Raw genomic sequence first — 115,343 nt, 5'->3', positions numbered from 1 at the left:
GCTGGAAGGTGTGGCTCTGTTTATCATCCTGAATCTCTTTATTCGTAAATCTCGGCCGATGGGCAGTGTGTCTGGGCTTTTCCTTATCTGCTACGGTCTGTTCAGGATTATTACCGAATTCTTCCGCCAGCCTGATGCGCAACTGGGTTTATTCGGCGACCTTTTCAGCATGGGACAAATCCTGTCGTTGCCAATGGTGATCGCCGGTATTCTGATGATGGTTTGGGCGTATCGCCGTCAGCCTGCACAGCAATAATCCGCTGTCCTTCTTTAATATTTGTGGTGAGGTAGTATGAAACAGTATCTGGATCTGATGAAAAAAGTGCTTGAAGAGGGCACGCCGAAGGCCGACCGTACCGGTACAGGCACGCGTTCCATTTTCGGCCATCAGATGCGTTTCAACTTGCAGGACGGTTTTCCTCTGGTTACCACCAAAAAATGCCACCTGCGTTCAATTATTCATGAACTGCTCTGGTTCCTGAACGGCGATACCAATATTGCTTATCTGCATGAAAACAAAGTCAGTATTTGGGATGAATGGGCAGATGAGAACGGCGATTTGGGGCCGGTTTACGGTAAACAGTGGCGTTCATGGGGAGCGGCAGATGGTCGTCAGATCGACCAGTTGAAGAATGTTCTGACTCAGCTGAGGCAGGATCCAGATTCTCGCCGTATTATCGTGTCTGCCTGGAACGTGGGCGAGCTGGACAAAATGGCGTTGGCACCGTGCCACGCGTTTTTCCAGTTCTACGTGGCGGATGGCAAACTCTCTTGCCAGCTTTATCAGCGCTCGTGCGATATCTTCCTCGGCCTGCCGTTCAACATCGCCAGCTATGCGCTTTTGGTGCATATGGTGGCGCAGCAGTGCGATCTGGACGTCGGTGATTTCGTCTGGACCGGTGGTGACACGCATCTGTACAACAACCATATGGAACAGACGCATTTACAACTGAGTCGTGAACCGCGTGCGCTGCCTAAATTGGTGATTAAGCGCCGCCCGGATACGCTATTCGACTATCGCTTCGACGATTTTGAAATCGAGGGATACGATCCGCATCCCGCCATCAAAGCGCCAGTGGCAATCTAAAGCCTTTCACTGTTTCTCAGGGCCGCGTAATGCGGCCTTTTTTGTTATTTCTCTTCTTGCGACGGGCCTACCGCTTCCTGAATCGATGGTGTTGGAGAATTTTTAATCCCATCTGCCGCGATAAACATGAGAGCAAATAGTTCTTCCTCATTGGTAATTTGCATTTTGCGGCCAGCATGAGGTTTCATCTGTCGAGATAACGCAGTTGCACGGTAATTTGTCAGCTCTTTATTCATAACTACCTCGCAAAGTGACGATTTATTAGCCGTATTGTCGCGCATTATTTACTCTTTCTCAATGTGTTATCCCCGATTTGAATACGATATGAACCAGTTGAGCAAGTCATCTGCCGAGCGAAAGAGAATGGATTTATTTCCGCTTACATCTAAAAATTGATAATTTTTGATATAATAATCAGCAACTTTTTCATTGATTGGGCTTTGAATATAAACGCCTTCACCTTCAAGTTTGATAAGAAAAAATAGGATGATGATTAAGCAATAGGCCAGCATTTTCCCATCCAGAATAGAACCTTTTTTTGAGAAATTTTGTAGTAACTCAATGCTTAATATATGATTTATTGCGTTGAATGAACAAAAACAAGCCCCGTCGGGTTTGGTTGTTGGTATGTCAGCATCGATCTTAAAGATAAACCCGAATTCACTATCAGCGTAAAGGCTCATTTTTGCCAAACGCCAGTCAATATCGAAATTGCTTTCTCTGGCAAGAGCGATGCACCAATCAACATCATCCTGGTTCATTGGGGAAACTGACACACCAAGGTTGACTGTACTAAAGTAGCGATTTGCCATTTCCAGTGCCGAGGCTCCATTTTCTCTCACTGCTGACTTCATTTCGATATCCTTATCCTGAGTTCGATTCCTCCTTGTCCACCTACTTACTCGGGGTGTGACATTACCTTCTTGACTGCGTGGTTTCCCCTGTTATTCCCTCGTTTTCCCCACTGCTTCGCATATTTTCCCTGTTGTTACATTGTTGCAGTAAAACATTGCGAGCCGCCGCGTATAGCGTTGTTAACACGCTGTTTTTACGGATAAGGCTCTCTATCCTGACGCCATGAAAACAGGTAATCGACAACCGCGGGGGTTTACCTTGCTTGAATTATTGGTGGTGCTGACGATTGTGGCGCTGATGGCGGGCGGCGGCCTGCATGGCTGGATTCAGTATCAGAAAGCTATCCGTCTGGAGCAGAGCGCGCAGCAACTGCTCGACTTTTTGAGTCGAGTTCAGGCGAATGCCTATTGGCATAATGAAACCCGCACCGCGAAGCTGATACCACAGGGGGCGCTGTGGTGCATGGTGGCAGGGCAGAATGAAAAGCAGGCAGAGGAAGCATGTAGTGAGAACCACCCAGGACAATTCGTTCGCCGCACACAGGATGTCGTGCTGGCAAAGTTCACCAGCAATATTTTCACGTTCTTTGGCTTGCGTAACGCTGCACAGGCTGGGCACATCTCGTTGTCGAACTCTGCGGGGCAGTTGCGTCTGGTTATCTCGGTAAGGGGACGTATCCGTCTATGCAGCGAGTCGCAAGCTGTCTTGGCGATTCCATTATGTTGAAACAGAGAGTGTTGAAACAGAGAGTGTTGAGACAGAACGTGTTGAGACAAGCAGGGTTAGGGGGTGAACAACGCGGTTTCACACTGCCGGAAATCCTGTTGGCGCTGAGTTTAGGTAGCCTGATTATGCTGTCGGCAGCGCAGTTGTACCCTCTGTTACGCAGCCAAAGCCAGGACAGCGCACAGCTTTTCCGACTGGAACAGCTATTCAGTCAGGTAGCGATGGGGATTGAAAAAGATATCCGTCGGGCGGGGTTTTGTGTGGGAACGTGTCAGGGAAAGGCGATCAGCATGGGGAAGTATCCGGGAGAAGCGGAAAACAGCTGTCTGAATGTCTCTTACGATCTGAACCGGAATGGCGTGTGGGATGGTGGAGAACAGCAGGATGCCGAGTCTTTTGGTTATCGTCTGCGTGCGCGGTCGTTAGAAATTCAGAGTGGGGCGCATAACTGTCAGGGTGACAGATGGGAAAAATTGTTTGATCCGCAGGAGGTGGTGCTCACGGTGTTCCGGTTACAGCGTCTGTCTGCGCAAAATGAGGTGGCGTTGTATGAACTGCAACTGGCTGGTTATTGGGCCAAACGTCCTGCCGTCCGGCAGCATATTACTCGCATTATTCTTGGTCGTAATCAATGAGCGCAGGAAAGCAAGAAGGGAGTGGAACGCTGGGTATGGTGCTGCTTATCGCTATTATCGGCCTGTTGTTAATGTCTGGTTTGCAACGCCAGCTTGATGCCGCTATTCAGATGGGAAACGATGAACGGCACTATCTGCGAGCCTTCAATCAGGCGTTGTCCTCGCTAAACTGGGGAAGGGGGCAGCGCTGGGGTGCGCTAACGGAAAACTGGCAGTGTCAGCAGATGTCGGCAGAACAGCTCGCGGTATGTCTGCGTGCGGCCTCGGATGGCGTGCAAGGAATACTGCGCGGTGAAGGGGGGCTCCCTGTTTCGGCACAACCATTGAGGCTGTACCAGCGTGTGTCATTTTCGGCACTGTCATCGGGTCAGATTGCTATTCAACCATTAGGTAATGGCTGGCTAGACTTTTGCCCAGATAAAGATGTCGCACGCTGTGATGCAACGGAGTAGCGCAGTGAACAACAGATCCGTAAGTCGTCAATCGGGTTTCAGCCTGCCGGAGACGCTGGTGGCGGCGTTGCTGTTTGCCGTATCGCTGATGGGGCTACTGCAATATCACCAAATCTTACAACAATCCTTTCAGCACCAGTGGCAGCAGCGTCAAGCCTGGCGGTTTGCTATCCAACAGCTTGAGGCCTATGAAGCGGGTGTGCCGTATCATCCGTTCAATCTTAATGATGCAACGTCTTCTTCGGGTAAAAACTGGCAGTTTAGCCTGTTAGAACAGCAACAGAGCGGAGAATGCCGTCAGGTAACGGCAAGAGTCATGACGCCACGTCGCTATCAGGCTACACTGAACCGTTGGTTTTGCCGGTCATCGCCAGTGTAGTCGGCGTGCTTGGGTAAACGATGAATAATCAATCGTAAGCAGCGGTAGCAGGAGCCAGAATGTTTAGAATCTATCACTCCAATCAGTTGGATATCTTGAAAGAACTGATGGTTGAACTGATAAAACGTCAGCCGCTTGTGGATCCTTTCCAGCAGGAAGTGATTCTGGTGCAAAGCCCGGGGATGGCGCAATGGTTACAAATTGAACTGGCTGCGGACTTTGGTATTGCTGCCAATATTCAATTCCCCTTGCCCGGCGTTTTTTTGTGGAATATGTGTCGCCATGTGCTGCCGGATATTCCAAAAGAAAGCGCTTTCAGCAAGGATGCAATGACGTGGAAGCTCATGCATTTGCTGCCTGATTTGTTGGAACAGCCTGATTTTTCTGCGCTTAATCACTATTTGCAGGATGATGATAACCAACGCAAGCTGCATCAACTTGCTGGACGCGTGGCAGATCTTTTCGATCAATATCTGATTTATCGCCCTGATTGGATTAAAGCGTGGCAAGAGGGAAAACAGGTTGACGATCTCGGTGGTAACCAACTGTGGCAGTCGGCACTGTGGCGTGCGCTGGTGGATTACACGCGTGAACTGGCACAGCCCGAGTGGCACCATGCGATTCTGTACCAACGTTTTATTAAGGCGTTAGAACAGGCAAAAACATGTCCCAACGGCCTGCCGCCACGCGTTTTTATCTGCGGTATCTCCGCGTTACCTCCCATCTATTTACAGGCGTTGAATGCACTGGCACAACACATTGATGTGCATCTGCTATTTACCAACCCCTGCCGCCATTACTGGAGTGACATTCAGGACTATAAATTTCTGGCGAAGCTAAAAGCCCGCCATCGGCGCTTACATCGCTTTGACAGCGAACAGACTGATGAAACTCGCCCGCTATTTCGCGATCCTTCGCAAGCAGAAACGCTATTCAATGACGACGGTAAACAGTCTATTAATAACCCGCTGCTTGCATCGTGGGGCAAGCTGGGGCGCGATAACCTGTATCTGTTGGCCGAATTAGATAACGTGCAGGAAATCGATGCCTTTGTTGAGTCGGATGGCGAAAACTTATTGCAAACTTTGCAGCGCGATATCCTTGAATTGGAAGATCATGCGATAGTAGCGGTAAGCCATGAGACACAAAATACCAGCACGCAAAAGCGTTTGCTGGCACCCGACGACCGCTCGATTGATTTCCATGCCTGCCATAGTCCGCAGCGTGAAGTTGAAGTGCTTCACGATCGGCTGTTGGCGATGATGGCAGACGATCCTGAGCTGATGCCGCGCGATGTGATCGTGATGATGGCGGACATCGACAGCTATACCCCGTTTATTCAAGCCGTGTTTGGCAACGCGCCAGACAACCGCTACCTGCCTTTTGCTATTTCCGATCAGCGTGCGCGACATGCGCATCCTGCGTTGCAGGCGGTGATCAGTCTGTTAGATCTGCCCACGAGCCGTTTTACGGCGGAGCAGGTTTTGGCGCTGCTTGAAGTGCCTGCACTGGCTGCCCGTTTCGGTATTCAGGAAGAAGGGCTACGGCGTCTGCGCCTGTGGGTGGTGGAATCGGGCGTGCGCTGGGGATTGGATGATGACAACGTGCGCGATCTGATGCTACCGCCAACGGGGCAGCATACGTGGCGCTTCGGCCTGACGAGGATGCTGCTGGGCTATGCGATGGATAGCCAGGTTGGCGACTGGCAGGGCGTGCTGCCTTATGATGAATCCAGCGGGCTGATTGCGGAACTGGCTGGTCAACTGGCCGAGCTGCTGATGCAGATTCATCAATGGCGTGAGCGCCTGTCCCAGCCACGTTTGCTTGTCGATTGGTTACCGCTATGTCGAGAGCTGATCGAAACCTTCTTTGATGCGGATAGCGAGACTGAAGCGGCGCTGGCGCTAGTTGAAAAACAGTGGCAGCACGTGATTGGCATGGGCACGATGGCGCATTATCCGCAACAGGTGCCGATCTCTCGGTTACGTGATGAACTGTCACGGCGTCTCGATCAGGAACGACTTAGCCAGCGTTTTCTAGCCGGTGCTATCAATTTTTGTACCTTGATGCCTATGCGTTCCATCCCCTTCAAAGTCGTGTGTTTACTGGGTATGAACGATGGCGTTTACCCTCGGACGCTGCCGCCGCTTGGGTTCGATCTGATGGGGCGGAAAATCAAACGCGGCGACCGTAGCCGACGTGACGATGACCGTTATCTGTTTCTTGAAGCGCTCCTGTCAGCACAGCACAAACTCTACATCAGCTATATAGGGCGCTCGATCCAGGATAATACACGCCGCTATCCTTCCGTATTGGTCAGCGAACTGACGGAATATATCGCGCAGAGCTATGTCCTGCCGGGCGATGACGCGCTGGATATCGATAGCAGCGCCGAGCGCGTGGTGAAGCACCTTTGCCGTGAGCATAGCCGTATGCCTTTTGATGCGCATAACTTCTTGCCTACACCTCAGCCGTTAAGTTTTGCGGCAGAGTGGCTGGCGGCGGCGAATCGAAAAGGGGAGGCCCAGCCTGATTTCGATCGTGGAGCACTGTCCGACAGATCAAGTGATAGCGATGTCAGTCTGGACGATCTGAAGCGTTTTTATCGTCACCCTGTGCGAGCCTTTTTTCAACTGCGGCTTGGCGTGAGTTTTATGCTGCACAGTGACGAACTATTGGATGAAGAGCCCTTTGTGGTTGATAGCCTGAACCGCTATCAATTGAATAACGAGCTGCTTAATACCTTGATTAATGAAGGCGACACGGAAAAACTGTACCGCCGTGCCAGAGCCGCGGGCGAATTGCCCTATGGCGCGTTTGGCGAAATTTACTGGCAGGAACAGCAGCAGGATATGGCGCAGCTCGCCGCGCGTGTACGTGATGAATTAACGCCGTCGCTGTCGGTGAGCCAGGAAGTGGATATTCTCCTTGATGGCGTGCGTGTCAGCGGTTGGCTGAATCAGGTTCAGCCGGATGGTTTGCTGCGCTGGCGTCCCGGTACGCTTTCCATGAAGGATGGCATTACGCTGTGGTTGGAGCATCTGGCCTACTGTGCAACGGGTGGACAGGGAGAAAGTCGGCTGTATGGGCGGGAAGACACTGCATGGCGCTTTGCGACGTTCTCGGAAGCGCAGGCCAGAGAACATCTGAGCGTTATGCTGGAGGGATATCGTCGGGGAATGAGCAAGCCGCTGTTACTGCTTAATAAAGCAGGGAGTGCGTGGCTGGCTGAATGTTATGATCGTGAAAGTGATAGCTTGCGGTCAGATGACGAGACGCAGAATAAAGCGCGTGCCCGCTTGCTACAAGCCTGGCAAGGCAACATGGGAATGCGGGGTGAAGGTGAGGATTATTACCTGCAACGCATTATTCGTGAGTTGGATGAAAAGCGAATGAATGAGGTGATTGAAGCGGCGCAAATCTGGCTACTGCCGCCGTTCCGCTCTAATCTGGCCTGATGAGTGTGTTTTGAATGATGTCTGTATCGATTTCGAGGTGCGAAAAGATAACGCACTGCAACGTGAAAAGTGATGGATATGAGGTTGGAGAATTGCATGCGTAAACAGTGGGTCTGGATTACCGGGTGGTTTCTTTTATTCACATTCTGGCTTCCGGCGAGTTGGGCTGAAACGGGTTGGCAACCGCTGGCTCAGACGATTCGAAAAAGCGAAAAAGATCCGCGGCAATATCAGGCGATCAAACTGGATAACGGCATGACCGTTCTGCTGGTCTCCGATCCGCAGGCACCCAAATCTTTGGCATCACTGGCGTTGCCTATTGGCTCGCTGGACGATCCCAATAACCAGTTGGGTTTAGCGCACTACCTCGAACACATGGTGCTGATGGGCTCGAAACGTTACCCAGAGCCGGAGGCGTTATCCGAATTTTTGAAAAAGCATGGCGGTAGCCACAATGCCAGTACGGCGTCTTACCGCACGGCATTTTATCTGGAAGTGGAAAACGATGCGCTGCGGCCTGCCGTGGATCGGATGGCCGATGCTATCGCGGAGCCGCTGCTCGATCCGGTAAACGCCGATCGTGAGCGTAATGCGGTCAATGCGGAATTGACGATGGCGCGTTCGCGTGACGGTCACCGCATGGCACAGGTAGGAGCGGAAACGTTGAATCCGGCGCACCCAAGCGCGCGTTTTTCAGGGGGGAATCTTGAAACCCTGAGTGATAAACCCGGCAGCAAACTGCATGATGAGCTGGTGAAATTCTACCAGCAATACTACTCAGCCAACCTGATGAAAGGGGTGATTTATAGCAATCAACCTCTGCCTGAACTGGCGAAACTGGCGGTCGACACATTCGGGCGTATTGCCAATCACAACGCTAGCATCCCTACGGTTACAGTTCCCGTAACAACGGAGAAGCAGCGCGGCGTAATGATTCACTATGTTCCTGCCCAGCCGAGAAAACAGCTGCGTATTGAGTTTCGCGTCAGCGATATTAGCCAGGAATTCCGTAGCAAGACGGATACCTATATCAGCTATCTGCTCGGCAATCGCAGCCAGAATACGCTCTCCGACTGGCTGCAAAAGGAAGGGTTGGTTGAGTCTATTGGTGCAGGTTCTTCACCGATAATCGATCGCAACGGCGGCATGTTTGCTATTTCAGCCTCACTGACCGACAAAGGCCTGGCGCAACGCGACGAAGTGATTGCAGCCATATTCCGTTACCTGCAACAAATCCGTACCGAAGGGATTCAACAGCGTTATTTTGATGAGATCGCGCATGTTCTGGATCTGGATTTCCGCTATCCGTCCATCAGCCGGGATATGGATTACATTGAATGGCTGGTTGATACCATGTTGCGCGTACCGGTCGAGCATACGCTGGATGCACAGTATGTGGCGGATCGCTACGATCCGAAGGCTATCGCTGCCCGACTGGATGAGATGACGCCGCAGAATGCGCGTGTTTGGGTCATCAGCCCGAATGAGCCGCATAATAAGGTCGCCTATTTTGTCGATGCGCCGTACGAGATGGATAAAATCCCGTCTGCGACCTTTGCAAAATGGAAAACGCTGGGTCAGAAAATGTCTCTGTCGTTGCCGACGATCAACCCTTACATCCCAGATGATTTCTCTCTGATCAAGGCGGATAAGGCGATGACTAAACCGACGCTCCTGCTGAATCAGCCGGGGTTGCGCGTGCTGTACATGCCAAGCCACTATTTCGCCGATGAGCCGAAAGCCGAGATCACGCTGTTTCTCCGTAATCAGGAAGCGCGCAGTACCGCCCGTAATCAGGTGCTGTTTGCGTTAAACGATTATCTGGCCGGTCTGGCGTTGGATGAACTAAGTTATCAGGCATCGATTGGTGGCATCAGTTTCTCCACCCGCAGCAATGATGGCCTGGTGATTAGTGCCGATGGCTATACCCAACATTTGCCACGGTTGCTACTGACGTTGGCGGATGGCTATGCCTCCTTTACTTCGACGGAAGCGCAGTTGGAGCAGGCTAAATCCTGGTACTTGCAGCAGTTGGATGCAGTTGAGAAATCAAAAGCCTTTGAACAGGCGCTACAGCCGATTCAGGCGGTGTCGCAACTGCCTTACTTCGAACGTGGCGAACGCCGTAAGTTGTTGAAGGATATCCGTTTACAGGATGTAGTTAACTACCGCAACGATCTGCTGCAAAAAGCCACGCCGGAAATGCTGGTCGTCGGCAATCTGGCACCAGAGCGGGTAACCGAACTAGCGAACACGCTGAAATCGCATCTAAAGGCTAACGGCGAAAATCTGTCGCGCAGTGATGATGTTAAAGTCAGTAAGCCGCAGCTTGCTAACCTACAGCGCCCAGGCAGCAGCACGGATTCTGCGTTAGCGGCGGTGTATGTACCGACTGGCTACTCGGAAACGCAAAGCATGGCCTATGGCTCGGTGCTGGGGCAGATCGTTCAACCTTGGTTCTATAGCCAACTGAGAACGGAAGAGCAGTTGGGCTATGCGGTGTTTGCCTTCCCGACGACCGTTGGCCGACAGATGGGCATCGGCTTCCTGCTGCAAAGCAATAGTAAACAACCCGCTTATTTGTATCAGCGCTATGAAGACTTTTTCCTGAAAGCGCAAAAGCGGCTGCGTGAAATGAGTGAAGAAGAGTTTGCGCAGTATAAGCAAGGCGTGATGAATGAACTGAGCCAGCGCCCGCAAACATTGGGCGAAGAGGCCAGCCGACTGCGCAACGATTTGGATCGAGAAAATTTTGCTTTTGATTCGCGTGAGAAATTGCTCGAACAAATCAAACCGCTAACCGTGAAGCAACTGGCAGATTTCTTCCAGCAGGCGCTGAAGCCAGAAGGTCTGGCTGTGCTGTCGCAGGTTTCCGGCAGCCATCATGGTAAAGCTGACTATGCTGCACCGAAAGGGTGGCATACCTACGCGGATGCATCTTCATTACAGAAAACGCTACCGCGTGAGAAAGCACCTACTATGATCCCAGCTCCAGCAGCACAGCCAGCGGCATCGGAAGCTGTCGGTAAGGTTTCAGCACAATGAAAAATGCCGCGCCACAATCATTAGACGTCATGACGTTGCCGCTCTTAGGAGAGAGGCTGATTGAGGCGTCGGCTGGAACAGGGAAAACCTATACGCTGGCTGCGCTCTACCTACGTCTGCTGTTGGGGCTGGGTAAGCAAGCCGCGTATCCACGCCCGTTACTGGTCGAAGAAATTCTGGTTGTGACCTTTACAGAGGCTGCGACCGAAGAGCTACGTGAGCGCATTCGTGCCAGAATCCACGCGTTGCGCATCACCTGCCTGCGTAAAAGCGCACAGGGTGACGCGGCGCAGGAACCTAAGGATGCTTCGCTAGCACAGCTGCTGGCGGAGATTGCGGATCATCGCGAGGCCGCCGATGTATTGTTGGCAGCCGAACGGCAAATGGACGAAGCGGCGATCTACACAATCCACGGTTTCTGTCAACGTATGCTCAGTACCAATGCGTTTGAATCCGGCGTGCTTTTTGAACAGGTGCTGATAGAAGATGAACAGCCATTACGCCGTCAGGCCTGCGCCGATTTCTGGCGTCGCTATTGTTATCCGCTGCCGGTAGACGTTGCGCGTATTGTCGGTCTGGAGTGGAAAGGGCCGGAGAATTTGCTGGCCGATCTGGCGCCTTATCTACACGGAGAGGCTCCTGAGTTTCGCTTGCCGCCAGAAGAGGACGAAACGTTGCTGAGTCGACATGAGAAAATCGTGGCGACCATCGACGCTTATAAACAACGCTGGCTGGCGTCAGCATCGGATTTGGAAGCGCTGATTAGTGCTTCTGGCGTTGATAAACGCAGCTATAGCAGCAAGCACCTTCCCAACTGGCTACAGAAAGTCACGTTGTGGGCCGAGCAGCCGACGTTGGATTACCAACTGCCGAAAGATCTGGTGAGGTTTGCCCAGCAAACGTTAATCGAGAAGACGAAGAAAGGCGAACCGCCCGTTCATGCCATCTTTGAGGCAACAGAGCGGCTGTTGGAAGCGCCGCTATCGCTGCGTGATTTGGTTATTGTACGTGCACTGTCGGCAATCCGCGATTCTGTGCGTGAAGAAAAACGGCAGCGCGCGGAACTGGGATTTGACGATCTGCTGAGCCGTTTGGATGACGCATTGCAACAGCCGAATGGGGAGCAACTTGCCAGCGCCATTCGTGAACGTTATCCGGTGGCGATGATCGATGAGTTTCAGGATACCGATCCCCAACAATATCGTATTTTTCGCACGCTTTATGTCGGGCAACCGCAGTGTGGGCTATTGCTGATAGGTGACCCTAAGCAAGCTATTTATGCGTTTCGCGGTGCGGATATTTTTACCTACATGCACGCGCGTGGCGAAGTGACCGCACATTATACGCTGGGTACGAATTGGCGTTCGTCGCACCAGATGGTACGTGGCGTTAATCGTCTTTTTGAACGTATTGAACACCCTTTTATTTTTCACAATATCCCTTTTTTGCCGGTCAGGCCCGCTGAATCTAAGCGCGATTTGGTGTTTGACATCGCCGGACAGCCTCAGCCCGCGCTGCAATTCTGGCTAACGGGTGAAGAACCGATTGGCGTCGGGGATTATCAGCAGCAGATGGCACGCCAGTGTGCGGCACAGATTCGTGACTGGCTGGCGGCTAGCCAGCGTAATGAGGCCTGGTTGGTGACCGATGATTCCCGTCGTTTGGTCAAAGCCTCTGACATGAGCGTACTGGTGCGTAGCCGACGTGAAGCCTCGCTGATTCGTGATGCGCTGAGCCGTTTGTCCATTCCCTCGGTGTACCTGTCCAATCGCGATAGCGTGTTCACGACGCCGGAAGCCAGCGATATGTTGTGGCTATTGCAGGCGGTGCTGGCACCTGAGCAGGAACGCACGTTACGTAGCGCCATGGCGACGGCTTTAATGGGGCTGGATGCCGAACAGGTTGATGCATTAGGGCAAAGCGAAACCGCGTGGGATGCGCTGGTGGACGAGTTTGCTGGCTACCGTGCGCTGTGGCGTCAACGAGGTGTATTGCCAATGCTGCGTGCGTTGATGAGCCATCATCAACTGGCGGAGAACCTGCTGGCGAGTGCAGAGGGGGAACGGCGTATTACCGATATTCTGCATATCGGTGAATTGTTGCAGGATGCTTCGGCAACGCTCGACAGCGAACATGCGCTGGTGCGCTGGCTATCGCAACAGATTGTCCAGCCTAATCCGCAGGCAGAGAACCAACAACTGCGTCTGGAAAGCGACCGCCATCTGGTACAGATCGTGACGATCCATAAATCGAAAGGGCTGGAGTATCCTCTGGTATGGCTGCCTTTCATCAGCAATTTCCGCGTGCAGGATCAGGGGATTTATCACGATCGCGAGAGCTATCAGGCCGTGTTGGATCTGCAAAATAACGAAGAAAGCCAGGCGCTGGCTGAAGAAGAGCGGTTAGCGGAAGATTTACGTTTGCTGTATGTCGCGCTAACTCGTTCTATCTACCACTGTAGCGTTGGCGTCGCGCCTGTTCAGCGGTCACGTAAGAAAGATGGCAGCAGTGATATGCACCACAGTGCGCTGGGCTATTTGCTCCAGCGGGGTCAAGAGGCGGATGTTGTCACCTTAGTCAGCGAGCTTAAGGGAATGGTGGGCGACGGTGTTGCATTGACACCGCTACAGACCACGGAAGTGGAACGCTGGCAACCGGATAGACCAGAATTGGCCGCGTTGCATGCTCGCCATATTGAGCGCCAACTGCGTGACGGCTGGCGAGTGACCAGCTATTCGGGGCTTCAGCAACATGGTTCCGCAAACGCGCAGGATCTGGTACCGCGTTTGGATATTGAAGCGATAGGTGAACGTCAGGACGTGGGGGAAACCCAATTGACGCCGCATACGTTCCCGCGCGGTGCGAGTCCGGGGACGTTTTTGCATAGCCTGTTTGAAACGCTGGATTTTACCCAACCCGTTGATGATGACTGGCTGGCTGAACAGTTGCAGCTTCAGGGATTTGAAGCGCACTGGCATCCGGTGTTGAAGGCGTGGATGGATACGCTTTTGAATACGCCGCTTAACGAGCAAGGGATTACGCTATCGTTGCTGGATAATACGGATAAGCAGGCTGAACTACAGTTCTATATACCGATTAAGGCACCGATACAGGCGGCGCAGCTCGATCGATTGGCAAAGCACTACGACCCGCTCTCCACACAGTGTCCGCCGCTCTCTTTTCAGCAGGTTAAAGGTATGCTGAAAGGGTTTATCGATCTGGTCTTTCGCTGGGAAGGACGTTACTACCTGCTGGACTACAAATCCAATTGGCTTGGTCCTGATGCCAGTGCCTACACCCAGACTGCCATGGCGCAGTCGATGGCCGAGCACCGCTATGACTTGCAATACCAACTTTACACGCTGGCTCTGCATCGCTATCTGCGTCATCGCATTGCGGATTATGACTATGAGCACCATTTTGGCGGGGTGTTTTATCTGTTTTTACGCGGTGTTGAGGATTCTGACCCCGGTAATGGCATCTTTGCTTTTCGCCCTCCCGCTGAATTTGTTTTCGGGCTTGATGCGTTGTTCGACGGCGATTCTTTCAACGGTAATGTGTTTAAGGGAAAGGCACCTGATGATACTGGCACAGGAGTCTCGTCATGATTGCCTTGCTTGAAATAGCGCAGGCGCGGCGGTTGCTGCGCCCGTTGGATATCCAGTTTGCCAGAATGTTGGCAGATGACACGCAGCCTGAACTGTTGCTGGCTGCCGCCTGCCTGAGTGCACATTCGGGCGCGGGGCATGTGTGTCTACCGTTGGACAACGTGCAGGCGCAGACGCTATTTGACGGTCGCGATCCTGAACTGGCTCAACAGATGATCGCCGAATCTGGAATCAACACGGTTGCCGCGTGGCAGCAGCAGTTACTGGCTTCCGATGCCGTTAGCGACGGTAGCAAGCCGACGCCGCTGGTGCTGCAAGGAGACAAACTTTATTTACAGCGTAGCTGGCAAAGTGAAGGGCGCGTAGCGCAGTTTATCGCTAGCGAGCGTGATACGGTGTCGGTCGATGAACCTGCGATTCGGGCGGTGCTGGATCGGCTGTTCCCTGATACCGGCGAAGAGATTGACTGGCAGAAAGTGGCCGCCGCTGTTGCGTTGACGCGCCGTATTGCGGTTATTTCCGGCGGTCCAGGGACGGGGAAAACGACGACGGTTGCTAAGCTGCTGGCGGCGCTGATTGAGCTGAATAGCGGGGAGGCATTACGTATTCAATTAGCCGCGCCTACCGGAAAGGCGGCCGCGCGGCTAACGGAGTCGCTGGGGATGGCATTGCACCGTCTGGCGGTGGATCAACAGCAGAGAGACGCGTTTCCGAAGGAAGCGACAACGCTGCATCGCCTTTTAGGCGCGGTAACGGATAGCCAGCGCCTGCGTCACCATCAGGGAAACCCGCTGCATCTGGATGTGCTGATTGTGGATGAGGCGTCGATGGTCGATTTGCCGATGATGGCGAATGTGATCGCCGCGCTTCCTGCACAGGCCAGAATTATTTTTCTGGGCGATCGCGATCAGCTGGCATCCGTCGAAGCGGGGGCGGTGTTGGGTGACATCTGTCGTTTTGCCGAGGCGGGTTATAGCCGTGCGCGGGCGCAGCAACTGCAACGCTTGACGGGCTGCACACTGGATGAAAGCGGCCCCGCAGGGCAGGCGACGGTCAGTGACAGTATTTGTCTGTTACGCCGGAGCTACCGCTTCGATCTGCATTCTGGTATTGGGCAACTGGCGCTGGCGGTGAACGGCGGCGATGATGCTCGCGTGCGGGCGGTGCTGAACGGTGAGTTTGCAGACATCACCTGTAGCCCGTTAGCTGAAGCTGAAGAGTATCTGGCGATGCTGGCACAGTGCGTCGAAGGGTATCGTGATTATCTAGAGCTTATCGCAATGGGGGCGACACCGGATGCCGTGCTTCATGCCTTCCAGCGTTATCGCCAACTGTGTGCGTTGCGTGAAGGGCCATTTGGCGTTGCAGGACTTAATCAGCGCATCGAGCAGGCTTTGCATCAGTCTGGGCTGATTCAGCGCAGTCGAAATCCGCTTAACCGCTGGTATCCCGGCCGACCGGTGATGATTGGACGTAATGATGCCGCATTGGGTCTGTTCAATGGCGATATCGGTATCGCTATGACGGGAGAAGGTGGAGAGCTGCGCGTATTTTTCCCTTTGCCGAATGGCGAAACCAAAGATGTTACGCCAAGCCGTCTGCCGCCGCATGAAACGGCTTATGCGATGACGGTGCATAAATCGCAGGGATCGGAGTTCGATCATACTGCGTTGGTGCTGCCAAATCACTATTTACCCGTGCTGACGCGGGAGTTGGTATACACCGCTATCACGCGTGCGCGCCAGCGCCTGTCACTCTATACCGATATCCGAATTCTCTGTCGGGCGGTGAAAACGCCAACGCAGCGCTATAGCGGTTTGGAAGAGAGAATTAGCGCGTTCATTAAAGGAGCATTTTAGTGGTTTAACTCGCTTTTGAACGAGCTGCCAGGGCGGTGCGTTTGGCAAACGGCCATAAGCTGAGGAAGGATGTGTGGCCAACGGTAAAATCGGCCACACAGGGGGGTATCGAGTAGAATAATTCAGAGATCCAGTACCAGAATCTTCGAGCGACGCTGGTAGTTGTAGAGCGCCTGTTTTTTCTTCGGCAGCATTTCCACTTCGGCGGGTAAAAAACCGCGCTCCTGGAACCAGTGGATACTGTGCGTCGTCAGAACGAACAGTTTTTGCAGACCCTGCTGGCGCGCCTGAGCGGCTACGCGCATTAACAACATATCGCCACGTGATGAACTGCGGTAATCCGGGTGAACCGCGACGCAGGCCATTTCGCCGATGCTTTCTTCCGGGAACGGGTAAAGCGCGGCGCAGGCGATGGTCAGGTTATCGCGTACTACGACGGTGAATTTGTCGATCTCCATTTCCAGCTGTTCACGCGAGCGTCTAACCAGAATGCCTTGTTCTTCCAGAGGACGGATCAATTCCAGAATACCGCCGATGTCATTGATGGTCGCACGGCGAACCTGCTCGGCGCTTTCCATCACGATCTGCGTACCGATTCCGTCGCGTGAGAACAGTTCCTGCAACAGCGCTCCGTCGTCCTGATAGCTGATCAGGTGGCTGCGGCGCACGCCGCTACGACAGGCTTTGACTGAACCGCGCAGGAATCTGACCGTACCAGAGTGGTAATCGCCAGCCTGTTCCAGTACATCAATACGCTGCTGCGCATCGTCCGGGAACAGCTCGGAAATGATGCGTCCTTCTTCGTTAGTCACACCCTGTGAAGAGCAGAAGCCAATCATCTTCTCTGCTTTCAGCTTAATTGCGAGCTGGGTCGCAACCTCTTCTGAGGTTAAATTGAAACTTTCACCGGTGACTGAAACGGCAACCGGTCCAAGCAGCACAATTGCACCGCTATTTAACTGGCGGTGAACCGCTTCTTCATCAATACGACGAATACGGCCACTGTGGCAGTAGTCCACGCCGTCATCAACGCCAAGCGGCTGCGCGATAATAAAATTACCGCTGACGACATTAATATGAGCACCTTGCAGCGGTGTGTTATTCAGGCTCATCGACAGTCGGGCGGTGATATCCAGTTGCAGCATACCCGCCGCCTGCTTGACCAGCTCCAGCGTGGCGCTGTCGGTGATACGGGTATTTTTATGATAGTGGGGCTCGTAGTGGTGTGTTGTCAGGTTGGCATCGATCTGGGGACGGGCACCATAAACGACGACCAGTTTGATCCCCAGACTGTGTAGCAGCCCAATATCATTTACGATGTTAGAGAAGTTGGCATGTTCAATGGCCTCGCCACCTAACATGATGACAAACGTTTTGCCACGGTGGGCATTGATATAGGGAACTGAATGGCGGAAGCCCTGAACCAGCTCTGTACTACGTTCCTTCACTGTGAGCCCTCTTTGCATTTTTATTCGTAATTTGTGTATTTTTATTCTTTATGGCGCAAAACGCAAGAGGAAGTATTAACCAGAAAAGTGAGAGTTTTGTTTCATATCGTCACCATGCCGTAAATAATTCGAGTTGCAGGACAAAACGTTGGTCCGCTAGGGCGAGGCCCACGACGGGCCGAGTATTTAAGGGAAGCCAACGCACATGCAGCTTGAAGTATGACGGGCATGCACAGGATTTTTGCATGACAGCACGGAGCAGATTCGTTAAAGTTTTTGACAATTTTTACCTTTATTCATTTTTTGGTGGCATATCCGTGCAGTGGCAACACGACAATGCAGGATAGCGCACAGCAATTAGATCGGAGCGGCATGTCTCATTCGAATCATCATCTGACTCGACGGCGTCTATTACAAAGCGCAGCAGCAACCTGGCTATTAAGCGTAAGTGGTGTGGGTTTAGCTGCGACGGCACAGGTTATCGCCGTGCGTGTCTGGCCATCTTCTGCCTATACCCGCGTCACGTTGGAATCCAATCATTCGCTGAAATATAAACAGTTTAGTCTCAGTAATCCTGAACGCATTGTGGTGGATATCGAAAATGTTCATCTGAACAGGGTACTAAAGGAAATAGCCAGCCAGTTTCAGCAGGATAACGATCCGCTGATTAAAGAAGCGCGCATCGGACAGTTTGATAAAAGCACGGTGCGTTTGGTGTTGGAGCTTAAGCAGCAGGCGACGACTAAAGTCTTTACGCTGGATCCGGTGGCCGAATTCAAGCATCGACTGGTGCTGGATTTGTATCCTGCCTCAGGGCGCTACGATAACGAAGACGATCCGTTACTGGCGCTGCTGGAGGATTACAACAAAGGCGATTTGGAGCGCACGCTGCCAGCGGAAGCACCGAAAGCGGGGAAAGCAGGGCGGGATCGCCCGCTGATTATTATGCTGGATCCCGGCCACGGGGGGGAAGATCCCGGTGCGATTGGCAAAAATAAAACGCGCGAGAAAGACATCGTGCTGCAAATCGCCCGACGCCTGCGTAAGCTGATTGATAATGAATCCAACATGAAAGCGTATATGACACGCAATGAAGATGTATTCATTCCGCTACGCGTACGGGTGGCGAAAGCGCGCAAGCAGCGTGCCGATCTGTTTATTTCTATTCATGCGGATGCCTTTACCAATCGATCGGCCAGGGGATCGTCGGTTTTTGCACTCTCGAAGAAAGGGGCAACCAGCACCGCCGCCAAATTTTTGGCTGAGACCCAGAACGAATCGGATTTGATCGGTGGGGTAAGCATGAGCGGCGATCGCTATCTGGATCACACCATGTTTGATCTGGTGCAGACCGTGACGATTGGCGACAGTTTGACGTTTGGTAAAGAGATCCTGACCCGGCTGGGCAAGGTGAATCGTCTGCACAAAAACAGTGTCGATCAGGCCGGATTCGCGGTACTGAAAGCACCGGATATTCCTTCTGTTCTGGTTGAAACGGCATTTATCAGTAATCTGGAAGAAGAGCGCAAGCTGCGCACCAGTCATTTCCAGCAGCAGATTGCCGAATCCATTTTCGCAGGGATTAAAGCCTATTTTGCCAGTCAGGCGGAGCGGTAGTTTGTGTCGCTGGTATTGCTGGTGTCGTCAATATTACGTATGGTCGCGTCTTGTCGGCGCGGTTTAAAGGAAATATGTTGTAGACGAGCGTAGAAGTAGAGCATTGACAAAAAAACACGTGGCGCAGCAAACAAAAAAGCACCCGTTAAGGTGCTTTGTTGCTGACTTCTTGATTAAAGATAGTCTTAGTTGGTTGCGGGGGCCGGATTTGAACCGACGACCTTCGGGTTATGAGCCCGACGAGCTACCAGGCTGCTCCACCCCGCGTCCGTAATAACTAATCTTCACTGCTTTGATGGACGATTCACATCAATTGGTTGCGGGAGCCGGATTTGAACCGACGACCTTCGGGTTATGAGCCCGACGAGCTACCAGGCTGCTCCATCCCGCGTCCGTACTGACTTATCTTTACTGCTTTTGATGGACGACTCACATCAATTGGTTGCGGGGGCCGGATTTGAACCGACGACCTTCGGGTTATGAGCCCGACGAGCTACCAGGCTGCTCCACCCCGCGTCCGTGGATGCGCACTATACTCTCCGCGCACATTGATGCAACCTATTTCTGTAAAAAACGCTGAATTTGGCTGTTAGGTGATTGATTTACGGCCGGATGGATTATTTTGTGAACGTAATGGGGCGATTTACAGAAAATGGCTTCTTGCGATGCCATGCGCCGAACCGTTGTTCCTTACCTCATTGATTTATGCGCTGTCCCATTCCTTTCTCGATAGGCGTTTGTTATCGTTCGACGGTAAATTTTTGATGTAAAAAGCGAGCGCAAAAGATGAAGGGACGGTGGGGAAAATATGTGCTGACCGCAGTGGTCATTGCTATTCTGGCGGGTTGTCAATCGAGGCCAACCGATCGCGGGCAGCAATATAAAGATGGTCACCTCAATCAGCCTTTGGAATTGGTGAATGAGCCTAATGCCAAAGGAAAGCCGGTCAACGCGCGGGATTTCATCACTCAGGTTTCGGAAATTCGGTCGGCGTCACCGAATCTGTATGCGCGTAACAATACGACCTTTCAGGCTATTGAAAACTGGATGATGTCAGGTGCAGACACCCGTGAACTGAGCAAGTTTGGTCTGAGCGCCTGGCAGATGGAAGGCGTCGACAACTTTGGTAACGTGCAGTTTACGGGTTACTACACGCCGGTATTGCAGGCACGGTACACCCGTCAGGGAGAATTCCGTCATCCTTTATATGCGATGCCGTCAAAAGGTAAAAATAACCGCCGTCTACCGGATCGTGCCGGAATTTATTCAGGTGCGCTGAATGAGCGACTGGTTCTCGCCTGGACCAACTCGCTGGTTGATAACTTCATGATGGAAGTGCAGGGCAGCGCCTATATTGATTTTGGCGATGGACGCCCGCTGACATTCTTCGGCTATGCGGGTAAAAATGGCCATGCCTACCGCAGTATTGGTAAGGTGTTGATCGATCGTGGTGAAGTGCCGCGTGAAGAGATGTCTATGCAGGCAATCCGCAAATGGGCGGAGGAGCACACCGAATATGAAGTGCGTGAACTGTTTGAACAGAACCCTTCTTTTGTCTTCTTTAAGCCGATGATGTCTGCGCCCGTCAAAGGCGCAAGTGCGGTGCCGCTGGTGGCGAAAGCTTCCGTCGCCTCCGACCGCTCGCTGATTCCAGCAGGTACTGCACTGTTAATGGAAGTACCGCTATTGGATAACGTTGGCAAATTCACTGGCAAGTATGAGATGCGCCTGATGATTGCGCTGGATGTCGGTGGCGCGATTAAAGGCCAACACTTCGATATGTACCAGGGTATTGGGCCGGACGCGGGGCACTCGGCGGGTTTTTATAACCACTATGGCCGGGTCTGGGTATTGAAGAACGGGCAAAGCAGTTCGGCGAACGGCTCAGGCTCGTTGTTAGTCAGTAATCCGCAGTAGTGATCCCTTTCGTTTGATATCTCAGAAGTGGCTTTCTATTTATGCCACTTCTGAGAGTAAATCCTCGTGTTCTACACGCTAATGCCCAGAAGATAATCAGCTTTTAAAGCCGTATTTGCTGCTCAGCCCTAATTCGTTCACGATGCGAACGCCGGAATCCAACGCTTCGCCCTGTAATCCTCTCAGTGGACGGCGCAGGCTGCCTGCTGGTAAACCTACTGCCTTCATTAATGATTTCACCGCCACTGGGTTGATTGCCGAATAGGTGTAATGCAGCAGCGGCAGCAAATGCTGATAGGCGTTACGGAAACGTTCTGCATCCTTGCCGTTTTTCCACGGGCGAGAAATTTCTGCCAGTTCTGCTGGCGCAATGTTGCCCGTCATGTTGGCGGTTCCATGGCCGCCCAGCGACATCGTTGGTACCACTAACCCCAGATTGGGCGAGTCGCAGCACATCACCGAAACATCCGGATTGCCTGCCAGAACTTGTGCAACCTGACCCACGCGAGTTGTGGATTCTTTATGAATAACGTAGTTCGGGTGTTTGAAAATACGCAGCAGAGACGTCCAGTGCAGGTCTGTTTTCACGCGTGGCGGATTGTTATAAATCCCTAACGGCAAATCGGTCGCGTCTGCAATTTCCAGAAAGTAGCTTTCGATATCGCTTTCGCTGGCGCAGATATAAGCCGGTGCGGCGATAATGGCACCGTCTGCGCCGTTGTCATGCGCATAGCGAACATAGTCAATGGTGGTATCGGTATTGTTACCGGTGCAGCCGTAGAACAGCTTCATTTTATTGGTGCTGTATTGTGCGGTACGGCGGATGATCGCTTTTCTCTCGTCTGGGGACAACATGGAAACTTCCCCCGTTGATCCCATAATCAAAACGGCGGCCGTGCCGTTGTCTTCCTGAAATTTTAATAGCGCCTCAAATGCGCCAAAATCCACGCTACCATCGTCATTAAACGGTGTGATGAGGGCAACAAATGACCCTTCAATTTTTTCTCTGCTCATGTTTTTTTCCTGTTGGCGTATCCGTATTACGGATAAATAAAGTTCGGAACTACTGCTCGCGATAAGTGTGGATTTAGGAGGCCTCAGTCAGCGGTGCGGCGATAAAACCCGCCTCGACAAAACGTAATAGATGCGACAGCACGCGATCGTCATCGCGATTGTCACAGAGTCCTTTGGAGAGCAGTGCCAGACGGCCAGAACGTGGATCGGCGTCAGTTAATACGTGCATGGCAGCACCACGAGCAAATTCATAGCGCCAGATCACCTCTGCACGAGACAACTGCGGCAACGCATGAGTAAAGGCATCGATAAAACGGTGGGCGACCTGATCTAACTGAGCCGAAAGCAGGGCGGTGACTTCCAGACCTGGCGTCGCGCGTAGGTGCTGTAATAGCCGAACGACAATACGTCCGCCGTCGGGCGTGCGGGTCGTTTTAACCAGCGGGCGTAATAGTGCATCCAGCAGCGCGGCAACGGGCAGATCACCACCCTGATGGGCTTTTTCCACCTCATCCAGCAGACGCGTTCTTTCGTCATTTAACGGGCCAAGAACATGGTCCAGCACGGCACGCAGCAATCCTTCTTTCGAGCCAAAGTAATAATTCACTGACGCCACGTTTACGTTGGTGGCTTCGGTGATTTCACGAATCGTCGTGAGTTCACTTCCTTTGGTGGCAAAGATCGTGATGGCTTCACGTAGGATGCGCTGTTTAATGTCTGCCTCTTTTTCTTTGCTTTGCGCTTTGGTTTTCAATAACTCCACCATGATTCATCCTTTTTGCTTTTGCTCGACGGCTGGCATATTGCCGTCATGAAAATGGTCGATTCCATAACCGTCTGGTCAATAACGGCCGATGTCGATGTGTTCATTGTTCTCTCCCTGTGTTCACTGTGCTTATCCATGCGCCTGCCTGCTCATCTGCGGTGAATGTACAAGCTCTTCACGCTGCCCACCGGGGACGGCATCGATCAGTTTGCGGGTATACGGATGCTGCGGCTGATGCCAGATGCTGTGGTGATCGCCACTTTCCACGCAGCGCCCGTTTTGCATGACCATGACCCGGTCGGCGATATAACGCACCACCGCGAGATCGTGGGAAATAAACAACAGTGACAGACCCATTTCGTTCTTTAGCTCCACCAGCAGATTAAGAATTTGCGCCTGAATCGAGACATCGAGCGCGGATACAGGCTCGTCGCAAATCACCAGTGAAGGACGCACGACCAGCGCACGAGCAATGCCGATACGCTGGCGCTGTCCGCCGGAAAACTCATGGGGATAGCGATTCAGGCTGCTTTGCGGCAGACCAACGCGATCGATGATATTTTTGATCGCCAACTGTCGCTGCGAACGATCGCCAGGGCCGTGCACAATCAGCGGCGTTTCAAGAATGTGCTGAATGCTGTGGCGTGGATTCAGTGAGGCATAGGGATCCTGAAAGATCATCTGCACCCGCTGGCGTAACGCTTTCAGCCGTGATTCTTTTAGCGTGGTTATATCTTGCCCATCAAAAACGATCTGCCCGTGTGAAGGCGGTAACAGACGCAGAATAGTTTTGGACAAGGTCGATTTACCACAGCCGGATTCGCCCACCAGACCCAGCGTTTCTCCGGGTAAAACCGTCAGTGACACATCGTCAACCGCCAGCACCTTGCCCTGCGGTGTTGCATAGCGGGTCTGAATATTTTGCAGGGAGAGCAGCGGCTGCTGGTCGGTATCGATGGCTCGGTGAATCAAGCTGGGCGGCGTCAGCAGCGTAAAACCGGAGTCGTTGTTCGTCGCCGCATGATGGATTTCCGCCAGCCGATGGGTACGGTAATGTCTGTCCTGATCCATATGCAGCGATGTCGCCAATAGCCCACGTGTGTAGTTGTGTTTGGGGAAAGCGTTATGCTTGGGTGAAAGGCTGTGCGTGGGTGACTGAAACAGGTCAGCCGCCTGCGCTTCTTCTACTTTTTGCCCGGCATACATCACTGCCACGCGGTCGGCCCATTGCGCAACCAGCCCAAGATCGTGGGTAATCAGCAGCAGGCTCATCGAGAATTCGCGCCGCAGATTATCCAGAAGCGCCAAAATTTGTGCCTGAATAGTGACGTCCAGCGCCGTGGTTGGCTCATCGGCAATCAGCAAACGCGGACGGCACGCCACGGCCATGGCGATCATGACGCGCTGACGCTGGCCGCCAGACAGGTTATGCGGATAGTCATCAACTCGTCTGGCCGGCTCTGGGATCTTGACCAGATCCAGCAGCTCGATAGCGCGAGTCCGTGCCTGTACAGGCGTTAGCGCTTCATGCAGCCGCAGCGTTTCACTAATCTGCTGCCCGATAGAGAGCACGGGATTGAGCGACGTCATCGGTTCCTGAAAAATCATCGACAGCGCATTGCCGCGTAGTTGGCGCATCTTGCGATCCGGCAGGGTAAGCAAGTCGTGTCCGTCAAACAGAATACGGCCGCTGATTTTGCCCGGCTCGGCGACCAGCCGCATCAGGGACAGCGCCGTCGCGGATTTACCGCAGCCGGATTCACCGACCAGCGCCAGCGTTTCTCCGGCATGAATCGTCAGGTTTAACCCTCGAACCGCTTGATGGCCGGGAAAATCCACGCGTAAATCTTGAATATCGACCAGCGGCTTCATGCGCTTCTCCCTCGTAAGCGTGGATTCAGGGCATCGTTCAACGCGTCGCCAACCAGATTCAGTGACAGCACGGTTAAGACCAGCGCAGTGCCGGGCAGGGCGGTAAGAAACCAGGCGGTGCGCAGCGATTCGCGGCCTGCGCCAATCATGCTGCCCCAGCTCACGCGGTTCGGATCGCCAAAGCCTAAGAAGGATAAGGCGGACTCAATCAAAATAGCCGAAGCGACCATGACCGACGTGGTGACGATGATCGACGGCAGTGCGTTTGGCAGCATTTCCTGAAAGATGATTCGCAGGCTGGAGAATCCCTGACTGCGTGCGGCTAATACAAAATCGCTTTCACGCAGCGAGCGAAACTCGGCCCGCACCAGACGGGCAATCGTCGGCCAGGAGGCAATACCGATGGCCAGAGAAATCAGCGTAACCGAAGGGGAACCGATGGCGACCAGTACCACGACCAGCAAAAAGGTCGGGAAGGTCTGGAACAGTTCGGTGATGTGAACCAGCAGGTCATCAACCCGACCGCCAAAATAGCCCGCCAGCGCACCGACGACGGTGCCAATTAACAGACTGACCATCACGGCTGAGAAGCCGATTTGCAAGGAAACCTGTGAGCCGTGGACGATGCCAGCAGCGACATCCCGGCCCATTGAATCGGTTCCGAATGGGAAATCAGGGTTTTCGCCCGGCCACAAGAAAGGCTGAGCGACCATATCCAGCGGATCGCCGGGATACAGTAACGGCGCAAACACCGCCATCAGAAATACCGTAATCAGCAACAGCAGGCCGGCCATCCCCGCGGGATTACGGATAAATGCACGCACCTCCGGCGACAGACGAAACGATGTTTTTAACGGACGAGTCGTCGCTGAGCTGACGCCCTCTGCTGCGGCTTTCTTCGGTGCGAGGTTTTCAGGAGAAAGGTTATTCATATCAGCGAGCCTTAATTCGGGGATCGAGCCAGGATTGCAGTAAGTCCACCAGCACGTTAGCCAAAATGACTAAGAAAGCGGAAAGCAGCAGGACACCCAGCAAGACGTTGAAATCGCGAGCCATCACCGCTTCCAGCGCCAGACGACCCAGCCCCGGCCAGCTAAAGACCGTCTCGACCACGGCTGCTCCGCCCAGCAGATTGCCGAAGTGCATACCCGCAACGGTAGTAATTGGCAGCAGCGCACAGCGCAGGATGTGCCTGATTGTGACCCACAGCGGCGACAGCCCTTTGGCATGCGCGGTGCGCACGAAATCCTGCTGGGCGATTTCCAGCATGGCGGCTCGGGTCAGGCGGGCATAAATGGCAATGAAAAAGCTGCTCAGCGCCAGTACCGGGAGAATGGCATGCTGCAACATATCCTTGAAATACGTCCAGCCAGTCAGGTTTGCGCCGATGGTGATGTTGCCGCCGCTTGGCAGCCAATCAAGATGAACGGAAAACAGAATCAGCGTCATCAGGCCGATCCAAAATCCCGGTGTGGAATAGAGCAGCAGCGCGATCAGAGAAAGCAGGCGATCGGGCCATTTACCCGCCCACACCGCCATTATCGCTCCCAGAGCGATACCGATCACGATGGCGAATACCTGTGACAGTAGCATCAGGAACAGCGTGCCCGGCAGCCGTGACAGGATCAGATCCATCACCGGTGCGTTGTAGCGGGGAGAGAAGCCGAGGCTGAACTGTGCCAAATTGCCCAAATAAACCGAGAGCTGTTGCAGTATGGGCTGATCGAGACCGAATTGGGTGCGCAGGTGTGCCATGGTCGCTTCGGTTGCATTACCTGATTCGCCAGCCAGCACATCAACGGCGTCTCCCGGCACCAACTGCAACAGGAAAAACACCAGAATGATAATGCCAATCGCCGTTGGCAGCGCATGAAGCAGGGTACGCCACAACACGCGCCCGATTCGTTCTACTTTATTCATCACATACCTTCATGAGAGTTCCCCTGCCCGCGCACGGGAATGTTGTATTACGATTACTGATCCACCCACACGTCGGCCAGGCTGCCGTTGACGCCCTGAATATCCGTGACGACGTTATGCACGCGCTTGTTGTAAATGGTCTGGCGCTTAATCTGGAGCAGGTTCAAATCAGGAATATCCGTGGCGATGATGCGTTGGAACTGCTTGTACAATTCCACGCGTTTTTCAGGATCGGTTTCCACCGAGGCCTGCTCAAGCAGACGGTCGACTTCTGGGTTGCTGTAATGTGAGCCGTTGCCGAAAGGCACGCCCGGTTGATAGGTTTTTGACCAGTACAGGCGCTGCACGCCTACCGCGGGATCGAACAGGTTTGAAATAGAGCCGTTGTTGAAGTCAAAGTCGCGGTCGGTATAAACACGCTTAACGAAGGTGGCGAAATCCTGAGAGCGAATGGTGACGTCAATGCCGACTTTAGCCAGCGATGATTTGAGGTATTCCGCTACGCGTTTGAAGCTGTCGCCATAGGGCATGAAATCATGTACCAGCTTGAAGCGGATACCGTTTGCCTGCCGCGGGAAGCCTGCTTCGTCCAGTAGCTTGTTCGCTTTGGCAACATCGAAGCCATAAGGTGATGGCGTCGTATCATGGAACTGTGCCAGCTCCGGCGTAATCGGCGTTGGTGAATTTACCGCATAGCCGTACCACACTACGTTTTTCAACACATCAATGTTGATGCTGTGCGCAATGGCCTGGCGAACCTTCAGGTTCTTCAGATAAGGGTTATCCAGATTGAATTCGATGCGGGTTTGCGTCGGGCTGTAACCATAGCCCGCGGTTTCAATGCCCAACTTGGGGTTTTTCTTGATGCGTTCAATTTCACTCAGTGGAACGGGAGAGTCGCTTCCCAGATCCAATGCGCCGGTTTCAAGGGCAATCGTGCGAGTGGCGGCATCGGGGATGATCTTCACCACCAGTTTATCGACGTACGGCTTAGGGCTGTCCCAGTAGTTCGGGTTACGTTCATAAAGGATATGGCTGCCACGCACCCATTCCTTGAACACAAACGGGCCAGTACCAATCGGCGCGGTATTGTGAGGATTAGACAGAATGTTTGTGCCTTCATATAAGTGTTTCGGCACGATAGGTGCTTCGTTGGCGGAGAACGCGCTCAGCAGGTAAGGTGCGGGTTTTGACAGTTCCAGGATCGCGGTGTACGGATCGGGAGTCTTCACTTCGGTGACGTTGGCAAAGGTGCCTTGACCGCGTGAATTGTATTTTTTGACGGTCAGAATGGAAAACGCGACGTCCGCAGAGGTGAAATCTTGCCCGTCATGCCATTTCACGCCTTTACGCAGGTGGAACGTATATTGTTTACCGTCCGGGCTAACCGACCAACTGGTCGCAAGCTGCGGGGTTGGTTTCATAGCGAAATCGTAATTCAACAGGCCTTCAATCACCTTGGCGTTGATCTTCATCACCGCGCCGCTGGTGCTAACCAGACTGGTTAAGACCGGCGGCTCAGGCTCAGCCAAAAAGTTCAGCGTACCGCCGCGTTTGGGCGTCAACGTTTCCGCCTGTGTGGCAAGGCCGAAGAGCGAAGATGTCAGAATCAGCGCTGACAAGAAGAAATTTTTTTTCATATTTCCCATCCGTATGCAGAGGGCAGAGGTGTGCTCCCCGCTGTTATTTTTTAATGGCGTGTTTTGAATGATGTGTTTGGGGGTGACAACGCACCTTTCTCTTCAGGAGGAAGAGAAATAAGGCTGGGTTAAGTCAACATCGGGGCAGTAATGAAATAACGTCATTACTGTTGCTGTGTGGTGTAATGGTTTTCATGCTGCGTCCTGGTTTGAATAACGAACAAAGAATAAAACTGCCTGAATTTTAAAGCGGGTCACTTAAGCCTCATTTTAGGAGAAACACGGGGATGAGGTTCCCGCAGGGATACCTCGCCCGTGGTCGCTCCGTGTATCTCTGTTGTTAAACGATCGACATTATCCTGAACCACCTCTTTATTTTCTGGTTAAACCCTAGCCCAACATATGTTTTAAACGAACGTTTAAATATGGATAACGAATGCCGGATTATGCATAAACTATTCACTCTTCTTGATGTTGGGGACGTGGATAATTCAGGTTATTATCCACCCTGCTAATTACTTATCCTGAGGTTGTCATGGCGATTAAACGTTATCCACATCTTGCGCATTGGGGCGCGTTTACCGCTGTGGTTGAAGACGGCAGGCTAATTCGATGCGAACCGTTTGCGGGCGATCCGGCCCCTTCCGCTATGCTAGATTCCATCGTGCCGCTGGTGTATTCCGACCGGCGCATCCGTCGGCCATCGGTGCGCCGTTCCTGGCTCCAGAAGCGAGAGAACAGCGACAGAACGCTGCGCGGTCGGGAAGATTTTGTTGAGGTGGATTGGGACGTGGCGCTCGACCTGGTCGCGCAGGAAAATCGCCGTGTTCGCGATCGCTATGGGGCAGACGGGCTTTTTGCCGGTTCCTACGGCTGGTCGTCAGCCGGACGTTATCACCACGCGCGCTCTCAGGTACGACGATTCTATTTTTCCGGCGGTGGTGCGGTCGACCAACAGGGCAATTACAGTTGGGGTGCTGCGCAGTTCTTCCTGCCTTATGTGATCGGCACTTTCCATCCGCTAACGGGTAAGGTGACCGAATGGCGCAGCGTCGCCGAACACTGTGATATTTTTCTCGCGTTTGGTGGTTTGGCGCTGAAAAACGCGCAGGTGGCATCCGGCGGTGCCGGGCACCATACGCTTAAGCCCGCATTGGAAGCGCTGGTGGCAAAAGGGATTCCCGTTATTAACATCAGCCCGATGCGCGACGATTGCCCTGAGTTTGTGAATGCCGAATGGATCCCCATCCGCCCAAATACTGATGTCGCCCTGATGTTGGCGCTGGGTTATGAAATTCAGCGTCTGGGCGCTGACGATAAGGATTTCCTGCAACGCTACTGCGTCGGTTATGAGCAGTTGAGTGACTATTTGCACGGTCGCGGTGACGGCGTGGTGAAAACGCCCGAATGGGCCAGCGATATCACGGGCATCCCCGCCGAGCGCATCCGGCGTCTGGCGCAGCAGTTAATTGGCGTGCGCAGCTTTATTACCTGCTCTTACTCTGTGCAGCGCGCGCACCGTGGCGAACAGCCTTACTGGATGATGATCGCGCTGTCTTCTATGCTAGGGCAAGTGGGGCTACCGGGCGGTGGCTTCTCCTTTGGTCACGGTTCGATGAACAGCGTCGGCAACGAACGTATTTCAACGCCTGCACCAGCTTCGCCGTCTACCCCGAACGCAGGACGGGCGATCCCCGTGGCGCGTATCGCCGATATGCTACTGCATCCGGGAACGCCTTATACCTTTCAGGGTGAAACGCACACTTACCCCGATATTCATCTGATTCACTGGGCGGGCGGTAACCCGTTCCACCATCACCAGCAGTTGAACCGTCTGGTGGACGGCTGGCGCAAGCCGGATACGGTGATTGTGCAGGATATCGTCTGGACGCCTGCGGCGCAGATGGCTGACATCGTGCTGCCCGTCACCACCACGCTGGAGCGTAATGATATTGGCGGATCGTCCCGCGATCGCTTTATCTTTGCTATGCATCAGGCGATTGCGCCGCAGCATCAGGCGCGTAACGACGTGGATATTTTCAGCGAGCTGGCGGAGCGTTTGGGCTATAGAGACGCGTTTACGCAAAACCGCAGCGAGCAGCAGTGGCTGGAACATCTTTATGACGAGTGCCGAGTGAGGCAGCGAGATTTCGCTGATAGCTGGCCGTCATTTGAGGACTTCTGGCAGCAGGGACATGTAGAAATTCCGATGGATGAAAAGCCGTTTGTGTTCTTTGAGGATTTCCGCCGCGATCCGCAGCAGCATGCCTTGAGTACGCCAAGCGGTAAAATTGAACTGTTTAGCGCTGCCATCGCCAGCTATGGCTATGCCGATTTTGCGCCGCATCCTGAGTGGCAGCCTCCCGTTGAATGGCTGGGAGCCAAAAGCACGGAAGAATGGCCGCTGCACTTTATTTCCATTCAGCCATCTGACCGCTTGCACAGCCAACTGGCCGCTACGCCACAGGTTGCTGCGAATAAGACCGCAGGAAAAGAGACGCTGTATATGCATCCGCAGGACGCTGCCGCGCGCGATATTATCGACCGTTCACAGGTGGAAGTCAGAAATGCGCGTGGCCGTATTCTGGCTGGCGTACAGATTACCGACGGTGTAACGCCGGGCGTCGTGATCATGTCTACCGGAGCCTGGTTTGAGCCCGGTTTTGGTCAAAAAACGTGGCATCCGGTTGAACAATCAGGAAATGCGAATGTACTGACGCTGGATATCGGCACGTCGCCGCTGACGCAGGGGCCGAACGCCATGAGCTGTCTGGTGGATGTCGTGCGGGTTTAGCGCTATTCTGAGCCGCTTTTATTTTCCTGTGCTTTTGTTTTCGTAAGGTTGGTTGAATGAATACGCAATTATCCGAAGCCTATTTGCAACGCTTCGGCGGCACCGCGCGGTTATATGGTCAACAGGCGCTGGCGCTGTTTTCTCAGGCTCACGTTTGCGTGATTGGCATCGGCGGCGTCGGCTCCTGGGCGGCTGAGGCGCTGGCACGTACCGGCATCGGCGCGATCACGCTGATCGATATGGATGATGTGTGTGTCAGTAATACCAACCGCCAGATCCACGCGCTGCGTCAGCATACCGGACAGTCGAAAACGGAAGTGATGGCGGAACGTATTCTGGCGATCAACCCAGAATGCAACGTCACCTGCGTGGATGATTTCATCAGCGCGGAAAACGTGGCCGAGTTTCTCGACCAGAATTTTAGCTATGTGATTGATGCTATCGACAGCGTTCGCCCGAAGGCTGCTCTGCTGTCATACTGTCGTCGCTATAAGATCCCGGTGGTGACAACCGGCGGTGCGGGCGGGCAGATCGATCCGACCCGCATTGAGGTGGTCGATCTGGCGAAAACGATTCAGGATCCGCTGGCCGCTAAGCTGCGTGAACGGTTAAAGCACGATTTTAACGTGGTGAAGAACAGCAAAGGAAAACTGGGTATCGATTGTGTATTTTCCAGCGAACCGCTGGTTTATCCGCAGCCTGACGGTTCCGTTTGTGCGTCTCGCAGTACGGCTGATGGGGTGATGCGTATGGATTGCGCGTCAGGCTTTGGTGCGGCGACGATGGTCACCGCAACCTTTGGGTTCGTTGCGGTCTCTCATGCGCTGAAGAAGATGATCGCGAAAATGGAAAGAGCGTCCGCGACGCAGAGATAGCATCGCGTAATCTGCTACTCGCTCGCCGCTTCTTGTTCGGCAATGTCCTTGATTCTGGCGGCTAACGCGGCCAGCCCGCTTGAACGTGAAGCGCTGAGCTGAACGCGTAGCCCCAACGTATCGAATAGCGCCAGCGGATCCTGCTGTAACAGCGTTTCTGGCGTTTTTCCCTCAGCGGCGGTTAATAATACTGCTAGCAATCCCCGCACGATGCGCCCGTCGCTATCACCGTAAAAATGTAGTCTGCCGTCTTCCTGACGTTGGTAACCTAGCCAGACGTGATTTTCACAGCCGGATAATGAAATATCCTCGGTTTTTAGTGCATCGGGCAGTGCTGGCAGCGATTTTGCCAGCAAAATGAGCTGTCGATAGCGATCTTCCCAAGCTCGGCAGGCATCGAATCGTGTCAGCAGATCGGCAACAGTGATGTGGTGGCCAAAAGGATGTGCGGTGTCGGTTATCTCGGTCATAGTCCGTTGTCGATCAATAGGTTTTATACGATCAATAGGTTTTATACAATCAATAGTGTATGGTCGATTATCGTTTGTCGAGTCGGCTAGTCGCTCAGCAACTCAAGGGCGTTGCCCATTGCGGCGATCAGCGCAGCAACATCTTGTTGGTTATTATACGGGGCAAACGAGGCGCGGATCGTGCCGCTGATGCCGAGTGCGTCCATTAGCGGCTGCGCGCAGTGATGTCCAGCACGCAGCGCGATGCCGCTTTCGGCGAGTAGTGTAATCAGATCGCTGTGGTGCACACCGGCAATATCAAAGGACAGTACGCTGGAATTTGCACAACGGAAGCTACGAAAACCGGGAAACTGCGCCAGATGAATTTCAGCGTGCAGCGCCAACTGCTGGCTGTGCTGCTCTGCGGCGTGCCAATCCAGCGTGGTCAGCCAGTCTAGCGCGGCAGACAGACCAAGCACGCCAGCAATATGCGGTGTCCCCGCTTCAAACCGTTGTGGAATCGCTTGTGGCTGGAACCCGTCAAAGGAAACCCGCGCCATCATTTTTCCACCGCCTTGCCACGGCACCATGCTTTCCAGCAATGCGGTTTTGCCATATAGCACGCCAATCCCGGTAGGTGCATAAAGTTTGTGCCCGGAAAATGCGTAAAAATCGATATCCAGCGCCTGTACATCCGGTGGGCAATGAACGATGCCCTGCGCACCGTCAACCATCACCACCGCGCCATAGCGATGAGCCAACGTAATCGCACGCGCCAGATCGGGCTGGCCACCCGTCACGTTTGACATCTGACCCAGCGCCAGCAGGCGAGTTTTTGGCGTGATCAACGTGGTTAACTGCTCAATATCCGGTAAGAAATCTGCGCCTATCGGTAATTTCACCACGCTCGCACCGGTTTGCTGCGCCACCATCAGCCAGGGAATGAGATTAGCGTGATGCTCCGCTTCGCTAACGACGATCTCGTCGCCCGGTTGAAGGCGAGGGCGGGCATAGCTTTGCGCGACCAGATTGATGGCTTCTGTCGTGCCTCTGGTCCAGACAATAGAACGCGGATCGTCTGCATGGAGTAAGGCGGCAACTTGCTCACGAGCGCCTTCAAAACGCAGGGTTAGTGCCTGCGCGCCGCGATGCTGGCTGCGATGTACCGTACCACTTTCACTAGAATAGAACTGCTGCATCGCATCAATGACGGACTGGGGCTTCAGTGCGGTCGCTGCACTATCAAGATACACTGTCGCGTGCTGGATAGCCGGAAACTGTTGGCGAAAGGTGGCGGGGTTAAACGGTGTCATGAGCATCCTCTTTTGGAGGCAGATCCTGTCGCATTTTGTCGAGAGAGACAAGTTTAGGACTATACTTAATGCGATTTTATGGAAAAAAAAATAATTCTTGCTACGCTTTAAAGTGTTATTTTTCAGGATTTCCTGATGATATAAGTATATTGGATGACATTTAAAGTTGATGAGGGCTAATTATGAAGAATAAAATCTCTATTTTTGCCGCTGTTGTCATGGCGTTTTCTCTGGCTGCCTGTTCGAGTAATTATGTTCTCCATACCAATGATGGGCGGACTATCATTGCTGAAGGGAAACCAAAAGTGGATAGCGACACGGGTATGATCAGTTATACCGACGCGTATGGACAGAATCAGCAGATTAGTCGTGATAATGTGCGGGAAATGGTTGAAGCGAAATAATCGAAGATCGCTAACGTTGTTGAATATCGCTAATGTTGTTAATGCAGACTCAAACGCCAGCGGCAAAACGCTGGCTTTTTTGTTTTTGCCCCAGACGAAAAAAAAGCACCGCAATTTGCGGTGCTACATAAAAAATCACTTTAGACAGACAGGGTAAATGTACAGGAAGTGAATAGGGTAGACTCGCTACCACATCTGCAAAAGGCAGACAAATAAATAGCAAACACAACATCACAACCACAAGCCAAAAGCACCTCAGGTCACCCCTCCGCACTTTTCGTTCCGGCTCAGGAAGTTGCGCTAATATAGGTATTTGCTGGTACATCCTCAACGGACAAATTATAATGTCTCGGATTACAAAAACTAATATCTGTACCCGTCATCTTTTTGTTGCAGAGAGTCTGGCTGTTGCCGCTGGTATTAATTGCGTAGTCAGCTAACTGGCTGGCGATCTTTCCCGTTATTGCCTTTCTGCATCTTAAGATTTAATGGGGACAACTGTGCCTGATAAATCGCTGATTTAGCGCAAACAAAAAGATTTCATTCATGTCAAAACGTCTACCTCCGCTCAACGCATTGCGCGTTTTTGATGCGGCGGCTCGCCATTTAAGCTTTACCAAAGCGGCAGAAGAGCTGTTTGTCACGCAGGCTGCTGTCAGCCACCAGATTAAATCGCTGGAAGATTTTTTGGGGCTGAAATTATTCCGCCGTCGTAATCGTTCCCTGTTACTGACTGAAGAGGGGCAGAGTTACTATCTTGATATCAAAGAGATCTTCTCATCGCTGAATGATGCGACGCGTAAGCTGCAATCCCGTAGCGCGAAAGGCGCATTAACGGTGAGCCTGCTGCCCAGCTTTGCTATTCATTGGCTGGTACCGCGTCTTTCGAGCTTTAACTCCGACTATCCGGGGATTGATGTTCGTATTCAGGCGGTGGATCGTGACGAAGATCGTCTGGCCGATGATGTGGATGTCGCCATTTTCTACGGCCGAGGAAACTGGCCGGGATTGCGGGTGGAAAAGTTGTACGCCGAGTATCTTCTGCCAGTTTGCTCGCCGGTGTTACTGACGGGGAATCATCCGTTGAAGACACCGGACGATTTGGTCGCACACACGCTGCTTCACGATGCATCGCGCCGTGACTGGTTGTCCTATACACGTCAGCTTGGCGTGCAGATTAATGTGCAGCAGGGGCCGATTTTCAGCCACAGTGCGATGGTGTTGCAGGCGGCGATCCACGGGCAGGGCGTGGCGCTGGCGAATAATGTGATGGCGCAAACGGAGCTCGAAGCTGGGCGACTGGTGTGCCCGTTTAATGATGTGTTGGTTAGCCGGAATGCTTTTTATCTGGTATGTCATGACAGCCAGGCAGAACTGGGTAAAATAGCCGCTTTTCGCCATTGGATTCTGGCGCGCGCGGCCAGCGAGCAGGAAAAATTTCGCTTCCGCTATGACAATGGCACACGCTGAAGCCGTGTCGCGGGCTGATTAACCGAATAACTCACGTAGATAACTACGTTTCAGACTGATGACAGATCTATTTGCAGAATGAAAACGGGAGTAACGGAATAGAAGAGTAAAGCGTTTGCGCCAGGGATGGCGCAAGCCGAGTGCACAGGGACGTGTTTACAGCGTCTTTACGATCTATCCGTTACTACCGCTTGTCGGTCTTTGTCAGCAACCTCGTTTATAGGTAATAACGATGAATAGTCGTTTCATGTTGGTATTTGCCGCTATTAGCGGCTTTACTTTTGTCGCGCTAGGCGCGTTTGGTTCCCACGTTCTCAGTAAAACGCTGGGTGCAACGGAACTGGGCTGGTTAAAAACTGGCCTTGAGTATCAAGCATTTCACACGCTCGCGATTCTGGCGCTGGCGGTTGCGATGCAACAGCGAACCAATCTGTGGTTTTACTGGAGCAGCGTTTTTCTGGCGTTGGGAACGGTACTCTTCAGCGGAAGTTTGTACTGTCTGGCGCTTTCTCACCTGAAACTGTGGGTTTATGTGACGCCGATTGGCGGAGCCTGTTTTCTGGTGGGATGGATATTAATGTTGATTGGCGCACTGCGTCTGAAGAGAAAGGCTGAACGCCATGAATAAAGTCATTTTGTATTGCCGTCCTGGGTTTGAGAAAGAGTGTGCGGCGGAAATAACGGAAAAAGCCACGCAGCACAACGCATTTGGCTTCGCGCGGGTAAAAGAAAACAGTGGCTACGTCGTGTTTGAATGCTACCAGCATGAAGATGCCGAACGTCTGGTAAAGACGCTGCCGTTCCATGAGCTGATTTTTGCCCGCCAGATGTTCGTCAGTGGTGAACTGCTGCGCGATCTACCGCCAGAAGACCGTATCACGCCGATTGTTGGTATGTTGACCGGTGCGATTGAACGGGCTGGGGAGCTGCGCGTTGAAGTGCCTGACACCAATGAAAGCAAAGAGCTGATGAAATTCTGCCGCAAGTTCACCGTGCCGCTGCGCGCGGCGTTGCGCGAACATAAAATTCTTCTGGGCTATGAAAAAGAGGATCGACCGGTGCTGCATGTGCTGTTCATTGCGCCTGGCTGTTGCTATGTCGGTTACTCTTATAGCAATAACAATTCACCGTTCTATATGGGGATCCCACGCCTCAAGTTCCCTTCTGATGCGCCGAGCCGTTCTACGCTGAAACTTGAAGAGGCATTTCACGTTTTCGTTCCTGCGGATGAGTGGGATGAGCGTCTGGGCAGCGGTATGTACGCGGTGGATTTGGGCGCTTGCCCCGGCGGCTGGACTTATCAGTTGGTCAAGCGCAGCATGATGGTTTATGCGGTTGACAACGGGCCAATGGCACCGAGCTTGATGGACACCGGGCAGGTGATGCACCATCAAGCGGATGGTTTCCGCTTCGAGCCACCGCGCAATAATGTCTATTGGCTGGTGTGTGATATGGTGGAAAAACCCGCTAAAGTCACCAGCCTGATGAGTGATTGGCTGGTTAAAGGCTGGTGTCGTGAAACGATATTCAACCTCAAACTACCGATGAAGAAGCGTTACGAAGAAGTGTCACAGAATCTGGCGCTGCTGCGTGAACGCCTGAGCGAAAATGGTATTCATGCCGAAGTACATGCCAAGCATTTGTACCATGACCGTGAAGAGGTCACTGTGCATGTGCGTCGTTTCTGGAGTGCAGTGCCTGGCCGTCGCGACGAGCGATAGCACTTACTAGATGCGTATCTGAAGCTTCAGGTACGCATCCGTATTAATTAGTAAGAACGTGTCTGAGCGCTGCTCTGCACGGGTAGCCTCAACTGTTGCAGATTGCCATTAAGCGTTAAGTCGGTACGCAGCGTAGCAACCTGACGGCTGATCAGCGCCATTTCTTTATGCAGTTCCAGCTTCTTACGCCACTTCTCCGGCACAGCATCTAATTGCTGGTATAGCGCTTCCAGGCTTCCTGCCTGTTGCAGGAGCTGTGCGGCACTTTTAGGGCCGATACCCGCGACGCCTGGAATCTTGCTGCTGCTGATGCCTGCCAGCCCCCAGTAGTCCGTCAACTGCTGTGGTGAAACACCAAACTCTTGTTCGACAAACGGCAAATCCAGCCAGCGCTTCTGAAAATAATCCCTGATCTGAATGTGTGGTGCTAGCAACTGGCAGTAACCTTTATCTGTCGACACAATCGTTGCCTGATAGCCCGCTGATGACAGCTTAGTCGCCAGTGTAGCAGCCAAATCATCGGCTTCATTACCGGGGCTATGCCAGCTTGCTACACCAACAGCGGCAAACGCCGCTTTAATCTGCGGGAGTTCCTGTTTCAAATTATCCGGCATCGGCGTGCGTCCCGCCTTGTAGTCCGGCAGGAGTTGGTGACGCCAACTGGTATCGCGATCTTCATCATCAAAGACGGCCACCGCGTGCGTAGGCTGGCTGTTTTGTATGAGTTGATGCAGCGCATGTTGGCATGCCGTGATACAGGGAGAACCTTGTACCGCATGAATGCGACGAATCAGATTGAGTGCGTCGACAATCAGCAAATGGACGGGCATCGCATCATTCCTGAAAAGGAGGGGGGAAGCTAGGCTTCCCCACGTAGATATTGGTTGAGTGAGCGGTTATGAGCAGATTTCGTAGCAGGGAATATAGGCGCTGCCGGGCAGCTTCATGCGCTGCTGTGCGACAAAGCCCTGTAACAGCGTATCCATGCTTTTCATCATCTGCGCGTCACCATGAATTTTATATGGCCCACGTTGCTCTATCGCCTGAATACCAACTTCCTTCACATTACCAGCCACAATGCCGGAGAATGCCCGGCGCAGCGCGGCCGCAAGCTCTTCAGCTGGCTGATTTGGATGCAGGTTAAGATCAGCCATATTTTCGTGGCTCGGCTCGAAGGGCAGTTGCAGATCGGGTGCGATGCGCAATGACCAGTTAAAGCTGTAGGCATCGCCCGTATGGCGGCGGCTTTCCTTCACCAGCGGCATCGCTTTCTTCATCTGACGGGCGACTTCTGCCGCGTCATTAATAATGATCGAATAGTAGCGACGCGCCTGACGGCCTAATGTGCCAACAATGAACTCATCCAGCACGCGGAAATAATCTGCGCTTTCTTCCGGTCCGGTCAGGATAATCGGCAGTACCTGCTCGCTGTTTTCTGGGTTCATCATAATGCCCAGCAGATAGAGGAACTCTTCCGCCGTTCCGACCCCGCCGGGGAAAATAATGATGCCATGCCCGATACGGACAAAGGCTTCCAGACGCTTTTCGATATCCGGCATGATGATCAATTCATTGACCAGCGGGTTCGGCGGCTCTGCGGCAATGATGGACGGTTCGGTCATGCCAATGAAGCGGCCCTCTTTGTAACGCTGCTGCGCGTGGCCGACGGCGGCACCTTTCATTGGTGCTTCCATCGCGCCCGGACCACATCCTGTGCAGATATTCAGCTCACGCAGGCCAAGCTGGCTGCCGACCTTGCGGGCATACAGGTATTCAATTTCATTAATCGAGTGACCACCCCAGCAGACCACCATGTTCGGTTCTTCCCCGATATGGAGCGCCTTGGCATTACGCAGGATAGAAAACACCAGATTGGTGATATGGGCGGAATTTTCCAGATTCAGGTTCTGATAGCGACCTGCGCTGGCGATTTGGCCGTTGACGAACAGAATGTCGCGCAATACGGCGAACAGGTTAGCTTGCAAGGCTCGAATGATGTTGCCATCAACGAAAGCGTCTTCTGGCGGATTCACCAGTTCCAGTTTGACGCCACGCTCGCGACGCAGCACGTTGATATCAAAGTCTTCATAACGAGATAGTAGCTCTTTACTGTTATCTGTCTGGCTACCGGAATTCAGTACGGCGAGGGAACAGTTGCGAAACAAACGGTAGAGGTCGCTGCTAGCCGTGCTTTTCAGCATGTCTACTTCCAACTGCGATAACAAATCCATCGATCCCAATGGGCTGATATGTGTAATCAATTTTGCTCCTTGAAACGCAATATAATTCGCGATGCCATGCTGGCTGCCGAGAGCACGATCCGTTGCTACACGCTCGACGTTTCAGCAACATGGCACGAATGTCATTCATTTAAAGCGTTATGTGGAACGCACAGGCGTTACATACCGCAGACTTAAATAAACCTACTTGAGCACGGTTCAGACGTTATGGGTCTTTTGTTGTCTGGCCTACCACCTTAACGCGCTGCCATCATTTTTTCCAATGCTGACGCTAGTCTCTCGGCTAACTTGCGTGACGCTACGCACTATTTCACAATGATACGCCGTCGTCGGTGAGTTACTGGCGCGGCAGGCGTCCATTTGGCACACTAGCGGCGTAGTTGCTGCGCCACGGATTGATGTCCAGTCCGCCGCGTCGAGTGTAGCGAGCATACACGCTGAGTTTTTCCGGTTGGTAGTAGTGCATGAGGTCGTTAAAAATGCGTTCCACGCACTGTTCGTGAAATTCGTTATGGTGGCGAAATGAGACAATGTAGCGTAGCAGCGCTTCACGATTAATGCGTTTACCGCGATAGTGAATTTGTACGGAGCCCCAGTCGGGCTGATGGGTGATCAAACAGTTGGATTTTAGCAGGTGGCTGACCAGCGTTTCTTCAACGACAGGGGCGTCCTGCTCATTTGTCGCCAGATAGTCGGCGTTGAAATCGTAACTGTCGATCTGAATGTCTTGTTCATCGATGCACTCGCCTGTGAATGCGGTTAGCGGTTGACCTTCAAGCTCGCTGAGTTTGAATAGCGTGACGCTCACATCTCCTTGGGCACAATGCGCCAAATCGTTGGTTAACGTTGCGCACACACTTTCCCAACTGTCGAATTTCGTCTGATTAAAGCTGTTCAGATACAGCTTAAAACTTTTTGATTCAATCAGGTTCCGACTTTCTGCATTGAGATGCATTTCACCGACGGCCACCTGGGGGACACCGTGGTTATTCAGCCAGGAAAGCTCGTAGAGTGTCCAGATATCGGCACCATGAAACGGCAGGTTGTCAGGATAAATACCGAGTGGATCGCGGTTCAGGCTGCGTGGCACGGGTTGCAGAAGAGCGGCATCATAGCGATCGTGGTAGGCAGTGGGTTTGCCCAGTGTTAGCCCGCTTAGGGCCTGCTGCTTGTCATAAACGGACATGCTGTTACCTTGATGTGATAAGTGTAATGGCGAATAGTGTAACCTGACTAAAAGAGTGATGAGAAAAATTATGGAGCATGAGGTTGTTTCTGCACTGACAGCGTTTACCCAGCGCTATGTCGCCTGTTGGCAACAAGAAAAGGGGCATTTGCCCGCCAGTGAAGCGCTTTACGGTATACCTTCCCCGTGTATTGTTGAAAATCATGAGGATGCGGTTTACTGGTCGCCACAGCCTTTTGTCCCTTCAGCCGCATTGGATGGCGTGGAACGCGCGCTGGAAATCAGCCTGCATCCTGATGTTCACGCTTTCTACACCGCGCAGTATGCTGGGGATATGGCGGCGCAGTTTGATTCACTATCTTGCCAACTGTTGCAGGTGTGGAGTGAAGAGGACTTCACTCGCATGCAGGAAAATCTGATTGGCCATTTGTTAACGCAGAAGCGTCTCAAGCTTACGCCGACGCTATTTTTAGCGACGACCAATTCTGAGATGACGATGGTGTCGTTGTGTAATGTTTCAGGAGAGATCATTCTGGAAGAATTTGGAACAAAGAAACGCCAGTGCTTAGCGCCGACGTTGGCGACGTTTCTTTCAGGCCTTAATCCGTTAGTGCTCTAATGGTTAATCGAATTTCACTTTCGGCTTTGTGAGAGATCTCTTACATTTTCTGTAGGAAATGTCTTATCTTTAATGTTGAAAATATGTTTCATTTTTATTTTTTAGTTATTAATCATGCTGTTGTGTTAATATCTTACCGTGTCTCTTAAGGGTGGCAGAGAAACATTGTCACTTACCCCTTGCCGAAAGCTGACAATTAATACATCTTATTACTTAAATTAGTAACCGGTTTCAGTGTATATAACGGTGACTATCGGTAACAAAATAACGTTACTGCACTCGGAGCGTTTTCAGGAAGAGACATTGTTTTAGGAAGAAACAGTGGTTTCAGGAAGAAGCGCGGTTTTCAGGAAGAAAAACGATTTCAGGATGAAATCAGGGACACCTCCAGGACGGAGACCGAGAGCCGATTAGGAATGTCGGTGGGGCAGGAGCCTAAAGGGATTGAATCACGGAAGATACAGGATGGAAACGTCAGGACGAAAGTGGGACGCCAGCAAGGATTGTGGGTCAGGATGACCAAAAAGGAAAAGTTTTCACGGATGAGCAGGGATGCAAATGTGTAGCGGGATAGCTATAAAACGAACCGGGGGTATTGAGCAATCAGTACCCCCAACTTTTTGCCTGTGGTTGCCTGGTCAAGGGATTGTCGCCGATAGCGTGTGACTAAATGTGACGATTGGGTCAGGCTGATATCAATGCTATGCTTTGCCGCCATTACTGTTGGCTTCAAGGGCGAGAAACCACATGAGCAGAGAGAATCCGATTCGTCAGTCATTATTCGATATTGAGCGCGCATTGAGGGAAAGCCCTTTCTGGCAGGTTGTCCCGCCGGAAGATGAGGCGTTTAACAGCACTGAGCCCTTCAGCCTCGATACCATGCGACCCGAAGAGTGGTTGCAGTGGGTCTTTTTGCCGCGCATGCACGCCTTGCTGGACAGCGATTTAGCGCTCCCTACCGAACTGGCTCTGCTCCCCTATTTTGAAGACGCGCTGGAAGGCACCCCAGAACAGACGGCGGCAATCCTTTTGCGTATCAAGCAGCTCGATGAGCTATTCAACCCCGACGTACAGGATGGCGCAGTGAACGATGCTTGAGATTATTTATCAGGATGAGCATCTGGTTGCCGTCAATAAACCCAGTGGCTGGCTGGTGCATCGTAGTTGGCTGGATCGCAAAGAGAAGGTCGTGGTGATGCAGACCGTGCGCGATCAGGTGGGTCAGCACGTGTATACCGTTCATCGTCTCGACAGGCCGACATCCGGCGTTTTGCTGCTCGCGCTGTCCAGCGAGGTAGCGCGAGCGCTATCCCAGCAGTTTGAATCGCACCAGATGCAGAAAACGTATCATGCCGTTGTGCGCGGCTATGTGCTGGATGACGGCGTGATTGACTATGCGCTCACCGAAGAGCTGGACAAGATTGCCGATAAATTTGCCAATCCTGATAAAGCGCCGCAGCCTGCCGTCACGCATTACCGTTCTTTAGCGCAGGCTGAGATGCCGGTTGCCATCGGCCGTTACCCAACCGCACGTTACAGTTTGATGGAGCTAAAGCCGCAGACTGGCCGTAAACATCAGCTACGCCGCCATATGTCACATCTTCACCATCCGATTATCGGCGACACCGCGCACGGTGACTTACGACATAACCGTGGTATGGAAACGCATTTCTCCTGCGGTAGGCTCATGCTGCATGCCAGCGAGTTGCAGTTGAATCATCCCGTGAGTGGGCAGCCATTGACGTTGCAGGCACGTTGGGATGCACCCTGGCAGGGTGTGGTGAGGCAGTTTGGCTGGCAAGGGATTCTCCCTGAGTTTGAAGGGGTTGAGTTTCCTACTGACTCAGGTCAGGATAGCGGGCATCTCGTCGAGTAATACCTGTTGTATTGCCGTTATATTAGATACATCGAATTAAAAAGGGAGTCAGAAGCATGGCGCAGATTGGTATTTTTGTTGGTACGGTCTACGGGAATGCATTGCTGGTGGCCGAAGAAGCCGAAAATATTCTCAAGGATCGCGGCCACGAGGTTAAGGTCTTTGAGGATGCGACGCTGGAATCCTGGCTGGATTATCGTGAGCATGCGGTTTTAGTTGTAACGTCGACGACGGGACAAGGCCAACTGCCTGATTCTATTGTTCCGCTTTATGCAGGACTGCGCGAAAAAGGCGGCTATCAGCCCACGCTGCGCTATGGCGTCATTGCGCTGGGCGATAGTAGCTATCCGAATTTCTGCGCGGGTGGCCATCTTTTCGATGCATTATTGCAGGAAATAGGTGCTAAGCGCTTGGGTGACGTTTTGGATATTGATGCGGTCGAACACCCTGAACCTGAAGTCATTTCATGTCCGTGGGTTGAAGAATGGGCCGATTTGATTGATGCACAGTGATATCGTGCTGGGATGAGAAACGGGAGCTAACATGGCTCCCGTTTTTTGTTGCTTCCCATCATCACTCTGTATTTTAGCGATGACGATGTGCTGAGGTGCTCGTACTTAGCGATTCTTGGTCAACTTCTCTAAATCCGCTTCGATCTCGGTAATTTTGTGGGAAACGACGCTTTCCAGATGACGCAGATCGTCAAGGATTTTGCGTTTCAGATCGACTTCAACCTGTTCCTGTTGGCAAATCTTGTCTAGTTCATCAATCACATAACGCAAGTTTGGGCTGATCTCATTGATCTCTTTATAGCCCTGCCCGCTGTTGTCCGCCACGATGGTCTTGCGCTGACGTGGATATTTGAATTTCACGCTTTTAGCAAAAAACTCGCCCTTATCCTTACGGAAATAGATCTTCAGGATGTCGTTATTCGCTTCCTGACGCAGGCTATAGCGATCAATATCATCGGGATTGGTAATGCCCAGGCTTTTTAGATTGTCATACATAGCGTCACCTTCTTGGTAAAAAAACGGCGGGTGATTAGCCCGCCGTTTCTAGTTTAGTCGATGGAGCGTAATAACTCATTGATGCCCACTTTACCGCGGGTTTTCGCATCCACTTTCTTCACAATGATGGCACAGTACATGCTGTGGCTGCCATCTTTGGACGGCAGGTTGCCGGAAACCACAACGGAGCCAGCAGGAACGCGGCCATAGTGAATTTCGCCGGTTTCACGATCGTAAATACGGGTGCTTTGGCTGATGAACACCCCCATGGAGATGACGGAACCTTCCTCAACGACAACGCCTTCTACCACTTCAGAACGCGCACCGATGAAGCAGTTGTCTTCAATGATGGTTGGGTTAGCCTGCAACGGTTCCAAAACGCCACCGATGCCGACGCCTCCGGACAGGTGAACATTTTTACCAATTTGGGCGCAGGAGCCTACGGTTACCCACGTATCTACCATGGTGCCTTCATCGACATAAGCGCCGATGTTGACGTAAGACGGCATCAGCACGGTATTACGTGCGATATAGGCACCGCGACGTACGCTGGCTGGCGGTGCAACGCGCACGCCTTCACGTTGGAAACGCGCTTCATCATAGTCAGCGAATTTCATTGGCACTTTGTCGAAAAAGCGTGTTTCTCCGCCTTCGATAAGTTGGTTATCGTTAATACGGAAAGAGAGCAGCACGGCTTTCTTCAGCCACTGATGGGTAACCCACTGGCCGTCGATTTTTTCTGCAACGCGCAAGGCGCCGCTATCTAGCAGGCTAATAGCTTGATTAACGGCTTCACGCGTGACGGTGTCTGCGTTTGCCGGAGTGATGTCTGCGCGGCGCTCGAAAGCCGTCTCAATGATGTTCTGTAATTGTTGGTGCATCCTGATTTCTCTTTCCTGATTGTAAAAATTAACTCAATGGTACTTTATCGTTTGGGTTAAGGGCTTCTGTCAACCGTTCTTGCAATTTAAGACGCAATTCCGGCTTCAGTGCCCGCCTGTCGCTGTCGGCGAGGATGAAAAGATCTTCTACTCGCTCGCCGATCGTGGAAATGCGTGCGCCGTGCAGCGACAGATTGAGATCGGAAAAAATCTCACCGATACGTGCCAGCAGCCCTGGTTGATCGAGTGCGCAGAGCTCTATGTAGCTGCGTCTGTCCGTATGCGTCGGCAGGAAATTGACCTCGGTTGGTACGCTGAAATGACGCAGCTTGGACGACGACCGTCGTACGCGCGGATGTTGGTAATGTCGTTGCGTCAGCGCCTGCTCCAGCGCATGGCGTATCATTTCATGCCGATCCTGCGCCAGCGGGCTACCGTCCGGTTCCAGCACAATAAAGGTATCCATCGCCATGCCGTCGCGGCTGGTAAAAATCTGCGCGTCGTGCACGCTAAGATTGCGCCTGTCCAACTCACCGGCGACGGCCGCGAAAAGATAAGGTCTGTCAGGGCTCCAGATAAAGATCTCTGTGCCGCCACGGCTGGCCTGATGGCTGATTAACACCAGCGGCTTGTTAGTATCGTGTTCCAGCAGATGACGCGCGTGCCAGGCAATCTGGTTTGGTGAGTGACGCAGGAAATAATCGGCCCGACAGCGGCTCCAGATGTGGTGCAACGCTTCTTCATCAATGTTATCCATACGCAGTAGCGCCAGCGCCTGCAAGCGGTGATGTCGGACACGTTCGCGTAAATCTGGCGTATTTTGCATGCCGCGGCGCAGCTGCTTTTCGGTAGCGAAATAGAGTTCACGCAACAGGCTCTGTTTCCAACTGTTCCACAGTGTTTCATTGGTGGCGCAGATATCCGCAACCGTCAGGCTGACCAGATAGCGCAAGCGGGTTTCGCTCTGAACTTCCGTAGCAAATTGCTGAATGACGGTGGGGTCCTGAATGTCGCGACGCTGCGCGGTGACGGACATCAGCAGGTGACAACGTACCAACCAGGAAACCAATTGAGCTTCGCGTGAGTTCAATCCGTGTAGCGCGGCAAACTCCAGTACATCCTGCGCACCCAGTTCAGAGTGATCGCCTCCACGGCCTTTAGCGATATCGTGAAACAGCGCGGCCAGTAACAATAATTCAGGCTGGGGCAGGCGAGGGTAGAGCTCTACGCACAGCGGATGCTGTGGCCGCGTATCCTCGTCGGCGAAGCTTTCCAACTTAAGCAGAACGCGAACCGTGTGTTCATCCACCGTATAGGCGTGAAACAGGTCGAACTGCATCTGACCGACAATGTTCCCCCACAGCGGCATATACGCCCACAGCACGCTATGGCGGTGCATCGGCAATAGCGCACGGCTCACCGCATACGGGTGGCGCAGAATATTCATGAATAACTGGCGCGCTTCTGGGATGGTGCAAAGCGGGCTGGCAAGGTGACGACGTGCATGGCGCAGTTGGCGCAAGGTGGTGGAGTAGATACCGCTGATGTCACGGTTACGCACCATCAGGTAGAACATGCGCATGATGGCTTCTGGTTTTTTGATAAACAGGTTTTCATCACGCAGGTCTACCAGATTGCCACGTAGCTGGAATTCATCGTCAATCGGGCGGGGTTTTTCATTCGCATCCAACGCCAGAATCGCTTCGTCAAAGAGCTGCAATAGCATCTGATTCAACTCGCTGACGCGGCGCGTCATGCGGTAGAAATCCTTCATCATGCGCTCTACTGGCGTATTGCCTTCACCTTGATATTGTAACAACTGCGCGACGTTAAGCTGCCTATCGAATAGCAGACGGTTGTCGTAACGTGGCAGGATCAAGTGTAGGGCGAAGCGGATGCGCCACAGAAAGCTTTGGCATTCGTTAAGCTCTTTACGCTCTGCTTCTGTCAGAAAGCCGAAACCAACCATCTCATTGAGCGAGGTTGCGCCGAAGTGGCGTCTTGCGACCCACAGCAGCGTATGAATGTCGCGTAGCCCGCCCGGACTGCTCTTGATATCGGGCTCCAGATTATAGCTGGTGCTGTGATAGCGCTGATGGCGTTCCTGTTGTTCGGCGATTTTTGCCGGGAAAAACGTGCAGGACGGCCAAAATTCATCACTGAATACGTGTTTTTGCAGCGTGAGAAACAGGGCAACGTCGCCGCATATCATGCGGGACTCAATCAGATTGGTTGCGACGGAAATGTCTGCTCGCCCTTCCTGTAAGCACTCTTCCAGCGTTCTGACGCTATGGCCGACTTCCAGTTTTAAATCCCACAGCAGGGTAATGAATTGACCGACACGCTGGGAATGTTCCTCACTAAGCGTGGTCTGACTTAACACCAGTACGTCGATATCGGAAAGCGGGTGCAGTTCGCCGCGGCCATATCCGCCAACGGCGACTAATGAGGTTTGAGCGATATTCTCAAAGCCGTGGAAATACCACAGTCGTTGTAACAGGCGATCGATGAACAGCGTTCTGGCATCAATCAGCATTTCTGCGCTAACGCCGGAACGGAATTCTGAACCGAGCCAGAGCTGGAATAGCTCCAACTGTTGTTTCAACGTCTGACAATTTAGCATGTCATCTGCGTAAGTCAGCGGTGAAGCGGGGGGCTGTGCTGCTACAGTGGAGCCTACAAGGCTGTCTGGTGAGGACGCGTCAGGTGGCGTATTGTTTGGCGAAACATGTTTATCTGTCATAGCGAAGCCCATAAAAAACGCAGCGTGCGTTTTTCAACGCCGCTTGCGACGGCTCGAGGGGGCGTGCTTTCTGCACGCCATAAAAAAGCCGGCATCTGCCGGCTTAGTGTTTACTATTCATGCGTGATGATGTTGGGGATAGTGTCATCCTTTCGCAACGTCATTATTTCGCAGCCGTTTTCGGTTACCACAATAGTATGCTCGTACTGTGCCGACAAGCTGCGATCTTTGGTTTTTACCGTCCAGCCGTCTTTCATCGTACGGATACGGAAATCACCCGCGTTGAGCATAGGCTCGATCGTAAATGCCATACCTGCCTGCAACACAACGCCACCGTCATCTGCATCGTAGTGCAGAACCTGCGGTTCTTCGTGGAAACCTTTACCGATGCCGTGACCACAGTATTCACGTACCACGGAGAAGTTGTTCCCTTCCGCAAACTGTTGGATCGCTTTGCCCAGCGTACGCAGGCGTATGCCCGGCTTAACCATTTTCAGCGCCAGATAAAGGCTTTCTTGCGTGATGCGGCAGAGACGCTCGCCAAGAATGGTTGGTTTGCCAGCGATAAACATTTTTGACGTATCGCCGTGGAAACCGTCTTTGATTACGGTGACATCGATGTTGACGATATCGCCGTCTTTCAAAATACGCTCGTCGCTAGGGATGCCGTGGCATACCACTTCGTTGATGGAGATGCAGACGGATTTCGGGAAGCCGTGGTAGCCCAGACAAGCAGAAATAGCCTGCTGCTTATTGGTGATGTGATCGTGACAGATTCTGTCTAATTCGGCGGTGCTCACGCCGGGTACCACGTGAGGTTCGATGATTTCCAGGACTTCAGCAGCCAGACGACCCGCTACGCGCATTTTTTCGATGTCTTCAGAGGTTTTAATTGAAATTGCCATTGATGATTGTCCGCAGGTGCCTGTTAAGCACGAAAATTAAGAGCGATAACTAATAACTTATGTTACCAGCCCTGCCGCTGGCTTGCCAAATTATCATTCGGATTAGTAGATTGGCGAATAACAAATGTTGGTGTCGTAGGCGGATTTATGGTATAAAGCGCGCCGATGATCCGGCTGCATATCGGTTATACGGTATCCAGCTACATCGACTAAACTCACTTTGTGTAAATAACACACACATGTCGGCACGTTCGCCGGGGTGCTCCTGAGGTGTTTCACCGGATGGGGTCGGCGCAATGGGACATGTGGAGGCATAACCCCATACTTAATTAATAGAGGTAATCATGGCAACTGTTTCCATGCGCGATATGCTCAAGGCTGGCGTACACTTTGGTCACCAGACCCGTTACTGGAACCCGAAAATGAAGCCATTCATCTTCGGTGCGCGTAACAAAGTTCACATCATCAACCTTGAAAAAACTGTACCAATGTTCAACGACGCTTTGGCTGAGTTGAGCAAAATTGCTTCTCGCAAAGGCAAAATTCTGTTCGTTGGTACTAAACGCGCAGCAAGCGAAGCGGTAAAAGATTCTGCTAACAACTGCGATCAGTTCTTCGTGAACCATCGTTGGTTGGGCGGCATGCTGACTAACTGGAAAACCGTTCGTCAGTCCATCAAGCGTTTGAAAGATCTGGAAATCCAATCTCAAGACGGCACGTTCGACAAGCTGACCAAAAAAGAGGCGCTGATGCGCACTCGTGAACTGGACAAGCTGGAAAACAGCCTGGGTGGTATCAAAGATATGGGTGGCTTGCCAGACGCGCTGTTCGTTATCGACGCCGATCACGAGCATATCGCAATCAAAGAAGCTAACAACCTGGGTATTCCGGTATTCGCTGTGGTTGATACCAACTCCGATCCAGATGGCGTTGACTTCATCATCCCTGGTAACGATGACGCAATCCGTGCAGTTAACCTGTACCTGAGCGCTGTTGCTACTGCTGTCCGCGAAGGCCGTTCTCAAGATCTGGCTGTGCAGGCAGAAGAAGGCTTAGTAGAAGCTGAATAATAAGTCTGGCTCGTCGAGCCCTTATTAACCAGGTAGTACTAGTTTGGTTAGGGGCCTTTTTATGGCCCCTTTTTCACTTTTAAAGCTGTTTGGTCGTGACGACCGGGCAGAACAAATCTTCCGAGGATTTTAGAATGGCTGAAATTACCGCATCCCTGGTAAAAGAGCTGCGTGAGCGTACCGCAGCTGGCATGATGGAATGTAAGAAAGCGCTGGTTGAAGCTAACGGCGACATCGAGCTTGCAATCGAAAACATGCGTAAATCTGGTGCGATCAAAGCAGCGAAGAAAGCAGGTAACGTTGCTGCTGACGGCGTAATCAAGACTAAGATCGACGGTAACTACGCTGTGATTCTGGAAGTTAACTGCCAGACTGACTTCGTTGCTAAAGATGCTGGTTTCCAGGCATTTGCTGACAAAGTGCTGGATGCTGCGGTTGCAGGCAAAATCACTAATGTTGATGTGTTGAAAGCACAGTTCGAAGAAGAGCGCGTTGCACTGGTTGCTAAAATCGGTGAGAACATCAACATTCGCCGCGTTTCTGCTCTGGAAGGCGAAGTTCTGGGTAACTACCAACACGGTGCACGCATCGGTGTTCTGGTTGCCGCTAAAGGTGCTGACGAAGAGCTGGTTAAACACCTGGCTATGCACGTTGCCGCAAGCAAGCCTGAATTCGTTAAGCCAGAAGATGTGTCTGCTGAAGTGGTAGATAAAGAGTACCAGGTTCAGTTGGAAATCGCGATGCAGTCTGGCAAGCCGAAAGAAATCGCAGAGAAAATGGTTGAAGGCCGTATGAAGAAATTCACCGGCGAAGTTTCTCTGACTGGTCAACCTTTCGTTATGGATCCAGCCAAGACTGTTGGCCAACTGCTGAAAGAGCACAACGCTGACGTGACTAACTTCATCCGTTTCGAAGTGGGTGAAGGTATTGAGAAAGTTGAGACCGACTTTGCTGCTGAAGTTGCAGCAATGAGTAAGCAGTCTTAATAGTAAAAAAAGAGCCGCCAGTTGGCGGTTCCTTTTTATCCGGCTCCACAAGTTTTAGTTCGCTTGGCTTCCTGCATTCAGGCAGGAGCTGGGTGGAACAGTTTTGATTTTTACAGTATTGATTTATACACCCCCCCAATACCACGACAGCCTGTAGGATAAGAACACCATGGCAACCAATGCAAAACCCGTCTATCAACGAATCCTGCTGAAACTCAGTGGCGAAGCTTTACAGGGAACTGAAGGTTTTGGTATCGATGCGAGTATTCTGGATCGCATGGCTCAGGAAGTGAAAGAACTGGTTGAGTTAGGCATTCAGGTCGGTGTGGTTATCGGCGGTGGTAACCTGTTTCGTGGCGCAGGTCTGGCTAAAGCGGGTATGAACCGCGTTGTGGGCGACCACATGGGAATGCTGGCGACTGTCATGAATGGTCTGGCAATGCGTGATGCGTTGCACCGTGCCTATGTGAATGCTCGACTGATGTCTGCGATTCCCCTGAATGGCGTCTGTGACAACTACAGCTGGGCGGAAGCGATCAGCCTGCTGCGTAATAATCGCGTGGTGATTTTCTCCGCCGGAACAGGCAATCCTTTCTTTACCACGGATTCCGCAGCTTGCCTGCGCGGCATCGAGATTGAAGCGGATGTCGTATTGAAAGCGACCAAGGTCGATGGCGTCTATTCTGCCGATCCGGTACAAGATCCTTCAGCGACGATGTACGAAACGCTAACCTATCAAGACGTGTTAGAACGTGAACTGAAAGTGATGGATCTTGCTGCGTTCACGCTGGCACGCGACCATAATTTGCCGATCCGCGTTTTCAACATGAACAAACCTGGCGCACTGCGTCGTGTTGTCATGGGTGAAAAAGAAGGGACGTTAATCAGTCAGTAACTCAAATTATGGGGTAATATATTCTCAGTATTGCGCCATATGCCAGCCGTGCGCTGGCATTAATTATTCACCGGGTCATGTACTGACATGGCCTGCCAGGCAACCAGTTTTCAAGGGTTCACAACGTGACTAATGAAATCAGAAAAGATGCTGAAACGCGCATGGACAAATGTGTTGAAGCGTTTAAAAACCAGATCAACAGAATCCGTACCGGCCGTGCATCGCCGAGTATTCTTGATGGCATCCAGGTTGAATACTATGGCAGCGCAACGCCATTGCGCCAACTCGCTAACGTTGTGGTAGAAGATTCCCGCACGCTGGCAATTTCGGTATTCGATCGTTCGCTTGGCCCAGCGGTTGAGAAAGCGATCATGGCTTCCGACCTTGGCCTGAATCCGTCTTCTGCTGGCACAGTAATCCGTGTTCCGTTGCCACCTCTGACGGAAGAGCGTCGTAAAGATCTGATCAAAGTCGTCCGTGGCGAAGCAGAGCAGGGGCGTATCTCTGTACGCAACGTGCGCCGTGATGCTAACGACAAGTTTAAAGCACTGTTGAAAGACAAAGCGATCAGTGAAGATGAAGAACGTCGTGCTCAGGACGATGTGCAGAAATTGACTGACAACTTCATTAAGAAAGTGGACGCCGCACTGGCAGAAAAAGAAGCGGAGCTGATGGAGTTCTAATCAGCCTGTTGGATATTGCGTCGCAGGATGTTTTTTCCGGCGGCGCTTTATTTTTATATAATGCGCGTTATGCAATCAATTAGTGAAGGCTAGCCCCTCTGGGCAGTAAACAATTTTTTGCTATGTATAGCCTGCAACGATCGTGACTGTGATCAATCGCAGAGATATATCATGGTAATCGTCTCAGACTCGTGTACCTTCCTGTCATCAAATCCGGTTATTCAGAGCATTTTTCATGAAGCAACTGACAATTCTTGGTTCCACTGGCTCTATTGGCGTCAGTTCTCTGGCCGTAATTAAAGCCAACCCCGATAAATTTGCCGTACGCGCACTATCCGCTGGGTATAACGTAAAGCTGATGCTGGAACAGTGCCTTGCTTTCCAACCCGCCTATGCCTCAATGGCTGATGAAGCCTCTGCAACTAGTCTGCGCCAGCAGTTGGTGGAATACGGTTGCAAAACAGAAGTTTTGGCTGGAGAACAGGGCGCATGTGAGCTTGCTGCATTGGACGGCGTCGATCAGGTCATGGCCGCGATTGTGGGTGCAGCTGGGCTGTTGCCGACGCTGGCGGCAATCCATGCCGGAAAACAGGTTTTGTTGGCGAATAAAGAATCACTGGTCACCTGCGGGCGTCTCTTTATGGATGCTGTCGCGCAAAGTGGTGCACAGCTTTTACCGATTGATAGCGAACATAATGCTATTTTTCAGAGTTTACCTGAGCAAATTCAGCGTCAATTAGGCTACGCTTCATTGTCGCGGCATGGGGTCGAACGTATTGTTTTGACCGGTTCCGGTGGGCCATTTCGGGAAACTCCCGTGTCGGCGCTGGCAGGCATGACACCAGATCAGGCGTGTGCGCACCCAAATTGGTCAATGGGGCGTAAGATTTCGGTTGATTCTGCCACCATGATGAACAAGGGGCTGGAGTATATCGAAGCACGTTGGTTGTTTAATGCCTCAGCCGAGCAGATGGAAGTCATTATTCATCCGCAGTCGGTCATTCACTCTATGGTGCGTTATCGTGATGGCAGCGTTCTGGCACAGTTGGGATCGCCCGATATGCGTACGCCGATTGCTCATGCAATGGCTTATCCTGAGCGTGTGGCATCGGGCGCAAAAGCGTTAGATTTTTGCCAGATTGGCGCGCTGACCTTTTTGGCTCCCGACTATGCGCGCTATCCTTGTTTACGGTTGGCGATTGATGCTTGTAATCATGGACAGTCAGCCACCACGGCATTGAACGCTGCGAATGAAATTGCGGTGGCAGCATTCTTGCGGTCGCAGATACGCTTTACGGATATCGCGGCGGTAAATCAGCATGTTATTGAACAACTTACATTACAAGAACCCACCAGCGTTGATGATGTTCTGTTCATCGATAGCTGGGCCAGACAGGTCGCAACACAGACCCTGACACACTACACGCGATAGCCGGATAGACCCATGGCACAATTTGTTCATGTGCGGTGGAGGTGGTATAGTCTGCGCCACTCAATGGTTGATTATGCGATATTTGTTTAATCGGCTGTGAAGCTAAGCCGTGATCGTTCACGGCTTTTTTTGCGCTACGGGTCTGATGTTACGGAAGGACTGTTGTATTTCTTGCTTGAGGAAATAAGTACGCGTTATGCCGTCCGATAATCAAAAGAATACTAACGATCTGCCACTCGCCGGGCCACGGCATGTTGCCATCATTATGGATGGCAATGGTCGCTGGGCAAAAAACCGGGGGAAGATGCGCATTTTTGGCCATCAGGCTGGTGTAAAGGCTGTGCGACGTTCAGTCAGTTTCGCAGTGAACCAAGGGCTGGATGCATTGACACTTTACGCATTCAGCAGTGAAAACTGGAATCGTCCGGCGCAGGAAGTTTCCGCACTCATGGAGCTGTTTGTTCGGGCGCTGGATAGCGAAGTGAAAAGCCTGCACAAGCACAATGTTCGCCTGCGGGTGATTGGTGATATCGGTCGCTTTAGTCCGCGTTTACAAGAGCGAATTCGTCGTTCAGAAGTGCTGACAGAAAAGAATCAGGGGCTTACACTGAATATTGCCGCGAATTATGGCGGCCGTTGGGATATTATTCAGGGAGTACGGCAACTTGCAGAGCAGGTGCAGGAAGGTATTCTGCGCCCTGATAGCATTAATGAAGCGTCATTATGTCAGTACATGTGTCTGAATGATCTGGCTCCGGTTGATTTGGTGATCAGAACCGGTGGAGAACACCGCATCAGTAATTTTCTTCTGTGGCAAATTGCTTATGCTGAACTGTACTTTACTGATGTCCTCTGGCCTGATTTCGATGAACAAGTCTTTGAAGGTGCGCTGAATGCTTTTGCACAACGCGAGCGCCGCTTCGGGGGAACAACACCTATCGATGCTGATGCATCCTAGGGGGAACTTTTGCTGAAGTATCGCCTGATTACTGCTTTTATTTTGATCCCGATTGTTATTGCAGCACTTTTTCTGCTGCCTCCTTTGGGATTCACGCTTGTTACGCTGGCTGTTTGTATGCTGGCTGCATGGGAATGGGGCCAACTGGCGGGTTTTGCCTCCTATGCTCAACGCCTGTGGCTCGCGATCCTTTGTGGCTTCTTGCTGGCGCTGATGCTGTTATCACTCCCGGCCTACCATTATTCCGTTCATATTCCGCAAATCAGCATCGCACTCTGGTCATCACTGGTGTGGTGGGGCGTTGCGCTGTTTTTGGTTCTGTTCTATCCAGTTTCCGCCTCATTCTGGCGTCATTCACGCGCATTACGGCTCGTGTTTGGTATTATGACGATCGTGCCGTTTTTCTGGGGTATGGTTGCACTTCGTCATTACGATTACGTGATGAATCCATTTGCTGGTGCCTGGTGGCTGCTGTACGTCATGCTGCTGGTCTGGGGAGCGGACAGCGGTGCCTACATGTTCGGCAAACTGTTTGGAAAACGTAAGCTTGCGCCAAAAGTCTCGCCTGGCAAAACCTGGGAAGGTTTTCTCGGCGGCCTGGCAACCTCTGCGCTAATCTCTTTGCTGTTCAGCTTCTATGCACCGTTAACGATAGCGCCAGCGACGTTGTTGATTTGTTCTATCGCCGCTGCACTGGCCTCGGTGTTGGGTGATTTGACGGAAAGCATGTTTAAACGCGAGGCGGGTATCAAAGACAGTAGTCATTTGATTCCGGGGCATGGTGGCGTGCTTGATCGTATCGACAGCCTGACGGCTGCGGTTCCTGTGTTCTCTTGCCTGATGCTGCTGCTGTTTAAAGTGGCTTAGAATAAAGCGGTAAAGCTATTTATGTTGAGTTTTCTCTGGAATCTTGCCGCGTTTATCATCGCACTGGGTGTGTTGGTCACCGTCCATGAATTTGGACATTTCTGGGTGGCCCGTCGCTGTGGTGTGAAGGTGGAACGCTTCTCTGTCGGCTTCGGTCGTGCTCTATGGCGTCGCCGTGACCGTATCGGTACGGAATTCGTTATTGCGCTGATTCCGCTTGGCGGCTACGTGAAGATGCTGGATGAGCGTGTTGATACGGTAGCGCCAGAATTCCGCCACCAATCATTTAATAGCAAAACGGTCTGGCAGCGGGCGGCTATCGTCAGCGCCGGTCCGATTGCTAATTTCCTGTTTGCTATTGTGGCGTACTGGCTGGTGTTTATTCTCGGCGTTCCGGGCGTGCGTCCGGTAGTGGGTGAAATACTGCCCAACTCCATCGCGGCGCAGGCGGAAATGTCAGCAGGAATGGAACTAAAGTCTGTTGATGGTATCGAAACGCCTGATTGGGATACCGCACGTCTGGCGCTGATCGGTAAAATTGGCGATAGCGATGTCGTGATCGGAACCGCACCTTTAGGCTCCGATCGTGTCGTCCAGAAAACGCTGGATTTACGCGAGTGGCAGTTCGAGCCTGATAAACAAGATCCGGCTTCCTCGCTTGGGATTATTCCGCGTGGGCCACAAATTGAGCCAGTGTTGCATCAAGTTCAGGCCGGCTCGGCGGCGGAAAAAGCAGGTTTGCAAGTCGGGGATAGGATCGTTAAAGTCGACGGGCAGGTGCTAGCGCAATGGCGTGATTTTGTTGTCGCCGTGCGTGATAACCCTGAGCAATCTATTGCTTTGGAGGTGGAGCGACACGGTGAAGCGTTACCGTTGACGTTAACGCCAGATAGCAAATCTGTGGGAAGTGGCAGAGTTGAAGGTCTGGCAGGTGTTATGCCAAGCGTGACGCCGCTGCCTGAAGAATACAGGACTGTGCGCCAGTATGGGCCGTTCAGTGCTGCCTATCAGGCAACAGATAAAACCTGGCAACTGATGAAATTGACCGTCAGTATGTTAGGGAAACTGGTTATGGGTGATGTTAAGCTGAATAACCTGAGTGGTCCCATTTCGATTGCTCAGGGTGCTGGAATGTCAGCAGATTATGGATTGATTTATTACCTGATGTTTTTGGCCTTAATCAGCGTCAATTTGGGGATCATCAATCTGTTCCCTCTGCCGGTATTGGATGGTGGACACCTGCTCTTTCTTGCGGTTGAAAAGCTGAAGGGCAGGCCGGTTTCTGAGCGTGTGCAGGACGTTAGCTATCGCATTGGTACAGTGTTGCTGATGTTGTTAATGGGACTCGCACTTTTCAATGATTTCTCTCGTCTCTAGGCGCGGGATTAGGTTAGGAAAAACGCATAACAACGATGGCGATCAAAAAGTTGCTCATAGCGTCGCTGCTGTTTAGCAGCGCAACCGTATACGGTGCAGACGGGTTCGTAGTGAAGGACATTCATTTCGAGGGCCTGCAAAGGGTTGCCGTCGGGGCGGCACTACTCAGTATGCCGGTCCGCGTTGGTGATACCATCGGTGACGATGATATCGGTAATACCATCCGTGCCTTGTTTGCGACCGGAAATTTTGAAGATGTTCGTGTCCTGCGTGATGGTGAAACGCTGATTGTGCAGGTCAAAGAACGTCCGACAATCGCCAGCGTCACATTTTCCGGCAATAAGTCAGTCAAAGACGACATGCTGAAAGAAAACCTGGAAGCCTCGGGCGTACGCGTCGGTGAAGCGTTAGACCGCACAGCGCTCACCAGCATCGAAAAAGGACTGGAAGATTTCTACTATAGCGTCGGTAAGTACAGTGCGTCGGTTAAAGCCGTTGTCACGCCACTGCCGCGTAACCGCGTAGACCTGAAACTGGTCTTCACGGAAGGCGTTTCTGCCAAGATCCAGCAGATCAATATTGTCGGTAACAAAGCATTCAGTTCCGACGAATTGATCTCCCGTTTCCAACTGCGTGATGAAGTGCCGTGGTGGAACGTGGTTGGTGACCGCAAATATCAGAAACAAAAACTGTCTGGCGATCTGGAAACCTTACGGAGTTTCTACTTGGATCGCGGCTATGCACGTTTCAGCATCGATTCCACTCAGGTTAGCCTGACGCCAGATAAAAAAGGCATTTATATCACCATCAATATGACGGAAGGCGAGCAGTACAAGCTGTCCGGCGTGGCGGTGAAAGGCAATCTGGCGGGTCACTCTGCGGAAATTGAAGGTCTGACGAAGATCGAACCGGGTGAACTCTACAACGGGACGAAAGTGACCCGAATGGAAGAGGACATCAAGAAGCTGCTGGGCCGTTATGGCTATGCCTATCCACGTGTGGTAACACAGCCGGAAATTAATGACGCAGACAAGACGGTGAGATTAAACATCAACGTCGATGCGGGTAACCGCTTCTATGTGCGTCATGTTCGTTTTGACGGTAACGACACCTCGAAAGATTCTGTTCTGCGCCGTGAAATGCGCCAGATGGAAGGTGCCTGGTTAGGCAACGATCTGGTTGAACAGGGCAAAGAGCGTCTAAACCGACTGGGATACTTTGAAAGCGTTGAGGTAGAAACACAGCGTGTTCCTGGTGTAGCCGATCAGGTTGATGTGACGTATAAAGTCAAAGAGCGTAATACCGGTACATTCAACTTTGGTGTTGGTTTTGGTACAGAAAGTGGCGTGAGTTTCCAGGCTGGGGTTCAGCAGGACAACTGGTTGGGAACGGGTAATTCCGTTGGTATCAGCGGGACTAAAAACGACTACCAGACGTATGTCGAGCTGTCACTGACTGACCCATACTTTACCGTCGATGGCGTTAGCCTCGGTGGGCGCATCTTCTATAATAAATTTGAAGCGTCTGACGCCGATCTGTCCGACTACACCAACGTGAGTTATGGCGTTGGTAGCACACTGGGCTTCCCGATTAACGAGAATAACTCACTACGTGTTGGCCTGGATTATGTGCATAACGATCTGTCGGACATGAGACCGCAGGTGGCGATGTGGCGTTATCTGGATACCGTCGGTGTAAACCCATCTGTGGTTGATGAAAATACTAAATCGAATGCGGATTTTAAAGCGAACGATTTCTTCCTGAATACCGGATGGTCGTATAACAATCTGGATCGCGGCTACTTCCCAACTAAAGGAACGCGCGCGTCCGCGAATGCCAAGATCGCGGTGCCGGGTTCGGACAACGAATACTACAAACTGACGTTTGATTCGGCGAGCTACTATCCGCTGACCGAGAGTGGGAAATGGGTAGTGCTGGGTCGCACGCGTGCAGGTTTTGCTGATGGTATCGGCAGTAAAGAAGTGCCGTTCTACGACAACTTCTATGCTGGTGGTTCCAGCACGGTGCGTGGCTTCCAGTCGAATACAATTGGTCCTAAAGCAGCGTATTATCAGTGTCGTCCAGCAACGCCAGGTGGATCTCTTCCGAGTTCTTATTCTGGGTGTGGTATTGATTCAACCAATCTGGACGATGCTGTTGGCGGTAACGCGATGGCGGTGCTGAGTGCGGAGCTGATCGTGCCGACGCCGTTTATCAGTGATAAATACGCGAACTCTGTACGTACTTCCTTCTTTGTGGATGGCGGTACGGTATGGGATACCAACTGGGAAAATACGCAAGCTACGATTGATGCAGGCGTGCCGGATTACAGCAAGGCGAGCAACTTCCGTGTTTCCAGCGGTATCGCATTGCAGTGGATGTCTCCGCTTGGGCCATTGGTCTTCTCCTATGCCCAGCCGGTTAAAAAGTACGATGGAGACAAGTCGGAACAATTCCAGTTTAACATTGGCAAAACCTGGTAGTGTGACGTCCGTAGGTCGTATGCAGGGAATGTCGCATCGCTGCTCATCGGCATGAATGCTGGAAAACAGCTTACGCCATGACGCGATGCTCATCATTAAAGTGTTAAGACACAAATTTAGGTTAGGTTGAGGAGTTTATAGTGAAAAAGTGGTTATGTGCCGCAGGCCTCGGTTTAGCATTGGCTGCTTCAGCCAGCGTTCAGGCTGCTGACAAGATTGCCGTTGTTAACGTTTCCAGCATTTTCCAACAGCTGCCGCAGCGTGAAACCGTTGGCAAACAGTTGGAAAATGAGTTCAAAGGTCGTGCTTCTGAACTGCAATCGATGGAAAACGCCTTACAGACCAAGATGCAGAAGTTGCAGCGTGATGGCTCTACCATGAAAGCGAGCGAACGCAGCAAAATGGAAAAAGACGTCATGGCGCAGCGCGAGCAGTTCTCTACGAAAGCGCAGGCTTTTGAGCAGGACAACCGTCGTCGTCAGACTGAAGAACGCAACAAAATCCTGAGCCGTATTCAGGATGCAGTAAAATCCGTTGCAACCAAAGAAGGTTATGATGTCGTGATTGACGCTAACGCTGTTGCGTATGTCGCCAATGCCAAAGACATTACAGCCGATGTGCTGAAACAGGTTAAATAAACCATGTATTCAATTCGACTGGACGCGTTAGCTCAACAGTTGGATGCACAATTACACGGTGATGGCGATATCGTCATCACCGGTGTTGCTTCTATGCATTCGGCAAAAACTGGGCAAATTACGTTTCTTTCCGACAGTCGTTACCGTGAGCAACTGGCCGGGACGCAAGCGTCTGCGGTCGTGCTGACGGAAGCGGATTTACCTTACTGTCAGGTTGCTGCGCTGGTAGTGAAAAATCCTTACCTTACCTATGCTCGCATGGCACAGCTACTGGATACGACGCCACAACCGGCCACTGATATTGCGCCGAGCGCAGTGATTGCTCCCGATGCAATTCTGGGCCAGCAGGTGTCCGTTGGTGCAAATGCCGTCATCGAGTCTGGTGCGCAGTTAGGAGATGGTGTTGTCATCGGCCCAGGCTGTTTTATTGGTAAAGATGCCCGCATTGGTGCCGGTACCCGTTTATGGGCAAATGTAACGATTTATCACCGCGTTGAGCTTGGTGAACATTGTCTGATCCAGTCTGGAACGGTGATCGGTTCTGACGGCTTTGGCTATGCCAACGATCGTGGTAACTGGGTGAAGATCCCGCAGTTGGGAACGGTCAGAATTGGCGATCGCGTTGAGATAGGCGCGAGCACCACCATCGATCGTGGTGCGCTGGATGATACTGTCATTGGCAATGGTGTTATCATTGATAACCAATGTCAGATTGCGCACAACGTCGTGATTGGCGACAATACCGCGGTAGCCGGTGGCGTTATTATGGCGGGGAGCTTGAAAATCGGTCGTTATTGCATGATCGGCGGTGCCAGCGTGATTAACGGGCACATGGAGATCTGCGATAAAGTGACGGTAACGGGAATGGGTATGGTCATGCGACCAATCACTGAACCTGGGGTATACTCTTCGGGCATTCCTTTGCAACCCAATAAAGTGTGGCGCAAAACTGCAGCGCTGGTGATGAATATTGATGAGATAAGCAAACGGTTAAAAGCCGTTGAACGAAAAGTCGATAACGTTTAATCACTCGCGTTTTATTTGCGGCCTGCCTGAAGATACCTATTTAGGGTCTGCGCAGGCCGTGTTGTTGATGGCATCAGTTTTTATGGACAGGAAGAGTATTTTGACTACTGACACTCATACTCTGAACATTGAAGAGATTTTAGAATTATTACCGCACCGTTTCCCGTTTTTGCTGGTTGATCGGGTACTGGATTTTGAAGAAGGGAAGTTTCTGCGGGCGGTGAAAAACGTTTCTTTCAACGAACCCTTCTTTCAGGGACATTTCCCGGGAAAACCGATTTTTCCTGGCGTTCTGATTCTGGAAGCAATGGCTCAGGCTACGGGTATTCTGGCGTTCAAAAGCGTCGGTAAACTGGAGCCGGGTGAGCTGTACTATTTCGCCGCTGTGGACGAAGCGCGCTTTAAGCGCCCCGTGCAGCCAGGCGATCAAATGATCCTTGAAGTTGAATTCATTAAAGAGCGTCGTGGCGTTGCGCGCTTTAAAGGTGTTGCCAAAGTTGATGGCGAAGTGGCCTGTGAAGCGTCAATGATGTGTGCTCGCCGTCGGGAGTCCTGATAACGTGATTGATCAAACCGCCTTTATTCATCCTAGTTCGATTGTTGAAGACGGTGCCATTATTGGTGCTGGTGTTCATATTGGTCCTTTCTGCTATATCGGTTCTCAGGTTGAGATCGGTGCAGGGACGGTGCTGAAATCGCATGTCGTCGTCAATGGCGTCACTAAAATTGGTCGCGACAACGAAATCTATCAGTTCACGTCAATTGGTGAAGTGAATCAGGATCTTAAATATGCAGGGGAACCGACCCGCGTTGAGATTGGCGATCGTAACCGTATCCGTGAAAGCGCCACTATTCATCGGGGCACAGCGCAGGGCGGAGGGTTGACTAAAGTCGGTAGCGATAACCTGTTGATGATCAACACGCATGTCGCGCACGACTGCGTCGTGGGCAATCGCTGTATTCTGGCGAATAACGCTACTCTGGGCGGCCATGTCTCCGTCGATGATTTTGCGATTATCGGTGGGATGACGGCTGTGCACCAGTTCTGCATTATCGGTGCCCATGTCATGGTAGGCGGGTGCTCTGGTGTGGTGCAAGACGTGCCGCCGTATGTTATCGCTCAAGGTAACCATGCCACGCCATTTGGCCTGAACATTGAAGGTCTGAAGCGTCGTGGATTCGAAAAAGAAACGCTGCACGCGATCCGTAACGCCTACAAGCTGCTCTACCGTAGCGGTAAAACGCTGGACGAAGTGAAACCGGAAATTGATGCACTGGCGGCTGAACACCCGGCGGTGCAGGCGTTTACCGATTTCTTTGCCCGTTCTACTCGCGGTATCATTCGTTAATCTATGTCATCACGTCCTTTGACTATTGGGCTGATCGCCGGGGAAACTTCCGGCGACATCCTTGGCGCAGGTCTGATCCGAGCGCTAAAAGAAAAGGTGCCCGATGCCCGTTTTGTCGGCGTTGCTGGGCCGCGTATGCAGGCTGAAGGCTGTGAAGCCTGGTACGAGATGGAAGAGTTGGCCGTTATGGGCATTGTTGAAGTGCTCGAACGGCTTCCTCGTTTGCTAAAAATCCGGCGGGATTTAACCCAGCGCTTTAGCGAACTTCAGCCCGATGTCTTCGTGGGCATTGATGCACCCGATTTTAATATCACGCTGGAGGGCAACCTCAAGAAGCGCGGTATCAATACTATTCACTATGTCAGCCCGTCCGTGTGGGCATGGCGTCAAAAACGCGTTTTCAAAATAGGTAAAGCGACCAATCTGGTGCTAGCTTTCTTGCCTTTTGAAAAAGCGTTTTACGATCGTTTCAATGTACCTTGCCGTTTTATCGGCCATACGATGGCCGATGCGATGCCGCTACATCCCGATAAACTGGCCGCCCGTGCCACGCTGGGCATTGCGCCCGATGCGCATTGCCTGGCACTGCTGCCGGGCAGCCGTGGTGCAGAAGTTGAAATGCTTAGTGCAGATTTTCTCAATACGGCTGTTCTACTGCGTCAGCATTTTCCCGATCTGGAAATCGTTGTTCCGCTGGTGAACAGTAAGCGACGTGAACAGTTCGAGCGGATAAAAAGTAGTGTGGCACCCGATCTGCGTGTGCATCTGCTGGATGGGCAAGCGCGTGAAGCCATGATTGCCAGTGATGCGGCGTTATTGGCATCCGGTACGGCAGCGCTGGAGTGCATGCTAGCGAAATGTCCGATGGTTGTGGGTTATCGTATGAAGCCTTTCACCTTCTGGCTGGCGCAGCGCTTGGTCAAAACACCGTGGGTGTCGCTGCCGAATTTGCTGGCTGGGCGCGAGCTGGTAACCGAATTACTACAGACCGACTGTACGCCAGATAAGTTAGCTGCTGCGTTACTGCCGCTCTTTAGCGATACCCAAAAAACGGCTGAGCTGCTTGCAACATTTGTGGATTTGCATCAGCAGATTCGCTGTAACGCCGATGAGCAGGCCGCTCAGGCAGTACTGGAATTAGTAACGCCTCGTTAATAAAAACATGTTAATAAAACTATGAGTGAAATATTTATTTACCCGCAGGCGACCTGCATCGCTGGCGTTGATGAAGTGGGCCGTGGTCCTCTGGTTGGCGCAGTCGTAACGGCTGCGGTGATTCTTGACCCGACTCGGCCAATTGTTGGGTTGGCGGATTCCAAACTGCTGAGTGAAAAACGTCGGCTGGCGCTCTATGATGAAATCAAAGAGAAGGCGCTGGCGTGGAGCCTTGGCCGTGCGGAACCGGAAGAGATTGACCAACTGAATATCCTGCATGCTACGATGTTAGCGATGCAGCGTGCGGTGGCTGGCTTGGCTATTGTGCCTGATTTTGTTCTTATTGACGGCAATCGGTGTCCGGCATTGCTGATGCCCGCGCAGGCGGTCGTTAAAGGGGATAGCCGCGTAGCAGAAATTAGCGCGGCCTCGATTATGGCGAAAGTGACTCGCGATCGTGAGATGGTCGAGTTGGATCAACGCTTCCCCGCCTACGGTTTTGCCCAACACAAAGGCTATCCAACGGCTTTTCATCTGGAGAAACTGGCTGCACTGGGCGCTACAGAGTTTCACCGCCGGAGCTTCGCGCCAGTCAGGCGTGTGTTAGGGCTGGCGTAAAACATCATCATTAACTCTCTGTGTTGTGATATCACTATTGCAACGCTGACTAATCGATAAATTCTGGGATCTGGAGATGGCCGAACCACGTTTTGTTCACCTGCGTGTTCACAGTGACTATTCCATGATCGATGGGCTGGCCAAAGTCGGTCCGCTGGTAAAAAAAGCAGCGGCGCTCGGTATGCCAGCGCTGGCGATTACCGATTTTACCAACCTGTGTGGGCTGGTTAAATTCTATGGCGGTGCGCATGGCGCGGGCATCAAGCCTATTATCGGCGCTGACTTCTATGTCGAAAGCGATGAATTAGGGGATGAACTCGCACACCTTACTGTGCTGGCCATGAACAATGAAGGCTACCAGAATCTCACGCTGCTGATTTCTCATGCTTATCAACGTGGTTATGGCGCGTCTGGGCCGACGATTGACCGCGATTGGTTGATTGATCATCAGGAAGGGCTGATTCTGCTGTCTGGTGGTCGCCGAGGTGATGTCGGTCGATTTTTGCTGCGTGGCAATCAGGCGCAGGCCGAACAGTGTCTGGCCTTTTATCAGGAACACTTCCCCCAGCGTTACTATCTGGAATTGATCCGCACGTCCCGCCCCGATGAAGAAAGCTATTTGCACGCCGCCGTTGAATTGGCAACGAAGCACGGGGTGCCCGTGGTGGCAACCAATGAAGTGTGTTTCATCAGCACCGATGATTTTGACGCTCACGAAATTCGCGTGGCCATTCACGATGGCTACACGCTTGACGATCCCAAACGCCCGCGTAATTACAGCCCACAGCAGTACATGCGCTCGGAAGAGGAAATGTGCGAGCTGTTTGCTGACATTCCCGAGGCGCTGACTAACAGCGTTGAAATTGCCAAACGCTGTAACGTAACGATCCGCTTGGGTGAATATTTCCTGCCGCAGTTCCCGACGGGCGACATGACCACGGAAGATTTTCTGGTTGAGTGCTCGAAAAAGGGGCTGGAAGAGCGTCTCGAATTTCTATTCCCCGACCCGGAAGTGCGTGCCGCGCGTCGGCCTGAATATGATGAGCGTCTTGATATTGAACTCGGCGTAATCAACCAGATGGGGTTCCCCGGCTACTTCCTGATCGTCATGGAGTTTATTCAGTGGTCGAAGGATAACGATGTGCCTGTTGGGCCGGGGCGTGGTTCTGGTGCGGGCTCGTTAGTCGCTTACGCGCTGAAAATTACCGATCTGGATCCGCTGGAATTCGACTTGCTGTTCGAACGTTTCCTTAACCCTGAACGTGTCTCCATGCCTGACTTTGACGTTGATTTCTGTATGGAAAAACGCGACAAGGTCATCGATCACGTCGCGGAAATGTACGGGCGTGATGCGGTATCGCAGATTATCACCTTCGGTACGATGGCGGCGAAAGCGGTTATTCGTGACGTAGGGCGCGTGCTCGGGCACCCGTATGGGTTTGTCGATCGTATTTCAAAGCTGGTGCCGCCCGATCCGGGAATGACGCTGGAAAAAGCCTTTGCTGCTGAACCGCAACTGCCGGAAATTTATGAAGCCGATGAGGAAGTTAAGGCACTCATCGATATGGCACGCAAGCTTGAAGGGGTAACGCGTAACGCCGGTAAGCATGCGGGGGGGGTGGTGATATCCCCCACCAAGATTACCGATTTCGCGCCGTTGTATTGCGATGCGGAAGGGAACCATCCAGTTACCCAGTTCGATAAGAACGACGTGGAATATGCCGGGCTGGTGAAGTTTGACTTCCTTGGCCTGCGTACGTTGACTATCATCGACTGGGCGCTGGGGATGATTAACGCCCGTCGCGCGAAGCAAGGTCAGGAACCGATTGATATTGCGGCCATTCCGCTCGACGATAAGAAAAGTTTCGATATGCTGCAACGCTCGGAAACCACAGCGGTATTCCAGCTTGAATCGCGCGGCATGAAAGACCTGATCAAGCGTCTAAAGCCCGACTGCTTTGAAGATATGATCGCACTGGTGGCGCTGTTCCGTCCCGGTCCGCTGCAATCCGGCATGGTGGATAACTTCATCGACCGTAAGCACGGTCGTGAAGCGATTTCGTATCCTGATATCGAATGGCAGCACGAATCACTTAAGCCCGTGTTGGAGCCGACCTACGGTATCATCCTCTATCAGGAACAGGTCATGCAGATCGCACAGGTGCTGGCGGGGTATACGCTGGGCGGTGCGGACATGTTGCGTCGCGCAATGGGGAAAAAGAACCCGGTCGAGATGGCGAAGCAGCGTGGTGGTTTTGAAGATGGTGCTAAATCGCGCGGCGTGAACGGTGAGCTGGCGGTTAAGATTTTTGACCTGGTGGAAAAATTCGCCGGTTACGGCTTTAATAAATCGCACTCCGCTGCCTATGCGCTGGTGTCTTACCAAACGCTGTGGCTGAAAGCGCACTATCCTGCGGAGTTCATGGCGGCGGTGATGACGGCCGATATGGACAACACGGATAAAGTCGTCGGGCTGGTTGATGAATGCTGGCGAATGGGATTAAAAATCCTGCCTCCGGACATCAACAGCGGACTTTATCACTTCCACGTTAACGACGATGGCGAGATTGTTTACGGCATCGGCGCGATAAAAGGTGTCGGTGAAGGCCCAATTGAAGCAATTATCGAAGCGCGTAATCAAGGCGGCTATTTTAGAGAGCTGTTTGACCTCTGTGCGCGAACTGATATTAAAAAGCTGAACCGCCGCGTGCTGGAAAAGCTGATTATGTCCGGGGCGTTTGACCGACTGGGGCCGCATCGCGCTGCGCTGATGAACTCATTGGCCGATGCGCTGAAAGCTGCCGATCAGCATGCTAAAGCAGAAGCGATTGGTCAGGTGGATATGTTCGGCGTGCTGGCCGATGCGCCTGAGCAGGTCGAGCAATCCTACAGTACCGTGCCACCGTGGCCTGAGCAGGTCGTATTGGATGGTGAGCGGGAGACGCTGGGGCTGTACCTGACCGGCCACCCGATCACGCAATATATTAAGGAAATTGAACGCTATGCCGGTGGCGTACGTTTAAAAGATATGCACCCGACGGATCGGGGTAAAATGACCACTGCCGTTGGGCTGGTGTTGGCGGCTCGCGTCATGGTAACCAAGCGGGGCAACCGTATTGGCGTCTGTACATTGGACGATCGCTCCGGTCGGCTTGAGATTATGCTGTTTACCGATGCATTGGAAAAATATCAGCATTTACTTGAGAAAGACCGTATCCTTATCGCCAGTGGACAGGTCAGCTTTGATGACTTCAGCGGCGGGCTTAAAATGACCGTCCGAGAGTTAATGGATATCAGTGAAGCGCGGGAAAAATACGCGCGCGGGCTTGCTATCTCGCTGACTGACAGGCAAATTGATGACCAGCTATTAAACCGTCTCCGCCAATCGTTGGAACCCCATCGATCGGGGACGATCCCAGTGCATCTCTATTACCAGCGTGAAGATGCGCGCGCCCGACTACGTTTCGGCGCAGCATGGCGTGTAACGCCCGCCGATGCGCTACTGAACGAGCTGCGCACATTAGTGGGTAATGAGCAGGTGGAACTGGAATTTGACTAATATAGGAATACTATGAGTCTGAATTTTCTTGATTTTGAGCAGCCGATTGCAGAGTTGGAAGCGAAAATTGACTCGCTGACCGCAGTCAGCCGTCAAGACGAAAAATTGGATATTAATCTGGACGAGGAAGTCCAGCGCCTGCGTGAGAAGAGCGTTGAACTGACGCGTAAAATCTTCGCCGATTTGGGCGCCTGGCAGGTTGCGCAATTAGCACGCCATCCGCAACGTCCTTATACGCTTGATTATATTAAGCACATTTTTACCGATTTTGATGAATTGGCTGGCGATCGTGCCTATGCCGATGATAAAGCAATTGTCGGCGGGATTGCCCGTTTGGATGGACGTCCGGTGATGATCATTGGTCATCAGAAAGGTCGTGAAACCAAAGAAAAGATTCGCCGTAATTTCGGCATGCCTGCTCCAGAAGGGTATCGCAAAGCGCTGCGCCTGATGGAAATGGCCGATCGTTTCAGGATGCCGATCATCACCTTTATCGACACGCCGGGAGCTTATCCGGGCGTTGGCGCAGAAGAACGCGGTCAGTCTGAGGCTATCGCGCGCAACCTGCGTGAAATGTCGACGCTGCGTGTACCGATCATCTGTACCGTTATCGGTGAAGGTGGTTCCGGTGGTGCATTAGCTATCGGCGTAGGTGACAAGGTCAACATGTTGCAGTACAGCACTTACTCGGTTATTTCACCTGAAGGCTGCGCGTCCATCCTGTGGAAGAGTGCCGATAAGGCACCGCTGGCGGCTGAAGCGATGGGGATCATTGCGCCGCGTCTGAAAGAGCTGAAACTGATCGATACCGTGATCCCTGAACCGCTGGGGTCGGCGCACCGTAACGTTCCGGTAATGGCGGAGTCACTGAAAGCGCAGTTGCTGGCCGATCTGCTTGACCTCGATGGTCTGAGCGAAGAAGAACTGCTGAACCGCCGTTATCAGCGCTTGATGAACTATGGTTACTGCTAACGCTCGGGGTTACTGCTAACGCACAGTGGTTACTGCTGATGACGTGATTGTCTGATTGATTGCCATATTATCAATTAGTCTATTCTGGCGTTACTCTGAAAATCCGTTGTCAGGAATGACAACGGATTTTTTGCTATGAGGTTTGAATCATGCTGAAATTGCTCGATGTACACCACATTGCGGTGATTGCCTCTGACTATGAACGCAGCAAGGCATTTTATTGTGGCGTGCTGGGGTTTACGTTGAACAATGAGGTCTATCGTGCCGAGCGGCAGTCGTGGAAAGGGGATCTCTCGCTGAATGGACGTTACACCATTGAGCTATTTTCTTTCCCTCATCCGCCTGCGCGTGTCAGTAGGCCGGAGGCTTGCGGACTGCGTCATCTGGCTTTTGCTGTGGCTGATGTAGAACAGGCTGTTGCCTCACTGGCACAGGATGGCGTCATTTGTGAATCCGTACGGATCGATCCTGAAACGCAGCAACGCTTTACCTTTTTCTCCGATCCCGACGGCCTGCCTTTAGAACTGTATGAGATCTGATGCCGTGGACCGCACCAAGCCTGATGATGGATTGCTCCAGACGATCTTTAAGCACATAAGCGGATGCGGATCGATCTTGCTGGCCTACAGTGGTGGTCTGGATTCCAGCGTGTTATTACATCTGCTGGTGGCTGTACGTCAGCGTTCGGGGCTGACTATTCGTGCTGCTTATATACATCATGGCTTAAATCCGCTGGCAGATAGCTGGGCTGAACATTGTCGTCAGCAGTGTGAGCGCTGGCAGGTGCCGTTTACCTCGCTGGCAGTGATGGTTGAGGCACAGAACGGCGGCATTGAAGCCGCAGCCAGAGCCGCGCGCTATCAGGCGCTGCAAACGCATCTGCAAGAGGGAGAAACTCTGCTGACGGCGCAGCACCTTGATGATCAGAGCGAAACCTTTTTACTGGCGCTTAAACGCGGCAGCGGGCCTGCCGGATTGTCTGCGATGGCGGCTAACAGCGTCTTCGGCCATCATCGTTTAGTTCGTCCGTTGTTAGGTGTTTCTCGCCTTGAACTGGAAACTTACGCGCAGCGGAATCAGCTTCACTGGATTGAAGACGACAGTAACCAGGATGAACGCTTCGATCGTAATTTTCTACGTCGTCAGATCTTACCGCGATTGACGCAGCGCTGGCCGCACTTCCCCTCTGCCGTGGCACGTAGCGCCCAGCTTTGTGCCGAGCAGGAGCAACTGCTTGATGAGTTGTTGGAGGAATCATTACAGACGCTATGCCAGTCGGATGGGGCGTTGAGCATTGAGGGGCTTGTGCCGCTAAGCCCGGTGCGGCGTTTTGCACTACTGCGGCGCTGGCTAGCGCAGCAAGGAGCAGCTATGCCTGCGCGTGAACAGCTACAACGACTCTGGGATGAAGTCGCAACGAGCCGTCAGGATGCGGAACCGGTATTGCAACTGAATCAGATGCAGGTTCGCCGTTTTCGTCAGCATCTCTATTATCTGCCGCTGATGCCATCGCTCAAAGACTGTGTTCTGCCATGGCAACCGACGCGATGCCCGTTGACGTTACCTGATAATCTGGGAACGCTACAGCTTGCCGATCGCGGGGTAGCCGTTCGCACGCCGGAAAATAGTGAGGCGGTGAGTATTCGCTTTTCGACCCGTGGAACCGTTCATATTGTTGGCAGAGCACATGGTCGGCAAATCAAGAAACTTTGGCAGGAGCTGGGCGTTCCGCCCTGGTGGCGCGATAGAACGCCATTGGTATTCTACAACGATCAACTGATTACAGCCGTAGGGCGATTCGTCACACGAGAAGGTCAGGCCAAAGAAAATCGGCCTGTGTGGCACATTACGTGGGAAAAATAAGCTTGGTAAAAAGGTCTCGGGAAAACTGATGTCGAGTAGCGCTGAAATAAAAACGGACAACCCGAGTTGTCCGTTTTGGAAGCATTTATTCAGCGTTTGCTGCTAAATGAAAGAAGAAGTCCGTCAGGGTTCGCTGACGACGACCTTCCCAATTTCAGGATGACTGAAACTGACGATATGGTCGAGGCGCAGTTCGCGGGTAGCACCGGATGCTTCAATCACCAGATACTCGACCTGCTTACGCGAGATCATGTCACTAGCTTTACCGGTCACAACTTCACCATTGCGGAGTTCCAGCGTCAGCGTCAGATTCTGCTGACAGGTGGCTTCCAGGCTGTCGTAATCATCACAGTTGATGGGTTGATATTCATTACTCATTGACATAATCACTCACCAATAAGTTAGCGGCGGCAAAAGCAGCCTGTTCCCTGACGGAGGATGGTAACGCCTCATTCGCGGCAATGCCATCCAGGGTTTTTAAAACACAACCCAGCGAATCGGGTATATAGCCCAGATCGCCACTGGCGATCTCTGCGTATAAGCGACGTACTAATTCACAGTATTCTTGCACTATATCCTCCCTTGAAAGCTTAGCTCGGTAGATATTCATGCATCATCACTTGTTGTGGTGCGCGATGTTGTAAGCCTACGAAGATAAACTCTATTTATCAAACCGACTATAGCATAGGGATTAGCAGGATATCAGTAGTCCTTAGAGGCCTAATCTATCGGTTACGTGGTAGATATCACCTTTACTGTGAGGATGGTGCTAACTCAAGTAAACTAAGGGGGAATAACGACGAGGTCACTGATGGCATTAAAAGCAACGGTTTACAAAGCAGCAATCAATATTGCCGATATGGATCGGAATTTTTTTCACGATGCGAATCTGACGATAGCGCAGCATCCGTCTGAAACGGAACAGCGCATGATGCTGCGGCTTTTAGCGTGGATCTGCCATGCCGATGAAAATTTGCGCTTTACTAAAGGTCTGAGCGCAGATGACGAACCGGAAATCTGGCGACGTAATGATACAATGGAGCTGGAGTTGTGGATTGAGTTAGGTCTACCGGATGAAAAGCGGCTGAAGAAAGCCTGCAACCAGTCCCGTACCGTTGTGTTGTACGCCTACAGCGAGCGTGCGGCACAGGTGTGGTGGAATGCGATATCAAATAAGGTCTCCGGGTACAAAAATCTGGCGATCCGCTTTTTAGATGACAATCAGCTGGCTCAGCTTGCTGGACTGATTCAGCGCACCATGTCATTGCAGGCAACAATACAGGACGGTACGATCTGGTTATCTGACGATAAGAATAGTCTTGAAATAGCATTTTCTGAGTGGAAAATTCCTCAGACTCAGGGATGATGACGGCTGGATGCGTTCCAGAACATTGGACAAGAACGATAAAAACAGGACAGAGACGGCAGGAATATAATGATGAAAAAACTGGCTATCGGTGTGCTATTGATAGCAGGGATTTCTGGATTGATCGGGTGTCATACTCGATCACAAGTTCAGGAAGAGCCCCTTAAACCAATGGCGCAAAGTTATCGTGGCGTTTTACCCTGTGCGGACTGCGGAGGGATTGATACGTCACTGTTTTTGGAAAAAGACGGGACTTTTGTTCTGCGTGAACAATATCAAACAACGAGAGAAGGCAACAATACGTTTGCTTCTTATGGGCAATGGAGACGCACCGCGGATAAGTTGGTGTTGACGAATAGCGCGGGCGAGAAACGTTACTTTCGCCCGGTTGATAGCACCCTTGAAATGTTGGATCAACAAGGTTTGCCCATCAATTCATCTCTTCCTCGTCAGCTGACGGCAACCGAGCAGCCGCTGCCAAATACGCCGATGGTAATGAAGGGAATGTACCGCTATATGGCGGATGTCGCGACCTTCTCTGACTGCGCGACAGGAAAAACCTTTGTAATGGATGATAGCGCGGAGTTGGAAAGACAATATTTTCGCGTGAGAGATAAAGCCGCTGAACCGGTATTACTTGTGCTAACTGCGCATTTTGCCGTCATTCCGTCGATGGAAGAAGGGCAAATGGTGAAGGCGGTGGTCCCCAACGGTAGCGATGAAGTACGTATGAAGGCGCGAGCAAACTGTGATACACAGATAGACTAACTCGACGTTTAAAAGAAAAGGCACTGATTTTCAGTGCCTTTTTTGTATTTACCTGCCTCGTTCTGACTTGGGTCAGAGCATTTTCTTTAGCTGATACAGCCAATCCAGCGCTTGCCGAGGCGTGAGGGCATCAGGGTCGATAGCTTCCAGCGCTTCAATCGCCGGTGATGGCTCATCGTTGCTCAGCAGCGCCAGTTGTGCGCCATCGATATGACTGGATGAAGCGTTATTCGATAACGTTTCCAGCTCTTTCAGTTTCTGACGCGCGCGTTTAATTACTTCTTTCGGTACACCTGCCAATGCGGCAACGGCAAGGCCGTAGCTTTTGCTGGCTGCACCGTCTTGTACGCTGTGCATGAAGGCGATGGTATCGCCGTGCTCACGTGCATCTAAATGGACATTCACCACGCCTTCCATTTTTTCCGGTAGGGTGGTCAGTTCAAAGTAGTGCGTTGCAAACAGCGTCATTGCTTTGATACGGTTCGCCAGATTCTCGGCGCAGGCCCATGCTAGCGACAAGCCGTCATAGGTTGAGGTGCCGCGGCCGATTTCGTCCATCAGCACCAGGCTGTTTTCCGTGGCGTTGTGCAGAATATTTGCCGTTTCGGTCATTTCTACCATGAAGGTGGAGCGGCCAGATGCCAGATCGTCTGCTGCCCCCACACGAGTGAAAATGCGATCGACCGGACCAATGACCGCCTGATCCGCAGGCACAAAGCAGCCGATATGCGCCATCAGTACAATCAGCGCTGCCTGACGCATATAGGTACTTTTACCCCCCATATTGGGGCCGGTGATAATCAGCATACGGCGCTGTGGTGAGAGCGACAGGGGGTTTGAAATAAACGGCTCACGAAGCACCTGCTCGACGACAGGGTGACGACCGCCTGTGATTTTGATGCCGGGTTTGTCACTCAACGCCGGACAGACGTAATGCAGCGTATCGGCGCGTTCCGCCAGATTCGTCAGAACGTCTAGCTCCGCTAATGCGGCTGCACTTTGCTGAAGCTCGGCTAGATGAGGCAGTAGCAGATCGAAAAGCTCATCGTAAAGCGCCTTTTCCAGCGCCAGGGCTTTGCCTTTCGAAGTCAGAACCTTGTCTTCGTACTCTTTCAGTTCGGGGATGATGTAGCGTTCGGCATTTTTCAGTGTCTGACGGCGTACATAGTGGATCGGCACCAGATGACTTTGACCACGGCTGACCTGAATGTAATAACCGTGTACGCCGTTGAAGCCTACCTTTAACGTATCAAGCCCCAGCTTTTCACGTTCGCGAATTTCCAGACGGTCCAGATAATCGCTGGCACCATCAGCCAACGCGCGCCACTCGTCCAGTTCTGCATGGTAGCCCGGCGCGATAACACCCCCGTCACGTACCAGAACAGGCGGTGTTTCGACAACGGCACGTTCTAGCAAATCGCGTAATTCATCAAATTGCCCAATCAGGCTGACCAGACGGCGAACGGAATCAGTATCCAGCGGCGCAAGCTGTTCGCGGATATCGGGAAACTGCTGGAAAGCATGGCGCATGCGTGCCAGATCGCGCGGACGCGCCGTGCGTAAAGCGAGGCGCGCCAGAATACGCTCCAGATCGCCGACCTGCCTAAGATAGGGTTGCAGATCCGGTGTGATTTCTTGCAACGCGCTGATAGCCTGCTGGCGCTGCTTGAGCGCATCAATATCACGGCTAGGCATGTGAATCCAGCGCTTCAGCATCCGGCTGCCCATCGCTGTTACGGTGCAATCCAGTACGGCAGCTAGCGTATTTTCCACGCCGCCTGACAGGTTTTGCGTCAGTTCAAGGTTACGGCGCGTGGCCGCATCCATGATGATGCCATCCTGCTGGCGTTCCATCGTAATGCCACGAATATGTGGCAGCGAGGTACGTTGTGTGTCTTTCGCGTATTGCAGCAAACATCCGGCAGCTCGCAGTGCGAGCTTTGCCTGTTCTACACCAAAACCAGTCAGATCGCGGGTACCAAATTGCAGATTAAGCTGCTGACGTGCGGTATCGGGTTCAAATTCCCACAGCGGGCGGCGGCGCAGTCCGTGGCGATTTTCGATCAAATCCATGGACTCAAAGGATTCAGGGTAGAGTAATTCTGCCGGATTGGTACGCTGCAACTCAGCCGACATGGTTTCCCGATCGTCCGGTTCACTTACGCGAAAGCGTCCAGAGCTGATATCCAGCGTGGCGTAACCGAATCCCCGACCGTCCTGCCAGATTGCTGCCAGCAGGTTATCCTGCTTTTCCTGCAATAGCGCTTCGTCGCTGATGGTTCCCGGCGTGACGATACGCACGACTTTACGTTCCACTGGTCCTTTGCTGGTGGCGGGATCGCCGGTCTGTTCGCAGATCGCGACGGATTCGCCCATTTGCACCAGTCTGGCAAGGTAATTCTCTACGGCGTGGTGGGGGACGCCCGCCATCGGTATCGGTTCCCCCGCGGAAGCGCCGCGTTTCGTCAGCGAAATATCCAGTAGTTGGGAAGCTCGCTTAGCATCGTCATAGAACAGCTCGTAAAAATCGCCCATACGGTAAAACAGCAGGATTTCCGGATGTTCAGCCTTTAACCTAAAATACTGCTGCATCATGGGTGTGTGGGCGGTGAAATCCTTGTCGGTAGAATCTTTCATAGTGATTTTACTCAGTCTTAACGCTTTTGTTCGTTCAGATGATGGCGTAGCGGTCGATGTTAAACCTTGCCGATGGCACGTCACCTGAGCATTGAAATGGAATGCCAGAAGTATACTGACTGGCAGATGAAAAATATCACCAGCGAGTGCGCTATCTTACCATTGATGGTCGCTATTTGGCGTCAGAGGACGTTACCAGACTGAGAAAGAGAGGAGTATCCGATTTTTCCACTATTGTTAGAGTGCGCGAGGTGGCTCGCAAGTTTTGCCCATCAATGCGGTCGTGGCGAAAGATAGCGTGCGGCCAACAAAGTGCGAGCTTGAGGGGGCTGTGGATAGCGTATTTGGTGAAATACAAAATATGGTGCTTTTAACGATGCGGATGACATCGTTTCTCATTTTTCAATGATCTGCCCTCAGAAAGGATTAGCCTGAGTAAATGCAATATATAATGTTTTTACTCCCAAAAAGAGCATTAGTACGCCAGCGGTAATATCAAACCATTTTTTATAATTAAGGTAGGTGTTTCTTGGTCGTTGGTAGGATAAGACAACCGCGACAAAAATGTACCATAATGTATCAATAGAAAAAGCAATAGCAGGTAAAATAAAGTACATTTCAAAGGGTAGCGTATGACTTAATAGTGCAGAGAATACGCTTGCAAAAACTAATGCAGTATTAGGGTTGCTCAATTGAATAATAAGTCCCTGGAAATAGCTTTGGATGAAGGATTGTTGCTCAACACCAGGTGTAATATGGTCTACAGTTGCCTTATTTTTTTTAAGCGTGAACTTGTATGCAAGATAAATGAGATAGCAACCGCCTAATATTCTGATGAAAAAGTAAAAGTCAGGCATCGTCTTGATAATAGCCTGAAGGCCAAACATTGCAGCAAGGGAAAATATCAAGCTTCCTGTGCCCATGCTGAGAGCTGTTGCAATCCCATTAAGCCGAGATGTTGCGACGGTTGTACGTGCAACCAAGAGGAAACTTTCTCCTGGATTCATGGCTCCTAATAGTAATGTTCCGCTGATAGCGAATAACATGAAGGCTATATTTTCCATTTCAACTCTTTTGTTTTTTACAATATTTGTATGTTAACGTAATCTCAGATAATGCATCTTGAGCGGTAGATAATGCTTCGTTAGCTGTTGCCCCCGTAGCAATCGCAAATGCGCTTCTGTCAAAACTATTTGTTACACTGCGTGCAGTATCACCAGGTTTTGTTAGCATCGTAATATTTTTGATATTGTTCCGATTCCTTGCTTCTTCCAAACCATGTACGCTATCGAGAACAAAATTATCATTACCTTCTGGCGAGGAATACCATATGGCTGAATAACAGCAATCCTTCCTTTTACATAAATCACTCTCTTCTACGCTCTCTGTATTTATTTTAGCTACAAGATTCATCAGGTCGATACCGGTTGAATATTCTAACAGGCGATAGATATTGTCCCCGCCAGGTCGCGTATGGCTTTCGATAACAACGGGTCCCATATTGGAAATGATAATTTCAGTGTGGGAGGGAGTGTTATTAAAATTCATAGTATGTAAAAAATTTTGAATGTATTTGCTGATTTGATCTTCCTGCCCAGCGGTAAGCGGTGCGGGTAACACATGGCCGACTTCAACAAATTGGTCATTTTTATACTTTTTAGTAATAGCTAAAATATGATGTTGATGATGGTAAGAGACGGCTTCAACGCTGTATTCATCTCCAGAAACGAATGACTCAAGGATAAACGTTTCGTTGATCTTTTTACAAAGAATTGGTTCAAGTTGATGATAACTTTCCTCATCGTGAATAAGTAATATGTCCCTACTGGCTTCACCCGAGAGTGGTTTTAAAATCGCAGGAAAACCAACACGCGTCAAGGCAGGCGCTAGATCAGAATACTGAGCTATCTTTTCAAATTTTATTGTTAGGAAATTATTCATTTCCAGATGCTTACGCATCAAATATTTATCTACTGTCCTATTAACTAATTGCTCATCGGTAATAATCGGTAACTCAGCATAGACTGCAACACGAGCGGCGATTTGTTGCCATTTTTCATTAAAGGCAATCACGCGGTCGATGCTAAAAATCGTTTTATTTATACATATATTTCTTGCTAATAATTCTATATCGTCTTCATTCTCTGGGAAATTGATACCATCATAAAGGTTATCTTCATTGAGATTAATCTTTCTTTTGGGATCTGGGATGATGAACAAACGGTGCCCGAGTAACTTGAGTTTCTTATGTATTGGAGCAAATCCACTGCCTATGATCAGTATGCGCATGCCGGATACTCTTATCGAATGCTTTATATACATAAGACTCTCTTTTAAAGATATTCACTGCAACTGATAATTCTGCTAGTTGTAAAGAAAATACGTAAATTTTAAGGTGGCTATAGTGTCTTGGAGGGCAGTGCGTTTTTTTACAGACTAGGGGTGTTTTTATGCCGAGCGTTACGAATGAGTTTCTTTAAACGAAACTTATTTCATTATCTTAATTTTTTTGAATTTAAAGATAATGGAATATTTGCATATCAGGCGAATCGTGGCATCCCTGTGCTTGTTAGCAGAATAGATTGTTCAGCTTATTCAGAGAAAATAAAAATGAAATATGATAATATTCTTAATACGGTAGGAAATACACCCTGTGTGCGACTTAATACGTTTGATACTCAAGGTGTAAATGTCTATCTTAAAATGGAAACAACCAATCCAGGTGGAAGTATTAAAGATAGAATTGCTATTTCCATGTTGGAGAAAGCAGAAAGTAAAGGAATTCTGCGCAAGGGTATGATCGTAATCGAGCCATCTTCGGGGAATACCGCGATTGGGCTGGCAATGGCCTGCGCAGCAAAAGGATATAAATTTATTGCTATTTTAGATCGCATGGTGCCTAGTGCTAAACGAGATAAAATAAAGGCTTATGGTGCGGATATCATTTTTTTACCAGAGTTTGAAGATGGCATTGATACCGTTTTATATCGTATAGAATTAACTAAAAAAATCATTTCGCTATACCCAAACGCCTTTAGCCCCATGCAGTTTGAGAATGAAGATAATCCTCAGGAACACTACGATTCAACGGCGAGAGAAATATACAGCCAGTTTTCTGGTGACATAAGTGGTGTATTTATTACCGCAGGAAGCTGCGGCACGATCACGGGTGTTTCGAGATATCTTAAAGAAATGAATCCGGAGATTAAAGTATTTGCGGTTGAGCCAAATGGGTCAATTATTTTCGGGGGAGAAGCGGGGAAATATTTTGTTCAGGGTGCCGGACTGGCATTTCGGCCAAAAATTCTCAATGATCGTTACATTAATGATGCGATAAAAATATCTGACTTTACCGCTTTTAAAATAGCACGCGAGCTGGCACGTAAAGAAGGGATCCTGATTGGCGGTACGGGTGCTTGTGCGTTATCCGCAGGCTTGGAGCGTCTGAATCAGTTTAAGCCTGGGGATAATATCGTGATTATCATCCCGGATAGTGGTGAACGATACGTTGATACCATCTACAACGATATTTGGCTTGCAGAACACGGATTCTCAGAGTTGATTGAAAAGAGTGACTGTGACAATGAATTAACATCGCTCGTCTACGAATTAGGATGTACCCTCAATGATTTCTGATAATGTTGTTGTCATATTTTACAATCGCCTTTATAACCCTCTTATTATAAGAGATCTAAAGAAAAAATTTGCCAATGTGTATTCTCTTTTCATTGACGAAGGCAAGGTATGTGACATAGAGGATATTGAGCTGGAGTGTATCGCAGCAGGTGCAGATCGCTTTATTTATAAGGATTATCGTGACCAATATGCACGCAATATAATTTCAAAGGCGATTAAAGCTAATGCGATATATCAAGATGGCTACCATCTCAGCGCAGCATTATCACGTCCTGCTTTAGCAGAGGCGGCGGTTGAAGTCGCCGCCGAGCTAAATATTGAATATATTGCGCATCAGTTCCGTGGAAACGATCAGGTCAGAATGGACATGAATATCGAAATACTCGGTAAAACGCCCATAGCCTCATTGAGACGTTTTTCCCACAGTGATCAAGATGTTTATGACTATGCACGTCGTTATAATATTCCATTAGAGTTTGGTTGTAATAACCCCTATTCAACGAGTGAAAATATGTGGGGGTTAACAATAGAATGCGGTGATTTAGAAAAACCTAGCCATATAATCCCTGAAGACGTAAAAAGTGTTATATCCGCAGGGTATAAAGGTTATATGTCCCCAGCGGTCATTACGCTGGGCTTTGAAAAGGGAATACCTGTTTCGTTGAATCATGAATGTATGCCGCTTTACGAAATTATTGAAAGATTAAAAAATATTGGAAATACTTATTTAGTTGGTTTGTTTGATATAGTTGAAGATGGTGTCGTTGGTTTAAAGAGTCGAGCAATATACCAATCGCCAGCCGCACATCTTTTAATTTTAGCGCATAAGCAATTAGAGATATATTGCTCTAATAGAAATGAAAATTGGTTTAAAGAAACTATTGATAAAAAATGGACTGAGATGGTTTATTCAGGGCTTTGGTATGATCCTTTAATGAATCATTTAAACTCTTTTATTGATAGCGTAAATGTAAATGTAAACGGAACTGTAGACTTGGAAATCGGTATGTATTATGCCCGCGTTATTTCTCGTGATTCCAGTTCATCAATATACAATGCAGATATGGCTATTTACAACTGTGGACATCTTTATAGTCAAGATGACGCGGAAGGATTCTCACGGATATTTAATATTCATAGTAAATGCAGTGCAATCAAAAAAAGGGAAATAAAATGATTCATGAACTACTGATGTGCAAACCTGACTTCTACGATATTGAATATGTTATTAACGATTGGATGGATCCCAAAAACAAAGTAGACAAGGTTGTCGCACAAAACCAATGGAACTATGTTTACGATCAGTTGGTGACTCGTGGGATAAAAGTAAAAGTGATTGAGCCTGTGAAAGGTTTACCTGATATGACGTTTGCTGGTGACTGCGGCATGATTCATAACAATAAATTTCTCGCAAGTAATTTTAGGCACCCAGAACGGCAGGGCGAAACACCATATTATATCGATTTTTTGAAAAAAGAAGGTTTTGAAATTCATCGTGTCGAGCCAGGTGTACATTTTGAAGGCCTGGGTGACGTGATCTACTGGGAAGATAGTATTATATTCGGTTTTGGCCCGCGCTCTGATAAAGAGGCAGTTAAAGCCATTCGGGAAACGTATCCAGAATTAAAAGTTCTTGGTGAATTACATATTCAGGATGATACGTTTTTCCATGTTGCATTGGCTTTCTCTTTTATTTCTGAAGATACCATTATTTATTATCCAGAGGCTTTCACTAAGGAAAGTCAGGATTATATTGAAAAAAACTTTAGTCGGCGTATCGCAGTCTCAGAATTTGATGCCAAAGAACTGTTTGTATGCAATAACATTCCTGTTGGCAAAGATGTGCTAATGCACGATTGTTCACCTGAAGTTGAACGAAAAATCAATGAATTTGGCTTTAATGTTGTCAAGTGCAACATGAGTGAATATTTCAAAAGCGGCGGAAGTCTGCGCTGTCTGGTACTTAAGCTGAATTAAGAGGTTTTGAAATGTATATTTTAGGCATTAATTCGGTCTACCATGAATCCTCCGTCTGCCTGATTAAGGATGGTGAGATTATTTTTGCGATTGAAGAAGAGCGTTTAAATCGGCAAAAACATGGAAAATCGGCGGATCTTGATAATCCTGATGAGTTACCTTTTTCCTCGCTTAACGCCGCGCTTGCCTTTGCGGGTATTCAACTGTGTGATGTTCATAGTATTGGTTACTCAATTGACCCAATAGCCAGACATAAGTCTGCTTATATTAATGAGACAAAATTGTCTGATGGGTGGGCAAGTGAGGCAGGAGAAGGGCTTTTCTATCGTAAAATGGCAAATGTGCCATTGATTTTTCACGATATGGGGTTCCGTGGCGATTTTCAGTGGATTCCACACCATACCGCTCATGCGGCATCTGCATATTATCCTTCATCTTTTAATGAATCTCTGGTTCTTTCCCTCGATGGTATCGGTGAAGATAATACCGCTGGTGTCTTTATTGGAAAGGAAAACAAACTAACAAAAATATCGACCATCACCTATCCCCACTCTATAGGATTTATGTGGGAAAGAATTTCAGAATATCTAGGTTTTTCTGAATATGATGCCTGCAAGGTAATGGGCATGGCTGCGTATGGTGATGCAGATAGATTCAAAACACAGTTTTCCACCATTGTTGAGTGTTTGCCTAAAGGGCAGTTTACTATTAATAACGATATTCTCACATTTCGCAGTAAATCATTCTCAAAACTGGAATCGTTATTTGATTTGCAAAAGCGCCATCAACATGATGAGTTACGTCAAGAGCATTATGATATCGCTGCTACACTGCAAGTCGTTACCGATGACATTGTTATGAACATTGCCAAGCACTATCTGGCGATCAGTGGTAGCCGCCACCTTTGTCTGGCTGGTGGCGTAGCATTGAACTGTATTACAAATCGATTGCTCTACGAAGCGTGTGATATTGATGATATTTATGTGCAGCCAGCTGCACATGATGCTGGCACCGCCATTGGGGCTGCATTATACATTTGGCATCATAGTATGGAGCACACTCAACGTCATTCTATGGAGAGTGCCTATCTCGGGCCAGAATATTCAGATGCCCAGTATGAGCATGAATTGGAAAAATATAATTTAACCTGGGAAAAAGTAGACAATATCCACCAAATCGTTGCCTCGCTCATCGCTGATAATAATGTTGTCGCCTGGTTTCAGGGGCGGATGGAGTTTGGTCCGCGTGCCCTTGGTAATCGTAGTCTGTTAGCAGACCCTCGTAATAAAGATATTCGCGATTTGATGAACTTAAAAGTTAAGCATCGTGAGTTTTTTAGGCCTTTTGCACCGAGTGTGCTGCGGGAATATGCGAGTGACTGGTTTATTTCTCGTGGTTTACCCGATGCGGCGAAATATATGTTGTTAGCCATGGATGTTAAGCCTGCTAAGCAAAATGCTATTCCCGCCGTTACGCATGCCGATGGCACTGCTCGGGTTCAGATTGTCGATAAAGAAACAAATGAAAGCTATGCGCATCTAATTAGTGAATTTCATAAGCTGACGGGTGTACCTATTCTACTTAACACTTCCTTTAACGATAGCGAACCCATTGTGTGTTCGCCGGAGGATGCTATTAAAACTTTTCTAAAAACAAAAATTGACTTTTTAGTATTGGGTGATTATATCATTAAGTCTATTCATTAATTCATACAGGTTGCACCAGTGGTCACGAAAATTGTATTGGCTCGTTTTTTTTCTATATTCGCAGAAGCATTTATTATTTTCGCTGTGCCGGTACTGGTGTATACCTCAACAAATAGCGCTTCCTTAACGTCTTTAGCTTTTGGCTTGGAAAGATTAGCACGCGTAGTATCATTACCCCTTTCAGGGTGGATTGGACATAAAATCCACCCACTTAGGATGCTATATTTTAGTGACGGTATTCGCGGCTGCGTATGTTTATTATTATATTTTTTTTATTCTTATATCCCTCCTGATTATATAATAAATTTTATCATTCCTTTGGCCTGCATTTTGTCATTTTTTAGCGGTGCGGGATATGTGAATTTAGAGGGGTTTGTTTCTCAAACGATATCGAGGGATAAGCTGCCTTCTATTTATTCTCAACTTCAGTTTGTTGAGCAGTTTACTTACATCGCTGCACCTATTCTTGTGAGCTTGTTAACGTTAAAATATTCTATTCTGCAAACATTCATATTTATATCATTGCCTTTTATTATTAGTACTTTTGTGTGGATGTCTATCCATAAAGTGGGAGTAATAGTCAGTGTAGGGAGTCATGATAAAAAGTCATTAAAACATATAATCAGTTATATTGCCGTTAACCGAGATTTGAAGAAAATCATAAGCCTCACCTTTTTGGTTAATGTCATGCAGGGCGCACTATTATCCACAGCGGTCTATGTTATTACATCTGTGTTTCATCAGCCTGAACAAGGCTATGCGCAGGCGCTAGCCATGGCGGGGGGTGCCAACTGCTTACTGTTTTTTGTTGCACCAAAAATGATACGTCGGTTTCATATTCGAACTGTGGGATTAAGTGCGTTCATCATAGCCGCTTGTGGTTTATTTGTGGTCGGTGTGGCAAGTAATTTCTATATCTATCTATTTGGTTTTCTACTTATTATTGGTTCTGAAGGGTGCTTTAATCTTTTTTCTCGGTTTTATCGAGCCCGACTTTTACCTTCAGAAGGTTTCTCTCGCTATTTAGGTATTGTACTGGTTCTTAATCAGTTGGCTGTTCCGCTGGCGAGTTTTATTTGTGCAAGATTTTTGTTATTAATCGATTATAAATATATTTTTATTTTTTTCTTTGCTGTTATTGTTCTTTCTTTTTTTCTAATCAATCCATTTCGTTACTTTACACTTAAAGATTAATCTCATAAGGATAGAGAATGAACACGAAAAAATATCTATTAGTTCTTGATTACTTACCTGCGCGAATTCATGACTTGAAGATTATCAAGGAATATGTGAAAACGCAGTACGATCTGGATATGGTGATTATCAGTGATATGCTCTCCGGTGAGGAGAATAATCTATGCGATCACGTTTACCATTTGCCGATATCTACTGAAAATTATGAAGATGAAGTGATTAAACTGATTCAAAATGTAGAGATGGCGTGTGCTTGTATTCTTCCCTTCATGGACGCAGTATCAGGACATGCTGCGGTCATCGCAAAAAAATTAGGGCTATATGGTGATGATGCGAAACTAAGTTTTGCGGGTATCGATAAATTAATATTTAGAGAGCAAGAATCAATTCTAGAAACATTTCTCCATGCCCAGAATATTGTTACGCCTCGCTCAACACGCGTGAACGATTACCCGCAACTGAAAGCCTTTTTTGAATCGTGTTCGTCAGGTGTAGTAATAAAACCTGTCGATGGCCGGGCAAACATTGGGGTAAAGATCGTCAAGGCCATGGAGTCTCTGGAAGCGTCTTATGCAGCAACCCGTCAGGCGGCTCCAGGCAGTATCATTATTGCTGAAGAGTTGATTGCTTTTGATTCTGAGTTTTCCTATGACGGCGTAGGTGTGCTTTCATTTCTGACCCAAAAAGTCAGTCAGTGCGGGGAATATCCTGTAGAGCTTGGACAAATTGTACCTGCGCAATGTTCCCCTACACAGGCCCTGGCATTAGTCAAGGCTGGTCAGAGTATGAATCTTCTTTCTGGTCAACGTTACGGCGCTTTTCATAACGAAATTAAACTTGATTTAGCTACCGATAAGACTTTTTTGGTTGAAACAAATCGCCGCCCTGCCGGTATGCGCATCTGGGATATGGCGAATAAAGTGTTTGGTCTCTCATTGCAGAAAATTTGGGTTGATTATTTGGTGCAAGGTTTTTCTGATGTTAACGTAATTCCTGAACCACGTGGAAGTGCGTTTATTATTAACTTACGGGCACCTGAAGATGGGACTATCAAAGCAGGGTTTAATAAAGAATTTATAGTGAATGAAACAGCATCGTTAGTGAAGAATGTGCTTAATGAATACAAGTGTCAGATTATTGATGTTAAGGTTAATATTAAAGAGAATTCCCCGGTTTATAAAATTCCAAAAACGAACAATGATTTTTGTGGGTATGTTTGTGTTTATATAGAAAAAGAAAATATCAACCATCCTGAGCTAATGGACATGATAAACACATCGTGGCAGTCGATCATTAAAGACTATATTCACTACATTTAAATCAGATGGTAACATATCGCTTTAGCAATGGCGGCGACCTTATTTGGCACCGCCAGCTTTTCAAGAATATTTTGCATATGAAAATTTACTGTGCTGGTTGATAAATTCAGAATGTTTGCAATATCTGAAGATGTTTTTCCTTCGGAGGCCCAGCGCATAATTTCGACTTCACGTGTTGTTAACGGAGGGGAATCGTTGTTGTTCTCTGTTAGGGATGAATATTTACAGGCGATTGACGCTGATAGCGCAAGTAAGCTCAGATCATCTACATCATGATTGCCCTGCATTGCGTGACTTTCTTCTCTAAAAAATGAGCACAGGACATTCTCATCTTTAGGGGTTTTTTGTATTGTTGAAAATCCATCCTTAATATTTTTGTTATTAAAGCAACTCCAAGTCTTAGGATGCTGTTTTTTTATGTGTGTTTCCCAAGAGATGATTGATGTTGGATAAAGTAAAGTGGCATCACTGAGTATAGTTAGAACAGATTTGTGTGTTTCTTTATCAATTGTAAAATTATCGTCAAAACAGTTAATGAATGTGAATTTTCTTTTCGTTAACGGGTAAGGGCTTTCTTTATAGAGGGAGTAATAATTAAATCCATATGACTTTATGATGTGTAGGATGGTTTTTTTTAACTGAGTGAGTGTTTCTGCGCTGTTTATTTCTTTACATTTGCATCGAAAATAAGTACTTGTTGATAACATCTTGATGACTCCTTTTTTCAAGGTGATTAAATTTAAAGCAAGCACCTTATGCAAGGCAATACATAAGTTTTAATAAAGTTTAAAAGTGTATAATTCGTCTCCGTATTGATATTTAGTTCTTTTTATCTCCGCATACCAAGACTTATCGTCTTTAATCAATAAATTCATATCTCGCGAACGTTGGTACACGCGTTCTTATTTATATTATTAATCTTGATAAACGTATGCGCCAATTTTCTTTCTTTTTCTGACATGATGCTCTGATTGGGTTTCTGGCAGCAAGGCGTGAAACCACGTCTGATGGGCAGTAAAGCCATGATAAACGCTGCTTCACTATTAAAAATGCATATAAAAGGGTAAAATATCGAAAATATGATGGTTACCTAATGATATTTATTACTTTTTTATTGTGAATTTTTCAGGAGTTTATTATGCAACAGTTACCTCATTGTCCAAAATGCAGTTCTGAATACACCTGGCAAGAGGGGGAAACGCTCAACTGCCCTGAATGCGGAAATGAGTGGTCGGCAGCGGAGGATGCGGCGGCGCAGGATGACGCTTTAGTGGTAAAAGATGCCAACGGCAACCTCCTGGCAGATGGTGATACGGTAACGGTCATTAAAGACCTGAAAGTAAAGGGTAGCTCGACGCCGCTGAAAATCGGCACCCGTGTGAAAGGGATTCGCCTGGTGGAAGGCGATCACAATATTGATTGTAAAATCGACGGTTTTGGCCCGATGAAGCTGAAATCTGAGTTTGTGAAGAAAAACTGATTTGGGTGTGATGGCGCGTGCTGACCTTCCATTCGGTCGGCGCGCGGCATTTTTTCATCTCTGGCTGGTTTTTTCACATCAGACAATCCTTTACCATAGCTGATATTGATTTCTTACCTGGCTATACGGATATCTGATGCGTCATTTGGTTCGTTTTCTCCCTCTGCTCGTCTTGCTCTCTGCCTGTAGCAGTCAGCCAGCTCCCGCTCCCGCAGAAGCGCCATCGGGTAATCCTTTTAAAGGTGGCTTCCTGCTTGAACCCGCACACAATGTCTATCCGTTGGGCGGTGATTTTGCGACTAACCCGGCTACCGCGCGGTTTGTTGATAAAATGGTACAGGAGCATGGTTTTAATCGTCAGCAATTGCATGATGTGTTGGTGCAGGCGAAAAGTCTGGATTGGGTGATCCGTCTGATGGACAGACAAGCACCGACCTCGCGTCCACCCTCTGGGCCGAACGGTGCCTGGAATCGCTACCGTAATCAGTTTATTACGCCAGACAACGTGCAGAACGGTGTAGCGTTCTGGAATCAATATCAGGATGCGCTACAGCGTGCCCAAAACATTTACGGCGTTCCTCCTGAAATCATCGTCGGCATTATCGGCGTTGAAACCCGCTGGGGTAAAATAATGGGGAAAACGCGCATCATTGATGCACTGGCAACGCTGGCGTTTGATTACCCGCGACGTGCCGACTACTTTGCAGGTGAGCTGGAAACGTTCTTGCTGATGGCGCGTAAAGAAGGCAATGATCCACTTAGCCTACGTGGTTCTTACGCTGGTGCGATGGGCTACGGACAGTTTATGCCTTCATCCTTCAAGAATTACGCTGTGGATTTCGACGGCAATGGGCATATCAACCTGTGGGATCCGGTGGACGCAATTGGCAGCGTCGCCAATTATTTCAAGGCACACGGCTGGGTGAAGGGTGCGCCTGTCGCGGTGCCGGCAAACGGTCAGGCGCCGCTGCTCGCGAACGGTTTTAATACCCGCTACTCGCTTACTGAGCTTCAGGCCGCAGGGTTAACGCCACAGCATTCGCTGGCGGGATACAGTGAAGCCAGCCTACTGCGGCTGGATATCGGGACGGGATATCAATACTGGTATGGATTACCGAACTTCTACACCATCACGCGCTACAACCATAGCACGCACTATGCAATGGCCGTATGGCAACTCGGTGAAGCTGTAGGCCGCGCGCGTTAAGATATTTGCGGGTGCTGCTTATGCCGTATCCGTCTTCTCTTTCGCAAGGGAAGCTCCTTATACAATCTAAGGACGCCATCGGGTCTGGCTGTTATCCGGCGTAAGAAATTATGCTGGGGAGATAGCAGGCTTAGGATGAGCCGCATGGATGTGGCTCAAGCTTGCGCCACGCAGGGAGCGTGTCGCAAGCGGTCCGTTAAGCCTGATACCGACGATGGCATCGCGCAGCGACTGAGCGCCCTGCGTCGGGCGCGTGCTACGAGGTAGCATGAGAATAGCTATATTGTTGCGCACGAAACGGTCTCTGAGCCTGCATAAATATGTGACTCCAGGACTCTCAATCCTCCCTTTGCCTCCAGTTCTCCTTGAATCAGCCTCAATACAATCCGCATAGACACCTGCCGCCACCTTATTGGAATATTCTTCAGTAGGTCTTTTGTAAATCAACCTGTTGCGAACCGAGGCAATCAATGACGACGATGATAGTGGTATTCCTGCTGGCTGGCGTGGTGAAAGGCGTGATTGGCCTGGGATTGCCGACAATCGCGATGGGCTTGTTAACGCTGGTGATGCCAGCCGCCAGCGCGGCGGGGCTCTTGATCGTTCCTTCGCTGGTGACCAACATCTGGCAACTTGCCTGCGGCCCCGCCTTTCTCAGCCTGATTAAACGGTTTTGGACGCTGTTTGCCGGGATCATTATTGGGACGTTCTGGAATGGTCTGCCAGCGCTAACCTCGTCATCGTCATGGACGAGTGCGGCACTCGGCGGCATTTTGGTGGTTTATGGTATCTGGGGCATTGTGGCGACGACCTTGCCACAGCCAGGCCGCCATGAAATTTGGCTCTCGCCGCTGGTGGGTTACATCACAGGGGCTATCACGGCGACAACGGGCGTCTTCGTGATTCCCGCTGTGCCTTATCTGCAATGCCTGCGACTCAATAAAAACGATCTGGTACAGGCATTGGGACTAGCGTTTACCGTCTCTACGTTGGGGTTGGCGTTGCAGCTCGTACAGGGGATAGGTCTACGGGGTATCGATCTCTGGCAGTCGGTGCTGGCGCTCATTCCTGCGTTACTGGGCATGATGATAGGGCAACGCTTGCGCCACGCGATTAGCGAGCAGGTTTTCCGGCGCTGCTTTTTTATCGGACTGATTGCGCTGGGCGGATACATGGCGCTACGCGGGCTGGTTTAATCCACATGCTCCTCGGTAATAAACGCCACGAAATCCTTAACATAGCCGGGCAGGGTGGAAAACTGTCGGGCGCAGATAACCAGATTGCGCGTCGCCCAATCATCCGACAGCGGAATGGTATGAATCTCTAGCCGTTCCATCATGCGCTGTGCCGCGTGTTGCGGAAGAATACCAATACCGATACCGCGGTGAATTACCTGAGTGACAGCATCGAAGCTGGCCAGGCGCACACGGTAGTTTAGGCGTTTTCCCTGTTTTCTGGCCTGTTCATCAATGTGTTCCTGTAATGCAGCACCTTCGCTGAGCCCGACAAATTCGGCGTCGGTAATATCTGAAAGGCTGAGCCGCGTCTCCCTACGCCATATGCTATTTTTCGGAACCACAACCACCAGTTCATCCTGGCGGAACGGGCGAGTTTCCAGTCCGTCGAGCGTCACAGAGTCGGCTACAATGCCGAGGTCGGCGGTTTGATTGCGGATCGCATCGACGATATCGCGGCTGAGTTTTTCATTCACCGCTACGGATATATGCGGACAAACCACCAGATAGCGACCCAGCAGGGCGGGTAAATATTCATTCAGCGCTGCCGAGTTGCACAACAGGGGAATATGGCCACGTAGCCCTTTACCGTATTGGTGTAATTCGCTGCGCATGTGCTCTATCTGATGCAGGATAATGTGGGCATGGTGCGCGAGTGAAAAACCTGCGTCGGTGAGCGAAACACCTGCTTTTGATCGTAGCAGCAGCGCTACGCCTAGTTCATCTTCCATGCCCCGAATTCGCTCGCTGGCGGCCTGCACGGTCAGGCTGGACGCCGCCGCGCCACCGGTAATGCTGCCCGCTTTCTGGGTATTGAGAAACAGCCGGAGATCGGTTAAATCGAATCGCATAGGGGAATCTGTCTAGGGTGAGCCGATACCCACTATTATGGTCGTGAGTCAGGACGACGGCAATCGTTCCGCCGATGACTGCCTGCAACTCGAATTATTTAGGGAGACACCTGTGCTATTGCGCGTCCAATACGTTGGCCATTATCTGATTTTGCCAGTCGAAATAGGGGTTAAAAGTCAGGCGCACATGGGTTTTTCCGTTTTCCACGTATCCCCAGTCGGAATACCACAGCGTGCTGCGATCCTGACAGGTTTTCAGGTCGTTCAGAGGGTGGCCATTGGCGCAAATGACGATCGCACCCGTTTTGCCGTATTCCTTATTCTCTGGTGAAAACAGGAGTGACATATGCGAGAACTGGCTGATACGCCATTCAGGTAGCGAACCAGTACGCACCAAAACTCGCGAGGAATGCACTCCAGCAGGACGATCGCCGTACCAGATCAGGCGGCTACGCGGGTGGGTAAACTGGGTATCGAACGTGTTGACAATATAGGTCGTATCGACAACGGAATCATGCTCCGCCAGCACGATTAACACTGGCTTGTCATAAGGTTTTTTGGCCAACTGCGAGCGTACACCGCTGCTGGAATAATAATATTGGGCGAAACCGTTGGTCGGCACGCGCATATAGCGGGTCGCCAACTGCTCAGGATAGCCGGGGCGCGGCGACATTAGCCAATCGGTAAATACGGATAACAGCGGTGTCATGAAATCGTATTTTTCGTTGGATTTAATGGCGGGTGAAAACAGCACCACCCCTTTGATTTCAGGGTGTTGGGCAGCGTATTCAAGGACCAGATTGCCACCGGTCGAAAAGCCACCCAGATAGACCTCATCGACCTCTTTACTGAGAATAGCGGCCTGCTCGGCGACCACGTTGCGCCAGTCATCAACGGTAACCTGTAACAGATCGGATGGCCGAGTGCCGTGTCCCGGCAGCAAAACGGTTCTGACCAGAAAGCCATGTTTGACCAATTGCGGTGTGACGTCAATGAACGAACCCGGTGAGTCTCCCAGTCCGTGCACCAGCAAAATCGCTTTATGCGGTTGACCCGCAGGACGGGTTTCACTCGGTGTGTTCCAGCGTAATTCCAGCGGTTTATCCGTGGTTTGGAAGGCACGATGCTGTGCTACCCAGCGTGTGGTGTCTTGCTGGTAACGCTCGAATGATGTTTGCCCTAATGGCGTGATGTCGCGCGGATTGCTATTGCATCCGACGATGAAAAGCACGCCGATGATAGCGAATAAACCGGCCATCACCGGTTTCCAGACTGCCCACGAAATGAACCGGAATACGTCTATTGTCATTTATGCTCCTTGCCTGCTGGCAATATCAACCTGTTCGTTAACGAGATAGGGCGTTTCGACAACACTATATCTGAAATTATTTGGCACGCATGGCGCTCAACGTGCTGGCGCGGTGAGGCTTCATGTTATACTTCAGACAAATTGGGCGTCTTTTTTGTCTTTTGGTCAGGCCAATATTACGGTGGCCGATGTTGAATAAAGGGATAGCAGTATGCGTTTATATCAGCAGATTGGTGACAATCTTCGCGCGGAAATTCTGAAGGGAAACTATCAGATTGGCGACCGCTTGCCTCCCGAACGTGACATTGCTGAAACCTACAACGTCAGTCGCAGCGTGGTGCGTGAAGCTTTAATCATGCTGGAGTTGGAAAAGCTGATTGAGGTGCGCAAAGGTTCTGGTGTCTATGTCATGCAACTCCCGACCGCACAGGGAAAAGACAGCGTGGTGGATAGCGACTATGGCCCCTTTGAGCTGATGCAGGCGCGTCAGCTGCTGGAAGGTGAAGTCGCAGCGTTTGCCGCAATGCAGGCGACCAAGAGTGACATTGTGAAGATGCGGCAAGCCATTGAACAAGAAAGGGCGTCGCTTGAGAACGGCAGCGTGGATGAAAGCGCCGATGAGCAATTCCATTGCCTGCTGGCGCAGTCTACCCAAAACAGCGTCTTAGCTAATATGGTATATGAGGTTTGGCAGGCGCGTAAGCGCAGTCCAATGTGGCAGGGAATTCACTCTCATACCGATGATTTCAGCTATCAGCGGCAGTGGCTGGACGATCATGAACAGATCCTGCGTGCCGTATCTCGCCGTGATGTGAATATGGCGCGTCAGGCGATGTGGCAGCATCTTGAGAATGTAAAAATTAAACTGCTAGAAATCTCGAATGTGGACGATCCTACGTTCGATGGTTATCTGTTCGAATCTGTTCCTTCACGTCTGGAATCCTGATTTCCCCTGTATACCCGTCATACTTCAAGTTGCATGTGCGTTGGCTGCGTTCAAATACTCGGCCCGTCGTGGGCGTCGCTCTGAAGAGCCGCTGCAAGCAGCGTTCAAATCTGCTCCCGGCAGATTTGTCACCCGAATCGCTTACCTAAGTAAGCTCATCGGGATGTCTTCTCTTGCCGCCTTCCTGAAACTCGAATTATTTAGGGTATATGTCCCTTCCTGTGTGAATTTTCTCTCCGGCATCGCATCGATGTACGGAGAGTAAATATATCAGACCAAATTCCCTATCCTTGACTTTTTTTTCATTCCTACTGCCTTTTTATGCATGATGTTAGTCCAAATAACAGATTTTTTGTGTAATTGGTCAATCAATTTGTGAGTTTCGTTTGACAGCCCGTCTCGGTGAGGTAGGCTTTTGCTATCTTGACGAAACAACCATTCCTGGCAAAAAAGGTAACTCGGTATGGAACAAACCTGGCGTTGGTACGGCCCGAACGATCCTGTCTCACTGGATGATGTGCGGCAAGCCGGAGCGACCGGCGTGGTGACGGCGTTACATCACATTCCCAATGGCGAAATTTGGTCAGTTGAGGAAATTGAAAAGCGCAAAGCCGAATTGAAGGCAAAAGGGCTGGTGTGGTCGGTAGTAGAAAGCGTTCCGGTTCATGAAGAGATCAAAACTCAGACGGGGAATTATCAGCAGCATATTGCCAACTATCAGCAGTCGCTGCGTAATCTGGCGCAGTGCGGCATTGATACGGTGTGCTATAACTTCATGCCAGTGCTGGACTGGACGCGAACCGATCTGGAATATGTGCTGCCGGATGGCTCAAAAGCACTGCGTTTCGATCATATTGCCTTTGCGGCCTTTGAACTGTATATCCTGCAACGTAGCGGTGCCGAAAAAGATTACACTGCCGATGAGCAAGCACAGGCTGCCAGCTACTACCGTGCCATGAGCGAAGAAGACATTGCGAGTCTGACAGGTAATATTATCGCAGGTCTGCCGGGATCCGAAGAGGGCTATACGCTGGAGCAATTCCGTGGCCGTCTGGCGGAATATGATGGCATCAATCACGCCAAACTGCGTGAGCATCTTGGGCATTTCCTCCGCGAAATTGTGCCAGTGGCGGAAGCTGCGGGTCTCCGCCTTGCCATTCACCCCGACGATCCGCCGCGTCCGATCCTTGGGCTGCCGCGTGTGATGTCCACGATTGACGACATGCGCTGGCTGAAACAAACGGTCGATAGTCTTCATAACGGCTTTACCTTCTGTACCGGTTCTTACGGTGTGCGGGTAGATAACGATCTGGTTAACATGCTGGAAACGTTTGCCGATCGCGTGCATTTCACCCATCTGCGTGCCACCTGTCGTGAAGAGAATCCTAATTCGTTCCACGAAGGGGCGCATTTGCAGGGGGATGTGGACATGGTGGCGATCATTAATGCCATTCTGGCAGAAGAACTGCGTCGTCAAAACGCGGGCGATCGTCGTCCGATCCCTATGCGTCCAGATCACGGGCATCAGATGCTGGACGATTTGAAAAAGAAAACGAACCCCGGCTACTCGGCAATTGGACGGTTGAAAGGGTTGGCGGAACTGCGTGGCGTTGAGCTGGCGCTGAAGCGCACGTGGTTCAGCGAATTGCAGCAAGGATAATTGAATGAAACAGACCGTGCTTACAAAGCACGGTCTGTTGAAGTGTGATGCGTCAGGGCTCCTGAGAGGGTATTAATTTATACTCGTTATACTTCAAGCCGCATATGCATTGGCTGGAAATCGAATTATGTAGAGTATAGATAGGAGCTACAATGACTGAATTACAGGGCTTTCACGTTTGAACGGCTGACTTTACAGTTCTTGGTACCCCAGTATTCGCCATATTTAGCGTACCCTCCTTTCCCTTTTTCTACGCCATTAAACTCTTCACATACAGGCGGTTTGCCCGCTTTGTAGTTCTTAATACGCAAATCACGAATTTCAGCGACATCACCATAGTTGCGGTTTACCCCAACGATACTGTCGATGGTGCCGTTAACGGTTGCGCTGATGATGGTGAGGTTGCGTGGGCCACCGTTGTTGGTGCAGTCACCGCAAGAACGCCACAGTTTGCCGTGTTGACCCGTCAGGGTGAAGTTGCCCTGTACGATAGTGTGGCTATTTTTGGCATTCTGTTGCAGTACTTTGTCCGGCTTGCCGCCAGGGCCATTGGTGGTGTTATGTGCGACACCGCCGACGATGGTCATGGTTTTGCCGTTGTTGGTCGCTGCATCTTCACAGACGTCTTCCCAGATCACATTTTCGATACGGCAGTTGCCTGATTTACAGTGGATACCGTCAGATCCGCCTTTTGCGGAGATACGCAGGTTCTTAATAGACGCATTTTCCAGTGTGATAACAGGAGGCTGTTTATCACTGTCGCCGCTACAGCTTAGACCCAGAGTAATACCGCCGCAGTCGATGGTTTTATTTTTGATAACCGCCCCAGCTTTACATTCTGCGCTGGCTGCTTTCAGCGGCGCTGCGCGTAATGGCGCTGGCGCTGTTGATGCCGTATTAGATTTCAGGAGGCTGTTATTGCCACTAACGGTATCTACCCAATACCAGTATTCCGCCTTTGGATTAGCCGTTAAATCCGTAAAGGTTCTGTCGGTGGAATTGAGCTCTGCGATTTTTTCGCTGTCAGCCTGGTTATTACTGGTGCTGCGATACACATCCTGGCGAACTACATTGCCTGCATCGGTAGACCAGCTTAAATAGGTAGCATTATCTTTTTTCAGCAGCATCAGCATGGTGTCATCAGCCTGAGCTTGAAAAGAAAATGCAGCAGTACATAAAAATATCGGTGTTAAATACTTAAACATGTGTTTTTCCTTGTAAATTAAACGGATATTTTTCTCTTTATTTAAGGGATAAAGAGGGAGTCCTAACGCATCAAGGGGGATTATATAGTAGAGAATATGAAATGAATAATAATTCAGAAGAATTGTTGAGGTACGTCAGATTATTTAATTTTATTTGTTATTATTTTAATTTCAATTTTATTTTTGTTTATTATATTTTATTTAATTATTTTTGGTAAGTTAATGGGTGTTGGGGTGGTTTTATTAAAGAATAAAGAAAATGAATGCCGTAAAGAGAGAAACTTACCACTTGCCGACACCACCACGTGACGGGGATTCGATTTGTTTCCATGTTCTGTTGATGCTTTATTTAATTTTCCAGTGATAATTTAATTACGCATAAATCGTATGTCTTTATAAGGAACATAGACAATGTTTTATGTAAATGGAGTTTTATTAATCTATATGTGTATTTCCGACAATTTTTAGTTTCTATAAAAGCGTTTTGTTTTTCTTATTAAGCCAAAAGGAAGCGTAATTATTTTTTAGCTACAAAAGAATTGTGGATATCTATAAAGTAAGGTTTGACATGGAATATCAATCAGGCAAGCGGGTTTTATCATTATCACTAGGCCTTATCGGCCTGTTTAGCGCATCGGCATGGGCTTCTGATTCACGAACGGTAAGTGAACCGAAAGTGCCGTCTTCTTGTACGGTGCTTAAAGCAGGCAGCAGTACGGCCACCAGTGTTATTCAAAAAGCACTGAATAATTGCGGGCAGGGAAAAGCGGTAAGATTGAGCGCGGGAAGCACTTCCGTCTTTCTCAGCGGTCCGCTCTCCCTGCCTTCAGGTGCCAGCTTATTAATCGACAAAGGGGTGACCCTGCGGGCTGTGAATAACGCCAAGTCTTTTGAGAATGCACCGTCATCCTGTGGTGTCGTTGATAAAAACGGTAAAGGCTGTGATGCCTTTATTACCGCCGTGAGTACAACGAATAGCGGAATCTATGGGCCGGGTACCATTGATGGGCAAGGAGGCGTGAAGCTTCAGGGTAAAAAGGTGAGTTGGTGGGAACTGGCCGCCGATGCCAAAGTGAAGAAGTTAAAACAGAATACCCCGCGACTGATTCAGATTAATAAGAGCAAGAATTTTACGCTGTATAATGTTTCTCTCATTAATTCCCCGAATTTTCACGTCGTGTTCAGCGATGGTGATGGTTTCACCGCGTGGAAAACCACGATTAAAACGCCGTCCACCGCCAGAAATACCGACGGTATTGATCCGATGTCGTCAAAAAATATCACTATCGCCTACAGTAATATTTCAACGGGTGACGATAACGTCGCGATCAAAGCGTATAAGGGCCGGGCAGAAACGCGCAATATCTCCATCCTGCATAACAATTTTGGTACTGGGCATGGCATGTCGATCGGCAGTGAAACCATGGGCGTTTATAACGTCACTGTCGATGATTTGAAGATGAATGGCACCACCAATGGCTTACGCATCAAAAGCGACAAATCGGCTGCTGGCGTGGTCAACGGGATTCGGTATAGCAATGTCGTGATGAAGAACGTGGCGAAACCGATTGTGATTGATACGGTATATGAGAAAAAAGAAGGGAGTAATGTCCCGAACTGGAGCGGTATCACGTTTAAGGATGTGACGTCGGAAACCAAGGGCGTCGTTGTGCTGAACGGTGAAAATGCCAAAAAGCCGATAGAAGTGACGATGAAGAATGTCAAACTGACCCGCGACAGTACATGGCAAATCAAGAACGTCAACGTTAAGAAGTAGTTCGATTACTCGTTGTTTTGTCATAACAGCGCCGCACGGGAAACCGAGCGGCGCTTTTGCTTGTTACTTATTCTCATGGTACTGCGTGCGAGTTTAACGCTCACGCAGCGCTTCATTGACCTTGTTCAGTGGCTTAATCAGATAATCCAGCACGCTTTTCTGACCCGTTCTTATCTCGACGCTGGCGACCATGCCGGGCACGATAGGAAATTTTTCACCTACTTTGTTGGTCAGTTCAGCCTGCATAGTGCGCACATAGACTCGATAATAAAACTGATCGCGCCTGACTTCGTCCTGAAGGGTATCGGGCGACACGCTTTCGACTTCGCCCGTTAAATTGCCGTATATGGAGGAGTCGTAGGCGGTGATTTTTACCGTGGCGGGCAAACCCGGCCGGATATAGGCAATATCGCGTGGGTTGATGCGCGTTTCGATCAGCAACTGATCTTCCAGCGGTACGATCTCCATCAGTTTACCGCCTGGTTGCAGCACGCCACCAACGGTCGTTACCTGAATGTCTTTCACGATCCCGCGCACCGGTGACGTAATGGTAGCGCGCTTGAGTTGGTCAGCTTTTCCACTGACCACTTCTTTCTGTGCTTCCAAATCGGCGTTGTTTTTGACCTGTTCTTCACGCGCTCGCACGGCGTATTGATTGCGAGCTTCATCGATTTTTCCGCGTATTTCGCTAATTTGGCGGCGTAACCGAATCACCTCGACGGCGCTGGCGGCACCGCGCTGTACCAGCGGCTCCGTCATCCGCAGTTCCTGCTCTACCAACCGCATCGACTGTTGCAGGTTGGCGATCGTCTCATCGCGATTGCGCAAGCGTGATTCATACAACTGACGTTCTCGCGCAGCAAGCGCTGGCTCCTTGAGGGTTTCCACGCTGAATTTTAGCGGTTCGCCGCTGAGTTCGGCGTACAGACGTTCAGCAGACGCCCGTAGCGTCTGTACACGAGAGAAGGCTTCGCCGTAGACAGACTGAAAGCGGTTGATGTCCAACTGTGCTAACACTTGGCCTTTCTCGACGACATTGCCTTGCTGCACATAGAGCTGGCCGATGATCCCGCCATCCAGGCTTTCAATCACTTGAGCGCGAGTCGACGGGGTTACCTTGCCGGTTCCGACCGACACCTCATCCAGCACGGCAAATTTGGCCCAGATAAAAAAGACGATCAGCCCGAACAGGCTGAGCCAGATAATGACGGATACGCGTCGACCCTGGCGTTTCAGGTCATCATGGATCGTGATGCTACTCATTGTGTTCCCCTTACGCCACGCTCTGTGAGCTATCAGCCGGTTTACTGACGGCTTTCAAAATCTGGTCACGTGGGCCATCCGCCACGATGCGCCCGCCATCCATGACGACCACGCGGTCAACCAGCTTGAGCAGCGCTGGGCGGTGCGTCACCAGAACCAGCGTGCGACCCGTGAGCCAACGGCTTAATTGATGAATAACGTTGCCTTCCAACTGCTCGTCCATAGACGCAGTGGGTTCATCCAACAGCACAATCTGAGGATTACGTAACAGCATTCGACTAAGCAGGATCATCTGTTTCTGTCCGCCGGATAAACCACGTCCGCCTTCATGAATGATACGATCCAGGCTGGCGGCGTCCTGCTGGATTAGGCTGAGCGCGCCGCTGATACGCAATGCTTGTAACAGCTCCTGTTCGCTAGCGTGCGGGTTGCCGAGCATCAGGTTCTGCCGCAGGCTGCCGAAGAACAGGCGTGAGTCCTGTGACAGGAAACCCAACTGACGGCGGACATCTGCCGGGTCGATCTGGCTGATGTCGACCCCATCAATGATGACCTTGCCGCGCGTTGCGGTAGCCTGATTGGCGAGCAGCTTGAGCAGGGTAGATTTACCTGCACCAACCTTACCCAGCAGCGCCACTTTTTCGCCCGGTTTGATCTCCAGTTTGCCGACCTGCAAGGCGGTATCACCCTTTTCGGGGTCGTAGCTGTATTGCACGTTGTGGAGCTGGAAGTGCCCTTGAAGGATCGGGCAGTGTGCCATTTTGCTTTCTTCTGGCCGATCCAGCGGTTTTTGCAACAGATCGTCCAGCCCGGTCATGGCAGTTTTGGCATGCTGCCAGCGCGAAAAGACCATCGTTAGCTGCATGAGTGGGGCGATAGTACGGGAAGAAAGCAGACTACAGGCTACGAGTGTACCGGTGGTGATATCGCCTGCCAGCACCAGATAGCTACCGAATACCAACATTCCAGCATAGGTTAACTGCTGGACGGTTGATGCCCAGCCGCTGAGCCTCGCTCCCCAAACGCGCTGCTTCATCCCGATGGAGGCACTGACTTCGTGCGTTTGCTCCCATTGACGCTGGAAGTAGGGTTCAGCCTGCAACGCTTTGATATCTTCGATTCCTTCAATGGACTCGACCAGCACCGCATTACGCAACGCACTTTCGCGCATCCCTTCCTTGGCGAGCTTCGCCATCGGCCATTGCAGCATCAGTCCTGGGATCACAATCAGCGGAATCGCCAGCATGGGAATAAACACCAGCGGGCCGCCGATCATCGCCATAATGCCGAGAAACAGCAAGACAAACGGCATGTCGGCTGCCGCACCGACGGTCGTTGAGGTCAGGAGTTCGCGAACCTGATCGATTTCCCGCAACTGAGAAATAAATGATCCGGTGGACTTAGGACGAGCTTCATTTTTTATCGCCAGCGCGCGGGCGAATAGCATCCCCGATACGTTCAAATCAATGCTCTTACCCATCAGGTCGGAGACGACGGTGCGCGATAAACGGATGGCATATTCGAGTGCGGCGGCCAGTAGCACGCCGAAAAACAGAACCCATAGCGTGGGAATTGACTGCGCCGGAATGACGCGGTCATACACCTGCATGGAGAACAGGATCCCCGCCAGCGCCAGAACGTTACCCACGATGGACGCCAGAGAGATTTCACCGATTTGCCGTTTTGCGCCGCGAAAATGTTGCCAGAACCAGTGTTTGCGATACGGTTTGACGAAATCATCGATGCGGGTATCGCGGCCACGTTCCGCAATACCGACCAGCACGGTAATGCCCTGACTGTGTTTGATGAGCTCCGTCAGTTCGGCTTCACGCTGAAGGTCGCCACCGTCATCCAGCCAATAGGTCGCGATTCCCTCATCGTTCAATGATTCGATGACAATAACGCCGCCGTCATCGGTTTCTGCCAGCACGGGGAGAATTTTGTTGCGCCAGCGAATCTTCTCCGTGTGTCGCAGGCTGATGGTCAACCCCATCAGGTGACTGATCTGTTCTAACTGGCGTGCGATGGGGAGCTGTTCATACCAGCTCATCTGCTGGCGTACCGACTGGGCATCGACCACTTGTCCGTAGTGGGCGGCAGCGCGCGCCATCGCGGCTATCCAGATTTCAGTTTTGGTGACTTGTGTCATTTACATTCCTGCATGTTCTTATCCGGCAGGCAAGCCGGCTTACAGCGACGGTAGCGTCTCGCCACTGGCTCGATGACGTTCAATACCCAGCATATCCAACAGATTATCGACGGCCGCTGCATAGTTAACCGACGCCTCCCAGCCGTCGTATAACGCGCCGATGCGTGAGGTTTCGGCTTGCAACACGTCTTGTTCGACGCTGAGCAGGTCATTGAGGCTGCGTTTGCTGAGCTTGTATTCATCCTGATAAACGTTGCGGGTGTAAGCTGCACTGGTGATTTGCTGCTGGCTGGCTTTTTCACGCTGCTGCGCACCGATGAGATCGGCATAAGCCGTTGAGGCTTTCTGGTTCATATCCAGTTTCGCCGCTTCAACCTCAGCCTGCGCGGCTTCACGCGTGCCTGATGCAGCATCAACGCGTGCGCTGACGGCTCCACCTTGATAAAGCGGGGCTTCCACGACCAGTTGTAGCTGGTCATCCCAGTAATTACGCCGGTCGGTTTCATAGCGGGTACGCCCCGCTTGTACGGCAACGGTAGGCCAGTGTTGTGCTTCCGCCTGACGAATTCGATGGCGCGAGGCCTCCTGCCTGGACTGTGCGCTCAACACCGCGTTGCTTTGCTGGTAAGGGAGCGCCTTGAGGGTAATCTTTTGTTGCAGTAGCGCACGTGGCAGTTCGGGCAGGGCGGTGGGGAGGACGCCGGTCAGCACGCTGAGCTGTGCCAGTGAGGAACGTTCTAGCGCACGATATTGTTCCAGCGTCGCCCTCATGCCCGCGATGCGGGTTTCCGCTTGCAGGATATCGGATTGCGTACTGAGACCCGCTTCGGAACGGAGCGTCGCGATATCTTTTACCTGACTGAGTGACGCGATATTACGTTCCGCTGCTTGACTCAGTTCCTGATAGCGTTTGACTTTCAGGTAGGTGAGTAAGGTTTGTTGTCCGACCGTGGTCATGGTGCCATAGAGCTGATAGCGGTAGGCATCCGATAGGCTGTGCTGCTCATCAATGCTGCCGCCCGTCTTACCGAAATCGTACAGGAGCTGTTTCAGCGTGATGCCTGCGGTGGAGTTATTGCTCATCGTGCCGCCACTATCACTTTGATCTGACCGGCCGACGTTACCGCTCAGGCCGATTTGCGGAAACCAGGCGCTTTGCGCCACGCGCAGATCGGCATCGCCGACACGAATTTGCGCCGAAGCCTGTGCGATTTGTGGGTTGCGTGCAAACGCGCGAAGAATCGCCTGCTTGAGATCCAGGCTATCGACCTGTTGTTCTGTTGGTGCGGCAGACCAGTCAAACGCCATGGCCTGAGCAAACGACGGCGGGCTGTAGAAGAAGGGAAGGCTGGTGCAGGCCAACCCAAGCACCAGCAAATAATATGGCGTGTGATGGCGTAATGTGCGGGTCAAAAAAGTGTGATTACGTAGAAAAAATGTATCCCTGAGAAAAAATGGTTTGTGCATCAATTGCCCCTGTTTTCATCACTCTTTGTTTTCGTTCCTTTACACATATTTATGCCGCTACTGAGGCAATTTCGTGCGCGATAATGGCGTCATTTTCATGCTATCTCGTAGCACGCGCCCGATTCGGGACGGCTCAAACGCCGCTCGCCCCGAGACCCCAGGCTTTTGGCTGAAATTATGCCGCTCACTTGGTGCTCATGCCCACCGATGCATAATTTTTACGCCGTATACCAGTAAAACCTCATCATAAACTTATAAGAGACTGCCCCCTTGTAAGGGGACAGTTGGCGTTAACTCCACAATGCGGTTACACCATATTGACGAGTAGCCCTTGCTGCACCAGCACATCTCCCAGATTGTTGGCGTTATCCAGTGATGAATGGTGGTAGACATCGAAGTGCTGGCCATCAATATCGCGCTGTCCCACCGTGCTCCAGGCTCCTTCGCCCGGAATCAGGTTCACCTGATTCCCTTCGCCCCCGACGATAAGTAGATCATCTTCTGGTCGGTCGGTGACATTCAGGGCGCGGTCGAGATCCAGCGTGATGCTGTTGGTGCCGTTTTGGCCTAAATCAAATAGCTCCACGTTATCGATTTTCAGCCCCAACACGGTAAGATCCAGATTGAGCTCGGTGCCGTCCAGAACCAGCGTATCCATGCCGTCGCCCCCATCGATCTGGGTAAAGTCGAGGGTTGAGAGCGTAATCAGGTCATCCCCTGCGCTGCCTTCGACCGCTTCACCCGTTTGCACGCTGCCGTCGGCCAGACTGATGACGACGCCGCCGATGGCATACACGCTGTCATCCACTTCGGTGCTGGCGCTATTGTCGATGGTGGTTGTCTCGCTAAGCGTAGCCGCCGCCACTTTCGAGCTGACACTCAGAGGCTGTACATCGGTACTTTCTTCAGTACCTGTCTGTTCACTGGACTGCGAGGCGACCTGAGCAATGTTGCCGTCGTCAACATCCAGCGCCATCGTGCTAGCAAGCGGCAAGCCGATAACGACGCCAGAGGTCAATCCGGCAGAAACGCCAGTGAAATTACCGGCCTGATCGGTAACGGAGGCTTCAACCGCCGTGCCCAGTAGCGCCGTCAGAATCGAAGCCACGTTCAAGGCAGTGATACCCAGCAGGGAACTGGTGAAATGTGCGCTCCATTTGCCATCGGCACCGACGGTGCCCTGTAGCGTTTGGCCGAGCAGCGTCACGGTCACTTTGGCACCCTGCTGCACATAGCGCGATGTTCCGCTGACGGTGACGCCGTTAGACAGCAGGCCAAGAGTATTCCCCACCAATGACCCCACCGCATCAATGCCCAACTGCGGCAACTGGTGCGTTTTCACGGTGACATTGGCACCGGTACTGTTGGTATTGCCATAGCGATCGGTGATGCTGACGCCGACGGATAAATTGCCATCGGCGATATTGAGCAGGTTGGCGCTCGGTACGCTAATGCTCCAGGTGCCGTTGCTGGCGACGGTGGCGTTAAGCACCAGGCCGCCCACGGTCAGCGTGACGTTACCGCCCGCCGCATTGGTCGTGGTTCCGCTGATTATCTGGTTCACGCCTGCTTCTGCCAGATTCAGGTAACCGTCTCCGCCAAACAGGGAACCGAGGTTGATCGTTGGCAATGCGTGAATACCTACGCCGATCGAGGCTCCTGCGCTGGTCGTTTTCCCTGCCGCGTTGGTTAAAGACGCGCTGAGAGAGAGTGTACCGTCCGTCAGATTGTTGAGATCGAGCGCAGGCAGGCTCACAGACCAACTGCCATTGTTCTGTACCACGGCAGAATACGTCTTTGTTCCCAGCGATATTTGGATAGTGGACCCTACCGCATTGGTACTGGTGCCGCTGATTGCTTGACCAGCCGCAGCTTCGACTGCATTGAGCAGACCATCACCGCCAAAGAGTGGGTTGATGGTTAGCGTTGGCAGGGCATTGATGATGATACTCAGGGCACTGCTGGCTTCGCCAACGTTACCCGCGACGTCCACCAGTCTGACGCTAACGTTCGTCGTCCCATCGGTGAGGGTTTTCAGATCGAGGCTAGGTACTGGCAGGCTCCAACTGCCGTTTGCGCCGACTGTCGTAGTGTAGGTTTTGCTACCCAATGTGATGTTGAGCGAGGTACCGGCTGACACATTGGTCGTTGTTCCGCTGATGGTTTGGGCGCTCAGTAGGCTGGAGAGATCCAATACCCCATTGTTAAACAAAGGATTAAGCGTGATAGTTGGCGGCAATATGGCGATGTTAAGGCCAGTACTGATGCCATGACTGTTACCTGCTGGATCGGTCACTGTCGCGCTGACGGTGAGATTACCGTTGGTCAAACCAGACAATTGCAGTGGCGTGATGCTGGTGCTCCAGGCACCGTCACTACCGACGGTGGCGTTGAGCGTTAGCGTGCCGATGCGCACCACCACGGACGATCCCGCGAGCGCGTTAGTCGTGGTGCCGCTAATCGTCTGCGTCAATGCTGCTTCTGCGGCATTGAGGAAACCATCGCCACCAAACAGCGAACCCAGGCTAATCGTCGGCAGATTTTTGGCAATAATATTGATCGCGCTGCTGACCGTGCCCGTGTTACCGGAAGCATTCGTGACGGAGACGCCAAGCGTTGTGCTGCCATCAGCCAGTGCGCTGAGATCTGACGGTTGCAGCGTCAGGCTGAATACGCCACCGGCACCGATGGTGGACAGGAACGTTTTACTACCAAGGGTTACGGTCACCTGCGATCCTTCGCTGGCATTGGTTACCACGCCACTGACAGTTTGCGCTAACACGGCTTCTGCGGCGTTGAGGAAACCGTCGCCGCCAAACACCGGGTTCAGCGTTATCACCGGCTGTGTGAAATCAAACTTGATGCCGGCACTGCTGCTAGAACTATTGCCTACGCTGTCTGTGGCGGTTGCGGTTACGGTGAAGTCACCATTGCCCAGACCTTGCAGAGTGCCTAAAACGCTTGGCGTGACGGCAGCGCTCCACTTGCCATCAGTCCCCACCGTGGCCGTAGCGATTTGCGACCCCGCGATGCTTAGCGTGATGGTTCTACCCACCAGACCCGTGGCGGTACCGCTGAGGGATTGGTTGACCAGCAGATCGGCAAGGTTGAGCACGCTATCACCAAAGGCCGGGTTGAGCGTAATGCTCGGCAGATTCTTGATGACGGTTGGGACGTTGACGATCTGGCTGGTGGTGTTGCCCGCATGGTCGGTGACCGCAACGCCTACTGCTAAGGTTCCATCCTGCAAGGCTTGCAAATCAAGAGCAGGAACGGACAGGCTCCAGTCACCGCCAGCGCCGACGCTAATGCCTGTGTAAATCTTATTGCCCAGCGTCACCGCCACCGTTGCGCCTGCGGCGATATTCACATTGCTGATCACGCCGCTGATAATTTGGCTGGTAGCGACATCTGCTGCATTCAACGCGCCATCGGTGAAGGCGACGATGGTGTCAATCACGGGCAGTGATTTCAGCACGTCAATGTCGATCAGTTGGTTTTTTACGTTGCCGTGTGAATCGACAATATCCACGTTAACTTGCAACAGCCCGTTACTTAAGTCGTCGAGTAATGTCGGAGGAAGCGAAACGCTCCAGGCGCCGTTGGCCCCCACCGTAGCCTCCACCGTGGTGCCCAGCACGGTGACCTGTACTTTCGCGCCCAGATAGTCACCCGTGGCGTTACCGCTGATGACCTGTGTCACCAGCGATTCGGCCAGATTGAGAATGCCATCGTTACCGAAGATATCGTTAATACCGGCACCGAGCGTTTGGTTCAACGCGACGTCCAGCGTGACGTCAAGGTGGGTGCTATTGCCGGCGGTATCGGTCAACGTCACGCCAATGACCTGCGCCCCGTCGGTCAGGCTTTGCAAATCGACAGACAGCACCGGAAGTGTCCAGTTACCGTCTGGGCCTACGGTCGTCGTGCCGGTTAATGGTCCGGCGACGAGCGTGACTGTCGCGCCAGGTTTACCCGTACCCGTGATGTTTCCTCCTGCCAAGGCTTCTGCCAGCGTCAGGATATTGTCATCGAACAGCGTGACGCTGAGCAGCGGAATAGCGGTATCGACGGTAACATCTTGCGTATCAGTGGTGGCATTTCCCGCTTTATCGGTAAGTGTTGCTGTGATGGTGTAGCTGCCGTCGGCTAGCTGTGCCAGATCGGTGGTGGGGACATTCACGCTCCAGGTACCTGTTGCAGAAACCTGTGCGCTGTAAATTTTTCCGTTCAGACTAATCGAAACGAGCTGCCCGGCCTCCTCAGTAGAGGCCGTCCCCGTGATTGTCTGTGCGGTACTGGTTTCTGTGCCGTTCAGCACGTTATCACCGGCAAATGCGACAATTTCCAGCGTGGGTGCGACCGTATCGACCAGTACCGTTTTGGTACTGGTTATTAGCGGTAAGGCTGTTACGGTCGCGGTGACATCCACATTGCCGTTGGCCGTGAAATAGTCGCTGGCGGAAATGGTGGTTTCCCAGAAGCCATTGGTGTCAGTTGTGATCTGACCCACAACCGACACCCCTCCAATTAACAGCGTTATTGGGCTCAAAAGTGTAACGCCCGTAGCTTGCCCGGATAGGGTGATGTTACCGTTTATTTCGAGGGCGTTGATGATATCGTCATCCGCAATAGGGTCGATTACCATCATCATGGAAGGCGGTGTCAGGTCGACGCTGAAATTGATGCTGGCTTGGGTTGCCGGATTACCCGCTTTATCTGTTGCATCGGCGGTGATGGTGTACTGCGTATTCGCCAGAGCTTGCAGTGCGGCAGATGGGATGGTTACGCTCCAGGTGCCGCCAGTGAGAATTTTTGCCGTGTAATCGACGTTATTCAGCCTGACGGTGACGTTTTGCCCCACTTCCAATCCGGTGGAGGTGCCGGTGATGATCTGTGTGGTATGGCTTTCCGCGTAGTCGAGGCCGTCCAGACCGGCGAAGGTAGTCATCGCCACGGTCGGTGCGGCTTGCACGGCAAGGATTGCCTGAGAATTTAACGTACTGCTGTTGCCTGCGCTATCTGTCGCCGTAATGCTGATGTTTTGGGTCCCGTCAGCAAGCAGGGCAAGTTGTGCTGGCGTTAATGTTGCCGTCCAGATTCCCCCGCTAATTTGCGTCACGAGCGTTTGCCCGCCAAGCGTAACCGCCATGCTTACAGCATCACCTGCGTTACCGCTCAAGGTTCTTCCCGCAAGGGTTGCCGCTTCGGCAATATTCAGATAACCGTCATCAAACGGAGCATTCAATGTGATGCTCGGTGGCGTAAAGTCGCTGGTAAACGCTATCGGCGTAGAACCAATGTTGCCCGCAGCGTCGGTGGCGGTGACAGTAAGGGTATGTTGGCCATCGCTCAGTGAGTTCAACGCATTTTGTGGCAGCGTCAACGACCAGTTACCTGCATTGTCTACCGCTCCGGTGTAACGAACACCGTTAAGATCGATCTCCAGTTTTATGCCTTGCCCACTGCCGCTAATCTGCGTACGGCCAGAAAAGGTGAGTGCTGACGCAGCTTCGGCACTGCTCAGAATATTATCCGCACCCAAAGGGTTCACATCGACAATCGGCGCTGGCAGCGTCAACGCGGCGCTGATATCGCGCGGTACGCTGGTATTGGTATTACCTACCCGGTCGATGACGGTGACAGCAATACTGTAATTTCCTTCGGTGAAGATCGCTAAATCGGTAGGGGACAGCTCTCTGGACCAGCCGCCTGAACCGTCAGCGGTGGCGCTAAAGGTGGTTTCTGCTAGCGTGGTTTTATTGGTTACGATAACGGTGACGTTTTGATCGGCACCGGTAATGCCGGTTTTACCGGTTAATGTCTGGGTGGCTTGAATTTCGGCGGCGTTAAGCGTTCCGTCGCCAAAAGGCAGATCCAGCGTTGGCGCAGGCAGCGTTGTCGTCAGAACATCCGCTGTACCTGATACGGAGCTGGTATTGCCTGCGGAGTCGGTGACGGTGACTGTGAAGGTTGCTGTGCCGTCCGGCATATTGATCAGCGTGGTGCTGTCCAGCGGCAGCGTCCAACTCCCATTGGCATTCACGGTAGCTGGGAAACTTGTACCATTGATGCTGACCGACACGGTTTGTCCCACGTTGCCGGATAATCCCGTTTGTCCAGATAGTGTGCCGCCCAGTAACGCATCAGCCTCGCTCAGCTTGCCATCGCCGAATGGGGTATCCAGCGTAGCGGCAGGAACATCTACAATCACGCTAGCGAACGTTTTGCTGCCTGAACCCGTATTACCCGCATGGTCTGTAACGGTGACGTTGATAGTGTGTGTACCATCACCGAGTGAAGACAAATCAGCAGCCAGCAATGTCACATTCCACTGGCCATTGGCGGCAACGGTGGCGCTGTAGGTATGGGTGAGTGTGCCGTTGGTGATTGAAACAGACACGCTCTGGCCTGGATCGAGTAGCCCTGTTGTGCCGGTCAGCAGTTGATCGAGCGTGCTTTCTGCCTGATTTAGCACACCGTCAACAAATGGCGTGGCGATATCGATAGCGAAATTAGTATTAATGGCGACATCCAACGAGCCGCTCGCACTGCCGGTATTACCTGCGCTGTCTGTGACCGTTGCACTGACCTGCACGTTGCCATCCGCCAGGATACTAAGCGCATTGGCGGGGATGGTTGCACTCCACAAGCCGCCTGCGAGCGTTACACCCGTTACGGTGTAAGCCCCTATCGTGACCTGAATCGCAGCCCCGATTGGCAGGTTGGTGTAGCTGCCGCCGATTGTTGTTGCTATCGCCAATTCTGCGGTAGTGAGGACATTGTTGTCATAGAGCGAATCCAGCGTCAGCGTCGGGAGCGACTGCGTTTTTAGCGTGATATCAATGCTGGTGGCGCTGGCATTGCCTGCGCTGTCGGTCACGCTGGCTGCTAGCGTTTTCACGCCATCCCCCAACGCCAGTAGGTCGTTCGGTGCAATGGCGATCTGCCAGATGCCGTTGCTGTCGGCAACGACGTTGTAGACGGCCACACCGACGTTGATGGTGACCAGAAGACCCGCTTCGGCCTTGCCGCTCAGCGGTAATCCGGCCAGCGCGTCTGCCAGGCCGATATCGCTGGTATCGACCAGCATGTCAATGGACAGCAGCGGTGGGACGGTATCGACCGTAAACGGATGCGTCGTTGTGGCTGGGTTTTGCGCGATGTCGCTGACCGTCGCGGTAACATTTTGGCTACCCTGTGGCAGATTTTGCACATCGCTGGCGGGAACCGTGGTGCTCCAACTGCCGTCAGCGCCAGCGGTAGCCAGATAAGTTTTGCTATTTAACGTCACCGTGACGCGCTGTCCTGTCTGAACATTTGTCGTTGAGCCCGAGATAAGCAGGTCGGATTGCGTATCCTGCGCACTAACAACGTCGTTGCCTGACAGTGTCGCAATGGTGATCGCTGGCAGATTGGCGCTGTCGGCGATCACGGTGATGTTGTGTGTCGCCGAGGTGAAGTTTCCACCCACATCGGACACACTGGCGGTGATCGGCTGTGAGCCGTCAGGAAGGTCGGATACATCGTTAGCAGGGATCTGCACGCTCCAGTTGCCTGAGGTATCCGTTTGGGCAACGTAGGTTTTGTTATTCAGTTCGATGGTAACTTGCTGACCTGGCTCGACAAATTGACTCGTGCCTGAGAGCGTCAATGGCGCTAGCGACTCAGCCTGATTAATGTAGTCATCTGTAGACACGATACCGATACTCAGGCGTGGTGCCTGTGACGGATCGGTATCCAGTATGATGGTGTGACTGACGCTGCCCGTATTGCCTGCTGTATCTGTCAGGCTGGCGGAAATCAGCGTGGCACCGTCAGGCATATTGACCAGGTCGCCAGCGGGAATGGTTACGTTCCAACTGCCATCTGCCTGAATGATCCCCTGATAAATTTGCCCGTTAATGGCCACGTTCACCACAATAATCTGACCGCTGTCATTGGCGGGGGCTGTACCAGAGATTACCAGCGGCTGACGACTTTCAGCGATGTTGATGATGTCGTCGTTACTGACGGTATTAATGGTCAGTACTGGCGGTGTGAGATCGACAAACGCGCTGCTGCTCAGTGTGGCGCTGTTACCTGAGGCATCCTGCACGGTAACGTCAAACATCAGCATCCCTTCAGGCAGACCAAGCAGCGCGGAAGGCGGAAGCACAATGTCCCAGTTGCCGGTATTATCAACCACGCCTGAATAGGTCTGGCCACCGATCGTCACGCTGATTGCCTGCCCCGGCCCTTGTAATCCGGTGGTACCACTCAGTGTCTGACCACTTTGTGCTTCGCTAAGGTTAAGGTAACCGTCATCAAAAGGCGTATCGATCAATAACATGATCGAATGATTGATACTGACGTTCAACTGCTGCGAATTTGTGACTAAATTGCCTGTCTGGTCATAGGTGCTGGCTCCAAGGGTAATGGGGCCGTCACCCAACTGGGCGAGATCGGCAGGAGGAATCGAAGTACTCCAACTGCCGTCTGTTTGTACCGTTGCGACATACGTTTTTCCGTTCAGCGTGATGCGAACAGTAGCGCCTTCCGCCACGTTATCCGTGTTGCCGTTAATAGTGAGTGCGCTGGCCGCTTCAGCGGCATTCAGTTGATTATCGCCCGTAATGGGTTCAATCGACAGGCCGCTTGCCAGCGTGTTCACCGTAATTTCGCTGCTGGCAGTGGCTGGGTTACCCGAGATATCCGAGACCGTGGCGACAATTGTCTGGCTGCCGTTTGTCAGAAGCTGCATATCTGCGCTCGGAACCGTTACATGCCAACTGCCGTCAGAACCGACCAGTGCGGTATAGGTTTTGCCGTTTAGCGTGAGGGTGACGACTTGTCCGGCTTCTACATTAATGCTGTCTCCACTCACTATCTGGGCTACGCGTGCTTCTGCGCCATCGACAATATTGTTTGTCGCAAAGCTATATATCGTTAGCTGCGGCGGATTCGCCACGCTGGTATCGATAGTAATAGACTGATCGATACGCGTCGTATTACCTGCGGCATCTGTCAGGCTGGCTGTCAGGTTATAACCGCCGTCAGCTAACTGCGCCAGATCCGCGGTGGGAATGTCCAAACGCCAGTTGCCCGTGCCGTCGACGGTGGTGAGGTAGTTCTTTCCATTCAAGGTAACAATAACGCTACGCCCTGCTTCGTTGAGCGAGGCCGTGCCGGAAACCGTCTGCGCCGTTAAGACTTCAGCCGCATTCAGGATGGTATCGACGCCCAGATTGTTCATCGTCAATGTCGGCGGGATACGGTCAATAGCTACATCTTGGGTAAGCGTTGCGCTATTGCCTGCTTCGTCGCGTACGTCGATACGCAGTGGTTGCACACTATCTGCCAACGCTTCGAGATGACTGCCAGGTAGCGTAATACTCCACTGCCCAGCGGCATTGACTGTTCCTGTGTAAGTCATGCCGCCAAAGGTCGCGGTGATGACCTGATCGGGTGACGTGATCCCGGTATTGCCGCTGATCGTCTGGTTTGTGCCCAATTCGGCGGCGTTAAGTACGCCATCCATAAATGGCGTATTCAGCGTCAGCGCTGGCAGGCTATGGGCGAATATCCCAATGGTGTGGCTGGTATCCAACGTATTGCCGGCACTATCCACGGTGCTGGCGGTGAGGGTGCTTTTACCATCGGCCAACTGTTGCAGATCTGCCGATGATATCGTGATACTCCAACTTCCGTTAGGCTGCGTGGTGCCTGTGTACAGTTTGCCATTTAACACCAGCGCCACGGTCGAGCCTGATGCGACGTTTTGCGTGCTGCCGTTGATCGTCAGCGTGGTAGCGATTTCGGCTTGATTGAGGCGGTTATCCCCTGCGACGGTGTCAATGGCGATCCCGCTCAAGGCGGTGTTAAGTGTAATGTCCTGATTAATCGTAACCGAGTTGCCGCTTTTGTCGCTGGCGCTGATCGTAACGGTATTAATGCCCTGTGCCAGATGCGTCAACGCGGCCGCAGGAATGTCCAGAGACCATTGACCATTGCTGCCTATCGTGGTCACGTAGGTGTCTGCCCCAAGTTTGACGGAGACGATCTGTCCAGGTTCAAGATTCAAACTGGCTCCGCTGACCTGCTGAGTCACGTTGACTTCCGCGCCGTCGATAATGTTATTCAGTGCAATCGCGTTCAGTGTGAGAACAGGCTGAACGGTGTTGATCAGCAGAGATTGTGCCGACGTTGTCACGTTGCCCGCCACATCGCTCAGCGTTGCGCTCAAGGCGTGATTGCCGTTGCCTAATGCTTGCAGGTCGGCGGTAGGGATTGTTGTGCTCCATTGACCGTCAGTCTGAACGATGGCCGTGTACTGTTTGTTATTTAGCGTGACGGTAACCGTTCTCCCAGCTTCGGACAGCGAAGCGTTACCCGACAGCGTTTGATCGCTCAGAATCTCGGTCGAGTTGATGATGCCATCCGTTGAGATTAGCTTCACGGTGAGTAACGGTGGCTGGAGATCGGCCGTAAAATTGGTGGAAATTTCGGTGCTGTTTCCTGCGGCATCGATCGCCTGAACGCTGAGCGCTCGCTGACCAGATGTTAATGCTTGTAGCTCGGAGGAAGGGATCACGACACTCCAGTTCCCTTGTTCATCAACCGTTGCCGTGTGCACTTTGCTGTTCAAGGTAACGGTCACCGTCTGGCTCGCGCCACTAATTCCCGTTGTTCCCGTGAGCGTTTGGCTCACGGCGGCTTCCGCTACGTTAAGTACCCCGTCTGAGAACGGCGTATCGAAGGTGGGTTGCGGGACCGTGTTGATATAAATGCCCAGGTCTTTGCTGTCGCTAACGGCTTCTCCCCCCACCGTTTCTACCGTTGCCGTTAGGGTAACGATGCCGTCTTGTAGCGCCTGAAGGTCGGCACTGCTGATAATGATGCTCCAACTGCCGTCAGCAGCGACAGGACCGGTGTATGTCTTATTATTGAGTGTAAGCGTGACGGTTTCGCCTTCCGCAACGTTTGCGGTAGAACCGCTAATTGTCAGCGGCTGTGAAGCTTCAACGCGATTAATAACATCGTCGCTGGCAACGATACTGATCGCGATGCCGTCACCCTGAACATCAACGGTAATCAGATTCTCTGCACTACCGACGTTACCCGCTTTATTACTGACACTCGCGGTGATCGTGGCGGTGCCATTTTGCAGCAGCGAGATCTCGGCGGCAGGAATTGGGACTTGCCACGTTCCTCCTACCTCGACCGTCGTAAAGAAGACCTGACCATTCAGAGTAATGGTGATGAACTGACCTGCCTCGACGTTAGTAGTGGAACCGGTCAACAGATGCCCGACTTTTGCTTCCGCGCCATTAATGTGATTATCGCTACCGACGAATGGATCGATGGTCACCGTCGGGGCATTGCGCGGATCGATACTCAACGTGATTGGCCGATTGGCGATCACGGTGATGCCTGCCGCACTGGTCAGGCTGACAACGACATCGTAGCTGCCATCAGCCAGGTTGTTATATTCGTCACTGGCGCTTGCCGCAAGCAGACGCATCTGCCGGAGCTGTCCGGCATCCGCCAATGCGCTGAGCGCCGAAGGCGGTAGCACGATATTCTAGTTGCCGTCAGTGCCTACAACGCCGCTGAACGTTTGGCCATTAAAAGAGAGGGTGACGGATTGTCCCGCTTCGCGGATGGAGGCCGTACCGCTAATCAGCTGTTCGTTACCGGATTCTTCGATATTGATAATATCGTCACCCGCAATAACGCCGATCGTGATGGTTGGTGCCGTGAAATCAACAGCCGTATCGATCGTGGTATTACTCTGGTTTCCGGCGGTATCGATAGCGGTGACGGAGAGGACGTGGTTGCCCTCGGCAATCTGTTGCAGTTCAGCGGGAGAGAGGGTGAGCGCCCAGTTACCGTCGTTATCAACGGCGGCATTATAGATGTTGCCGCCAAACTGAATCATAACGCTTTGACCATCCCCGATGATGCCTGTGCGGCCCGTAATGGTCTGATTAACGGTGGCTTCTTCGCTGTTGAGAATGCCGTCTTCAAAAGGCGTATTTATGGTGGGCTGCGGCAGGGTATTGATATAGACCCCAAGGTTATGTGAGGCCGTCGTGGGGATACCGTTGGCGTCATTCACACTGGCGGTGATGACCGTGGTGCCATCGCTCAACGCCTGTAGGTCTGCACTGGGGATCTGGATTGCCCACCTTCCATTTTCCAGCAGGGTAGTGGTGTAGGTTTTTCCATTCAGTGTCAGCGTAACGGTTTGACCCGCCGGTATATTGCTGGTGGTTCCGTTGATCGCCAGCGGCATCGCCGCTTCCGCGAGATTAAGCAGGTTATCCGTTGAGATGATACCAATGGCAATATGGTTGCCACTGCGATCGACGGTGATGTCATGACGGGTGCCGACTGAATTGCCGGAACGATCGCTGACGCTGACTTCTATGGCACTTACACCATCCGGCAAGGCGAGCATATCGGCTTCTGGCACGTTGACTCGCCATACTCCGCCAGCCTGTATGGTGGCAAAGTAACGCATCCCATTTAACGTAATGGTTACCGTTTGGCCCGCTTCGATGTTCTCCGTCTTACCGCTGAGTTGCTGACTGGCGTTAATTTCCGCTGCATCGACAATATTATCGTTGGCGAAGGGATCGAGTGTAATCGACAGTGGCAATAAGGTTCCGGTATCAATCGTCAGAGGACGGGTTACCGTTGTGGTATTCCCTGCGGCATCGCTGACCGTCGCGATCAGGTCATAACGTCCATCAGCAAGTGTGATGAGATCGACCGTAGGTAATGTGGTGCGCCAGGAGCCATCGTTTTCAATAACGCCACGATAGGTTTTTCCATTGAATAAAACGCTGACGAAGCGACCCGTTTCGCTGACCGGGGCTGTGCCGCTGACGATCTGATTGGATAGCAGTTCTGTCCCGTTGATGATGTCGTCACCCGCCGTGACAGAGACGGTCAACGTCAGAGGGATAATGTTAACGCTGATCGTTTGCGTAATTTCAGAGGCGTTTCCGGCAATATCTTTGACGCTAACCGTCAGAGACTGGCTGCCTTCCGGCAATGCCTGTAGCACGTTTGGAGGGAGTGTGACGAGCCAGTTACCGTTGTTGTCCACGGTACCCGTGTAATTTTCGCCTCCCAGCGTAATGCCCACACTCTGCCCACTGCCAGTGACGCCGGTGTTTCCGGTCAACACTTGATCCAGAGCGGCTTCACTGGCATTGAGAATCCCGTCGCCAAACGGCAGATCGAGGGTGACCTGTGGCAGGGTATTAATCAGCACCGACAGCGTGTGTTCGGCTGACACTGTCCCGCTAATTCCCGGCACGCTGGCGGTAATGAGGGTTTGTCCATCGGCCAGCGCCTGAAGGTCGGCGGGAGGAAGGGTGACAGACCAGTGGCCGTCGCTGCCAACGGTGGCGGTGTAGGCTTTGCCATTCAGCGTCAGGGTAACGGTTTGTCCGGCGGCGATATGGGCAGTGGTGCCGTTAATGGTCA

Annotated in this window: 88 protein-coding genes and 3 tRNA genes (1 of these 91 running past the window's edge); 55 read left to right on the top strand and 36 right to left on the bottom strand. The window is 51.3% G+C overall.

Going from position 1 to position 115,343, the window contains the following annotated elements:
* Positions 1-256 carry the end of a prolipoprotein diacylglyceryl transferase gene (gene lgt, locus KP22_RS08160; protein ID WP_039302799.1) on the top strand. The gene continues 611 nt to the left of window position 1, outside the view, so 256 of the gene's 867 nt are visible here — the last part of the coding sequence; the start codon falls outside the window, past its left edge; the stop codon is at positions 254-256.
* A 36-nt stretch (positions 257-292) separates the two neighbouring features.
* Complete coding sequence (gene thyA, locus KP22_RS08155) at positions 293-1,087, top strand: thymidylate synthase (RefSeq protein WP_039323647.1); 795 nt, start codon at positions 293-295, stop codon at positions 1,085-1,087.
* A gap of 44 nt (positions 1,088-1,131) precedes the next feature.
* Here thyA and KP22_RS08150 read toward each other — a convergent pair whose 3' ends face one another.
* Together KP22_RS08150 and KP22_RS08145 are read right to left on the bottom strand one after the other, a co-directional pair.
* On the bottom strand, positions 1,132-1,323 hold the full coding sequence (locus KP22_RS08150; protein WP_244880019.1) for a hypothetical protein: 192 nt from the start codon (positions 1,321-1,323) through the stop codon (positions 1,132-1,134).
* 66 nt (positions 1,324-1,389) lie between these two features.
* A complete protein-coding gene (locus KP22_RS08145) occupies positions 1,390-1,941 on the bottom strand; it encodes a hypothetical protein (RefSeq protein WP_039323643.1) in 552 nt (183 codons plus the stop codon).
* Positions 1,942-2,164: 223 nt separating this feature from the next.
* On the opposite strand from KP22_RS08145, the gene KP22_RS08140 reads away from it, so the two are divergent.
* The 8 genes from KP22_RS08140 (at position 2,165) to recD (ending at position 16,104) form a co-directional block, all read left to right on the top strand.
* Positions 2,165-2,668, top strand: coding sequence for a prepilin peptidase-dependent protein (locus tag KP22_RS08140; RefSeq protein WP_039323641.1), 504 nt, complete (start codon positions 2,165-2,167; stop codon positions 2,666-2,668).
* Positions 2,669-2,691: 23 nt separating this feature from the next.
* Positions 2,692-3,303 (top strand): prepilin peptidase-dependent protein, encoded by a 612-nt coding sequence (locus KP22_RS08135; RefSeq protein ID WP_052012510.1) that lies wholly within the window; start codon positions 2,692-2,694, stop codon positions 3,301-3,303.
* The gene (locus tag KP22_RS08130; RefSeq protein ID WP_244880018.1) at positions 3,300-3,755 is read left to right on the top strand and encodes a YgdB family protein; all 456 of its coding nucleotides are present in this window, start codon (positions 3,300-3,302) and stop codon (positions 3,753-3,755) included. Before KP22_RS08135 ends, KP22_RS08130 begins: the two co-directional genes overlap by 4 nt.
* Positions 3,742-4,134 carry a prepilin-type N-terminal cleavage/methylation domain-containing protein gene (locus KP22_RS08125; RefSeq protein WP_039301267.1) on the top strand — a complete coding sequence of 131 codons (393 nt, stop codon included), beginning with the start codon at positions 3,742-3,744 and terminating at the stop codon, positions 4,132-4,134. Before KP22_RS08130 ends, KP22_RS08125 begins: the two co-directional genes overlap by 14 nt.
* 59 nt (positions 4,135-4,193) lie before the next feature.
* Positions 4,194-7,592 (top strand): exodeoxyribonuclease V subunit gamma, encoded by a 3,399-nt coding sequence (gene recC / locus KP22_RS08120; protein WP_039323639.1) that lies wholly within the window; start codon positions 4,194-4,196, stop codon positions 7,590-7,592.
* Between the two features lie 96 nt (positions 7,593-7,688).
* Positions 7,689-10,637, top strand: coding sequence for a pitrilysin (gene ptrA / locus KP22_RS08115; RefSeq protein ID WP_039301273.1), 2,949 nt, complete (start codon positions 7,689-7,691; stop codon positions 10,635-10,637).
* A complete protein-coding gene (gene recB / locus KP22_RS08110) occupies positions 10,634-14,245 on the top strand; it encodes an exodeoxyribonuclease V subunit beta (RefSeq protein WP_039323636.1) in 3,612 nt (1,203 codons plus the stop codon). The genes ptrA and recB overlap by 4 nt, the downstream gene beginning before the upstream one ends.
* A complete protein-coding gene (gene recD, locus KP22_RS08105; RefSeq protein WP_039323634.1) occupies positions 14,242-16,104 on the top strand; it encodes an exodeoxyribonuclease V subunit alpha in 1,863 nt (620 codons plus the stop codon). Before recB ends, recD begins: the two co-directional genes overlap by 4 nt.
* Before the next feature lie 122 nt (positions 16,105-16,226).
* On the opposite strand, the gene argA is transcribed toward recD, so the two are convergent.
* Entirely contained in the window at positions 16,227-17,570 is a 1,344-nt protein-coding gene (gene argA / locus KP22_RS08100; protein WP_197061547.1) for an amino-acid N-acetyltransferase, read from the bottom strand.
* 354 nt (positions 17,571-17,924) lie between these two features.
* Between argA and amiC the strand changes: the two genes are divergently transcribed.
* A complete protein-coding gene (amiC, locus tag KP22_RS08095) occupies positions 17,925-19,169 on the top strand; it encodes an N-acetylmuramoyl-L-alanine amidase AmiC (protein ID WP_039302807.1) in 1,245 nt (414 codons plus the stop codon).
* A gap of 190 nt (positions 19,170-19,359) precedes the next feature.
* On the opposite strand, the gene KP22_RS08090 is transcribed toward amiC, so the two are convergent.
* From KP22_RS08090 to KP22_RS08080, 3 genes are all read right to left on the bottom strand, one after another.
* Positions 19,360-19,436, bottom strand: a tRNA-Met gene (locus KP22_RS08090).
* Between the two features lie 47 nt (positions 19,437-19,483).
* Positions 19,484-19,560: transfer RNA gene (locus KP22_RS08085), tRNA-Met, on the bottom strand.
* A gap of 48 nt (positions 19,561-19,608) precedes the next feature.
* Positions 19,609-19,685 (bottom strand) — tRNA-Met (locus tag KP22_RS08080).
* A 270-nt stretch (positions 19,686-19,955) separates the two neighbouring features.
* On the opposite strand from KP22_RS08080, the gene mltA reads away from it, so the two are divergent.
* Entirely contained in the window at positions 19,956-21,086 is a 1,131-nt protein-coding gene (gene mltA / locus KP22_RS08075; RefSeq protein ID WP_039301285.1) for a murein transglycosylase A, read from the top strand.
* A 96-nt stretch (positions 21,087-21,182) separates the two neighbouring features.
* On the opposite strand, the gene KP22_RS08070 is transcribed toward mltA, so the two are convergent.
* The 6 genes from KP22_RS08070 to KP22_RS08045 form a co-directional block, all read right to left on the bottom strand.
* Entirely contained in the window at positions 21,183-22,100 is a 918-nt protein-coding gene (locus KP22_RS08070) for a 4-hydroxy-tetrahydrodipicolinate synthase family protein (protein ID WP_039301288.1), read from the bottom strand.
* A gap of 73 nt (positions 22,101-22,173) precedes the next feature.
* On the bottom strand, positions 22,174-22,866 hold the full coding sequence (locus KP22_RS08065; protein ID WP_039323633.1) for a TetR/AcrR family transcriptional regulator: 693 nt from the start codon (positions 22,864-22,866) through the stop codon (positions 22,174-22,176).
* A 129-nt stretch (positions 22,867-22,995) separates the two neighbouring features.
* Positions 22,996-24,738 carry an ABC transporter ATP-binding protein gene (locus tag KP22_RS08060; RefSeq protein WP_039323631.1) on the bottom strand — a complete coding sequence of 581 codons (1,743 nt, stop codon included), beginning with the start codon at positions 24,736-24,738 and terminating at the stop codon, positions 22,996-22,998.
* Positions 24,735-25,670, bottom strand: coding sequence for an ABC transporter permease (locus KP22_RS08055; protein ID WP_039323629.1), 936 nt, complete (start codon positions 25,668-25,670; stop codon positions 24,735-24,737). The genes KP22_RS08060 and KP22_RS08055 overlap by 4 nt, the downstream gene beginning before the upstream one ends.
* 1 nt (position 25,671) lies before the next feature.
* Positions 25,672-26,658 (bottom strand): ABC transporter permease, encoded by a 987-nt coding sequence (locus KP22_RS08050; protein WP_039323628.1) that lies wholly within the window; start codon positions 26,656-26,658, stop codon positions 25,672-25,674.
* Between the two features lie 53 nt (positions 26,659-26,711).
* A complete protein-coding gene (locus tag KP22_RS08045; RefSeq protein WP_039323626.1) occupies positions 26,712-28,298 on the bottom strand; it encodes an ABC transporter substrate-binding protein in 1,587 nt (528 codons plus the stop codon).
* Between the two features lie 535 nt (positions 28,299-28,833).
* Here KP22_RS08045 and KP22_RS08040 point away from each other — a divergent pair.
* Both KP22_RS08040 and tcdA read left to right on the top strand, forming a co-directional pair.
* A complete protein-coding gene (locus KP22_RS08040) occupies positions 28,834-31,092 on the top strand; it encodes a molybdopterin-dependent oxidoreductase (protein WP_039323624.1) in 2,259 nt (752 codons plus the stop codon).
* 56 nt (positions 31,093-31,148) lie between these two features.
* Complete coding sequence (gene tcdA / locus KP22_RS08035; protein ID WP_011092609.1) at positions 31,149-31,967, top strand: tRNA cyclic N6-threonylcarbamoyladenosine(37) synthase TcdA; 819 nt, start codon at positions 31,149-31,151, stop codon at positions 31,965-31,967.
* A gap of 14 nt (positions 31,968-31,981) precedes the next feature.
* Here tcdA and csdE read toward each other — a convergent pair whose 3' ends face one another.
* Both csdE and csdA read right to left on the bottom strand, forming a co-directional pair.
* Entirely contained in the window at positions 31,982-32,437 is a 456-nt protein-coding gene (gene csdE, locus KP22_RS08030) for a cysteine desulfurase sulfur acceptor subunit CsdE (protein ID WP_039301307.1), read from the bottom strand.
* 86 nt (positions 32,438-32,523) lie between these two features.
* The gene (gene csdA / locus KP22_RS08025) at positions 32,524-33,729 is read right to left on the bottom strand and encodes a cysteine desulfurase CsdA (RefSeq protein WP_039323622.1); all 1,206 of its coding nucleotides are present in this window, start codon (positions 33,727-33,729) and stop codon (positions 32,524-32,526) included.
* Between the two features lie 182 nt (positions 33,730-33,911).
* Here csdA and KP22_RS08020 point away from each other — a divergent pair, with 182 nt between their 5' ends.
* From KP22_RS08020 to rlmM, 4 genes are all read left to right on the top strand, one after another.
* Positions 33,912-34,133, top strand: a complete 222-nt coding sequence (locus tag KP22_RS08020) for a YgdI/YgdR family lipoprotein (RefSeq protein ID WP_039301311.1) — start codon at positions 33,912-33,914, stop codon at positions 34,131-34,133.
* A gap of 546 nt (positions 34,134-34,679) precedes the next feature.
* A complete protein-coding gene (locus tag KP22_RS08010) occupies positions 34,680-35,603 on the top strand; it encodes a transcriptional regulator GcvA (RefSeq protein ID WP_039301315.1) in 924 nt (307 codons plus the stop codon).
* A 232-nt stretch (positions 35,604-35,835) separates the two neighbouring features.
* Entirely contained in the window at positions 35,836-36,231 is a 396-nt protein-coding gene (locus KP22_RS08005; protein ID WP_039301317.1) for a DUF423 domain-containing protein, read from the top strand.
* A complete protein-coding gene (gene rlmM, locus KP22_RS08000; RefSeq protein ID WP_039323617.1) occupies positions 36,224-37,324 on the top strand; it encodes a 23S rRNA (cytidine(2498)-2'-O)-methyltransferase RlmM in 1,101 nt (366 codons plus the stop codon). Before KP22_RS08005 ends, rlmM begins: the two co-directional genes overlap by 8 nt.
* A 47-nt stretch (positions 37,325-37,371) precedes the next feature.
* Here rlmM and xni read toward each other — a convergent pair whose 3' ends face one another.
* The 3 genes from xni to queF form a co-directional block, all read right to left on the bottom strand.
* Positions 37,372-38,154, bottom strand: a complete 783-nt coding sequence (xni, locus tag KP22_RS07995; RefSeq protein ID WP_039323615.1) for a flap endonuclease Xni — start codon at positions 38,152-38,154, stop codon at positions 37,372-37,374.
* 66 nt (positions 38,155-38,220) lie between these two features.
* Positions 38,221-39,585, bottom strand: a complete 1,365-nt coding sequence (ppnN, locus tag KP22_RS07990; protein WP_039301326.1) for a nucleotide 5'-monophosphate nucleosidase PpnN — start codon at positions 39,583-39,585, stop codon at positions 38,221-38,223.
* Positions 39,586-39,901: 316 nt separating this feature from the next.
* On the bottom strand, positions 39,902-40,750 hold the full coding sequence (gene queF, locus KP22_RS07985) for an NADPH-dependent 7-cyano-7-deazaguanine reductase QueF (RefSeq protein WP_039301329.1): 849 nt from the start codon (positions 40,748-40,750) through the stop codon (positions 39,902-39,904).
* A gap of 70 nt (positions 40,751-40,820) precedes the next feature.
* Between queF and syd the strand changes: the two genes are divergently transcribed.
* The 4 genes from syd (at position 40,821) to KP22_RS07965 (ending at position 43,757) form a co-directional block, all read left to right on the top strand.
* Entirely contained in the window at positions 40,821-41,369 is a 549-nt protein-coding gene (syd, locus tag KP22_RS07980; RefSeq protein ID WP_039301332.1) for a SecY-interacting protein, read from the top strand.
* A 747-nt stretch (positions 41,370-42,116) separates the two neighbouring features.
* Positions 42,117-42,467 (top strand): YqcC family protein, encoded by a 351-nt coding sequence (locus tag KP22_RS07975; protein ID WP_039323612.1) that lies wholly within the window; start codon positions 42,117-42,119, stop codon positions 42,465-42,467.
* Positions 42,460-43,245: a tRNA pseudouridine(65) synthase TruC gene (gene truC, locus KP22_RS07970; RefSeq protein WP_039301339.1), complete on the top strand. Its 786-nt coding sequence runs from the start codon at positions 42,460-42,462 to the stop codon at positions 43,243-43,245. The genes KP22_RS07975 and truC overlap by 8 nt, the downstream gene beginning before the upstream one ends.
* A 56-nt stretch (positions 43,246-43,301) precedes the next feature.
* Entirely contained in the window at positions 43,302-43,757 is a 456-nt protein-coding gene (locus KP22_RS07965; protein ID WP_039301342.1) for a flavodoxin, read from the top strand.
* 105 nt (positions 43,758-43,862) lie between these two features.
* Here KP22_RS07965 and KP22_RS07960 read toward each other — a convergent pair whose 3' ends face one another.
* From KP22_RS07960 to map, 4 genes are all read right to left on the bottom strand, one after another.
* Positions 43,863-44,252: a DUF3461 family protein gene (locus KP22_RS07960; RefSeq protein ID WP_011092626.1), complete on the bottom strand. Its 390-nt coding sequence runs from the start codon at positions 44,250-44,252 to the stop codon at positions 43,863-43,865.
* A gap of 53 nt (positions 44,253-44,305) precedes the next feature.
* The gene (gene dapD / locus KP22_RS07955) at positions 44,306-45,133 is read right to left on the bottom strand and encodes a 2,3,4,5-tetrahydropyridine-2,6-dicarboxylate N-succinyltransferase (RefSeq protein ID WP_039301345.1); all 828 of its coding nucleotides are present in this window, start codon (positions 45,131-45,133) and stop codon (positions 44,306-44,308) included.
* 28 nt (positions 45,134-45,161) lie between these two features.
* Positions 45,162-47,876, bottom strand: coding sequence for a bifunctional uridylyltransferase/uridylyl-removing protein GlnD (gene glnD / locus KP22_RS07950; RefSeq protein ID WP_039323999.1), 2,715 nt, complete (start codon positions 47,874-47,876; stop codon positions 45,162-45,164).
* Between the two features lie 113 nt (positions 47,877-47,989).
* Positions 47,990-48,781 carry a type I methionyl aminopeptidase gene (map, locus tag KP22_RS07945; RefSeq protein WP_039301348.1) on the bottom strand — a complete coding sequence of 264 codons (792 nt, stop codon included), beginning with the start codon at positions 48,779-48,781 and terminating at the stop codon, positions 47,990-47,992.
* Positions 48,782-49,125: 344 nt separating this feature from the next.
* Here map and rpsB point away from each other — a divergent pair, with 344 nt between their 5' ends.
* From rpsB to tilS, 19 genes are all read left to right on the top strand, one after another.
* The gene (gene rpsB, locus KP22_RS07940) at positions 49,126-49,851 is read left to right on the top strand and encodes a 30S ribosomal protein S2 (RefSeq protein ID WP_039301351.1); all 726 of its coding nucleotides are present in this window, start codon (positions 49,126-49,128) and stop codon (positions 49,849-49,851) included.
* Between the two features lie 134 nt (positions 49,852-49,985).
* On the top strand, positions 49,986-50,837 hold the full coding sequence (tsf, locus tag KP22_RS07935; protein ID WP_039301355.1) for a translation elongation factor Ts: 852 nt from the start codon (positions 49,986-49,988) through the stop codon (positions 50,835-50,837).
* 169 nt (positions 50,838-51,006) lie between these two features.
* Positions 51,007-51,732, top strand: a complete 726-nt coding sequence (gene pyrH, locus KP22_RS07930; RefSeq protein WP_005975910.1) for a UMP kinase — start codon at positions 51,007-51,009, stop codon at positions 51,730-51,732.
* A gap of 125 nt (positions 51,733-51,857) precedes the next feature.
* Entirely contained in the window at positions 51,858-52,415 is a 558-nt protein-coding gene (gene frr / locus KP22_RS07925; protein ID WP_039301358.1) for a ribosome recycling factor, read from the top strand.
* 235 nt (positions 52,416-52,650) lie between these two features.
* Positions 52,651-53,847, top strand: coding sequence for a 1-deoxy-D-xylulose-5-phosphate reductoisomerase (gene ispC / locus KP22_RS07920; RefSeq protein WP_039323610.1), 1,197 nt, complete (start codon positions 52,651-52,653; stop codon positions 53,845-53,847).
* A 196-nt stretch (positions 53,848-54,043) separates the two neighbouring features.
* Entirely contained in the window at positions 54,044-54,805 is a 762-nt protein-coding gene (gene ispU / locus KP22_RS07915) for a (2E,6E)-farnesyl-diphosphate-specific ditrans,polycis-undecaprenyl-diphosphate synthase (protein WP_039301363.1), read from the top strand.
* A 9-nt stretch (positions 54,806-54,814) separates the two neighbouring features.
* Entirely contained in the window at positions 54,815-55,672 is an 858-nt protein-coding gene (cdsA, locus tag KP22_RS07910) for a phosphatidate cytidylyltransferase (protein ID WP_039301366.1), read from the top strand.
* A 21-nt stretch (positions 55,673-55,693) separates the two neighbouring features.
* The gene (rseP, locus tag KP22_RS07905; RefSeq protein ID WP_039323607.1) at positions 55,694-57,049 is read left to right on the top strand and encodes a sigma E protease regulator RseP; all 1,356 of its coding nucleotides are present in this window, start codon (positions 55,694-55,696) and stop codon (positions 57,047-57,049) included.
* Between the two features lie 35 nt (positions 57,050-57,084).
* The gene (gene bamA / locus KP22_RS07900) at positions 57,085-59,532 is read left to right on the top strand and encodes an outer membrane protein assembly factor BamA (protein ID WP_039323605.1); all 2,448 of its coding nucleotides are present in this window, start codon (positions 57,085-57,087) and stop codon (positions 59,530-59,532) included.
* A 140-nt stretch (positions 59,533-59,672) separates the two neighbouring features.
* Positions 59,673-60,170 (top strand): molecular chaperone Skp, encoded by a 498-nt coding sequence (gene skp, locus KP22_RS07895; protein WP_039301374.1) that lies wholly within the window; start codon positions 59,673-59,675, stop codon positions 60,168-60,170.
* A gap of 3 nt (positions 60,171-60,173) precedes the next feature.
* Entirely contained in the window at positions 60,174-61,196 is a 1,023-nt protein-coding gene (gene lpxD / locus KP22_RS07890) for a UDP-3-O-(3-hydroxymyristoyl)glucosamine N-acyltransferase (protein ID WP_039301378.1), read from the top strand.
* A gap of 100 nt (positions 61,197-61,296) precedes the next feature.
* On the top strand, positions 61,297-61,752 hold the full coding sequence (gene fabZ / locus KP22_RS07885; RefSeq protein ID WP_005975923.1) for a 3-hydroxyacyl-ACP dehydratase FabZ: 456 nt from the start codon (positions 61,297-61,299) through the stop codon (positions 61,750-61,752).
* A 4-nt stretch (positions 61,753-61,756) separates the two neighbouring features.
* The gene (lpxA, locus tag KP22_RS07880) at positions 61,757-62,545 is read left to right on the top strand and encodes an acyl-ACP--UDP-N-acetylglucosamine O-acyltransferase (RefSeq protein ID WP_039301381.1); all 789 of its coding nucleotides are present in this window, start codon (positions 61,757-61,759) and stop codon (positions 62,543-62,545) included.
* Between the two features lie 3 nt (positions 62,546-62,548).
* Complete coding sequence (lpxB, locus tag KP22_RS07875) at positions 62,549-63,700, top strand: lipid-A-disaccharide synthase (protein WP_039323603.1); 1,152 nt, start codon at positions 62,549-62,551, stop codon at positions 63,698-63,700.
* Positions 63,701-63,721: 21 nt separating this feature from the next.
* Complete coding sequence (rnhB, locus tag KP22_RS07870) at positions 63,722-64,318, top strand: ribonuclease HII (RefSeq protein WP_039323600.1); 597 nt, start codon at positions 63,722-63,724, stop codon at positions 64,316-64,318.
* A gap of 76 nt (positions 64,319-64,394) precedes the next feature.
* Positions 64,395-67,877 carry a DNA polymerase III subunit alpha gene (dnaE, locus tag KP22_RS07865; RefSeq protein ID WP_039301391.1) on the top strand — a complete coding sequence of 1,161 codons (3,483 nt, stop codon included), beginning with the start codon at positions 64,395-64,397 and terminating at the stop codon, positions 67,875-67,877.
* Positions 67,878-67,889: 12 nt separating this feature from the next.
* Entirely contained in the window at positions 67,890-68,849 is a 960-nt protein-coding gene (accA, locus tag KP22_RS07860; protein WP_039301394.1) for an acetyl-CoA carboxylase carboxyl transferase subunit alpha, read from the top strand.
* Between the two features lie 149 nt (positions 68,850-68,998).
* Positions 68,999-69,388, top strand: a complete 390-nt coding sequence (locus KP22_RS07855) for a VOC family protein (RefSeq protein WP_039301397.1) — start codon at positions 68,999-69,001, stop codon at positions 69,386-69,388.
* Positions 69,378-70,712 (top strand): tRNA lysidine(34) synthetase TilS, encoded by a 1,335-nt coding sequence (tilS, locus tag KP22_RS07850; RefSeq protein WP_039323598.1) that lies wholly within the window; start codon positions 69,378-69,380, stop codon positions 70,710-70,712. Before KP22_RS07855 ends, tilS begins: the two co-directional genes overlap by 11 nt.
* A 123-nt stretch (positions 70,713-70,835) precedes the next feature.
* Here tilS and rof read toward each other — a convergent pair whose 3' ends face one another.
* Together rof and KP22_RS07840 are read right to left on the bottom strand one after the other, a co-directional pair.
* The gene (gene rof / locus KP22_RS07845) at positions 70,836-71,096 is read right to left on the bottom strand and encodes a Rho-binding antiterminator (RefSeq protein ID WP_039301402.1); all 261 of its coding nucleotides are present in this window, start codon (positions 71,094-71,096) and stop codon (positions 70,836-70,838) included.
* Positions 71,083-71,283, bottom strand: coding sequence for a YaeP family protein (locus KP22_RS07840; protein WP_015731006.1), 201 nt, complete (start codon positions 71,281-71,283; stop codon positions 71,083-71,085). Before KP22_RS07840 ends, rof begins: the two co-directional genes overlap by 14 nt.
* A 240-nt stretch (positions 71,284-71,523) precedes the next feature.
* Between KP22_RS07840 and KP22_RS07835 the strand changes: the two genes are divergently transcribed.
* Complete coding sequence (locus KP22_RS07835; RefSeq protein WP_039301405.1) at positions 71,524-72,078, top strand: YaeQ family protein; 555 nt, start codon at positions 71,524-71,526, stop codon at positions 72,076-72,078.
* 72 nt (positions 72,079-72,150) lie between these two features.
* Positions 72,151-72,846 carry an envelope stress response activation lipoprotein NlpE gene (gene nlpE / locus KP22_RS07830; RefSeq protein WP_209428701.1) on the top strand — a complete coding sequence of 232 codons (696 nt, stop codon included), beginning with the start codon at positions 72,151-72,153 and terminating at the stop codon, positions 72,844-72,846.
* A 72-nt stretch (positions 72,847-72,918) separates the two neighbouring features.
* Here nlpE and mutS read toward each other — a convergent pair whose 3' ends face one another.
* The 3 genes from mutS to KP22_RS07815 all read right to left on the bottom strand — a co-directional run bounded on the left by mutS (position 72,919) and on the right by KP22_RS07815 (position 77,772).
* Positions 72,919-75,483 carry a DNA mismatch repair protein MutS gene (gene mutS, locus KP22_RS07825; protein WP_039323594.1) on the bottom strand — a complete coding sequence of 855 codons (2,565 nt, stop codon included), beginning with the start codon at positions 75,481-75,483 and terminating at the stop codon, positions 72,919-72,921.
* A gap of 416 nt (positions 75,484-75,899) precedes the next feature.
* Positions 75,900-76,547 (bottom strand): LysE family translocator, encoded by a 648-nt coding sequence (locus KP22_RS07820; RefSeq protein ID WP_039323592.1) that lies wholly within the window; start codon positions 76,545-76,547, stop codon positions 75,900-75,902.
* A 1-nt stretch (position 76,548) separates the two neighbouring features.
* The gene (locus KP22_RS07815) at positions 76,549-77,772 is read right to left on the bottom strand and encodes an ATP-grasp domain-containing protein (RefSeq protein ID WP_167333799.1); all 1,224 of its coding nucleotides are present in this window, start codon (positions 77,770-77,772) and stop codon (positions 76,549-76,551) included.
* A gap of 177 nt (positions 77,773-77,949) precedes the next feature.
* On the opposite strand from KP22_RS07815, the gene KP22_RS07810 reads away from it, so the two are divergent.
* The 6 genes from KP22_RS07810 to KP22_RS07785 are packed head-to-tail and all read left to right on the top strand — an operon-like array spanning position 77,950 to position 85,315.
* Positions 77,950-79,119: a PLP-dependent cysteine synthase family protein gene (locus KP22_RS07810; RefSeq protein ID WP_231566839.1), complete on the top strand. Its 1,170-nt coding sequence runs from the start codon at positions 77,950-77,952 to the stop codon at positions 79,117-79,119.
* Positions 79,109-80,296: an argininosuccinate synthase gene (argG, locus tag KP22_RS07805; RefSeq protein WP_039323589.1), complete on the top strand. Its 1,188-nt coding sequence runs from the start codon at positions 79,109-79,111 to the stop codon at positions 80,294-80,296. The genes KP22_RS07810 and argG overlap by 11 nt, the downstream gene beginning before the upstream one ends.
* Complete coding sequence (locus KP22_RS07800; RefSeq protein WP_039301431.1) at positions 80,293-81,096, top strand: dimethylarginine dimethylaminohydrolase family protein; 804 nt, start codon at positions 80,293-80,295, stop codon at positions 81,094-81,096. The genes argG and KP22_RS07800 overlap by 4 nt, the downstream gene beginning before the upstream one ends.
* 11 nt (positions 81,097-81,107) lie before the next feature.
* Entirely contained in the window at positions 81,108-82,802 is a 1,695-nt protein-coding gene (locus KP22_RS07795; protein ID WP_039323587.1) for a carbamoyltransferase family protein, read from the top strand.
* Between the two features lie 18 nt (positions 82,803-82,820).
* The gene (locus tag KP22_RS07790) at positions 82,821-83,996 is read left to right on the top strand and encodes an MFS transporter (protein WP_039323585.1); all 1,176 of its coding nucleotides are present in this window, start codon (positions 82,821-82,823) and stop codon (positions 83,994-83,996) included.
* 17 nt (positions 83,997-84,013) lie between these two features.
* On the top strand, positions 84,014-85,315 hold the full coding sequence (locus KP22_RS07785; protein WP_039301439.1) for an ATP-grasp domain-containing protein: 1,302 nt from the start codon (positions 84,014-84,016) through the stop codon (positions 85,313-85,315).
* Here KP22_RS07785 and KP22_RS22160 read toward each other — a convergent pair.
* Complete coding sequence (locus KP22_RS22160) at positions 85,312-86,022, bottom strand: helix-turn-helix transcriptional regulator (protein ID WP_081923373.1); 711 nt, start codon at positions 86,020-86,022, stop codon at positions 85,312-85,314. The genes KP22_RS07785 and KP22_RS22160 overlap by 4 nt on opposite strands.
* 431 nt (positions 86,023-86,453) lie before the next feature.
* Between KP22_RS22160 and KP22_RS07775 the strand changes: the two genes are divergently transcribed.
* Positions 86,454-86,795: a zinc ribbon domain-containing protein YjdM gene (locus KP22_RS07775; RefSeq protein ID WP_039301442.1), complete on the top strand. Its 342-nt coding sequence runs from the start codon at positions 86,454-86,456 to the stop codon at positions 86,793-86,795.
* A gap of 136 nt (positions 86,796-86,931) precedes the next feature.
* The gene (mltB, locus tag KP22_RS07770) at positions 86,932-88,002 is read left to right on the top strand and encodes a lytic murein transglycosylase B (protein WP_039323583.1); all 1,071 of its coding nucleotides are present in this window, start codon (positions 86,932-86,934) and stop codon (positions 88,000-88,002) included.
* Between the two features lie 108 nt (positions 88,003-88,110).
* On the opposite strand, the gene KP22_RS22370 is transcribed toward mltB, so the two are convergent.
* Positions 88,111-88,296, bottom strand: coding sequence for a hypothetical protein (locus tag KP22_RS22370; RefSeq protein ID WP_156107268.1), 186 nt, complete (start codon positions 88,294-88,296; stop codon positions 88,111-88,113).
* A 176-nt stretch (positions 88,297-88,472) separates the two neighbouring features.
* Between KP22_RS22370 and KP22_RS07765 the strand changes: the two genes are divergently transcribed.
* Positions 88,473-89,198 carry a sulfite exporter TauE/SafE family protein gene (locus tag KP22_RS07765; RefSeq protein WP_197061549.1) on the top strand — a complete coding sequence of 242 codons (726 nt, stop codon included), beginning with the start codon at positions 88,473-88,475 and terminating at the stop codon, positions 89,196-89,198.
* On the opposite strand, the gene KP22_RS07760 is transcribed toward KP22_RS07765, so the two are convergent.
* Positions 89,195-90,088: a LysR family transcriptional regulator gene (locus KP22_RS07760; protein ID WP_039323581.1), complete on the bottom strand. Its 894-nt coding sequence runs from the start codon at positions 90,086-90,088 to the stop codon at positions 89,195-89,197. The genes KP22_RS07765 and KP22_RS07760 overlap by 4 nt on opposite strands.
* A 115-nt stretch (positions 90,089-90,203) precedes the next feature.
* Entirely contained in the window at positions 90,204-91,397 is a 1,194-nt protein-coding gene (locus KP22_RS07755) for an alpha/beta hydrolase (RefSeq protein WP_039323580.1), read from the bottom strand.
* A gap of 211 nt (positions 91,398-91,608) precedes the next feature.
* Here KP22_RS07755 and KP22_RS07750 point away from each other — a divergent pair, with 211 nt between their 5' ends.
* Positions 91,609-92,343 carry an FCD domain-containing protein gene (locus KP22_RS07750; protein ID WP_039323579.1) on the top strand — a complete coding sequence of 245 codons (735 nt, stop codon included), beginning with the start codon at positions 91,609-91,611 and terminating at the stop codon, positions 92,341-92,343.
* A 463-nt stretch (positions 92,344-92,806) separates the two neighbouring features.
* Positions 92,807-94,003: a mannonate dehydratase gene (uxuA, locus tag KP22_RS07745; RefSeq protein ID WP_039323578.1), complete on the top strand. Its 1,197-nt coding sequence runs from the start codon at positions 92,807-92,809 to the stop codon at positions 94,001-94,003.
* Positions 94,004-94,164: 161 nt separating this feature from the next.
* On the opposite strand, the gene pelI is transcribed toward uxuA, so the two are convergent.
* Positions 94,165-95,208, bottom strand: a complete 1,044-nt coding sequence (gene pelI, locus KP22_RS07740) for a pectate lyase PelI (protein WP_039323574.1) — start codon at positions 95,206-95,208, stop codon at positions 94,165-94,167.
* Positions 95,209-95,776: 568 nt separating this feature from the next.
* On the opposite strand from pelI, the gene KP22_RS07735 reads away from it, so the two are divergent.
* On the top strand, positions 95,777-96,985 hold the full coding sequence (locus tag KP22_RS07735) for a glycoside hydrolase family 28 protein (RefSeq protein WP_039301465.1): 1,209 nt from the start codon (positions 95,777-95,779) through the stop codon (positions 96,983-96,985).
* A gap of 93 nt (positions 96,986-97,078) precedes the next feature.
* Here KP22_RS07735 and KP22_RS07730 read toward each other — a convergent pair whose 3' ends face one another.
* From KP22_RS07730 to KP22_RS22735, 5 genes are all read right to left on the bottom strand, one after another.
* Positions 97,079-98,248 (bottom strand): HlyD family type I secretion periplasmic adaptor subunit, encoded by a 1,170-nt coding sequence (locus tag KP22_RS07730; RefSeq protein WP_039301468.1) that lies wholly within the window; start codon positions 98,246-98,248, stop codon positions 97,079-97,081.
* 10 nt (positions 98,249-98,258) lie between these two features.
* On the bottom strand, positions 98,259-100,397 hold the full coding sequence (locus KP22_RS07725; protein ID WP_039323573.1) for a type I secretion system permease/ATPase: 2,139 nt from the start codon (positions 100,395-100,397) through the stop codon (positions 98,259-98,261).
* A gap of 39 nt (positions 100,398-100,436) precedes the next feature.
* Positions 100,437-101,864, bottom strand: a complete 1,428-nt coding sequence (locus tag KP22_RS07720) for a TolC family outer membrane protein (RefSeq protein ID WP_039323570.1) — start codon at positions 101,862-101,864, stop codon at positions 100,437-100,439.
* Between the two features lie 307 nt (positions 101,865-102,171).
* Complete coding sequence (locus KP22_RS07715; RefSeq protein WP_244880017.1) at positions 102,172-113,421, bottom strand: beta strand repeat-containing protein; 11,250 nt, start codon at positions 113,419-113,421, stop codon at positions 102,172-102,174.
* A gap of 6 nt (positions 113,422-113,427) precedes the next feature.
* The coding region (locus KP22_RS22735) for an Ig-like domain-containing protein (RefSeq protein WP_039323568.1) at positions 113,428-115,343 on the bottom strand (1,916 nt) is incomplete at its 5' end.

Source organism: Pectobacterium betavasculorum, assembly GCF_000749845.1.
In the GTDB taxonomy this organism is placed as follows: Bacteria; Pseudomonadota; Gammaproteobacteria; order Enterobacterales; family Enterobacteriaceae; genus Pectobacterium; species Pectobacterium betavasculorum.
Note: the sequence above shows the minus strand (reverse complement) of the source record. Positions and strands in the feature narration are given on the sequence as shown.

What these genes read in the sequence shown, in the direction of transcription:
- KP22_RS07965 (WP_039301342.1), top strand. Translation starts at nt 43,302, where the DNA reads ATGGCGCAGATTGGTATTTTTGTTGGTACGGTCTACGGGAATGCATTG.
- csdE (WP_039301307.1), bottom strand. Translation starts at nt 32,437, where the DNA reads ATGACCGAGATAACCGACACCGCACATCCTTTTGGCCACCACATCACT.
- KP22_RS07815 (WP_167333799.1), bottom strand. Translation starts at nt 77,772, where the DNA reads ATGCGCATACTGATCATAGGCAGTGGATTTGCTCCAATACATAAGAAA.
- dnaE (WP_039301391.1), top strand. Translation starts at nt 64,395, where the DNA reads ATGGCCGAACCACGTTTTGTTCACCTGCGTGTTCACAGTGACTATTCC.
- KP22_RS07855 (WP_039301397.1), top strand. Translation starts at nt 68,999, where the DNA reads ATGCTGAAATTGCTCGATGTACACCACATTGCGGTGATTGCCTCTGAC.
- nlpE (WP_209428701.1), top strand. Translation starts at nt 72,151, where the DNA reads ATGAAAAAACTGGCTATCGGTGTGCTATTGATAGCAGGGATTTCTGGA.
- KP22_RS07810 (WP_231566839.1), top strand. Translation starts at nt 77,950, where the DNA reads ATGAGTTTCTTTAAACGAAACTTATTTCATTATCTTAATTTTTTTGAA.
- KP22_RS08130 (WP_244880018.1), top strand. Translation starts at nt 3,300, where the DNA reads ATGAGCGCAGGAAAGCAAGAAGGGAGTGGAACGCTGGGTATGGTGCTG.
- KP22_RS07975 (WP_039323612.1), top strand. Translation starts at nt 42,117, where the DNA reads ATGAGCAGAGAGAATCCGATTCGTCAGTCATTATTCGATATTGAGCGC.
- map (WP_039301348.1), bottom strand. Translation starts at nt 48,781, where the DNA reads ATGGCAATTTCAATTAAAACCTCTGAAGACATCGAAAAAATGCGCGTA.
- mltA (WP_039301285.1), top strand. Translation starts at nt 19,956, where the DNA reads ATGAAGGGACGGTGGGGAAAATATGTGCTGACCGCAGTGGTCATTGCT.
- syd (WP_039301332.1), top strand. Translation starts at nt 40,821, where the DNA reads ATGGAGCATGAGGTTGTTTCTGCACTGACAGCGTTTACCCAGCGCTAT.
- pyrH (WP_005975910.1), top strand. Translation starts at nt 51,007, where the DNA reads ATGGCAACCAATGCAAAACCCGTCTATCAACGAATCCTGCTGAAACTC.
- KP22_RS07750 (WP_039323579.1), top strand. Translation starts at nt 91,609, where the DNA reads ATGCGTTTATATCAGCAGATTGGTGACAATCTTCGCGCGGAAATTCTG.
- KP22_RS07755 (WP_039323580.1), bottom strand. Translation starts at nt 91,397, where the DNA reads ATGACAATAGACGTATTCCGGTTCATTTCGTGGGCAGTCTGGAAACCG.
- KP22_RS08140 (WP_039323641.1), top strand. Translation starts at nt 2,165, where the DNA reads ATGAAAACAGGTAATCGACAACCGCGGGGGTTTACCTTGCTTGAATTA.
- KP22_RS07720 (WP_039323570.1), bottom strand. Translation starts at nt 101,864, where the DNA reads ATGCACAAACCATTTTTTCTCAGGGATACATTTTTTCTACGTAATCAC.
- KP22_RS22160 (WP_081923373.1), bottom strand. Translation starts at nt 86,022, where the DNA reads ATGTTATCAACAAGTACTTATTTTCGATGCAAATGTAAAGAAATAAAC.
- KP22_RS08040 (WP_039323624.1), top strand. Translation starts at nt 28,834, where the DNA reads ATGGCGATTAAACGTTATCCACATCTTGCGCATTGGGGCGCGTTTACC.
- KP22_RS07960 (WP_011092626.1), bottom strand. Translation starts at nt 44,252, where the DNA reads ATGTATGACAATCTAAAAAGCCTGGGCATTACCAATCCCGATGATATT.
- KP22_RS07820 (WP_039323592.1), bottom strand. Translation starts at nt 76,547, where the DNA reads ATGGAAAATATAGCCTTCATGTTATTCGCTATCAGCGGAACATTACTA.
- recB (WP_039323636.1), top strand. Translation starts at nt 10,634, where the DNA reads ATGAAAAATGCCGCGCCACAATCATTAGACGTCATGACGTTGCCGCTC.
- KP22_RS08145 (WP_039323643.1), bottom strand. Translation starts at nt 1,941, where the DNA reads ATGAAGTCAGCAGTGAGAGAAAATGGAGCCTCGGCACTGGAAATGGCA.
- rpsB (WP_039301351.1), top strand. Translation starts at nt 49,126, where the DNA reads ATGGCAACTGTTTCCATGCGCGATATGCTCAAGGCTGGCGTACACTTT.
- recD (WP_039323634.1), top strand. Translation starts at nt 14,242, where the DNA reads ATGATTGCCTTGCTTGAAATAGCGCAGGCGCGGCGGTTGCTGCGCCCG.
- recC (WP_039323639.1), top strand. Translation starts at nt 4,194, where the DNA reads ATGTTTAGAATCTATCACTCCAATCAGTTGGATATCTTGAAAGAACTG.
- mutS (WP_039323594.1), bottom strand. Translation starts at nt 75,483, where the DNA reads ATGAAAGATTCTACCGACAAGGATTTCACCGCCCACACACCCATGATG.
- argA (WP_197061547.1), bottom strand. Translation starts at nt 17,570, where the DNA reads ATGCAAAGAGGGCTCACAGTGAAGGAACGTAGTACAGAGCTGGTTCAG.
- KP22_RS07765 (WP_197061549.1), top strand. Translation starts at nt 88,473, where the DNA reads ATGACGACGATGATAGTGGTATTCCTGCTGGCTGGCGTGGTGAAAGGC.
- dapD (WP_039301345.1), bottom strand. Translation starts at nt 45,133, where the DNA reads ATGCACCAACAATTACAGAACATCATTGAGACGGCTTTCGAGCGCCGC.
- csdA (WP_039323622.1), bottom strand. Translation starts at nt 33,729, where the DNA reads ATGACACCGTTTAACCCCGCCACCTTTCGCCAACAGTTTCCGGCTATC.
- ispU (WP_039301363.1), top strand. Translation starts at nt 54,044, where the DNA reads ATGCCGTCCGATAATCAAAAGAATACTAACGATCTGCCACTCGCCGGG.
- thyA (WP_039323647.1), top strand. Translation starts at nt 293, where the DNA reads ATGAAACAGTATCTGGATCTGATGAAAAAAGTGCTTGAAGAGGGCACG.
- KP22_RS07775 (WP_039301442.1), top strand. Translation starts at nt 86,454, where the DNA reads ATGCAACAGTTACCTCATTGTCCAAAATGCAGTTCTGAATACACCTGG.
- KP22_RS08060 (WP_039323631.1), bottom strand. Translation starts at nt 24,738, where the DNA reads ATGAAGCCGCTGGTCGATATTCAAGATTTACGCGTGGATTTTCCCGGC.
- lpxB (WP_039323603.1), top strand. Translation starts at nt 62,549, where the DNA reads ATGTCATCACGTCCTTTGACTATTGGGCTGATCGCCGGGGAAACTTCC.
- KP22_RS07800 (WP_039301431.1), top strand. Translation starts at nt 80,293, where the DNA reads ATGATTCATGAACTACTGATGTGCAAACCTGACTTCTACGATATTGAA.
- KP22_RS07785 (WP_039301439.1), top strand. Translation starts at nt 84,014, where the DNA reads ATGAACACGAAAAAATATCTATTAGTTCTTGATTACTTACCTGCGCGA.
- queF (WP_039301329.1), bottom strand. Translation starts at nt 40,750, where the DNA reads ATGTCCGTTTATGACAAGCAGCAGGCCCTAAGCGGGCTAACACTGGGC.
- KP22_RS08125 (WP_039301267.1), top strand. Translation starts at nt 3,742, where the DNA reads ATGCAACGGAGTAGCGCAGTGAACAACAGATCCGTAAGTCGTCAATCG.
- KP22_RS08020 (WP_039301311.1), top strand. Translation starts at nt 33,912, where the DNA reads ATGAAGAATAAAATCTCTATTTTTGCCGCTGTTGTCATGGCGTTTTCT.
- KP22_RS08005 (WP_039301317.1), top strand. Translation starts at nt 35,836, where the DNA reads ATGAATAGTCGTTTCATGTTGGTATTTGCCGCTATTAGCGGCTTTACT.
- KP22_RS07725 (WP_039323573.1), bottom strand. Translation starts at nt 100,397, where the DNA reads ATGACACAAGTCACCAAAACTGAAATCTGGATAGCCGCGATGGCGCGC.
- amiC (WP_039302807.1), top strand. Translation starts at nt 17,925, where the DNA reads ATGTCTCATTCGAATCATCATCTGACTCGACGGCGTCTATTACAAAGC.
- KP22_RS07835 (WP_039301405.1), top strand. Translation starts at nt 71,524, where the DNA reads ATGGCATTAAAAGCAACGGTTTACAAAGCAGCAATCAATATTGCCGAT.
- truC (WP_039301339.1), top strand. Translation starts at nt 42,460, where the DNA reads ATGCTTGAGATTATTTATCAGGATGAGCATCTGGTTGCCGTCAATAAA.
- bamA (WP_039323605.1), top strand. Translation starts at nt 57,085, where the DNA reads ATGGCGATCAAAAAGTTGCTCATAGCGTCGCTGCTGTTTAGCAGCGCA.
- tilS (WP_039323598.1), top strand. Translation starts at nt 69,378, where the DNA reads ATGAGATCTGATGCCGTGGACCGCACCAAGCCTGATGATGGATTGCTC.
- KP22_RS08050 (WP_039323628.1), bottom strand. Translation starts at nt 26,658, where the DNA reads ATGAATAAAGTAGAACGAATCGGGCGCGTGTTGTGGCGTACCCTGCTT.
- rlmM (WP_039323617.1), top strand. Translation starts at nt 36,224, where the DNA reads ATGAATAAAGTCATTTTGTATTGCCGTCCTGGGTTTGAGAAAGAGTGT.
- pelI (WP_039323574.1), bottom strand. Translation starts at nt 95,208, where the DNA reads ATGTTTAAGTATTTAACACCGATATTTTTATGTACTGCTGCATTTTCT.
- mltB (WP_039323583.1), top strand. Translation starts at nt 86,932, where the DNA reads ATGCGTCATTTGGTTCGTTTTCTCCCTCTGCTCGTCTTGCTCTCTGCC.
- uxuA (WP_039323578.1), top strand. Translation starts at nt 92,807, where the DNA reads ATGGAACAAACCTGGCGTTGGTACGGCCCGAACGATCCTGTCTCACTG.
- KP22_RS07795 (WP_039323587.1), top strand. Translation starts at nt 81,108, where the DNA reads ATGTATATTTTAGGCATTAATTCGGTCTACCATGAATCCTCCGTCTGC.
- rof (WP_039301402.1), bottom strand. Translation starts at nt 71,096, where the DNA reads ATGTCAATGAGTAATGAATATCAACCCATCAACTGTGATGATTACGAC.
- ptrA (WP_039301273.1), top strand. Translation starts at nt 7,689, where the DNA reads ATGCGTAAACAGTGGGTCTGGATTACCGGGTGGTTTCTTTTATTCACA.
- tsf (WP_039301355.1), top strand. Translation starts at nt 49,986, where the DNA reads ATGGCTGAAATTACCGCATCCCTGGTAAAAGAGCTGCGTGAGCGTACC.
- argG (WP_039323589.1), top strand. Translation starts at nt 79,109, where the DNA reads ATGATTTCTGATAATGTTGTTGTCATATTTTACAATCGCCTTTATAAC.
- ispC (WP_039323610.1), top strand. Translation starts at nt 52,651, where the DNA reads ATGAAGCAACTGACAATTCTTGGTTCCACTGGCTCTATTGGCGTCAGT.
- KP22_RS07730 (WP_039301468.1), bottom strand. Translation starts at nt 98,248, where the DNA reads ATGAGTAGCATCACGATCCATGATGACCTGAAACGCCAGGGTCGACGC.
- rnhB (WP_039323600.1), top strand. Translation starts at nt 63,722, where the DNA reads ATGAGTGAAATATTTATTTACCCGCAGGCGACCTGCATCGCTGGCGTT.
- KP22_RS07760 (WP_039323581.1), bottom strand. Translation starts at nt 90,088, where the DNA reads ATGCGATTCGATTTAACCGATCTCCGGCTGTTTCTCAATACCCAGAAA.
- KP22_RS08045 (WP_039323626.1), bottom strand. Translation starts at nt 28,298, where the DNA reads ATGAAAAAAAATTTCTTCTTGTCAGCGCTGATTCTGACATCTTCGCTC.
- tcdA (WP_011092609.1), top strand. Translation starts at nt 31,149, where the DNA reads ATGAATACGCAATTATCCGAAGCCTATTTGCAACGCTTCGGCGGCACC.
- KP22_RS08055 (WP_039323629.1), bottom strand. Translation starts at nt 25,670, where the DNA reads ATGAATAACCTTTCTCCTGAAAACCTCGCACCGAAGAAAGCCGCAGCA.
- lpxD (WP_039301378.1), top strand. Translation starts at nt 60,174, where the DNA reads ATGTATTCAATTCGACTGGACGCGTTAGCTCAACAGTTGGATGCACAA.
- xni (WP_039323615.1), bottom strand. Translation starts at nt 38,154, where the DNA reads ATGCCCGTCCATTTGCTGATTGTCGACGCACTCAATCTGATTCGTCGC.
- KP22_RS08150 (WP_244880019.1), bottom strand. Translation starts at nt 1,323, where the DNA reads ATGAATAAAGAGCTGACAAATTACCGTGCAACTGCGTTATCTCGACAG.
- KP22_RS07735 (WP_039301465.1), top strand. Translation starts at nt 95,777, where the DNA reads ATGGAATATCAATCAGGCAAGCGGGTTTTATCATTATCACTAGGCCTT.
- KP22_RS08065 (WP_039323633.1), bottom strand. Translation starts at nt 22,866, where the DNA reads ATGGTGGAGTTATTGAAAACCAAAGCGCAAAGCAAAGAAAAAGAGGCA.
- glnD (WP_039323999.1), bottom strand. Translation starts at nt 47,876, where the DNA reads ATGACAGATAAACATGTTTCGCCAAACAATACGCCACCTGACGCGTCC.
- KP22_RS08070 (WP_039301288.1), bottom strand. Translation starts at nt 22,100, where the DNA reads ATGAGCAGAGAAAAAATTGAAGGGTCATTTGTTGCCCTCATCACACCG.
- rseP (WP_039323607.1), top strand. Translation starts at nt 55,694, where the DNA reads ATGTTGAGTTTTCTCTGGAATCTTGCCGCGTTTATCATCGCACTGGGT.
- KP22_RS08010 (WP_039301315.1), top strand. Translation starts at nt 34,680, where the DNA reads ATGTCAAAACGTCTACCTCCGCTCAACGCATTGCGCGTTTTTGATGCG.
- accA (WP_039301394.1), top strand. Translation starts at nt 67,890, where the DNA reads ATGAGTCTGAATTTTCTTGATTTTGAGCAGCCGATTGCAGAGTTGGAA.